96 protein-coding genes, 3 tRNA genes, 3 pseudogenes and 2 riboswitches are annotated in these 110,567 nt (G+C 69.9%); of the genes and pseudogenes, 54 read left to right on the forward strand and 48 right to left on the reverse strand.

From position 1 onward, the window contains the following. Positions 1-2,057: 2,057 nt before the first annotated feature. Positions 2,058-3,563, reverse strand: a complete 1,506-nt coding sequence (gene proP / locus ABZX79_RS30260; RefSeq protein ID WP_355264657.1) for a glycine betaine/L-proline transporter ProP — start codon at positions 3,561-3,563, stop codon at positions 2,058-2,060. 138 nt (positions 3,564-3,701) lie between these two features. After that, complete coding sequence (bcp, locus tag ABZX79_RS30265) at positions 3,702-4,172, reverse strand: thioredoxin-dependent thiol peroxidase (RefSeq protein ID WP_355264660.1); 471 nt, start codon at positions 4,170-4,172, stop codon at positions 3,702-3,704. A gap of 188 nt (positions 4,173-4,360) precedes the next feature. Here bcp and ABZX79_RS30270 point away from each other — a divergent pair, with 188 nt between their 5' ends. The 3 genes from ABZX79_RS30270 to ABZX79_RS30280 all read left to right on the forward strand — a co-directional run bounded on the left by ABZX79_RS30270 (position 4,361) and on the right by ABZX79_RS30280 (position 5,572). Further along, positions 4,361-4,681 (forward strand): DUF3618 domain-containing protein, encoded by a 321-nt coding sequence (locus ABZX79_RS30270; RefSeq protein WP_355264663.1) that lies wholly within the window; start codon positions 4,361-4,363, stop codon positions 4,679-4,681. A 106-nt stretch (positions 4,682-4,787) separates the two neighbouring features. Then, the gene (locus tag ABZX79_RS30275) at positions 4,788-5,084 is read left to right on the forward strand and encodes a co-chaperone GroES (RefSeq protein WP_215138114.1); all 297 of its coding nucleotides are present in this window, start codon (positions 4,788-4,790) and stop codon (positions 5,082-5,084) included. Positions 5,085-5,137: 53 nt separating this feature from the next. Continuing rightward, positions 5,138-5,205, forward strand: a riboswitch (guanidine-III (ykkC-III) riboswitch). Positions 5,206-5,251: 46 nt separating this feature from the next. Beyond that, entirely contained in the window at positions 5,252-5,572 is a 321-nt protein-coding gene (locus ABZX79_RS30280; protein WP_138897668.1) for a multidrug efflux SMR transporter, read from the forward strand. A gap of 51 nt (positions 5,573-5,623) precedes the next feature. On the opposite strand, the gene ABZX79_RS30285 is transcribed toward ABZX79_RS30280, so the two are convergent. Next, the gene (locus ABZX79_RS30285) at positions 5,624-8,233 is read right to left on the reverse strand and encodes a transglycosylase domain-containing protein (RefSeq protein WP_355264667.1); all 2,610 of its coding nucleotides are present in this window, start codon (positions 8,231-8,233) and stop codon (positions 5,624-5,626) included. A 176-nt stretch (positions 8,234-8,409) separates the two neighbouring features. On the opposite strand from ABZX79_RS30285, the gene ABZX79_RS30290 reads away from it, so the two are divergent. The 4 genes from ABZX79_RS30290 to ABZX79_RS30305 are packed head-to-tail and all read left to right on the forward strand — an operon-like array spanning position 8,410 to position 11,963. Beyond that, positions 8,410-9,210, forward strand: a complete 801-nt coding sequence (locus tag ABZX79_RS30290) for an ABC-2 family transporter protein (protein WP_355264670.1) — start codon at positions 8,410-8,412, stop codon at positions 9,208-9,210. Between the two features lie 19 nt (positions 9,211-9,229). Next, positions 9,230-10,081: an ABC transporter permease gene (locus ABZX79_RS30295; protein ID WP_355264913.1), complete on the forward strand. Its 852-nt coding sequence runs from the start codon at positions 9,230-9,232 to the stop codon at positions 10,079-10,081. 6 nt (positions 10,082-10,087) lie between these two features. Further along, positions 10,088-11,065, forward strand: a complete 978-nt coding sequence (locus ABZX79_RS30300) for an ATP-binding cassette domain-containing protein (protein ID WP_355264673.1) — start codon at positions 10,088-10,090, stop codon at positions 11,063-11,065. Positions 11,066-11,105: 40 nt separating this feature from the next. Beyond that, positions 11,106-11,963, forward strand: a complete 858-nt coding sequence (locus ABZX79_RS30305) for a DUF1707 domain-containing protein (RefSeq protein ID WP_355264676.1) — start codon at positions 11,106-11,108, stop codon at positions 11,961-11,963. A gap of 37 nt (positions 11,964-12,000) precedes the next feature. Here the strand turns inward: ABZX79_RS30305 and ABZX79_RS30310 are convergent, their stop codons facing one another. After that, positions 12,001-13,293, reverse strand: a complete 1,293-nt coding sequence (locus ABZX79_RS30310) for an SGNH/GDSL hydrolase family protein (RefSeq protein ID WP_355264679.1) — start codon at positions 13,291-13,293, stop codon at positions 12,001-12,003. Between the two features lie 211 nt (positions 13,294-13,504). Here ABZX79_RS30310 and ABZX79_RS30315 point away from each other — a divergent pair, with 211 nt between their 5' ends. The 3 genes from ABZX79_RS30315 (at position 13,505) to ABZX79_RS30325 (ending at position 17,884) form a co-directional block, all read left to right on the forward strand. Continuing rightward, entirely contained in the window at positions 13,505-14,842 is a 1,338-nt protein-coding gene (locus tag ABZX79_RS30315) for a DUF445 domain-containing protein (protein WP_355264682.1), read from the forward strand. Between the two features lie 735 nt (positions 14,843-15,577). Then, the gene (locus ABZX79_RS30320; protein ID WP_355264685.1) at positions 15,578-16,504 is read left to right on the forward strand and encodes a S1 family peptidase; all 927 of its coding nucleotides are present in this window, start codon (positions 15,578-15,580) and stop codon (positions 16,502-16,504) included. A 357-nt stretch (positions 16,505-16,861) separates the two neighbouring features. Further along, a complete protein-coding gene (locus ABZX79_RS30325; RefSeq protein ID WP_355264688.1) occupies positions 16,862-17,884 on the forward strand; it encodes a hypothetical protein in 1,023 nt (340 codons plus the stop codon). A gap of 92 nt (positions 17,885-17,976) precedes the next feature. Here ABZX79_RS30325 and ABZX79_RS30330 read toward each other — a convergent pair whose 3' ends face one another. Next, positions 17,977-18,177, reverse strand: coding sequence for a DUF397 domain-containing protein (locus tag ABZX79_RS30330; RefSeq protein WP_355264691.1), 201 nt, complete (start codon positions 18,175-18,177; stop codon positions 17,977-17,979). After that, on the reverse strand, positions 18,177-19,022 hold the full coding sequence (locus tag ABZX79_RS30335; RefSeq protein WP_355264694.1) for a helix-turn-helix transcriptional regulator: 846 nt from the start codon (positions 19,020-19,022) through the stop codon (positions 18,177-18,179). Before ABZX79_RS30335 ends, ABZX79_RS30330 begins: the two co-directional genes overlap by 1 nt. A 191-nt stretch (positions 19,023-19,213) precedes the next feature. Between ABZX79_RS30335 and ABZX79_RS30340 the strand changes: the two genes are divergently transcribed. Both ABZX79_RS30340 and ABZX79_RS30345 read left to right on the forward strand, forming a co-directional pair. Further along, a complete protein-coding gene (locus tag ABZX79_RS30340; RefSeq protein WP_355264697.1) occupies positions 19,214-19,885 on the forward strand; it encodes an ATP-binding protein in 672 nt (223 codons plus the stop codon). 150 nt (positions 19,886-20,035) lie between these two features. Then, positions 20,036-20,962, forward strand: a complete 927-nt coding sequence (locus ABZX79_RS30345) for a YDG/SRA domain-containing protein (protein ID WP_355264700.1) — start codon at positions 20,036-20,038, stop codon at positions 20,960-20,962. A gap of 5 nt (positions 20,963-20,967) precedes the next feature. Here the strand turns inward: ABZX79_RS30345 and ABZX79_RS30350 are convergent, their stop codons facing one another. Both ABZX79_RS30350 and ABZX79_RS30355 read right to left on the reverse strand, forming a co-directional pair. Continuing rightward, on the reverse strand, positions 20,968-24,102 hold the full coding sequence (locus ABZX79_RS30350; RefSeq protein ID WP_355264703.1) for a DUF3427 domain-containing protein: 3,135 nt from the start codon (positions 24,100-24,102) through the stop codon (positions 20,968-20,970). 175 nt (positions 24,103-24,277) lie between these two features. Then, on the reverse strand, positions 24,278-25,294 hold the full coding sequence (locus ABZX79_RS30355; protein ID WP_355264706.1) for an SEC-C domain-containing protein: 1,017 nt from the start codon (positions 25,292-25,294) through the stop codon (positions 24,278-24,280). A 177-nt stretch (positions 25,295-25,471) separates the two neighbouring features. Here ABZX79_RS30355 and ABZX79_RS30360 point away from each other — a divergent pair, with 177 nt between their 5' ends. From ABZX79_RS30360 to ABZX79_RS30390, 7 genes and pseudogenes are all read left to right on the forward strand, one after another. After that, entirely contained in the window at positions 25,472-26,257 is a 786-nt protein-coding gene (locus ABZX79_RS30360) for a class E sortase (RefSeq protein ID WP_355264916.1), read from the forward strand. Positions 26,258-26,319: 62 nt separating this feature from the next. Further along, a pseudogene (locus ABZX79_RS30365) lies at positions 26,320-27,155 on the forward strand (transposase). Positions 27,156-27,263: 108 nt separating this feature from the next. After that, the gene (locus tag ABZX79_RS30370) at positions 27,264-27,731 is read left to right on the forward strand and encodes a MarR family transcriptional regulator (protein WP_355264709.1); all 468 of its coding nucleotides are present in this window, start codon (positions 27,264-27,266) and stop codon (positions 27,729-27,731) included. 2 nt (positions 27,732-27,733) lie between these two features. Next, positions 27,734-28,201, forward strand: a complete 468-nt coding sequence (locus ABZX79_RS30375) for a MarR family winged helix-turn-helix transcriptional regulator (RefSeq protein ID WP_355264712.1) — start codon at positions 27,734-27,736, stop codon at positions 28,199-28,201. Between the two features lie 162 nt (positions 28,202-28,363). After that, complete coding sequence (locus tag ABZX79_RS30380) at positions 28,364-28,678, forward strand: DUF6412 domain-containing protein (protein ID WP_355264715.1); 315 nt, start codon at positions 28,364-28,366, stop codon at positions 28,676-28,678. A gap of 129 nt (positions 28,679-28,807) precedes the next feature. Further along, positions 28,808-29,575 carry a YidC/Oxa1 family membrane protein insertase gene (locus ABZX79_RS30385; RefSeq protein ID WP_355264718.1) on the forward strand — a complete coding sequence of 256 codons (768 nt, stop codon included), beginning with the start codon at positions 28,808-28,810 and terminating at the stop codon, positions 29,573-29,575. A 122-nt stretch (positions 29,576-29,697) separates the two neighbouring features. Continuing rightward, positions 29,698-30,561 carry a fumarylacetoacetate hydrolase family protein gene (locus tag ABZX79_RS30390; RefSeq protein ID WP_355264721.1) on the forward strand — a complete coding sequence of 288 codons (864 nt, stop codon included), beginning with the start codon at positions 29,698-29,700 and terminating at the stop codon, positions 30,559-30,561. Between the two features lie 126 nt (positions 30,562-30,687). Here ABZX79_RS30390 and ABZX79_RS30395 read toward each other — a convergent pair whose 3' ends face one another. Together ABZX79_RS30395 and ABZX79_RS30400 are read right to left on the reverse strand one after the other, a co-directional pair. Beyond that, positions 30,688-31,170, reverse strand: coding sequence for a heme-degrading domain-containing protein (locus ABZX79_RS30395; RefSeq protein ID WP_355264724.1), 483 nt, complete (start codon positions 31,168-31,170; stop codon positions 30,688-30,690). Beyond that, entirely contained in the window at positions 31,167-32,282 is a 1,116-nt protein-coding gene (locus ABZX79_RS30400; RefSeq protein ID WP_355264727.1) for a Gfo/Idh/MocA family oxidoreductase, read from the reverse strand. The genes ABZX79_RS30395 and ABZX79_RS30400 overlap by 4 nt, the downstream gene beginning before the upstream one ends. A gap of 56 nt (positions 32,283-32,338) precedes the next feature. On the opposite strand from ABZX79_RS30400, the gene ABZX79_RS30405 reads away from it, so the two are divergent. From ABZX79_RS30405 to ABZX79_RS30420, 4 genes are all read left to right on the forward strand, one after another. Beyond that, positions 32,339-33,517, forward strand: a complete 1,179-nt coding sequence (locus ABZX79_RS30405; protein ID WP_355264730.1) for an ROK family transcriptional regulator — start codon at positions 32,339-32,341, stop codon at positions 33,515-33,517. A gap of 117 nt (positions 33,518-33,634) precedes the next feature. Further along, a complete protein-coding gene (locus ABZX79_RS30410) occupies positions 33,635-34,585 on the forward strand; it encodes a hypothetical protein (protein WP_355264733.1) in 951 nt (316 codons plus the stop codon). A gap of 74 nt (positions 34,586-34,659) precedes the next feature. After that, on the forward strand, positions 34,660-35,805 hold the full coding sequence (locus tag ABZX79_RS30415) for a low temperature requirement protein A (protein ID WP_355264918.1): 1,146 nt from the start codon (positions 34,660-34,662) through the stop codon (positions 35,803-35,805). 62 nt (positions 35,806-35,867) lie between these two features. Next, positions 35,868-36,650, forward strand: coding sequence for a GntR family transcriptional regulator (locus tag ABZX79_RS30420; RefSeq protein ID WP_355264736.1), 783 nt, complete (start codon positions 35,868-35,870; stop codon positions 36,648-36,650). Here the strand turns inward: ABZX79_RS30420 and ABZX79_RS30425 are convergent. After that, positions 36,622-37,572: an alpha/beta hydrolase gene (locus ABZX79_RS30425; RefSeq protein WP_355264739.1), complete on the reverse strand. Its 951-nt coding sequence runs from the start codon at positions 37,570-37,572 to the stop codon at positions 36,622-36,624. The two genes, ABZX79_RS30420 and ABZX79_RS30425, sit on opposite strands and share 29 nt — an antisense overlap. A gap of 157 nt (positions 37,573-37,729) precedes the next feature. On the opposite strand from ABZX79_RS30425, the gene ABZX79_RS30430 reads away from it, so the two are divergent. The 10 genes from ABZX79_RS30430 (at position 37,730) to ABZX79_RS30475 (ending at position 47,951) form a co-directional block, all read left to right on the forward strand. After that, positions 37,730-38,851 carry a TIGR03364 family FAD-dependent oxidoreductase gene (locus ABZX79_RS30430; protein WP_355264742.1) on the forward strand — a complete coding sequence of 374 codons (1,122 nt, stop codon included), beginning with the start codon at positions 37,730-37,732 and terminating at the stop codon, positions 38,849-38,851. 7 nt (positions 38,852-38,858) lie between these two features. Further along, positions 38,859-39,557 carry a phosphonatase-like hydrolase gene (locus tag ABZX79_RS30435; RefSeq protein WP_355264745.1) on the forward strand — a complete coding sequence of 233 codons (699 nt, stop codon included), beginning with the start codon at positions 38,859-38,861 and terminating at the stop codon, positions 39,555-39,557. Then, positions 39,554-40,624 (forward strand): ABC transporter ATP-binding protein, encoded by a 1,071-nt coding sequence (locus ABZX79_RS30440; protein WP_355264748.1) that lies wholly within the window; start codon positions 39,554-39,556, stop codon positions 40,622-40,624. The genes ABZX79_RS30435 and ABZX79_RS30440 overlap by 4 nt, the downstream gene beginning before the upstream one ends. A gap of 577 nt (positions 40,625-41,201) precedes the next feature. Next, positions 41,202-42,197, forward strand: a complete 996-nt coding sequence (locus ABZX79_RS30445) for a 2-aminoethylphosphonate ABC transporter permease subunit (protein ID WP_355264921.1) — start codon at positions 41,202-41,204, stop codon at positions 42,195-42,197. Next, the gene (locus ABZX79_RS30450) at positions 42,184-42,981 is read left to right on the forward strand and encodes an ABC transporter permease subunit (protein ID WP_355264751.1); all 798 of its coding nucleotides are present in this window, start codon (positions 42,184-42,186) and stop codon (positions 42,979-42,981) included. Before ABZX79_RS30445 ends, ABZX79_RS30450 begins: the two co-directional genes overlap by 14 nt. Before the next feature lie 39 nt (positions 42,982-43,020). After that, positions 43,021-44,097, forward strand: coding sequence for a 2-aminoethylphosphonate ABC transporter substrate-binding protein (locus tag ABZX79_RS30455; protein ID WP_355264754.1), 1,077 nt, complete (start codon positions 43,021-43,023; stop codon positions 44,095-44,097). Positions 44,098-44,207: 110 nt separating this feature from the next. Next, on the forward strand, positions 44,208-45,761 hold the full coding sequence (locus ABZX79_RS30460; protein WP_355264757.1) for an alkaline phosphatase family protein: 1,554 nt from the start codon (positions 44,208-44,210) through the stop codon (positions 45,759-45,761). Between the two features lie 74 nt (positions 45,762-45,835). Then, positions 45,836-46,615: an HAD-IIA family hydrolase gene (locus tag ABZX79_RS30465; protein WP_355264760.1), complete on the forward strand. Its 780-nt coding sequence runs from the start codon at positions 45,836-45,838 to the stop codon at positions 46,613-46,615. A 96-nt stretch (positions 46,616-46,711) separates the two neighbouring features. Beyond that, complete coding sequence (locus tag ABZX79_RS30470) at positions 46,712-47,278, forward strand: hypothetical protein (RefSeq protein WP_355264763.1); 567 nt, start codon at positions 46,712-46,714, stop codon at positions 47,276-47,278. Position 47,279: 1 nt separating this feature from the next. Then, positions 47,280-47,951 carry a class F sortase gene (locus tag ABZX79_RS30475; RefSeq protein WP_355264766.1) on the forward strand — a complete coding sequence of 224 codons (672 nt, stop codon included), beginning with the start codon at positions 47,280-47,282 and terminating at the stop codon, positions 47,949-47,951. 27 nt (positions 47,952-47,978) lie between these two features. Here ABZX79_RS30475 and ABZX79_RS30480 read toward each other — a convergent pair whose 3' ends face one another. After that, a complete protein-coding gene (locus tag ABZX79_RS30480; RefSeq protein WP_355264769.1) occupies positions 47,979-48,743 on the reverse strand; it encodes a CbtA family protein in 765 nt (254 codons plus the stop codon). Positions 48,744-48,760: 17 nt separating this feature from the next. Next, a complete protein-coding gene (locus ABZX79_RS30485; RefSeq protein ID WP_214969177.1) occupies positions 48,761-48,979 on the reverse strand; it encodes a CbtB-domain containing protein in 219 nt (72 codons plus the stop codon). A 55-nt stretch (positions 48,980-49,034) separates the two neighbouring features. After that, positions 49,035-49,119, reverse strand: a riboswitch (cobalamin riboswitch). Positions 49,120-49,345: 226 nt separating this feature from the next. Between ABZX79_RS30485 and ABZX79_RS30490 the strand changes: the two genes are divergently transcribed. Further along, positions 49,346-50,380 (forward strand): glycoside hydrolase family 6 protein, encoded by a 1,035-nt coding sequence (locus ABZX79_RS30490; RefSeq protein WP_355264773.1) that lies wholly within the window; start codon positions 49,346-49,348, stop codon positions 50,378-50,380. Positions 50,381-50,616: 236 nt separating this feature from the next. On the opposite strand, the gene ABZX79_RS30495 is transcribed toward ABZX79_RS30490, so the two are convergent. The 3 genes from ABZX79_RS30495 to ABZX79_RS30505 form a co-directional block, all read right to left on the reverse strand. Further along, a complete protein-coding gene (locus ABZX79_RS30495; RefSeq protein WP_355264776.1) occupies positions 50,617-52,551 on the reverse strand; it encodes a kelch motif-containing protein in 1,935 nt (644 codons plus the stop codon). Next, positions 52,548-54,500 carry a cellulose synthase catalytic subunit gene (locus ABZX79_RS30500; protein WP_355264779.1) on the reverse strand — a complete coding sequence of 651 codons (1,953 nt, stop codon included), beginning with the start codon at positions 54,498-54,500 and terminating at the stop codon, positions 52,548-52,550. The genes ABZX79_RS30495 and ABZX79_RS30500 overlap by 4 nt, the downstream gene beginning before the upstream one ends. A gap of 428 nt (positions 54,501-54,928) precedes the next feature. Further along, a tRNA-Lys gene (locus ABZX79_RS30505) sits at positions 54,929-55,002 on the reverse strand. Between the two features lie 169 nt (positions 55,003-55,171). Between ABZX79_RS30505 and ABZX79_RS30510 the strand changes: the two genes are divergently transcribed. The 4 genes and pseudogenes from ABZX79_RS30510 to ABZX79_RS30525 all read left to right on the forward strand — a co-directional run bounded on the left by ABZX79_RS30510 (position 55,172) and on the right by ABZX79_RS30525 (position 61,974). Continuing rightward, positions 55,172-56,557 carry a peptidoglycan-binding protein gene (locus ABZX79_RS30510; RefSeq protein WP_355264782.1) on the forward strand — a complete coding sequence of 462 codons (1,386 nt, stop codon included), beginning with the start codon at positions 55,172-55,174 and terminating at the stop codon, positions 56,555-56,557. Positions 56,558-56,678: 121 nt separating this feature from the next. Continuing rightward, positions 56,679-57,791, forward strand: a pseudogene (locus ABZX79_RS30515) (SPFH domain-containing protein); the annotation flags it as partial. 119 nt (positions 57,792-57,910) lie between these two features. Next, a complete protein-coding gene (locus ABZX79_RS30520) occupies positions 57,911-58,501 on the forward strand; it encodes a lytic polysaccharide monooxygenase (RefSeq protein WP_355264785.1) in 591 nt (196 codons plus the stop codon). A 308-nt stretch (positions 58,502-58,809) separates the two neighbouring features. Continuing rightward, the gene (locus ABZX79_RS30525; protein ID WP_355264924.1) at positions 58,810-61,974 is read left to right on the forward strand and encodes an amidohydrolase family protein; all 3,165 of its coding nucleotides are present in this window, start codon (positions 58,810-58,812) and stop codon (positions 61,972-61,974) included. A gap of 56 nt (positions 61,975-62,030) precedes the next feature. On the opposite strand, the gene ABZX79_RS30530 is transcribed toward ABZX79_RS30525, so the two are convergent. From ABZX79_RS30530 to ehuB, 6 genes are all read right to left on the reverse strand, one after another. After that, a tRNA-Lys gene (locus ABZX79_RS30530) sits at positions 62,031-62,104 on the reverse strand. 72 nt (positions 62,105-62,176) lie between these two features. Beyond that, on the reverse strand, positions 62,177-62,935 hold the full coding sequence (locus ABZX79_RS30535; protein WP_355264788.1) for an IclR family transcriptional regulator C-terminal domain-containing protein: 759 nt from the start codon (positions 62,933-62,935) through the stop codon (positions 62,177-62,179). Between the two features lie 166 nt (positions 62,936-63,101). After that, entirely contained in the window at positions 63,102-63,857 is a 756-nt protein-coding gene (ehuA, locus tag ABZX79_RS30540) for an ectoine/hydroxyectoine ABC transporter ATP-binding protein EhuA (RefSeq protein WP_355264791.1), read from the reverse strand. After that, the gene (gene ehuD, locus ABZX79_RS30545) at positions 63,847-64,497 is read right to left on the reverse strand and encodes an ectoine/hydroxyectoine ABC transporter permease subunit EhuD (RefSeq protein ID WP_355264794.1); all 651 of its coding nucleotides are present in this window, start codon (positions 64,495-64,497) and stop codon (positions 63,847-63,849) included. Before ehuD ends, ehuA begins: the two co-directional genes overlap by 11 nt. Then, entirely contained in the window at positions 64,494-65,177 is a 684-nt protein-coding gene (gene ehuC, locus ABZX79_RS30550) for an ectoine/hydroxyectoine ABC transporter permease subunit EhuC (RefSeq protein WP_355264797.1), read from the reverse strand. The genes ehuD and ehuC overlap by 4 nt, the downstream gene beginning before the upstream one ends. Beyond that, a complete protein-coding gene (gene ehuB / locus ABZX79_RS30555; RefSeq protein ID WP_355264800.1) occupies positions 65,174-66,082 on the reverse strand; it encodes an ectoine/hydroxyectoine ABC transporter substrate-binding protein EhuB in 909 nt (302 codons plus the stop codon). Before ehuB ends, ehuC begins: the two co-directional genes overlap by 4 nt. Before the next feature lie 106 nt (positions 66,083-66,188). On the opposite strand from ehuB, the gene ABZX79_RS30560 reads away from it, so the two are divergent. Both ABZX79_RS30560 and ABZX79_RS30565 read left to right on the forward strand, forming a co-directional pair. Next, entirely contained in the window at positions 66,189-66,689 is a 501-nt protein-coding gene (locus ABZX79_RS30560; protein WP_355264803.1) for a DUF3830 family protein, read from the forward strand. Between the two features lie 119 nt (positions 66,690-66,808). After that, positions 66,809-67,684, forward strand: coding sequence for a glycosyltransferase (locus tag ABZX79_RS30565; protein ID WP_355264806.1), 876 nt, complete (start codon positions 66,809-66,811; stop codon positions 67,682-67,684). A 48-nt stretch (positions 67,685-67,732) separates the two neighbouring features. Here the strand turns inward: ABZX79_RS30565 and ABZX79_RS30570 are convergent, their stop codons facing one another. Then, a complete protein-coding gene (locus tag ABZX79_RS30570; protein ID WP_355264809.1) occupies positions 67,733-68,038 on the reverse strand; it encodes a hypothetical protein in 306 nt (101 codons plus the stop codon). A 114-nt stretch (positions 68,039-68,152) separates the two neighbouring features. Further along, on the reverse strand, positions 68,153-68,758 hold the full coding sequence (locus ABZX79_RS30575; protein ID WP_355264812.1) for a hypothetical protein: 606 nt from the start codon (positions 68,756-68,758) through the stop codon (positions 68,153-68,155). Positions 68,759-69,319: 561 nt separating this feature from the next. Here ABZX79_RS30575 and ABZX79_RS30580 point away from each other — a divergent pair. Further along, the gene (locus ABZX79_RS30580; RefSeq protein WP_355264815.1) at positions 69,320-70,234 is read left to right on the forward strand and encodes a helix-turn-helix domain-containing protein; all 915 of its coding nucleotides are present in this window, start codon (positions 69,320-69,322) and stop codon (positions 70,232-70,234) included. A 25-nt stretch (positions 70,235-70,259) separates the two neighbouring features. Here the strand turns inward: ABZX79_RS30580 and ABZX79_RS30585 are convergent, their stop codons facing one another. Both ABZX79_RS30585 and ABZX79_RS30590 read right to left on the reverse strand, forming a co-directional pair. Continuing rightward, positions 70,260-70,502: a DUF397 domain-containing protein gene (locus ABZX79_RS30585; RefSeq protein WP_355264818.1), complete on the reverse strand. Its 243-nt coding sequence runs from the start codon at positions 70,500-70,502 to the stop codon at positions 70,260-70,262. Further along, positions 70,499-71,281, reverse strand: a complete 783-nt coding sequence (locus ABZX79_RS30590) for a helix-turn-helix transcriptional regulator (protein ID WP_355264821.1) — start codon at positions 71,279-71,281, stop codon at positions 70,499-70,501. The genes ABZX79_RS30585 and ABZX79_RS30590 overlap by 4 nt, the downstream gene beginning before the upstream one ends. A gap of 91 nt (positions 71,282-71,372) precedes the next feature. Here ABZX79_RS30590 and ABZX79_RS30595 point away from each other — a divergent pair, with 91 nt between their 5' ends. Further along, positions 71,373-71,753 (forward strand): ATP-binding protein, encoded by a 381-nt coding sequence (locus ABZX79_RS30595; RefSeq protein ID WP_355264824.1) that lies wholly within the window; start codon positions 71,373-71,375, stop codon positions 71,751-71,753. On the opposite strand, the gene ABZX79_RS30600 is transcribed toward ABZX79_RS30595, so the two are convergent. The 3 genes from ABZX79_RS30600 to ABZX79_RS30610 form a co-directional block, all read right to left on the reverse strand. Beyond that, positions 71,689-72,114: a hypothetical protein gene (locus tag ABZX79_RS30600; protein WP_355264827.1), complete on the reverse strand. Its 426-nt coding sequence runs from the start codon at positions 72,112-72,114 to the stop codon at positions 71,689-71,691. The genes ABZX79_RS30595 and ABZX79_RS30600 overlap by 65 nt on opposite strands. A 165-nt stretch (positions 72,115-72,279) precedes the next feature. After that, entirely contained in the window at positions 72,280-73,716 is a 1,437-nt protein-coding gene (locus ABZX79_RS30605; protein ID WP_355264830.1) for an amidase, read from the reverse strand. Next, positions 73,709-74,659, reverse strand: a complete 951-nt coding sequence (locus ABZX79_RS30610) for a D-2-hydroxyacid dehydrogenase (RefSeq protein WP_355264833.1) — start codon at positions 74,657-74,659, stop codon at positions 73,709-73,711. Before ABZX79_RS30610 ends, ABZX79_RS30605 begins: the two co-directional genes overlap by 8 nt. A 106-nt stretch (positions 74,660-74,765) precedes the next feature. Between ABZX79_RS30610 and ABZX79_RS30615 the strand changes: the two genes are divergently transcribed. The 3 genes from ABZX79_RS30615 (at position 74,766) to ABZX79_RS30625 (ending at position 78,167) form a co-directional block, all read left to right on the forward strand. Next, on the forward strand, positions 74,766-75,593 hold the full coding sequence (locus tag ABZX79_RS30615) for a decarboxylase (protein WP_355264836.1): 828 nt from the start codon (positions 74,766-74,768) through the stop codon (positions 75,591-75,593). Next, a complete protein-coding gene (locus tag ABZX79_RS30620; RefSeq protein WP_355264839.1) occupies positions 75,590-76,312 on the forward strand; it encodes a decarboxylase in 723 nt (240 codons plus the stop codon). Before ABZX79_RS30615 ends, ABZX79_RS30620 begins: the two co-directional genes overlap by 4 nt. A 793-nt stretch (positions 76,313-77,105) precedes the next feature. Beyond that, positions 77,106-78,167: an LLM class flavin-dependent oxidoreductase gene (locus ABZX79_RS30625; RefSeq protein ID WP_355264842.1), complete on the forward strand. Its 1,062-nt coding sequence runs from the start codon at positions 77,106-77,108 to the stop codon at positions 78,165-78,167. Positions 78,168-78,199: 32 nt separating this feature from the next. On the opposite strand, the gene ABZX79_RS30630 is transcribed toward ABZX79_RS30625, so the two are convergent. Next, the gene (locus ABZX79_RS30630) at positions 78,200-80,047 is read right to left on the reverse strand and encodes an EAL domain-containing protein (protein ID WP_355264845.1); all 1,848 of its coding nucleotides are present in this window, start codon (positions 80,045-80,047) and stop codon (positions 78,200-78,202) included. A 318-nt stretch (positions 80,048-80,365) separates the two neighbouring features. Here ABZX79_RS30630 and ABZX79_RS30635 point away from each other — a divergent pair, with 318 nt between their 5' ends. Further along, the gene (locus ABZX79_RS30635; RefSeq protein WP_355264848.1) at positions 80,366-81,676 is read left to right on the forward strand and encodes a M6 family metalloprotease domain-containing protein; all 1,311 of its coding nucleotides are present in this window, start codon (positions 80,366-80,368) and stop codon (positions 81,674-81,676) included. 79 nt (positions 81,677-81,755) lie between these two features. Here the strand turns inward: ABZX79_RS30635 and ABZX79_RS30640 are convergent. The 7 genes from ABZX79_RS30640 to ABZX79_RS30670 form a co-directional block, all read right to left on the reverse strand. After that, positions 81,756-81,829: transfer RNA gene (locus tag ABZX79_RS30640), tRNA-Lys, on the reverse strand. Then, positions 81,820-82,482 carry a hypothetical protein gene (locus tag ABZX79_RS30645; RefSeq protein WP_355264851.1) on the reverse strand — a complete coding sequence of 221 codons (663 nt, stop codon included), beginning with the start codon at positions 82,480-82,482 and terminating at the stop codon, positions 81,820-81,822. The genes ABZX79_RS30640 and ABZX79_RS30645 overlap by 10 nt, the downstream gene beginning before the upstream one ends. 133 nt (positions 82,483-82,615) lie before the next feature. Continuing rightward, the gene (locus tag ABZX79_RS30650; RefSeq protein ID WP_214969125.1) at positions 82,616-82,957 is read right to left on the reverse strand and encodes a hypothetical protein; all 342 of its coding nucleotides are present in this window, start codon (positions 82,955-82,957) and stop codon (positions 82,616-82,618) included. Between the two features lie 218 nt (positions 82,958-83,175). Further along, positions 83,176-84,531, reverse strand: a complete 1,356-nt coding sequence (locus ABZX79_RS30655) for an AAA family ATPase (RefSeq protein WP_355264855.1) — start codon at positions 84,529-84,531, stop codon at positions 83,176-83,178. Positions 84,532-84,652: 121 nt separating this feature from the next. After that, positions 84,653-86,251, reverse strand: a complete 1,599-nt coding sequence (locus tag ABZX79_RS30660) for a hypothetical protein (protein ID WP_355264858.1) — start codon at positions 86,249-86,251, stop codon at positions 84,653-84,655. Beyond that, positions 86,242-87,492 (reverse strand): hypothetical protein, encoded by a 1,251-nt coding sequence (locus tag ABZX79_RS30665; protein ID WP_355264927.1) that lies wholly within the window; start codon positions 87,490-87,492, stop codon positions 86,242-86,244. The genes ABZX79_RS30660 and ABZX79_RS30665 overlap by 10 nt, the downstream gene beginning before the upstream one ends. Next, on the reverse strand, positions 87,422-88,357 hold the full coding sequence (locus tag ABZX79_RS30670) for a phosphatase PAP2 family protein (protein ID WP_355264861.1): 936 nt from the start codon (positions 88,355-88,357) through the stop codon (positions 87,422-87,424). Before ABZX79_RS30670 ends, ABZX79_RS30665 begins: the two co-directional genes overlap by 71 nt. 194 nt (positions 88,358-88,551) lie before the next feature. Here ABZX79_RS30670 and ABZX79_RS30675 point away from each other — a divergent pair, with 194 nt between their 5' ends. Next, entirely contained in the window at positions 88,552-89,148 is a 597-nt protein-coding gene (locus tag ABZX79_RS30675; RefSeq protein ID WP_214969116.1) for a histidine phosphatase family protein, read from the forward strand. A gap of 84 nt (positions 89,149-89,232) precedes the next feature. Here the strand turns inward: ABZX79_RS30675 and ABZX79_RS30680 are convergent, their stop codons facing one another. The 8 genes from ABZX79_RS30680 to ABZX79_RS30715 form a co-directional block, all read right to left on the reverse strand. Next, positions 89,233-90,567: a metallophosphoesterase gene (locus tag ABZX79_RS30680; RefSeq protein WP_355264865.1), complete on the reverse strand. Its 1,335-nt coding sequence runs from the start codon at positions 90,565-90,567 to the stop codon at positions 89,233-89,235. Positions 90,568-90,612: 45 nt separating this feature from the next. Continuing rightward, positions 90,613-92,793, reverse strand: coding sequence for an MMPL family transporter (locus ABZX79_RS30685; protein WP_355264868.1), 2,181 nt, complete (start codon positions 92,791-92,793; stop codon positions 90,613-90,615). A gap of 152 nt (positions 92,794-92,945) precedes the next feature. Further along, on the reverse strand, positions 92,946-94,151 hold the full coding sequence (locus ABZX79_RS30690) for an alpha/beta hydrolase (protein ID WP_355264871.1): 1,206 nt from the start codon (positions 94,149-94,151) through the stop codon (positions 92,946-92,948). Continuing rightward, on the reverse strand, positions 94,148-95,269 hold the full coding sequence (locus ABZX79_RS30695) for an NAD-dependent epimerase/dehydratase family protein (protein ID WP_355264874.1): 1,122 nt from the start codon (positions 95,267-95,269) through the stop codon (positions 94,148-94,150). Before ABZX79_RS30695 ends, ABZX79_RS30690 begins: the two co-directional genes overlap by 4 nt. Continuing rightward, positions 95,244-97,532, reverse strand: coding sequence for an MMPL family transporter (locus ABZX79_RS30700; protein WP_355264930.1), 2,289 nt, complete (start codon positions 97,530-97,532; stop codon positions 95,244-95,246). Before ABZX79_RS30700 ends, ABZX79_RS30695 begins: the two co-directional genes overlap by 26 nt. Next, the gene (locus ABZX79_RS30705) at positions 97,532-99,241 is read right to left on the reverse strand and encodes an FAD-dependent monooxygenase (RefSeq protein ID WP_355264877.1); all 1,710 of its coding nucleotides are present in this window, start codon (positions 99,239-99,241) and stop codon (positions 97,532-97,534) included. Before ABZX79_RS30705 ends, ABZX79_RS30700 begins: the two co-directional genes overlap by 1 nt. Next, the gene (locus ABZX79_RS30710) at positions 99,238-99,912 is read right to left on the reverse strand and encodes an HAD family phosphatase (RefSeq protein ID WP_355264880.1); all 675 of its coding nucleotides are present in this window, start codon (positions 99,910-99,912) and stop codon (positions 99,238-99,240) included. Before ABZX79_RS30710 ends, ABZX79_RS30705 begins: the two co-directional genes overlap by 4 nt. Beyond that, positions 99,909-100,892 carry an AfsA-related hotdog domain-containing protein gene (locus ABZX79_RS30715; protein ID WP_355264883.1) on the reverse strand — a complete coding sequence of 328 codons (984 nt, stop codon included), beginning with the start codon at positions 100,890-100,892 and terminating at the stop codon, positions 99,909-99,911. The genes ABZX79_RS30710 and ABZX79_RS30715 overlap by 4 nt, the downstream gene beginning before the upstream one ends. A gap of 267 nt (positions 100,893-101,159) precedes the next feature. Here ABZX79_RS30715 and ABZX79_RS30720 point away from each other — a divergent pair, with 267 nt between their 5' ends. Beyond that, complete coding sequence (locus tag ABZX79_RS30720) at positions 101,160-102,068, forward strand: AfsR/SARP family transcriptional regulator (protein WP_355264886.1); 909 nt, start codon at positions 101,160-101,162, stop codon at positions 102,066-102,068. Between the two features lie 13 nt (positions 102,069-102,081). On the opposite strand, the pseudogene ABZX79_RS30725 reads toward ABZX79_RS30720, so the two are convergent. Together ABZX79_RS30725 and ABZX79_RS30730 are read right to left on the reverse strand one after the other, a co-directional pair. Continuing rightward, positions 102,082-102,234 (reverse strand): annotated as a pseudogene (locus ABZX79_RS30725) (ABC transporter substrate-binding protein); the annotation flags it as partial. 55 nt (positions 102,235-102,289) lie between these two features. After that, complete coding sequence (locus ABZX79_RS30730) at positions 102,290-103,660, reverse strand: hypothetical protein (protein WP_355264889.1); 1,371 nt, start codon at positions 103,658-103,660, stop codon at positions 102,290-102,292. A 223-nt stretch (positions 103,661-103,883) separates the two neighbouring features. On the opposite strand from ABZX79_RS30730, the gene ABZX79_RS30735 reads away from it, so the two are divergent. Both ABZX79_RS30735 and ABZX79_RS30740 read left to right on the forward strand, forming a co-directional pair. Next, complete coding sequence (locus ABZX79_RS30735; protein ID WP_355264892.1) at positions 103,884-104,450, forward strand: hypothetical protein; 567 nt, start codon at positions 103,884-103,886, stop codon at positions 104,448-104,450. 33 nt (positions 104,451-104,483) lie between these two features. Next, the gene (locus ABZX79_RS30740) at positions 104,484-105,356 is read left to right on the forward strand and encodes a fused MFS/spermidine synthase (RefSeq protein ID WP_355264895.1); all 873 of its coding nucleotides are present in this window, start codon (positions 104,484-104,486) and stop codon (positions 105,354-105,356) included. A gap of 72 nt (positions 105,357-105,428) precedes the next feature. Here ABZX79_RS30740 and ABZX79_RS30745 read toward each other — a convergent pair whose 3' ends face one another. Then, positions 105,429-106,016, reverse strand: coding sequence for a hypothetical protein (locus ABZX79_RS30745; RefSeq protein ID WP_355264898.1), 588 nt, complete (start codon positions 106,014-106,016; stop codon positions 105,429-105,431). Between the two features lie 77 nt (positions 106,017-106,093). On the opposite strand from ABZX79_RS30745, the gene ABZX79_RS30750 reads away from it, so the two are divergent. The 4 genes from ABZX79_RS30750 (at position 106,094) to ABZX79_RS30765 (ending at position 110,445) form a co-directional block, all read left to right on the forward strand. Next, complete coding sequence (locus ABZX79_RS30750; RefSeq protein ID WP_355264901.1) at positions 106,094-106,783, forward strand: response regulator transcription factor; 690 nt, start codon at positions 106,094-106,096, stop codon at positions 106,781-106,783. Continuing rightward, positions 106,780-108,225 (forward strand): HAMP domain-containing sensor histidine kinase, encoded by a 1,446-nt coding sequence (locus ABZX79_RS30755; protein WP_355264904.1) that lies wholly within the window; start codon positions 106,780-106,782, stop codon positions 108,223-108,225. Before ABZX79_RS30750 ends, ABZX79_RS30755 begins: the two co-directional genes overlap by 4 nt. Before the next feature lie 178 nt (positions 108,226-108,403). Continuing rightward, positions 108,404-109,924 (forward strand): cellulose binding domain-containing protein, encoded by a 1,521-nt coding sequence (locus ABZX79_RS30760; RefSeq protein WP_355264907.1) that lies wholly within the window; start codon positions 108,404-108,406, stop codon positions 109,922-109,924. A 221-nt stretch (positions 109,925-110,145) separates the two neighbouring features. Beyond that, complete coding sequence (locus ABZX79_RS30765) at positions 110,146-110,445, forward strand: DUF3303 family protein (RefSeq protein ID WP_355264910.1); 300 nt, start codon at positions 110,146-110,148, stop codon at positions 110,443-110,445. Positions 110,446-110,567 lie beyond the last annotated feature (122 nt).

The raw sequence follows: 110,567 nt of genomic DNA on the forward strand, positions 1-110,567 counted from the left end.
CGCCACATGTAAGTGTGGCGGCGGAGGCCCGCCCCTCAAGGGCGCTCCTGCGTCGCGTCGCCTGCGGCGATTGCGCTGCGCTTAACCCTTGACCGTCGGACCTCCGCCGCAATGCTTCTGGGGGGCGGCCCCCGGGGGGAGCCCACGGGGAAACTCCGGCAAGTGGCTGGTGCGTCGTTGCCGGGTGGCGGGCTCGGTGAGTGGGGCGCGGCAGGTTGAGGGGGCGGCTGGGCCCCAGGCTCGGCGGCTGACGGGAACGGCCGTTGGCGCGCCATTCCCATTCCGACGTACACGCGCACCCAAGTCGGTGGCCGGCTGGCCGGTCGGTCGACCTGCGGACCGGCCCGGGCGCGGTTGGGGCGCGACAGTTCAATGGGGGGCCTCGGGCGGGTTCGGGCGTCCGCCCCGGTGGGTGGCCGGTTGAGCTGCAAGCCCGTTGCTGATGTGGAGGGGTGGCGGTGCACTGAAACGCGGAATGCGGCAGGACATCGGCGGCCACAACCCGGACGTGCCAGTTGCACGAGCCCCGCCAGCCCCGTCCTCCCCACCAGCCGTCTCCCGTCCATTGGCCAGCGCGGTCCGTTGGGAGCGGATGGGTCGAAACGCTCCCGTGATGGCTCGAGGCGATACGGCTGGGACTGGTGGGGGTGGAGGGGCGTTGGGATTCGTCATGTGTTGGGTTTGTTGCGTTCCCGGCCCCGGAGTCGGGTTGTGGGAGCGGCCGAAGCTCGGCACGGGAGAGAGTTCGGGCGTTAGTTGGACCCCGACTGCGTCGGGATGGACGCCTCGGCCACCGTGTCCGGGGCTACTGGATGCCTTGTTCCTGTCAGGCCGCCGGGCCGACGGTCGGTGAGCCGTCCGGCCACACGATCGTCTCGCACTGACGTGGGTTGAAGTGCTCCCGTGATGGCCGGAAGTGAAACGGGTGAGGTGGGTGGGACTGGACGGGCGTTGAGATTCGCCATGTGCCGGGTTCGTCGCGTTCCGACGCCTCGGGAGGAGGTTGTAGCGACAGAATCCGATCGGCGACGAGATGGAGCCGCCGCGTCGGCCGTCACGGGTGCGTCATTCCTGTTCGTCTCATCAGCCTCACTGCCCGGCCGGTCCCTCGCCCGCCAGTCCGCCCCACCGGGTGCCGGTTGGGACTGGTGGGCCGTCGGGAGTCGTCTTCTGCTGGATTGGATGCACTCCTACCCCCGCGCCGGTCCATCGGCGTGCAACGAAGCCCGCACATGACGCCCGTCGAGGCCTCTCGCAAGGGATGAAATGGGGCGAAAAGGGTGCACCTGCGTGTCATGTGCTGGGTTCGTCCCATCCCGCCAGTGTGGGTGCCGGGCGAGACCGCGCATTGCCCATTGGTCCCGCCGAAAGTGTCGGTTGTCCCACTGACCCGCGCCGAGAGGGTGCGCCGCCCCTATCGGTCGTGCCGAAAACTCCGAACACCTATCGGCTTGGCCGTGAATGTCGAGCCAGCCTGCGGGACCGGTCGGTCTTCCGCCCGGACCGTCGGAACGATCACTCGCCTCTGGGCACCCCTCCACCCACCCACACCAGCAACCTGCTTGAGGCTCCACCGACGACCGGTCGGGGTGGACGCCACACCGACACGAGTCCCCCCATTCAATTCATGCGTCCCACCCGCAGACCCACGAGTCCGCACGTCGACCCGATCGGCCAACCGGCCGCCTATGTGGGTGCTCGTGTGCGTGGGGATGGGGATGTCGTACCAGCGGCCGTTCCTGCGGTCGCTGAGCCTGGGGCCGAGCCGCCCCATAGACCTCGTGCGCCCCACCCACCACGCCGCAAGCCACCGAGCCGACCCGCGCCACTCCCCCAGCCCCGTGCAGGGCGTTTTTCTTTGGGCCGTCCCCGTATGAGCGTTAGCGGTGGGCCGGGGCGGCGGGTCAAGGGTGGGCCGTAGGTCCATCGCGTAGCGACGCGACGCAGGAGCGCCCTTGACGCGGCGTCACGGCCCACCGACACTCGAGCGCTCAGGGACGGCCCGACCCCCAGATGCGAGCATTGGTTACCGGCCCCGGGCGAGCGGTGAACCCCCGTCAGAACCTCGGCTCCGGGGTTTGCGCCGCCACCAGTTGCGCCGCCTCCTCCTTCGTTTCCACCGACGGCGGGGAGCCGGACAAAGGCTTCTTCGCCGTCTCCTTCATGCACGCCACCGCGATGATGCCGATGAGCGCCGCCGCCATCGAGTAGTACGCCGGCATGAGGTTGTTGCCGGTGAGGCTGATCAGGCCCGTGATGACCAACGGGGTCGTCCCGCCGAACAACGACGCGGAGAGGTTGTAGCCGACCGACAGCGAGCCGTACCTGACGTTCGTCGGGAACAGCGCCGGGAGCGCCGCCGACATCGTGCCCAGCAGGCAGACCAGCGACAGGCCGAGCATCAGCATGCCCGCGACGATCGCTGGGATGCTGCCCTGCTTGATCAGGAGGAAGGACGGCAGTGAGAGGAAGAAGAAGCCCAGCATGCCCGCCATCAGCAGTGGCTTGCGGCCGAAGTGGTCGTTCAGGCGGCCGACCTGGCTGATGATCGCCATCAGGGCCACCATGACGGCCAGCAGGATCAGCAGGCCGTGCGTCTCGCTGTAGCCGAGCTCGTCCGACAGGTACGTCGGCATGTACGACAGCAGCATGTAGTCCGTCACGTTGTACGCGCCCACCAGGGCGATGCACAGGATCAGCGTCGGCCAGTGCTGCCGGAAGATCTTCGCGAGGTCACCCTTTGCGGTGGTTTCCACCGCGTCGGCGGCCTCGGTGGCGTGGATGTTTCCGGCCTCCAGCTTCTGGAAGGCGGGGGTCTCGTCCAGGCGGAGGCGCAGGTAGAGGCCTACCAGGCCCAGCGGGCCCGCTACCAGGAACGGGATGCGCCAGCCCCACGCCTCCATGGCGTCGGAACCCAGCCAGGCCGTCAGGACGGTGACCAGGCCGGCCGCGCCGGTGTAGCCCGCCAGGGTGCCGAATTCGAGGAAGCTGCCGAAGAAGCCGCGGCGCTTGTCGGGGGCGTACTCGGCTATGAAGGTGGACGCGCCGCCGTACTCGCCGCCCGTGGAGAAGCCCTGTACCAGGCGGAAGAAGATCAGCAGGACCGGCGCCCAGAAGCCGATCGTGGCGTACGACGGGATCAGGCCGATCGCGAACGTGCCGATGGCCATCAGGATCATCGTGAGCGCGAGGACCTTCTTGCGTCCGATCCTGTCGCCCATGGGGCCGAAGACCATGCCGCCGATGGGCCGCACCAGGAACGCGACGGCGAAGGTCGCGAAGGAGGAGAGGAGCTGGGCCGTGTCGTTCCCGGGTGGGAAGAAGACGTGGCCGATCGTCACCGCGAGATAGCTGTAGATGCCGAAGTCGAACCACTCCATGGCATTGCCGAGCGAGGCCGCCTTGACCGCCCGCCTGACCGCCGCTTCGTCGGTGACGGTGATGTCGGAGCGGCGGAGCGGTGGGTTCTTCCGTCTCCTCGCGGCGCGGAAGAGAGTGCGGTGGCGCTTGATCGCTTCGGGATCGGCCACGTGGTCGGGGCCGTAGCCGGGGCCGGTGGCCATGGCAGGTTCCTTTCCTCGGACGCGTTTCCAATGTCCAAGTGGAACTTCTGCCTTCTATTCAATGCTGCAAACCAAGGTCCCCTGTTCCAGGACCTTGGTCACAACACCTCCGGCATACCGCCTCGGGACTGCGGACCGTCAGATGCCGAGGTCCTTGATGATCTTCGCCACGTGGCCCGTCGCCTTCACGTTGTACAGGGCGCGCTCCACCTTGCCCTCCTCGTCCACCACGATCGTCGAGCGGATCACCCCGGTCACCGTCTTGCCGTACAGCTTCTTCTCGCCGAAGGCGCCGTACGCCGTCAGGACCTCCTTGGACGGGTCGCCGACCAGCGTGACCTTGAGGTCTTCCTTCTCACGGAACTTCGCCAGCTTCTCCGGCTTGTCCGGGGAGACGCCGATGACGTCGTACCCGGCCCCGGCCAGCAGCTCCAGGTTGTCGGTGAAGTCGCAGGCCTGCTTGGTGCAGCCGGGGGTCAGAGCGGCCGGGTAGAAGTAGACGATGACCTTGCGGCCCTTGTGGGCGGCGAGGGAGATCTCGGTTCCGTCGGCGTCGGGCAGGGTGAAGTCGGGGGCGGTGTCGCCGGGCTGAAGTCGCTCGCTCGTCATAAGGTCTCGGTCTCCTCGTGCGGGGTGTGGCTCTGTAGCTGTAGCTGTCGTTGTGGCTGAGGTGTAAGGGATTACGGTCCCGAGCGTAATGGGGGTGCCGTGGGGTATGGGACGGCCCGAGCTGACAGACTGTCGACGAAGGAATTGAAGGAATACCGGATTCGGCCCACGACCACGGAGGCAGCGCAGTGTCGGATGCCAGGACCCCTGCGCAGATCGAGGCGGACATCAAGAGCCGGCGTGACCAGCTGGCCATAACGCTCGACGAGATCGGGGTGCGGCTGCACCCGAAGACGATCGTCGGTGACGCGAAGGCCAGGGTCGCCTCGACCGTGGACCAGACCGCGGGCCGGGCGTTCGTCGCGGTGAACCGGACGGTGTCCGATGTGAAGGCGCAGTTCGTGTCGGAGGACGGCTCTCCGCGCCTGGAGCGGCTCGTTCCGGTGGCGCTGGTTGCCGTGGGGCTGGTGGGGCTGCTCACCCTGTCGGCGCGCCGCAGGCGCGGCTGACCCTCGGGCCGACGGCGGGCGCGAGGACAGGTAGGTTCGGGGCGTGAGCGAGAACACCACGCGGAACACCACGCAGAACACCACGCACGACAAGCTGCCCATCCGGATGCTGCACGACCGGGTGCTGGTCAGGTCTGACAGCCCCGAGGGCGAGCGCCGCTCGGGCGGCGGCATTCTGATTCCGGCGACCGCGGCGGTCGGCAAGCGGCTGGCCTGGGCCGAGGTGGTCGCGGTCGGTCAGAACGTACGGACCGTGGTGCCGGGCGACCGGGTGCTGTACGACCCGGAGGACCGGGCCGAGGTCGAGGTGCGCGGCATCCCGTACGTACTGATGCGGGAGCGCGATCTGCACGCGGTGGCTTCCGAGCGGGTATCGGAGGACTCGACCGGCTTGTATTTGTAGGCAGACAGCCTGCGTCAGGCCCGGTGACCAGGGTCACCGGGCCCTTTCGCTGCCCTTTGCTATGTTGGAAGCACCCCCGACGAGACGCGCCGTACCGGGTTCTACGCAAAGACGACGCACCCCGATGTATCGCTGTTTCCGCGTTTCGTCTTCGGAGGTGCCCCGTCATGGCCTGGGTTCTGCTTGTTGTCGCCGGTCTGCTCGAGGTGGGCTGGTCGATCGGGATGAAGTACACCGACGGGTTTACGAGGCTCTGGCCCAGTGTGTTCACGGGCGCGGGGATCGTCGCGAGCATGATGCTCCTGTCCCACGCCGCCAAGACGCTGCCGATCGGTACGGCGTACGGCGTGTGGGTCGGCATCGGCGCGGCCGGTGCGGCGGTCCTCGGCATGGTGGTGCTCGGTGAGCCGGCGACCGCCGCCCGGATTTTCTTTGTGTGTCTGCTGCTGGTGGCGGTGGTCGGGCTCAAGGCGACCTCGGGGCACTAGACACCGGGCACTGGCGGGCGCTGGCGGTCGATGGTCGCTAGCCGGTGGTCGCTAGCCGCTGGTGCTTCTGCCGCGCGCGCCGTTCAGCAGGCCGTCGGAAGGCGGTCCGGTGGTGCCTCCCGTGTCGGTGGCGCCTCCGGTGTCCGTCGTCCCGCCGTCGGTCGCGCCCGTGGTGCCGCCGGTGTCGGCCGTACCTCCCGTGTCGGTCGCGCCGCCCGTGCCGCCGGTGTCCGCCGTGCCACCTGTACCACCCGTACCGCCCGTGTCCGCGGTTCCGCCGTCGGTGCCGGGGGTGCCCGTCGTGCCTCCGGTGTCCGTCGTGCCGCCCGAGTCGGTGGGGCCGCCGTCGGTCGGGCTCCGCGTCGGGTCCTCGTCGGGGTTGTCGCTCGCCGACGGCTCGTCGGACCCGTCGGAGCCCTCCGACTCCCCGGTGTCCGGCTCCCCGTCGGACGGCGAGTCGTCCGGCTCCTCCGAGCCGGCCGCCGTCTCCAGGTCGAAGTCCTGCACCGGCTTGCCCTCCAGCGCGGCGGCCGTGAACTGGCCCCAGATCTGCGCGGGTGCTCCGCCGCCGTTGATGCGCGGCTGTCCCAGGGCTCCGTACAGCGGCTTCTGTACGCCGGTTTCCGGGTCCTGTCCCATCACCGCGACGACCGTCGCCAGGTCGGGGGTGTAGCCCGCGAACCAGGCGGCCTTGTCCTCCTCCGCCGTGCCGGTCTTGCCGGCCGCCGGACGGCCCGCGGACTGGGCCGCCGTGCCCGTGCCGCCGTCGACGACGCTCCTGAGGATGGACGTCGTGGTGTCGGCGGCCTCGCGGGAGACGCCCTGCCCGGCGTCGGAGCCCGAGCCGGAGCCAGAGCCGGAACCCGAGCCCGAGCCTGAACCCGTGCCCGTGCCCGAGCTCGAACCCGATCCCGTGCCCGAGCCGGCGTCCGCCTTCGGGAGGTTGATGATCTGGCCGTCCTTGGTGATCTTCTCGACGATCGTGTACGCGCCGTGCTTGCCGTGGTTGGCGAGCGTCGCGTACGCCTCCGTCATGTCCAGGACGCTGGCGGTGGCGACGCCGAGCGCGATCGACGGGTACGCGTCGAGGCTCGGGGTGTGCTCCGGGATGCCGAGGGCGACGGCCGTGTCCTTCACCTTCGCCGGGCCGACGTCCTGGGCCATCTGCGCGTACACCGCGTTGATGGACTTGTCGGTGGCGGTACGGACGGGTACTTGGCCGTACGAGCGCTGGTCCTCGTTCTCCGGGGCGTACCCCGTCGGGCCGTTCGGGCCTTCCACCATCCGCTTGTTGGTGCCGTCGTAGACGGTGTTCGGCGTGATCTGCCGGCCGTCCTGGGTGGTGGAGCCGTTCTCGACGGCCGACGTGAAGACGAACGGCTTGAAGGTGGAGCCGACTTGGTAGTCGCGGCGCGTCGCGTTGTTGACGTACTGCTTCGTGTAGTCGATTCCGCCGTACATCGCGACGACCTTGCCGGTCGCCGGGTCGATGGAGGCGCCCCCGACGCGCACGTTGCGGTCGGCCTTGCGGTCCTTGCTCGTCTGCGACGTCACCTTGTCGTCGACGGCCTGGGCGAAGGCGTCCTGCTTCGACTTTTCGAGCGTCGTGGTGATGCGGTAGCCGCCGGTGGCGAGCGTGTCCTCGTCGATGATCTCGTTGTTGGTGAGGTAGTCCTCGACGGCCTGCACGATGTAGCCGCGCTGCCCCGAGAGGCTGGAGGCGGGCTTGGCCTCGTGCGGGGCGGGGAACTTGACCGCGGCGCGGTCGGCGGCGCTCAGCCAGTCCTCCTTCACCATTCCGTCGAGTACGTAGTTCCAGCGGCCCAGGGCCGCGCCCTTGTTCTCGGGGTGGGTGGTGATGTCGTACGCGCTCGGGGCGTTGAGGAGCGAGGCGAGGTAGGCGCCCTCGCCGGTGGTGACCTCGTCGATGTCCTTGCCGTAGTACGCCTGGGCGGCGGCCTGGATGCCGTACGCGTTGCGCCCGAAGTAGCTGGTGTTCAGGTACCCCTCGAAGATGTCGTTCTTGCTCTCTTCGCGATCGAGTTTGATCGCGATGAAGAACTCCTTCACCTTTCGGGTGACGGTCTGTTCCTGGCCGAGGTAGTAGTTCTTGACGTACTGCTGAGTGATGGTGGAACCGGACTGCTTGCCCTTGCCGGTGACGGTGTTCCAGCCGGCGCGGAGCATGGCCTGCGGGTCGACGGCCCGCTCCGAGTAGAAGTCGCGGTCCTCGGCGGCCAGTACGGCGTGCTGGACGGTCTTCGGGATCTGGGCGAGCTTGACCTTCTCGCGGTTGACCTCTCCGTCGCGGGCGAGCTGGGAGCCGTCGGCGTAGAGGTAGACGTTGCTCTGGGCGGTGGCGGCGCTGTTGGCGGCCGGGATCTTGACGAGCGTGTAGCCGGCGAGGAACGCGCCGATCACGAGCAGGGCGAGCAGCAGGAACGTACCGAGGAGCATCCGCCAGGTGGGGATCAGGCGGCGCAGGCCGGTGCGCTTGCGCTTGACCTTGCCCTGCCCGTTGACCTTGCCCTTGCCCTTGCCCTGCGCCTTGGTCTTGTCCTGCCCCTTGGGGGTGGAGGGCCGGGTCGCGGGCCGGGAGGCGGCGGGGTCGGAGGGGTCCCGGGGCGCCCACCCCTGGGGCTGCTGTGGCTCGTCGCTCATGCTGGTGGAGACTCCCTGGGCGTGGCCAGAGGTTCACTCTCCGGCATAACTGTGTCGTATCGGGCGATTCGCCTGTACGCCCATAGTGCACGCAACGCGAAAAATGCCTGCGGCGGCTGACCCCATTGGGCTACGGTCGGGCGTTTTGGTGCCGGAAGCGAAATGAGGGGGTCGGCGTGCGTGTATACGCGGTCGTCGCGGCCGGTGGGTTCCGGCGTCATGCGACGTACCGGGTGGCGACGGCGGCCGGGGTGTTCACCAACACCGTCTTCGGCTTCATCGTGGCGTACACCTTCACAGCCCTGTGGGACGAGCGTCCCCAGCTCGGCGGGTACGACCTGTCGCAGGCCCTCACCTACGTGTGGCTCGGGCAGGCGCTCCTGATGACCGCCGCCATGATGGGCGGCGGCTTCGAGAACGAGCTGATGGAGCGCATCCGTACCGGCGACATCGCGATCGACCTCTACCGGCCCGCCGACCTCCAGCTCTTCTGGCTGGCGAGCGACCTGGGGCGCGCCGCCTTCCACCTCCTCGGGCGCGGCGTGGTGCCGATGGCGCTCGGCGCCCTCGCGTTCGATCTCGCGCTGCCCGCCGACCCGTTCGTGTGGCTCGCCTTCCTGGCCGCCGTCGCGCTCGGCGTCGTCGTCAGCTTCGCGATCCGCTTCCTGGTGGCGCTGTCCGCGTTCTGGCTGATCGACGGCGCGGGTGTGGCGCAGATCACATGGCTCGCCGGGCTCTTCTTCTCCGGGATGGTGCTGCCGCTCACCCTCTTCCCCGGCGCGCTCGGCACGCTCGCGCGGGCGCTGCCCTGGTCGGCGCTGCTTCAGATCCCGGCGGACGTCTTCCTCGGCAAGCACACCGGCTGGGGGCTGGCCCAGGCGTACGCCTTCCAGATCGGCTGGGCGGCGGTGCTGCTGACGGCCGGGCGGCTGCTTCAGACGGTGGCTACGCGCAGGGTGGTGGTTCAGGGTGGCTGAGGTGACGGAGAGCGCGCCGGTGACCGGGACAGGTGAGGCGCGTGAGGTGCTCGGGGCCTTGGGGCAGCTGCGGGCCGGGGTCCGGGCGTACTGCATGATCGCGGCGATGTGGATCCGCTCGACGATGGCGTACCGCGCGTCCTTCGCGATGGCCGCCTTCGGGAATTTCGCGGCGACCGGCCTCGACTTCGTCGGAATCCTGCTGATGTTCTCCCACGTGGACGCGCTCGGTGGCTACACCCTGCCCGAGGTGGCCTTCCTCTACGGGACGGCGGGTGCGGCCTTCGGCCTCTCCGACCTGGTGATGGGCTCGATGGACCGGCTGGGGCGCCGGGTGCGCGACGGCACGCTGGACACCTTGCTCGTACGCCCGGTCCCGGTCCTCGCGCAGATCGCGGCCGACCGCTTCGCGCTGCGCAGGCTGGGCCGGATCACGCAGGGACTGCTGGTGCTCGGGTACGCGCTGGTGGTGCTGGACATCGCGTGGACGCCGCTGAAGGTGCTGATGCTGCCGATGATGATTCTGAGCGGTGCGGTGATCTTCGCGTCGGTGTTCGTGGCGGGGGCGGCGTTCCAGTTCTGGGCGCAGGACGCGTCGGAGGTGCAGAACTCCTTCACGTACGGCGGCACCACGCTGCTCCAGTACCCGCCGACGGTCTTCGCGAAGGACCTCGTGCGCGGGGTGACCTTCGTGTTGCCGCTGGCTTTCGTCAACTGGCTGCCGGCGCTGTATGTGCTGGACCGCCCGTACCCCCTGGACCTGCCGTCCTGGCTCGCCTTCCTGCCGCCGCTGGTGGCGGGGGTGTGCTGTGCGCCGGCCGGGGTGGCGTGGCGGGTGGGCCTTCGTTCGTACCGCAGCACGGGGAGCTGACACGTCGTGGAGACGGACTTCATCGAGAATTTCATCGAGCTGGACGGCGTCGAGAAGGTCTTCGACGTACGCCGCAAAACCGGTCGGCTGCGGCGCGAGAAGACGCAGGTGCGGGCGGTCGACGGCATCAGCTTCTCCGTGCCGCGCGGCGAGATGGTCGGCTACATCGGGCCGAACGGCGCGGGCAAGTCCACCACCATCAAGATGCTGACCGGCATCCTGACGCCGAGCGGCGGCCGGGTGCGGGTCGCGGGGATCGATCCGTCGCGGGAGCGGACGCGGCTGGCGCAGCGCATCGGGGTGGTGTTCGGGCAGCGTACGACGCTGTGGTGGGACCTGCCGCTGCGCGACTCGTACCGCCTGATGCACCGCATGTACCGGATCCCGGACGACCGCTTCAAGGTGAACATGGCGCGCTGCGTCGAACTCCTCGACCTGGCCGAGCTGCTGGACGTACCCGTACGGCAGCTGTCGCTGGGGCAGCGGATGCGGGGCGACATCGCGGCGGCGCTGCTGCACGATCCCGAGGTGCTGTATCTGGACGAGCCGACGATCGGCCTGGATGTGATCTCGAAGGCGAAGGTCCGTGACTTCCTGCGGGACTTGAACGCGGAGCGCGGCACGACGGTCCTGCTGACGACGCACGACCTGACCGACATCGAGCAGCTGTGCAAGCGCGTGATGGTCATCGACCACGGGCGGCTGGTGTACGACGGGGCGCTGGCCGGGCTGCACGAGGTGGGTGAGAGCGAGCGCACCCTGGTGGTGGATCTGGAGCGCGAGCTGCCGCCGGTCGAGGTGGCGGGGGCGCGGGTGGTGAAGGTGGAGGGGCCGAGGCAGTGGCTGGCGTTCCCGGCGTCGGTTTCGGCGGCGCCGCTGGTGGCGGCGGTGGCGCAGAGGTATCCGCTGGTGGATCTGTCGGTGCGGGAGCCGGACATCGAGGCCGTGATCGCGAAGATGTACGCGGACCGGTCGGCGCTCTGAACACTGGGTCGTTCGGCTCGAGTTGACTAGTCTGATCGCCATGGCCAGTGAAGTTCCGGAAATGCGCGCTTCTGACGCGGAGCGTGATCGAGTCGCCGAGGTGCTGCGTGACGCCGTCGCCGAGGGGCGGCTGGATATGGAGGAGTTCAACCAGCGTCTCGATGCCGTCTACAAGGCCCGTACGCACGGTGATCTCGAGCCGCTGGTCCGCGACCTGCCGGCACCGGGCGGCAGCTCGGCCGCGCTCGCCTCCCCGTCCGCCTCAGGTGCGCGGGTTTCCTGGCCGGCCCGGATCGGCGGCCCGGCGACGTCGAGGGGCGCGTTCGCCTTCTGGGGCGGCTTCGGCCGCAAGGGGACGTGGACGGTGGGCCGGAGGTTCACGGCGTTCGCGATGATGGCCGGCGGCGAGATCGACCTGCGCGAGGCGCGCTTCGAGGACCGCGAGGTCGTGATCCGCTGCTTCACCATCATGGGCGGCATCCAGGTGACGGTGCCGCCGGGCCTCGACGTGCAGGTCAAGGGCGTCGGCATCATGGGCGGCTTCGCCGACGTGACGGCGAAGGGCGTGCCGGAGGCGGACAACCGGGTGGCGCCGGACTCGCCGCGCGTGACGGTCACCGGGTTCGCCCTGATGGGCGGGGTCGGTGTGGAGCGCAAGGTCACGCGCGCCGAGAAGCAGCGCCTCAAGGAGGCGCGCAGGCAGCAGAAGCTGGCGAAGAAGGCGGAGTCGGGTCCGGGGTCCGGGGCTGGGTCTGGGGCTGGGTCCAAGTCCGCGCGCAAGTCCGGGTCCGGTTCCAAGTCCGGGTCCGGTTCCAAGTCCGGTTCCGACTCCTCGTCCGGGGCCGAGTCAGAGTCCGGGTCTGATTCCTGGTCCGGTTCCGGTTCCGGGTCCGATTGACCGCGAGGGGCTCGACTGCGGCCCGGTCGAGCCGCGCTCACACCCCGGCAGCGTCCGTTCCCCTGTTCAAGCTCCGGAGGTCGAACGCCATGCCCATGCGCTCGTAGCCCGCGTCGCTCGGGTGCAGGTGGTCGCCCGAGTCGTACGCCGGAAGGAGCCGGTCCGGGGCGTACGGGTCGCGCAGCGCCCGGTCGAAGTCCACGACGGCGTCGAAGATGTCGCGCGTACGGATCGCCTCGTTGACGCTGTCCCGCACCGCTTCGAGCTGCGGCGTGTGCGCCCGCGTCCCCTCGAAGGGTATCACCGTCGCGCCGATGACCCGCAGGCCGCGTGCCCGTGCCTGGCGCGCGAGTTGTTCGAGGCCTGCCGTGATGCGCGCCGCGTCGAGCTCGTGCGGCGGCCGCAGTATGTCGTTGATGCCGAGGACGATGACGACCGCCTTGGCGCCGGAGCGTGAGAGCACGTCGCGGTCGAAGCGCGAGAGGCCGCTCGGGCCCGTACCGTCGCTGAGCAGCCGGTTGCCGCTGATGCCCTGGTTGAGGACGCCGTAGCGTCCGTCGAGGCGGTCGGCGAGGACGTCCGTCCAGCGGCGGTTCGCGCCGGCCGTCGAGGTGACGCCGTCGGTGATGGAGTCGCCGATGACGACGACCGCGCCCTCGGCGTTGCCGCTGAGGACGTCGACGGCGGTGAGGTAGCGCCAGTACGGCGTCTGCCCGGTGTAGGCGTCGCCGAGCGGGTCTTCCGTACGGTCGCCTTCCGCGACGTACGACGTCTGGCGGGCCCGCGGATGGTGGGTCACCGGGCCGCTGGGCGTGGGGGAGTAGGTGGTGACGAGCAGGTCCGCGTCGTACGGCACCTTCAGCGGCGCCGGGTCGCTGACGACCTGTCCGCCGGGCGGGATCAGGACCGAGGGGGAGCCGCCGAAGAGCAGGCGGCGCATGGTGCCGTGGGCGGCGGTCGGGGCGCCGGGGGTGGCGGCGACGGCGATCGAGGCGTGCGTGATGTGCAGCGGCTGTACGCCGAAGAGGTTGGAGAGGGTGATGCGGGCGCTGCTGCCGCCGATGCTGGTGTGCACGACGTTACGAATGGAACGCCCGGGGAAGCCTTGCTCCGTGCCCGGCTCGGCGAGGGCGGGCGCGGTGGACCAGGTGCCGATCCAGGAAGCGGAGGTGGCGGGGGCCGCGGAACGGAGCGGCGTACGGGGGCTGGCCTCTGTGGTGTCGTCAGGGCCGTGACCGCCGAGCGTCGCTCCGGCGAATATGGCCCCTGAGATGAGGACCACCACCGCGGCGAGCGCGGCGAGCAAGGCATAACCGTTGCGCTTGGTCATGCTCGGTGTATCTCCTCGGGCGCGGGGAGCCCGAGGCTCCGTTCGAACTCACTCCAATGATGCGGCATTGCACCGCCTTGGTAGACGTCGGGAACTCCCGGTGCGTTCCAGGAGTAGGTCAGGTAGGGAAAATACGTACGAGATGGTGCGTACGAGATGGCACGTACGAGATGGTGCGTGCCGGCGCGTGCGAGGCTGACGGGTGGAGCGGATGGATCGTAAGACGACGGGACCTGACGGCACGTCTGACCAGGAGCTTTCCCGGTCACCGGCCGCCCCGCTCCCGCCCTTCGCGTACAGCGCGGCCGACGAGGAGAAGCGCCAGGGCGTACGCCGTATGAAGGCGACGGCGACCGGGCTGCTGCTCCTGGTCGCGATCGTCTACGTACTCGCCACCTGGGCGGAGAAGTCGGGGATCGGCGGCTGGCCGGCGTACGTCGCGGCGGCGGCCGAGGCTGGCATGGTGGGCGCGCTGGCGGACTGGTTCGCCGTAACGGCTCTCTTCAAACGCCCCATGGGCCTGCCCATCCCGCACACCGCGATCATCCCGACGAAGAAGGACCAGCTGGGCACGACGCTCGGCTCTTTCGTCGGCGAGAACTTCCTCTCCGAGGACGTCGTACGCACCCGTCTGCGCGCCATCGGCATCGGCAGCCGTGTCGGCGCCTGGCTGGCGGAGCCGGCCCACGCCGACCGCGTGACGGAGGAACTTTCCACGGCGTTGCGCGGCGCGCTGACTGTCCTGCGCGACTCCGACGTCCAGGCGGTCGTCGGCGAGGCGATCACGCGGCGCGCGGACGCGGCGGAGATCGCGCCGGGGATCGGAGCGGCCCTGGAGAACATCGTCGCGGACGGCGCGCACGACCGGGCCGTGGACCTCATCTGCACGCGCGCCTATGCGTGGCTGGTGCTCCACGGGGATTCGGTGATGGAGGCGATCGAGGGCGGGGCGCCGGGCTGGACGCCGCGCTTCGTGGACCGGAAGGTCGGCGACCGCGTCTACAAGGAGCTGCTGCGCTTCATCTCCGAGATGCGCGACGAGCCGGACCATCCGGCACGCGGCGCGATCGACCGCTTCCTGACGGACTTCGCGTCGGACCTCCAGTCGGACGCGGAGACGCGGGCGAAGGTGGAGCGGCTGAAGTCGGAGATCCTGGGGCGGGGGGAGGTCCAGGACGTGATCGCGTCGGCCTGGGCGTCCGTACGGGCGATGATCATTTCTGCGGCGGAGGACGAGCAGAGCGAACTGCGCCTGCGGGTACGGGCCTCACTCATCTCGCTGGGCGCGCGGCTGGCGTCGGAGGAGCGGCTGCAGGGGAAGCTGGAGGGGTGGCTGGAGGGCGCGGCGGTGTACGTGGTGACGACGTACCGTACCGAGATCACTTCGCTGATCAGCGACACGGTGGCGGGCTGGGACGCGGAGCACACGTCGAAGAAGATCGAGGCGCACATCGGCCGGGACCTGCAGTTCATCAGGATCAACGGCACGGTGGTGGGGGCGCTGGCGGGGCTGGTGATCTACACGGTGTCGCATGCGGTGGGCGGTTAGCGCGGGCCTGAGGGAAGTGGGCGGGTCGCCGGTCGGATCCGGACAGGCGCGCTGCGTGGGTGAATGGTAGGTATCTCCTGATAACGCCGTGCGGTGCCTGCTCCGGCCGCGGGTGCGGTCGCGGGTGCGGTCGGACCCGGCGCTGGAGCGATTGGGCGGTTGCGCTTGGGGCGGTACGGGACGGAGGAGGTCCAGTGGGATGCCCGGGACGGAGGGGGCACGTGTGCAGAAGCCACGACATCGGTACGGAGGCGGGAGCGCTGCCTTGCTGGGCGCGGGGACGCGCCGCGGCACGGCGGGTGACGGGGCGTTCGTTATTCGGCACCTTTGAGCAGCGGAAAGAGGAGTCACGCCTTCCGCCGCCGGAGACCGGGCTGCCGCACAGGCCGTCGCCGCTCCTGACTCTCCGGTCAGTTGATAGCGGATCAGCAAACGAATCGCGCATGCCGACGCACTCACGGTGGCGGCTCGGCCAGGTCGCCACTTCTCCGCAGCCACCGGGGACCATAAGGCGTCACCGTCAACTCCCTGACGACTCACAAAGCCTGACGGCGGTGGACGCGCGTAGAGCGACCGAAAGACGCCCTTGTAGAAGGTTCAACCGGACCGCCAGGATTCCTAGCAGCCGCCGCTTGTCAGGATCATGACCGCTACGGATGGTCGTGGCTCCTGCATCGGCGTACTGACGGGCCTGCCCACCCAGCGGGCCCTTGGGATCCCCCACCGGAGGATGTAGTGAACTTCAAGCGCCTGTCTCCCCTCGGCGGCGTCGCGAGACGTGCACGGCTGATCGCCGTCGCATCGACTCTGCTGACCGTCTCCGCGCTTGCAACGCCGATCGCCGCCGCCGAACCGACCGACGACGGACGGGCCACCGCCGCCACCGCCGCCCAGCTCGCCGAAACGGGCGACGCCGTGCTCGGCGCGGACGTGGCGGGCACGGCCTGGTACACGGACAAGGCTTCGGGCAAGCTCGTCGTCACGGCGGACAGCACCGTCTCGGCCGCCGAGATCGCGAAGATCAAGAAGGCGGCGGGCGAACGTGCCGGTGCGCTTGAGATCAAGCGCACCCCCGGCACCTTCAACGAACTGATAGCGGGCGGCCAGGCCATCTACAGCGGCACCGGCCGCTGCTCGCTCGGCTTCAACGTCCGCAGCGGAACCACGTACTACGCCCTCACCGCCGGCCACTGCACCAACAACACCAGCACCTGGTACACCAACTCCGCCAAGACCACGGTGCTCGGCTCCACTGCCGGTTCCAGCTTCCCGACGAACGACTACGGCATCATCCGCCACTCCAACTCCGCCGCCGCCGACGGCCGGGTCTACCTCTACAACGGCTCGTACCGCGACATCACGGCCGCCGGCAACGCCTCCGTCGGCCAGGCCGTCCAGCGCAGCGGCAGCACCACGGGCCTTCGCGGCGGCACGGTGACCGGCCTCAACGCGACCGTCAACTACGGGAGCGGCAACGTCGTCTACGGCCTGATCCAGACCAACGTCTGCGCCGAGCCGGGCGACAGCGGCGGCGCCATGTTCGCGGGCAGCACGGCGCTGGGCCTGACCTCGGGCGGCAGCGGCAACTGCTCGTCGGGCGGTACGACGTTCTTTCAGCCGGTGACGGAGGCGCTGAGCGCGTACGGAGTAAGCGTCTTCTAGCCCACGGACCAGAGGGCCCAGGGGCGGGCAGAGCCGGCGGACTCTCCGGAGGGAGGGTCCGCCGGCTTCGCGCATCCGGCGGCCGAGGCGATGCGCACCACCCGGCACACGCGCGCTGGGCGCGCAACCGCCTGTCGTCGGTCACGCGCCCAGCAAATGGGGGAGTTGCCCAGTAGTACGCGCAGCCCCCCGCGTGCGTTCACCCGTACACCGAACCGCGATCGCCCAGCTCGCGCAGCTTTCGGCCACACGGGCGATTTATCGGCCCGCGAGGGACCGGCGCACACCAGCTGACGAACCATCATGTTCTTCTGGCTTCCTTGTCACCCGTACCTCGTGCACAGCCGGAGGAGCCCCATGCCTCGCTTGTCCCGCCTGCCCCGCTTCCCACGGTTGGCCGGTATCGCCACGGCCGCCGTCGCTCTCGCGGCGCTCGCGTCGGCGCCCACCTCCGCCCACGAGCCGACGCTGACGGACCCGCGCGTCGTCGAACACTTCGACTTCGAAGCAGGCCAGACCCCGGAAAGCATCGCCCTCGAACCCGACGGTTCCGCCAACGTCTCGTTCGCCTTCGCCCGGCAGGTCGCCCGCCTCTCCCCGCACCACGAGCCGCGGATCATCGCCGAGCTCCCCGCCGTGGCGAACCCGACCACCCCGATCGTCGGCGCAGCGGTCACGGTGGGCATCGCACGGGCGCATGACGGGACGCTGTACGTCAACTACGCCACCGGAACCAAGCTGACGGGCGTCTGGCGCGTCAACCCGAAGCACGGCACGGCCAAGCAGATCGCGTGCCTGCCGAAGCAGGGCTTCCCCAACGGCCTCGCGCTCGACGAGAAGCGCGGCGTGCTGTACTCCGCCGACTCGATCAACGGCACGGTGTGGCGCGTACCAACAAAGGCCCACCCGACCCGCGGCTGCGTCAAGCCGAAGGCATGGGCCACGGGCCGCAAGCTCCAGCCGTTGCCGCCGCCGGCCGTGGGAGTCGGCGCCAACGGCCTCCAGCTGCGCAACGGCGCCGTGTGGGTGTCCAACACCGACAAGGGCACGCTGCTGCGCATCCCGGTGAAGCCGAACGGCTCCGCGGGCCCGATCCAGACCAGGGCCACCGGCCTGACCGCGATTGACGACTTCGCCTTCGCCTTCCCCAAGCATGACGACACGGTCCTGGCGGCTTTGATCGCGACCAGCGAGGTCGCCGTAGTACGCCCCAACGGCACGCACTCCATCGCACTCACCGCGGAGGACGGCCTGGCGAACCCCACCTCCGTGGCGGTCCGAGGCAAGACGGTCTACGTCCCCAGCGCGTCGTACTTCATCACCCCGCCCAACCCGAACCTGCTCCTGGCCACCCTGAACAAGCACCACCACAGCTCGTAGCCACCAGTCGATGGCGGTCTCGCCGCACCAAGCGGCGAGACCGCCATTGCCATGAGCCGCCCAACCTCTCGGCCGGGTAGGGCCGCTTGACGCTAGCCGGCGCCAAGCTCCCCGCGCCGCACCGCATGGATGAAACCCGCCCAGGCACCGCTCCGTACCGCGACCTGTGGCCCGTCTGACACCTTCGAGTCACGCACGGCGGTACGCCCTACGAGGACCGCCACTTCAACGCACTCAGTCCCGCTGCCGCCGCTGTACGAGGACTTGACCCAGCGGATGCCTTCGTGATCCATCAAAGCTCCTCGGAAGCCTGGTTCAGGAATGCAGTTGAGGCGTTGAGGTCCAACGCCTGGGCTTGCAAGTACTGGAACGCCAACTTATAGCGTTCGAGTTCCTCGGGCTTCTCCATGAAGAGGCCGCCACCGATGATGTCGACGTACACCACGTCGAGCTCAGGTGCCTGGCCTCCGAGAATCACGAAGCTTCCGACGGCTGCTGCGTGAGCCCCGCTGGCGAACGGCAGTATCTGGATCGTGATGTGAGGACGCTTGGCCAGTTCCTGCATGTGCCGGAGTTGTTCACGCATAATGTCCCGCCCACCGACCATGCGGCGCATGACCGCCTCATCGACCACGGCCCAAATGTGTGGCGGGTCCTCCCGCTCCAGAAGCTCCTGCCGCTTCATGCGGATGTCGACCATGTGCGCAATCTCCTGCTCGGTGCAGCGCATCTCGGAAGCGCGATGCACGGCCTCGGCGTACCCGCGCGTCTGGAGCAGGCCTGGGACGTACATGCAGGAGTAGTGGTCCTCGCGGATGACCTCGTCCTCGAGGGTCAGCATGAGGTTCATGGACTCAGGGATCGGGTCAGCAAGAGACCGCCACCATCCGCGGATCTTGGCTTCCTTGGCCAGCTCGACGAGAGTCTGGCGCTCCTCTTCTGATGCGTCGTACTCGCGACAAAGAGCATGTACGGCTGGCCACTTGACCGTTCCGCCCTTCGTTTCATAACGGCTCAGCGTGGCCTTTGAGATGCCGACGAGCGCTCCGGCTTCCTCGAGCGAGAGTCCCTTGCGCTCACGCAGTCGACGCAAGTCCGCGCCGAGTTGGCGCCTGCGGGTAGTCGGTCCAACTGGCATGGTCGTGGCCCTTCATGTCGATCTCCCCGAGCGTGCACGGCTCGGGGCGGTACGGGCAAGACGGCGCACGCCCGGGGCGCCCACGGATGGGACATGCTCCCTGAGCCCAAAAATGAGAGTTCCAAATTGAGAGTTTCACTGTCACGCTGTGTGTGGGTTCAGCTGCACCACGCAATCGCACGCTCGTGAAAGTGAGGGCTGTCGTCATGCCTGAATGTCAGTGCGAGATTCCGAGGAAAGCATGGGAGCTGCCCTTCCTTGCGGAGGCTGAGGAGCTGGGCGGGCTACGACGGGTGCTAGCCCTGCACCTGAGGCTGTGGGGGCTGTCCGAACTGACGGACGTCGCGCAGCTATGCGTGACTGAGTTGGTCACCAACGTCCTGACTCACGTAGGTCCGGGAACGCCAACGACGCTCGCCGTCTCCATGGCCGGCACGCGACTCCGCATGGAAGTCCGAGACCCAGACGCGCGCACACTGCCCACGCTGCTCGAGGCCACGGACGGCGACGAGTCGGGTAGGGGGATGGCGATCATTGATGCAATCACGGACCGCTGGGGCGTCATCCTGCGCGCCGACTCAAAGGTGACGTGGTGCGAACTACCCACGGCCCTCACTGCGCCAACGGGTCACACGGGGGGCCGCCGTGTGGCAAGGGCGGAGACATTCCTGGCTGTTTACCACGGGGCTACAGACCCCACCCGCGACGCGACGCGCCCGCTCGGACTGGCTGTGGCGGAGGGGGCGACGATCAACCTGATCGCCGACCTCCTCCACTGGCTACACGCCCATGGATGCGACCCGGACGAGGCCCTCGACCGAGCGCAGATGCACTTCGAGTGCGAGACGGGGGAGACTGCGTGAGGGGCGCTGCCCGGCAGGGCGGTGTCGTGGCCAGCGATTGCCCGGGCGGATAGGCCATTCCTGGCCATTCCTTGGTCAATTTCAGACGCCTGAGATCGCAGGCGTGACCAATGTGATGGAAGACGGTCACTCGATCGGCAGCATGTTCGTATGGCTGCATATAGAGCTGTCTTCGGACACGTGGGTGGGGTTCTCCCTGGTACGCACTTCGACTCGCGCCGGGAGGTCAAGGCCGCGAAGCTCCACAAGGAGGGAGAGGCGGGGATCTCCTGGGGGCTTGACGGCGGCGAGGAGCAAGCTGCTGACGCGATCGTGCTCAACAAGGGCTACGCGGACGATCTCGACCTTTGGGACGAGGTTCTCTACACAGGCGCTGGTGGCCAAGACAGGTCGACTAAGCGGCAGGTCGAGGACCAGAGTTGGGGGAACCCTGGGAACGCTGGACTGCGGCGGAGTCGCATAAAAGGCCACCCGATTCGCGTGATCCGAGGTTATCGAGGTGAAAAGGACTACTCACCCGTTAAAGGCTATCGCTACGACGGGTTGTACGAGGTTATCGAAGAGTGGAAAGAAACGGGTGTGGAGGGATTTCAGGTCTGCCGGTTCAAGCTTCGCCGACTGGAGATTAATCGGCAAGAGTTGACGCCCATTGAGCAGCAGGTCCAGGACATGCTCGATGGGATGGCGCCCCGAGTGACCACCACCGTTGACCGAATCGTCCGAGATACTGCGGTGGCGCGCCGGGTGAAGCGCTGGTACGGGCATACGTGTCAGATATGTCGGCTTCCGCTGGTCGTTGGGGCGGATGGCGTGAGCTATGCAGAGGGCGCTCACATTCAGGCGCTCGGCAAGCCCAGTAGCGGACCGGATGTTGACGGCAACGTTTTGTGTCTGTGCCCCAATTGCCACATACGGCTGGACCGCGGTGCGATCTATCTCACCGACGACCTGAAGGTCGTGGACCGCTTTGCTGACGGTCCAGCCGCACGGGGCGTGAGATTGCTGACTGTGGGAGATCACCGGATACAGAAGAGATTCGTCCGGGCTCATCGCCGATTCTGGAAGATAGAGGGGTAAAGCTGCTAACCGGCGGCAATCGCCGAGTAGGTCCAGACGTCGGCCGGGAGCTCGTGGCGGAGCTTCCAGATGATCCCCATGGGCTTACTTCCCTCGTGCTCGACGTATTCGGCGGGGCCCAGCAGCATCCAGGGCTGAGCCTTGCCGATATCGGTTTCCTTGTAGCGCCGCATGAAGAGCAGTATGTGGCTGCCTCGTTCCGCATGCTGTTGATAGCGCAGCCCCGTACGGGAGTTCTCCGCCGTAGTGCTCTGAGACTCCCAATGGAAGAGCGTTGGGCTCCTGGCATAGTCCTTGTACCGGATGGTGGGGGAAAAGTCCTTCTCGTTTTTCTCCAGCGTGATCAGCAAGGCGTCAGTGTTGAGTTCTTCGGCCCAGGCCACTCCCTGGGCGAAGGAGCCTGGCATCTGGCCACCAAGTCGGGCTACGCCAAGTGCAGCCAGGATCTCCGAGCGGTTGTAAGAGCTGTGAACGTTCAGAGGCAGCCCGGCGTGAGGGCCTTCAAGGCGGAGCGGGAAGTGGTCGGCCTGCTCGAGTACATGGGCTAGTACCTGCCGGATCTCACTGCGCAACGCTTTCTGTTCGTAGAGCGAAGAGAGGCCTTGCTGGTAGCTGGTGAAGCCGCCGCCCTTGTCCCAGAGCGTGTAGAAGAGCATGCGCGCGTAGCCCTGCTGGGTTGCATCCAGAGTCTTGTAGAGCGGAGCGTCATCTGCGAGCAGGCGGGTGTACAGCTGGGCGCGCTCGGGGTCGTCGACATGCAGGAAAGCGTGGGCGCGCTTGAGAAGTTCTTCTTCGCCGTCTGGCATGGGCTCGGTACAGAGCCCGGCGTAACGCAGCACACGCGTCCAGGAGTTGTTGCCCTTATAGAGTTCTTTGATCTCCCGCCGGCTCTCTCTGAGGTACTGAGAGAGGCCCGTCTCGCTGTAGTCCTTGACTTCTTTGGTAAGCGTTCTGACGTCGGTCTTCAGCTGTGTACGGATGTTGCTGAGGACGAGTTCCTTGGACTTGCCCTCCAGGATGATCTGGCAGCCGGATGGGAGCTGAGGGAAGTCGCGCTCCATGTGATCTATGAGACGGTTGCGAGTCAGGTTCGTAAGCGCGCGGAACTGCTCCTCGAAGCGAAACTCTGCTCGGTGCTGACCGATGAAGTCGAGTACGGTCAGTACCGGCTTCGTCTCCGTGCGCCGCAAGCCTCTCCCCAGTTGCTGGAGGAAGATCGTGGCGCTGTTTGTGGGGCGCAATAGGAGGATCGTGTCAACGTCCGGGATATCAAGTCCCTCGTTGAAGAGGTCCACCGAGAAGATGGCCTGAAGCTTCCCGGCGCGCAGCTCCTCGAGGGCTGTGTCCCGCTCGCTCGGGGACGAGTCGCTGTCCAGAGACTTGGCCTGGAAACCAGCCTGTCGGAAGAAGTCGGCCATGAAGTGGGCATGGGCCTTGGTCACGCAGAAGCCCAGCGCGCGCATGGCACCTGCGTTGGAGACCTTGCGCTGGACTGCCTTGACTACCAGGCGCGCACGGGCGTGGTTGCCAGTGAACACGTTCCCCAACTCGCTCTGATCATATGCACCCTTTTGCCAGGCCAGAGTGGTGAGATCAGTACCGTCAGGGATGCCGAAGTAGTGAAAGGGACACAGCAGATCGTTCTCGAGCGCCTCCCAAAGGCGCATCTCCGCAGCTATGCGACCATCGAAGAACTCATCTTGGACGTTCTGCCCGTCCATGCGTTCCGGGGTGGCAGTCAGGCCCAGAAGCTGCTTGGGCTTGAAATGGCTGATAACGCGGCGGTATGTGTTCGCCGTTGCGTGGTGGAACTCATCGATGACGATCACATCGAAGTGGTCAGGAGCGAGCTGCTCCAGGCGCTGATCCGTCAGGGATTGAACGCTGGCGAAAACGTGTTTCCAGTCCCGCGGGAGCTCGCCACTGTGCAGCAATTCTCCGAAGGATGCGTCGTCGAGCACCGCTCGGTACGTGCGCCGGGACTGCTTAAGGATCTCCTTACGGTGGGCTACAAACAGCAGTCGAAGGTCTCTGCCGTGCTCGCGGAGCAGAGCCCTGTAGTCCAGCGCAGCCATGACTGTCTTGCCGGTCCCCGTGGCCGCAACCAGCAAGTTCATGTCTCGACCATGGATTTCACGCTCAACGCGAAGGCGCTCCAGCATGTCGCGCTGATGGGGGAACGGCTGCATTTCCAGCGAGGAAAGGCTGATCTTGCGGTCGTCGGGCGCACGCGTCCCGCCGGCCTGAGCCAGCGCCTCGTCGAGACGTGCTGCGTCACGGTCGGGATCGTAAGACTCGAAGGCGCTCTCGCTCCAGTAAGCGTCAAAGGTGGCTTCGAACTTATTGAGCACCGCAGGTGTGGCGACAGACGACAGACGTACGTTCCACTCCAAGCCATCGAGCAACGCTGCCTTGGAAAGATTCGAGCTTCCGACGTAGGCAGTATCGAAGCGAGTGTTGCGCCGGAACAGCCACGCCTTGGCATGCAGCCGTGTCGAGCGGATCTCGTAGTTGACCTTTACCTCAGCGCCGAAGTCACGGACCAATCGATCAAGGGCGTGCCGATCGGTGGCCCCCATGTACGTGGTGGTGATGACGCGAAGTGGGACGCCGCGCTCCTTAGCGGCCAGCAAGGAGTCTTCGAGCACTCGCAATCCGTACCACTTCACGAACGCGCACAGGAGATCGATCCGGTCCGCGGTAGCGAGCTCGGCCCGCAACTCGCTCCCCAAGCTCAACTCGCCTGGCGAATTGGTAATCAGCGACGTTTCGGACAGGGGCGTGAGCGGACGTAGAGCATAGACGCCAGGGGCCTTCTGCTCAGCCAGAGACAACAGCTGACGTGGCCCATCAGCGATACTCTCCACTGCTCCAGCGACATCCTGACTGGTCGCCAGCGAGCTCATAATTTGGTTGGCCGCAGCGACCTGTTTGTCATGGGGGAGTTGCCGCAAGGCCCGCTGTATGGCCTTGCCGACGTGACGGGCGAGGACGTGAGGAGAGGACTCTTCACTGACTTCCGCCTCGATGGCCTTCCACCCTGCTGCTTCGAGCCCATCGATCTGGCCCTGCAAGCGGTGGGTGATGAGCTCCTCGTACACCCCAGCAACAGGGCGCGCGAGATCCCCCGAGTCTTCCACGGCCACTCCCTTGGTCAATGTTCCGATGCAGCCCAGTTCTAACAGCAGCCACTGACAACCACGCGGGTGTTCGGCGGGTGCGGGTGCGCTCAGCTGCCCTATAGCCGTGTGGAGGTCTTGGGCGTGCGACAGCGACGACGCTGGTCACCTAGGGCATCGATCACTGCGGGGAGGCTTATGGGAGGTTGGGGGTGCCGTGGCAGTCGCGGTACGGGACCGAAGAGCCGCACCAGCACGGGGCGTTGCGGGGTGGGGGCCAGGGGGTTGCTCGGCCTCGGGCTGCCAGGGTTGTGGCGTACTGGGGGAGGAGGGAGGCGTCGCCGGGGGACGCTGATTCTGAGGCTGCGAATGCCTCGTAGGAGGGGACTGTGCCTCTTACGATGCCCAGGTTCTGGGTTCCTGTTGAGGACAGGTCGCGGAGCGACGACTCGATCGCGGTGAGGTGGGCCGCGTGGGTGGGGTAGTCCGTCGTCAGGGCCGGGTACGCCGTCAGGAGTTCGCGCAGTTCGTCCTCCGGCCAGTGCAGCATCGCCACCGGGAACGGGCGGGAGAGCGCGGTGCGGTACGTGCCCAGCTCGGCGCGCAGGCGGGCGATCTCGGCCTGGAGTTCCGCCGGGTTGTCCGAGCCCAGCGCCCACAGCCGCTTCGGGTCGTGCAGCTCGTCCAGGGGGATGGGGCCGGCGTGCATGGTGTCCGCCACCATGTCCCACTCGTCGTGCGGCAGACCCAGCATGCGGCGTACGCGGTGGCGGCCGGTCACGAGGGACCGGGCTCCGTACGGGATCTCCTCCGACGGGTCCGTGAGGAGCGTCAGTGCGGTGTTGAACGTGTCGTGGGCGGCGTGGAGCTCGTCGTGGGATTCCAGGGCCTCCGCGATGATCTCCCACGGTGCCGCCTCGCGCGGGGCCGCGGCGCGGATGCCGTCGATGATCGCGCGGGCCTCCGCCTCGTGGCCGTACTCCCACAGGTTGGCCGCCTTCAGGGCCTTCACCAGGGGTGGGTTGTCCGGGGCCTTCGCCAGGAGGTGGTCGTACAGCGTCGCCGCGCGGGCGCGGTCGCCGGACAGCTCCAGGTGGGCCGCGGCCTGGAGGTACAGCGGCTCCTGGTCCTCGGGATACTGCGCCGCGGTACGCAGCAGGCGCTCGGCTTCGGCGGTGTGATCGGCGTGATCGGCAGGCGTGTCGGGGCGCATGCACCACACCGTACTGCTGTACGGGGTGCGGGTGAGAGAGCCCGGGGCGGCGGAGCACGGACGTGACGGACGCGGCTCTGGAGAGTTGTCGGGGGAAGGCCTATCGTGCCCGCCGTGTGGGAGCGGGAGCAGAGGCGGATTCCGGTGGTGGTGCAGGGCGCCTCCCGGGGGCGTGCGGTGGCCGCGCGCGGGCTGTGGGTGGGTGCGGAGGCCGCGGTGACGTTCGGAGTCGTCGTGCTGCTCCTCGTCGTACATCAGCTGTGGTGGACCAACCGGCAGGCCCGGGACGGCGCCGAGCGGAAGGTCCAGGCGCTGGAGAGGCAGTGGGAGGGGAGCAGGGGGGAGGCGGCTCCTCCGACGCCGCCCGAGGTGCCGTCGGAGGAGGTGCCGCCGGATGGCGGGACCTCCGGTGATGGTGAGGTGCCTGAGGGGGGTGGGGGTGGTGGCGATACGCCCCGGGCGCGTGCCGGCGACCGTACGCCGTCGCCTCCCCGCTGGGATCAGGCGTACGCCATCCTCCGCATCCCGCGCCTCGGCGTGACCGCGCCCGTCGCGCAGGGCGTCAGCAAGGGCGGCGTACTCGACAAGGGGTACGTCGGGCATTATCCGCAGACCGCGCAGCCTGGCCGCGCCGGGAACTTCGCGCTGGCCGGACATCGCAATACGCACGGGGAGCCGTTCCGCTACATCAACCGGCTGCGCGCCGGGGACGAGGTGACGGTCGAGACGCGGGACGCTGTCTTTACGTACGTCGTGGATAAGGGGCTCGCCCAGACTTCCGCGCGCGACAGGGGGGTGATCGCGAAGGTGCCCCGGAGCAATGTGCGCACGGACATCGGCTACACCGCTCCCGGCTACTACCTGACGCTCACGACCTGTACGCCCGAGTACACCTCCAAGTACCGGCTGGTGGTCTGGGGAAAGTTGGCATCGATGCGACCGCGCCAGGTCCTTGGAACTTAGAGGGCCCGCCAGTAGGTGCGGAGCTGAGCGGCAGTAACAGGGCAGGCACGATTCGCCCGATCATGGAGTTCTCTACGCTTCATGATCACCGGGGGGTCCGTGCCCGCCGTCCCTCATGCATTCTCGACCCGATCCGCGACCAGTTCCTCGCACTGCTTCCCGCTCGCGAGGAGCGGCCTCCGTGGGGTTGCCACAACCCGCGCATCAGTGACGGGGTGGTCTTCGACCGCCTGGTGCAGGTCCTGGTCTACGGCTGCGGATACGAGCGGGTGGCCGACCACCTGTGGCCCGCCACCACCCTGCGCCGCCGCCGCGACGAGTGGATCGCCACTGGGGTCATGGAGAGCCTGCGTCTGCGCGTGCTCGCCTGCTACGACCAGATGATTGGCCTCGAACTCGACCAGCTGTCCGCCGACGGCTGCATCGCCAAGGCGCCATCCGGCGGAGACTGCGCAGGCAAGAGCCCTGTCGACCGGGCCAAACTGGGCATGAAACGCTCGGAGTTGACGGACGGCTACGGCATACCGCTGGTCACCGACTCGGCGCCGGCCAACGCCCGCGACCACACCCTGCTGCCCGCCACCCTCGACCGCTTCGCCGACCTGGAAGCGGCTCTGGGGCCGCTGCCCGAGCAGCTGTGTCTGAGTCTGGACGCCGGCTACGACTACAGCATGGTCCACCAAGATCTCGACACCAGGCGGATCATCGGCAGGATCGCCGAGCGCGGCGCGAAGGCCTCGATCCAGGCCGGCGGACGCTGGGTGGTCGAGCGCACGAACTCCTGGATGAACAACTTCGGCAAGCTCCGCCGCTGCACCGAGCGACGAAGAGCCCCCGTCGAGTTCTCCTGGACCCTCTACCGCTGGGACATCGCCCTCGAAGTCCCCGAATCCGATGACCTACGGGCGGACGCCCTAAGCGAGAACATCCGGTACTTCCGTCGCGGCCTCGTTCCTGACCGTCGCGATAGTAGCCATGTACTTAATATCTATGTACTGTATCTGCCATGAGCGGAGCACATCCCAATCCCACGCCAGGCTTCCTGGTCTGGCGTCTCTCCATGAAGTGGCGGGTGGCGGTCGACCGGGCCATCGGCCCGCTGGGCCTGACCCACGCCCAGTACTCGCTGTTGGCCTCACTGCTCGGCATGCAGCAGGCCCGGCAGCAGCCCAGCCAACGCCAACTCGCTGACCACACCGGCCTCGAACCGCTCTACGTCTCGAAGCTGGCCCGCGCCCTGGAGGCCGCCGGTCTCGTCGCGCGCACCCCTGACCCCGCCGACACGCGGGCGGTCCGGCTGTCGCTCACCGACCAGGGCCGCGAGGTCACCCAACGAGCGATCGAGATCGTCCAGCAGCGGATGGACCAGCTGCTGGCGCCCACGGGCGGCCTGGACGGCGCACGCACCAAGGTGTTCGCCCGTGAGCTGGCGGCCCTGCTCGACGTACCACTCGACCCTTCGACCAAGGAGTAGTCATGTCCACCACCGCCCCTGCCACCCCCGCTCCCGCCGTCAACGGCCAGGTCGTCGGCCTGGCCCATTACGCCTCGCGCGCCGTCCTGGAGCGCGTGCTGGCCCGTAGCGGCACCACATTCCAGCAGTCGCTGGCGCTGGGCGCCGTCACGGGCAGCGGCGATGCCGTCGACCGCGACCAGCTGGTCACCCAGATGATCGAGCGCCTGAAGATCGACGAGTCGGCGGCACTGGAGACGATCGCCGAGCTGACCGCCTCGGGTCTGCTGGAGTCCCTGCCCGCCGAGGAGTCCCGCCTGCGGCTCACGGATGCGGGCCGGACGCTGAGCGGGGAGATCCGCGCCGCCGGCGCCGAGATCGCCGCCCGCCTGTACCGCGACATCCCCGCCGAGGACCTGGCGGCCGCCGCCCGCGTACTGACCCTCGTCACCGCCCGGGCCAACGCCGAACTGGCCGGCGCCGAGCAGTAGTCGCCACCAATTGCCAGCCCCCTACTGGCGGACGCTTTTAGTGGCCGCGTTGTGCGTCAGTCACTACGGGCGTGAAGGAAGAGGAACCGGCCGGGGGCGTTGTCAGTGCCGGGCAGTAGCATCGTCTTCGTCTGAGAGTCGGTCGTTGGGAAGGAGGGGATCATGATCAGTTGTTCGGCGCGGTTGTTGCGCACGGTCGGTCTTGTCCTCTTCCTCGTGACCGAGGTCCTCCTCATCGACAACGGCAGCTTCTCCGCCGCCGTCGCTCTCGCCGCCACCGCCGCCGCCGGGTCCGCCCTCGCGGCCTGCGCGCTCGTCGCGGCGCGCTCCGTTCCCGCCGTGCCGCGCACACGGGTGCGTACGGCGATACGGGACCGGGAGATACGCACCGCGTTCCTGCCCCAGCGTGATCCTGATGCGCGCGGGCGGACCAGGCCCCGGGCGCCGGGTCGTCGTCTCCTGACGACCACCGCGTAGGGGCGCGCACCGCCGCTTCATTGGAGTACGCCGCGTAGTTCGCGTACCCGCGTACGCACCGCCCCTCGTGGGTCGTCAATGCCGATCTGTCTCTCTTCCGGCACGACGAGACCCCTCGGAGGGCTCACCATGTCCGTTTTCGCCAGCCTGGTCGCACACCTCGCGGATCTGCTCGAACCGTTCTTCCACGCTTCCGCCGCAGCCGCCGCGATCGTCCTGTTCACCGCGTGTGTACGACTCGCCATCCATCCCCTGTCGCGGGCGACGGCCCGCGGCCAGAAGGCCCGCACCAAGCTCGCGCCGCAGGTCGCCGAGCTGCGCAAGAAGCACGGCAAGAACCCGGAGCGCCTGCAGAAGGCGATCTTGGAATTGCACGCCAAGGAGAAGGTCTCGCCGCTTTCGGGCTGTCTGCCCAGCCTGTTCCAGCTGCCGGCGTTCTTCCTGATGTACCACCTCTTCTCGAACCAGCAGATCGGAGGCGAAGCCAACGAACTCCTGACGCACAACCTCTTCGCGAGCCCGCTCGGCGATCGCTGGACCGACGCGCTGGCGGACGGCGGGGTCTTCGGGGCGCAGGGGCTGTTGTACGTCGCGCTCTTCGCGGTCGTAGCGGCGGTGGCCACGTTCAGTTACCGGCGTACGAAGCAGCAGATGGCGGCCTCCCCCGGCATGCCGGTCGCGGGCCCGGACGGAGTGCAGCTGCCGGGGGCCGGGGCGATGGGGGCGATGGTGAAGGTGATGCCGCTGATGTCGTTCGCGACGCTCATCACGGTGGCCGTGGTGCCGTTGGCTGCCGCGTTGTACGTCGTCACCAGCACCACGTGGAGTGCGGTCGAGCGGGCGTGGCTGTACCGGGACATTCCGGCTGGTGGGAGTGCGGTTGCTACTGCCGCGTAACGGTCCAGTCCGTGAACGGGGTCTTGCGGACTGGAACCGGACCTTGGAGGATCAGCCAATCCTCCGATGGCCGCACCCATCGGCCGGGGCCGAACGTGACTCTCGACCAGAGGAGACTGACCATGAAGCTGCTGCGTGTGGGAACGGCGGGTGCCGAACGTCCGGCACTGCTCGACCAGGACGGGACGCTCCGGGATCTGTCGGGCCTCGTCACGGACATCGACGGTGACCTGCTCGCCGACGAGGCGGCGCTCGGCCGGGTTCGCGTGGCTGCGGCGAGTGGTGAGCTGCCGGTGATCGACGACGAGGCCGGGACGCTTCGGGTCGGGCCGCCGCTCGGACGTATCGGCAAGATCGTGTGTATTGGACTGAATTATCACGATCACGCGGCCGAGACGGGGGCGGCGATACCCGCCGAGCCGATCATCTTCTTCAAGGCTCCGGACACGGTCGTCGGCCCTGACGACACGGTTCTCGTACCGCGCGGCAGCACGAAGACCGACTGGGAAGTCGAGCTGGCTGTGGTCATTGGCCGTACCGCCCGCTACCTGGACTCTGCCGAGGACGGGCTCGCGCATGTCGCGGGGTACGCGGTCGCGCACGACGTCTCCGAGCGCGAGTTCCAGATCGAGCGCGGCGGCACCTGGGACAAGGGCAAGAACTGCGAGACGTTCAACCCGCTGGGCCCGTGGCTGGTGACGGCGGACGAGGTACCGGATCCTCAGGCGCTGGGTCTGAAGCTGTGGGTGAACGGCGAGCTGAAGCAGGACGGCACTACTGCCGATCAGATCTTCTCGGTGGGGGAAGTCGTGCGGTACGTCAGCCAGTTCATGACGCTGTATCCGGGTGATGTCATCAACACGGGTACGCCGGCGGGTGTGGCCATGGGGCAGGCGGAGCCGAAACCGTATCTCCGGTCTGGGGATGTTGTTGAGCTTGAGGTTGAGGGGCTGGGGCGACAGCGCCAGGAGCTGAAGGACGCGTAGGCGGCGGCCCTTGCCGGGCTGGACAGCGCCGGACAGGCGCTGAGTTCTGCGGCCCTGGCCGCAGAACTCAGCCCGTCCGGCGTTTGAGGAAACGCCCGTGGGGCGTCCGGGGGCCCGGCCTCTGGCTCAGGAGCTGAAGCGCTCCAGGGCCTCCACCACCAGCGCGTGGTCTTCCGCCTGCGGGAGGCCGGAGACCGTGACCGTGCCGATCACGCCCGCGCCCTCCACCGCGATCGGGAACGCGCCGCCGTGCGCCGCGTACACGTCCGGGTCCAGGCGGGACGAGTCCTCGAACGTCGTCCCCTTGGCTCGAAAGCGGGTGCCGACCAGGTACGAGCTCTCCGCGTACCGTTCCACGACCCGGCGCTTGCGGTCGATCCACGCGTCGTTGTCCGCGCTCGACCCCGGCAGCGCGCAGTGGAAGAGCTGCTGCGCGCCCCGTCGGATGTCGATCGCCACCGGTGCGTCGCGCTCGCGCGCCAGGTCGACGAGGAGGCTGCCGAGGGCCCACGCGTCCTCGTGGGTGAAGCGCGGGAGGACCAGCCGGCGTTCCTGGGCGACCAGTTCGGTCAGCAGATCGGTGAGCAGTTCGGTGGGCGTGGACGTCATGACTGGACCTCCACCGTTACGCCCTCGCGGGCCGAGCGGCGCGCCGCCTCCAGTACGTCGAGTGCCGCTGCCGCCTGCGCCGCGGTGACCGGGGGAGCGGTGCCCGCGCGTACGGCGGTGGCTACGGCCGCGTAGTACGCCGGGTAGTCTCCCGGCAGCGTCGGGACCGGGCTGCCGCCGCCCGTCGCCGGGGACTCGCCCGCGCCGATGCGCCCCCAATCCGCCTCCGGCTCCTCGCCCCAGTTCCCGTCCGCCCCGGGCCGCCTGCCCTCGCGCAGCGCCGTCTCCTGCGGGTCCAGGCCGTACTTCACATAGCCCGCGCGCGAACCGAGCACCCGAAAGCGCGGGCCGAGCTGGGCGGTGGTGGCGCTCATGTAGAGGTGCGAGCGCACGCCGTTCGCGTGCGTGATCGCGATGAACGTGTCGTCGTCCGCCTCGGCGCCGGGGCGGCGTACATCGGACTCGGCGTACACCCGGACCGCCGGGCCGAACAGCACCAGCGCCTGGTCGACGACATGGCTACCCAGGTCGTACAGCAGCCCGCCGATCTCCGCCGGGTCGCCCGACTCCCGCCAGCCGCCCTTGAGCTGCGGGCGCCACCGCTCGAAGCGTGACTCGAAGCGCTGTACGTCGCCGAGCTCGCCGGAGGCGATCAGCTGCTGGAGAGTCAGGAAGTCGTTGTCCCAGCGGCGGTTCTGGAAGACGGAGAGGAGGACGCCGCGGTCCTCCGCGAGCGCGGCCAGCTCACGCGCTTCGGCGGCGGTGCCGGCGACCGGCTTGTCCACGACGACCGGCAGGCCCGCCTTGATGGCGGCGGTGGCGATCGGGACGTGGGTCTTGTTCGGGGATGCGATCACGATCAGGTCCAGCTCGTCCGTGCGCGCCCACAGCTCGTCGGGCGAGGCCGCGAGCCGGACGCCGGGGAACTGGGCGCGGGCCTGCTCCTGCCGCTCCGGGTTCGAGGTGGCGACCGTATCGAGAACGAGGCCCTCGGTCGCGGCGATGAGCGGGGCGTGGAAGACGGAGCCCGCGAGGCCGTAGCCCACGAGTCCTACGCGCAGCGGGGCGTGTGGGTTGGCGCGAGTGTCGGTGCCGGTGCCGGTGCCAGTCATGGCTCCCACTTAAGCAACGCTGTTGCCAAAGTGCAAGCGCAGTGGACAATGGGTCCGTGAACAGGAGCAATACGGGCGCGAACCTGCCGGCGCTGCGCAGCCACAACGCGGCGCTGGTCCTCGACCTGCTGCGTACGGCGGGCGAGGCGGGCATCAGCCGCCTGGAGCTCGCCGAGCGCACCAGCCTCACGCCACAGGCCGTCAGCAAGATCACGGCACGGCTGCGGGCCGAAGGTCTGGTGGTGGAGGCCGGCCGGCGCGCGTCGACGGGCGGCAAGCCGCGCACGGTGCTGCGGCTGGTGCCGGACGCCGGGTACGCGGTGGGGCTGCATCTGGACCGCGACGAGCTGACGGCGGTCCTGGTGGACCTGGCGGGCACGACGGTCGCCGTGCGGAGGTCGCCGCTGGACTTCGGGGCGGGTGCGGAGGTGGTGCTGGAAGCGGCGTCCCGCGAGATCACCGCACTGGGCCCTCACCAGTCCCGGCCCTTGGCGCGGCAGGCGCTGCTCGGGGTCGGGGTGGCCGCGCCCGGGCCGCTTGATCACGGGCGGGGGGTGTTGCATCGCGTCACCGGGTTTCCGCAGTGGGACGGGTTCGCGTTGCGGGACGTGCTGAGCGAGCGGCTCGGGCTGCCGGTGATCGTGGACAAGGATACGAACGCCGCCGCCCTCGGACTGGCTCTTCGGGCCCGTCCCGTCGGGGGGTCGTTCGCGTACCTCCATCTCGGTACGGGGCTCGGCTCCGGACTTGTGCTCGGCGGGGCGCTCTATCGCGGCGCGCGCACCGGGGCGGGTGAGTTCGGGCACCAGACGCTGCAGCTGGACGGGCCCGTCTGCGGCTGTGGTGGTCGCGGCTGCATTGAGGCGTTGTGCCTGGCCGCCGTCGCCCGCGGCGACCTCGCCGAGGCAGCGCGGGTGCTCGGGGCCGGGGCCGCCAACCTCGTCGGCCTGCTCGACATCGACCACGTGCTGCTCGGCGGCCGTGTCATCGCCGCTCATGAAGGGGTTTTCGTACGAGGTGTGGGGGAGGTGCTCAGTGAACTCGCCCGGCGCGAGGGCAGAGCGCCTGCCGTGCCGGTCGCCGCGGCAGGAGGCGATGGGCGCGGAGTCGCCGACGGGGCCGCGCAGTTGGTCCTCGCGCCGCTCTTCGGGCATGCGGATGTGGCGTTTCCTGGTAATGGGACTGGTAGTGGGACTGGTACTGGCAGTGCCGACTCGGCCGTTGGGGGGATTTAGCGGACTGTATGACCGCTCGCGGTCGTGGCGTGCGCGGTGGGGAGCTGTGCTCCTGGCAGGGTCATGAGGGCATGACCGGATGACCCCGACCGCTCCGCGATCTGCAAAGGCCCTCCCATGCGACTGCGCAGTGCCCCCGCCATCGCCCTCGGAGTCGCGGCAGTCACGATGGCTCCGGCGACGCTCGCCGACGCTGCGTCGCCTCCCCGGCCGGCCGTCGCGAAGGCGCCGGTAGCCAAGACGCCGGTAGCCAAGACGCCCGTAGCCAAGGCGCCTGTCCCCGGCGCGGACCAAGAGCCCTCGTGCGGTGATCCCGACTCCTCGGATTTCCCCCTTCGCACCCGCTTGCGCGGCGGCCCGGATACGTACGAGGCCGGCGGCGGCTTCGGGAACTGGTACCTCGAGCTCACCAACGCGACCGGCGAGAGCTGCCACAACATCCACCCGGTCATCGTCATGGTCAACGACGACCCCGACCGCGAACCCACGTCCGACAAGGCCGAGGCCCAGGCTCGGTTCGAGTTCTACGACGACGGTGCTCAGCGCTGGCGCTCGGTCCGCTTCGAGAAGACCGACGCGGACGAGCACATCGGCGTATTCGGCGACGGGTTCGCCGGATTCACGGTCGCCGCGGGCAAGACCGTCACCGTGAAAGTACGGCTCGCCTTCGCCTCGGGGGCCCGGTCCACCGATGTCGTCGCCAACGCCGCCGTCGTACAACGGCACGGTGACGACGGGGAGTGGGTCGGCGAGTCCAACGACTACCGCTTCACGGTCACCGGCCGCAGTGCCGGCCACGACCCCGACCCCGATTCCGATCCGGAGCGCGATTCCGAGCGCGATTCCGATCCTGACGCCAGCTCCAGCTCCAGCCCCGACGCCGGCGACGACGACGGTACGCCGCCCATCGCCGAGCGCCCCGATCGCCTGGCCATGACCGGCCGTACCCCTGGCAACCTGCTCACGCTCGGGGCCACCGCCGGCGCGCTTCTCCTCGCGGGCGCGGCGCTCATGGCCGGATCCCGGCGCCTCCGGGAGGCAGCGACGGCGATGCGACGGCGACAGTGACAGTGAATTCCCCCGCCTCCACCCCCGACCCCACCGGTGCCGGTCACGGCCGAGCCGTCGTTCCGCTGGTGCGGATGACGGCTCGCCGCCGTGACGAGCCGCACCGGGCGGCCACCCCGCTGGAGCTGTTCTTCGACCTCTGCTTCGTCGTGGCCGTGGCCCAGGCCGGCGCGCGGCTGGTGCACGCCGTGGCCGAGGGCGATACCGGGCACGGGATCACCGGCTACCTGTTCGTCTTCTTCGCGATCTATTGGGCCTGGGTCAACTTCACCTGGTTCGCGTCCGCCTACGACTGCGACGACGTTCCGTACCGACTCGCCACGCTGGTGCAGATCTCCGGCGTCCTCGTCCTGGCCGCCGGAGTCCCACGCGCCTTCGACCACGCCGATTACGGGGTCGCGATCTTCGGCTACCTGATCATGCGCGTCGCGCTCACCCTCCAGTGGCTGCGGGCCGCGCACGGCGAGACCGGCGCCGCGAGAGCAACAGCGCTGCGCTTCGCCGCCGGACTCGTGGTGGTGCAGGCGGGCTGGGTGGTGCTGCTGTTGCTGCCCGACGCCGCCTGGACGTGGGGCTTCCTGCTGCTGGCCGCCGCCGAGCTCGCCGTGCCGGTCTTTGCCGAGAGCCGCCACGAGACTCCCTGGCATCCGCATCACATCGCCGAACGCTACGGCCTGTTCACCATCATCATGCTCGGCGAAACCATTGCCGCCGCCACCGTGGCCGTACAGTCGGCCCTGGACGAATCAGCGGCGCTGGACGAACTGCTGCCGATCGCGGCCGGCGGGCTGGTCATCGTCTTCGCCGCCTTCTGGATCTACTTCGCCGTGCCCATTCACGCGTACCTCCGCTCCAACCGGCAGGCGTTCTTCTGGGGCTACGGCCACTACCTGATCTTCGGCTCCGCCGCCGCGATCGGCGCCGGCATCGAGGTGGCGGTCGAACAGGCGACGCACCACGCCCACATCTCCACGCTCGCGGCCTCCCTCGCCGTCACCGTTCCCACAGCCCTCTTCATGCTCACGGTGTGGCTCGTGCACGCCCGCCACTTCAAACGAGGCACCGCCCAGCACATGGTCCTGCTCGTCGGCGCGCTGCTCGTACTCCCCACCAGCTTCGCCGGGCACTGGGCCGTACCGCTGGCCGGACTGGTCGCCGCCTGCACGGTCGCCGTCGGCGTCTACCTCTCCGTCACCCAAGGCAGCCGGGGAACGCGCTGATCCACGCTGATCCAGCCGCCGCCCGCAGCCGGCGTTCAACATCGTCTGCGAACATCCACTCCGTGGACTACCCGAAGGACTACCCGTACGCGCACGACCAGGACCCCGGCGCGCCGATCCGCTCCGGCATCCCGGAGCACGGCCGCGTTCCCAAGTACTACGCCGTAAAGGCCCATATCGCCGCGCTGATCAGCGAATTGGGCGAGGGCGGGCTGCTGCCGACCGAGCGGGATCTCGCCGTACGGTACGAAGTCTCGCGCGAGACGGTGCGCCAGGCGCTGCGCGAGCTGCTGCTGGAAGGGCGCCTGCGGCGTCAGGGGCGCGGCACCGTTGTCGCCGGTCCCAAGCTCGAACAGCCACTCGCCCTGGCCAGCTACACCGAGGGCGTACGCCGTCAGAACCGCCGGCCCGGACGTCACCTCATCGGCCTCGACCGCTTCCCCTGTCCGGCGGCCCTCGCCGCCGACGTGGGAGTGGAGACCGGCGATCCGGTCTGGCATCTGGAGCGGGTGCTGCTCGCGGACGACGAGCGCGTGGGGCTGGAGAGTACGTACGTCGCCGTCTCCCGCATCCCGCGCCTGGACGCCGACTTCGAGCCGGACTCCTCGTTCTACTCGTACCTTCGTGATCATGTCGGCGTGTCCTTCGGCGACGCCGACGAGCGCATCGAGACGGTCCTGGCGACTCCTCGCGAGGCGCTCCTCATCGGTACTCCGCCGGCGCTTCCCATGCTGCTGATCCACCGGCTCTCGCGGGACGTGGAGGGCCGGCCGCTGGAGCGGGTGCGGACGCTTTTCCGGGGGGACCGTTTCAGCTTTACGGTGCGGCTCGGCGACCGGGGTTAGGTGTAGGCGTCAGGCGTGAGGCCGTGGGCCCGTCCGGTTGCTCGCATCCGCCGCCGATTCCCTCTCGTACCAGGAACGCCGCGGTGGCCGCCACGAACCGGTCGGCATCGTCCAGCCACGGGAAGTGTCCGGCTCCGGGCTGAATGACGAGTTCGGCGTTCGGGAACAGTTCGGTGAACTCGGCCATCGCGCGAGGAGGGGCTCCCAAGTCGACCTCACCGGCGAGCAGGAGCACCGGCTGCCGGAACAGTGCGAGCGCTGTGCGCGTGGCTTCCGGCGCGAAAGCGCCTTCGGCGGCGAAGGCGGTCGCGGCCTCCTTGTTCGTCTGCCCGTCCTCGGCGGCCTGATGGGCTTGGGCCACCTCGTCCCAGCGGCCGTAGAAGAACGGCGCGACGGCCTGCCAGCAGTCGTCCGTCGCCCGGCCGGCGACAATCGCCTCCAAGGCCGCGAACGCCGCGGCGAACCACGGTTCGTCCTGGCGGAGCTGGGCGGTCGCGCGCCGGACGTCTCCGGTGATCTCGATGCCGACGGCCCGCGTACTGGGCGTGATCAGCGCGAGCTTGCTGACGCGTTCAGGGTGGCGGCCCACGTACAGCGCCGCCAGATTCGCGCCGGCGGAATGCGCGAGCAGGTCCATCCGGTCGAGGCCGAGGTGCTCGCGCAGGGCCTCCACGTCGTCGACGAGCCGATCGCAGCGGTACGAGTCGGGGTCCTCCGGGGTCGCTGACTCGCCGGTGCCCCGAAGGTCCAGCATGATCAACTGCCGGTGCGCGGAAAGGCCGCCGAGGCCGCCCAGGTATGCGGAGGCCTGCATCGGCCCTCCGGGCAGGCAGACCACAGGAGGGCCGGGAGGGCCGGGAGGGCCGTCTCCGCACACGTGGTAGGCGAGCTTGGTTCCGTCGTACGCGGAGAAGGTTGGCATGGCCGAGACCCTGTCAGCGTCGTTCAGGCAGAGCAACAGACTTTCCCAGCGCAGATAACAGCAACATAACGGGTCTAGGCCATCCTTGGGTCGCTGTTCACCGTGCCGTCGCCGTGCGGATCCATCCGGGTCACCCGCCCCCAGGAGCGTGACCGCCGTGAGAGTCATAGTCGTTGGAGCCGGCGTCGTGGGAACCATGCACGCCTGGCACGCAGTGGAACGCGGCCACGAGGTCGTCCAGATCGAGCGCGAGACCGAAGCCCGCGGGGCCAGCCTCCGCAACTTCGGCCAGATATGGGTCAGCGGCCGCGCGGGCGGTGAAGAGCTCGAAACCGCCCTGCGCGCCCGCGAGCTCTGGGAGGGCATCGGGGCCCGCATCCCCGAGCTCGGCTTCCGGGCCATCGGCTCGCTGACGCCCGTACGCAACGACCTGGAGCTGGCCGTCGCCGAGGCCGCCCTGAACCGGCCCGACGCGGCCGCCCGCGGCTACAAGCTCCTGACGCCCGACGAGGCCCGCGCCGCGAACCCCGCCCTGCGCGGTGCGTTCCAAGCCGCCCTGTGGTGCGAGCGTGACGCAGCCGTAGAGCCGCGCACCGCCCAACTGGTCCTCAAGCAAGCACTGTTGAGGTCAGGTCGGTACACCTTCATCGGCGGGCGTGAAGTCCGTGAGGTCATCGGTGAGAACGCCGTCCGGGACGACCACGGCGACGTACACACCGGTGACGCAGTCGTCCTCTGTACGGGCGCCTGGCTCGGCGGGCTCGTCAAGGAGCTCGTCCCCGATCTGCCCGTACGCCGCGTCCGCCTCCAGATGATGCAGACCGAACCCCTCGGCGAGGCCCTCACCACCTCCGTCGCCGACGCCGACAGCTTCCGCTACTACCCCGCCTACGCGAGCGACGCCCTCGACGCGCTCAACGCCGCCCAGGCGCAGGAGCCGACCGCCGCCGCGCACAAGATGCAGCTGCTCATGGTCCAGCGCCGCGACGGCGGACTGACCATCGGTGACACCCACGAGTACGAGCACCCTTTCGCCTTCGACGTCGTGGAGGAGCCGTACGAACACGTCGCCCGGGTGGCCGAATCCTTCCTCGGCCGCCCGCTCCCCAAGATCCGGCACCGCTGGGCGGGTGTTTACGCGCAGTGCACCGACACGAGCCGCGTCGTACACCGTCAGCAGGTGCGCGACGGCGTGTGGCTGGTGACCGGTCCCGGTGGGCGTGGCATGACGTGCTCACCGGCCATCGCCGAAACAACCGCGAACGAACTGGGCTGGTGAAACGAAGATGAATGAAACACACGCGATCAAGCTCGTCGTCCTCGACATGGCCGGCACCACCGTCGCCGACGGCGGACTCGTCGAGCAGGCCTTCTCCGCCGCCGCCGAGCGCCTCGGTGTCGAGCCGGGATCGGACGATCACGCCACGAAGCTCGAATACGTACGGGCCACCATGGGCGAGTCCAAGATCTCCGTCTTCCGGCACCTCTTCGGGGACGAAGCCAAGGCCCAGCGGGCCAACGCCGCCTTCGAGGAGGCGTACGGCAACCTCGTCGACGCCGGGCACATCGCGCCCGTCCCCGGCGCCCGCGCGACCATCGAGAAGCTGCGGGCTGAGGGCCGGCGCGTGGTCCTGACGACTGGATTCGCCCGCGTCACGCAGGACGCGATCCTCGACGCCCTCGGCTGGCAGGGGCTCGTCGAGCTGACGCTCTGCCCGGCCGACGCGGGTGGCCGGGGCCGGCCGTACCCGGACATGGTGCTCGCCGCGCTGCTGCGCACGGGCGCCGCCGACGGGGTGCGGGAGATCGCGGTCGCCGGCGACACGTCGTACGACATGCTCAGCGGCACCCGCTCCGGCGCGAGCGTCGTCGCGGGCGTCCTGACCGGCGCGCACGACCGCGAGCAGTTGCTCGCCCACGGCGCGACGCACGTCCTCGGCTCGGTCGAGGAGCTGCCCGATCTGCTGGCCGGGGAGGGGCGATGACGAGCGGCATCCGGTTCGACAACGTCTCGGTCGCGTACGGCAGGCCCGGTGAGAACACAGTGCTCGACTCGCTCGACCTGACCGTCGAGCCGGGTGAGGTCATGGCGCTGCTCGGGCCTTCGGGGTCCGGCAAGACCACTGCCCTGCGGGCCGTCGCCGGGTTCGTGCGGCCGGCTTCCGGGCGGGTCTTCATCGGGGAGCGCGACGTCACCGGGCTGCCGCCGTACCGGCGCGGCATCGGCATGGTCGTCCAGCAGTACGCGCTCTTCCCGCACCTGCGCGTCGAGGACAACGTCGCCTTCGGCCTGAAGGCGCAGAAGGTGAACAAGGGCGAGATTCCCGGGCGGGTCGCCGAGGCGCTGGACATGACCGGCATGGCGTCGTACGCCAAGCGCTATCCGCGCGAGCTGTCCGGCGGCCAGCAGCAGCGCGTCGCGATCGCGCGGGCGCTCGCCATCCGGCCCGGTGTGCTGCTGCTGGACGAGCCGCTGTCGGCGCTCGACGCGCAACTCAGGTCCGGGATGCTGGCCGAACTGGCTCGGTTGCACCGTGAGTTGCCCGACGTCTCGATCCTGTACGTCACCCATGACCAGGTCGAGGCGCTGACCCTCGCGGACCGTATCGCCGTCATGGACAAGGCGCGGCTCCAGGACGTTGGTACGCCGCAGCAGCTGTACCGCAGGCCGACGACGGAGTTCACCGCGTCGTTCGTCGGCAACGCGAATCTGCTTCCGGTCACGGTCGGCGGAACCGGAGCGGGCGTCTCCTTCGCCGGTACGCCGCTGAAGGTCGCGACCGGGGGTGCGGCGGGCGGTGCGACGGCCACCTTGTGCGTACGCCCGCACCTGGTCGGCCTCGGGGACGGACCGAACGCCTTGCGCGGCACGATCGCGGAGGTTCAGTGGCGGGGCGCCACGCACCGGCTGTACGTCGACGTGGCCGGCCACCGCCTCAAGGCGGACCTGCGCGAGCTGCGCGAGACGCCGGCGCTGGGGGAGGAAGTCACGGTGCATTTCGCTGCGGAGGACGCGGTGCTGCTGGGGGCGGGGGTGGCTTCCGATGGCTAGTGCGGATGGGGTGCGGCGGGCCTCGGGCCGCGCGGGGATACCCACCCGCACCCCCCGTGCGGCAGAGGCGGAAAGTGCGGGCCCCCTGGTGGGTGGCACCACGCCGTCGGCGACCGCAGCTGATGCCGACGACCGGCCCACGGTGCCCGACCCGGCGCGTGACGTGAAGAGCCAGAGCCAGAGTCAGAACCCGAACCCGCTCACCGCCACCGCCCCCGTCGGGGGGCAGGCCACCGGGCAGGACGCCCCAGGGGCGGCCGACCGGCCCACCGCGCCTGCGGACGGCGCGCGGGGCGCGGCGGAGACCGCCGCTGGACAGTCCGCCGGGCAGGCCGGCGCGGCAAGTTCCGCCGAGCCGGCCTCCGGGCAGAGCACCGAAAAGCCCAACGGGGCGAAGACCCTCGGACGGCCCTCGCGGGCCGACGAAACAGAGCCCGGCGATCACGGGTTCAACCCGCATGCCGGGCCGAGCGACGGAGAATCCGGCCGGCGCGCGGGGCAGTCCGGCCCCATGCGGCCCGGGGCCGAGCCGACCGGTGCTGGGCCCTCGGGCACGGAGCTTGCCGGCCAGGGCCCCATGCGGCCCGGCGCCGAGCCGACCCGGGCCGGGCCCTCGGGCACGGAGCCTGTCGGCCAGGGCCCCATGCGGCCCGGCGCCGAGCCGACCCGGGCCGGGCCCTCGGGCACGGAGCCTGCCGACCAAGGCCCCCCGCAGCCCGGCGCCCAGCCAACCCGGGCCCAGCCGACCCGCGCCACCCCCCGTTGGCTCTGGGCGCTGCCTCCCGTTGCCGTGCTCGGGGTCTTCTTTCTCTACCCCCTCACCCTCGTCGTCCAGCAGTCCTTCTCGCCCGACGACGGCGGCGGCACCTCCGTCGAGCCGTACGCCGAGGTCTTCGCCTCCGAGGCGTTCCGTGACGCGCTGGCCACCACCGTGTGGCTGGCCGTCGGGTCCACCGTCGGGTGTCTCGTCCTCGGCTTCGTACTCGCCCTCGTCATCGCCTTCGTGCCCTTCCCCGGCGGCAAGGCGGTCTCGAAGTTCATCGACGTGTTTCTGTCCTTCCCGTCCTTCCTGATCACCCTCGCGCTGCTGTTCATCTACGGCACCGTCGGGATGGCCAACGGCGTCTGGACCGACGTCACGGGCGCCGCCGAAGGGCCCTTCCACTTCCTCACCACCCCGTGGGGCGTACTCCTCGCCGAGATCACCTACTTCACCCCCTTCGTGATGCGGCCCCTCCTCGCCGCCTTCTCCCAGCTCGACACCGCCCAACTCGAAGTCGCCTCGTCGCTGGGTGCGAAGCCCGCCCGGATCGTGCGGCGGGTGATCCTCCCCGAAGCGCTCCCCGCTCTCGCCGCCGGCGGCAGCCTCGTCCTCGTCATGTGCCTGAACGAGTTCGGCATCGTCCTCTTCACCGGAGCCAAGGGCGTCACGACTCTCCCGATGCTCGTCTACAGCAAGGCGATCCTCGAATCCGACTACCCCGCCGCCTGCGTCGTCGCCGTCGTCAACATCGCGATCTCCGTGGGCCTCTACAGCCTCTACCGGGTGGTGAGCCGTCGTGTTGGTGCATAGCCGTACGGGAAAGTGGGCGACCTGGGGCGTCTTCCTCGTCCTCTTCGTCCCGCTCTTCGCCCTGCCCCTCCTCGTCATCGCCGCCGCGTCCTTCTCCACCAACTGGTCCGGCGCCTTCCCCTCAGGACCGACCGCCGGGCACTACACCTCCGCCGTACGCGGCGAGTCCCTCCAGGCACTCACCACCAGCCTGGTCACCGCCCTCACCGCCAGCCTTCTCGCGCTGACCGTCGGCAGCTGGGCCGCCCTCGCCGCCGCCGCGCTCAAGAAGAACGGAAAGCGCGTCCTCGACGCGCTGTTCATGCTGCCCGTCGCCGTGCCGTCCGTCGTCGTCGGACTCGCCGTCCTCGTCGCCTTCTCGCAGCCGCCCATGCTGCTCAACGGAACGCGCGGGATCGTGATCCTCGCGCACACCGTTCTTGTCACGGCGTTCGCCTACCAGTCGGTTTCGGCCGCCATCCTGCGCCTGGACCCGATGTACGAGCAGGCAGCCGCATCCCTCGGCGCCCGACCCTCGTACGTTCTGTGGAAGGTGAAGCTCCCGCTCCTGCTGCCGTCCCTCAACGCGGCCGCCGGCCTCTGCTTCGCCCTGTCCATGGGCGAGCTGAGCGCCACGATGATGCTCTACCCGCCGGACTGGATGCCGCTCCCGGTGCAGATCTTCACCGCCACCGACCGCGGCTCCCTCTTCACCGGCTCGGCAGTCGCCGTGGTCCTCATGGGTACGACGCTGCTCGTGCTGCTCGCGGTCTCCCGCATCCGCACCCGAGCTTCCTTCCGCTGACACGACTGTCACGACCCTCCTCAAGGAGATGCGAACGCTATGGCCCGTAACGCCCGTCACCTCATCAAGCCGATCACCGCCGCCACCGGCAGCCTCGCGCTCGCCGCATCCCTCTCCGCCTGCGGCGGCTCGTCCGCCGCCTCCGACGAGAAGATCGTCACCGTCTACAGCGCCGACGGCCTCAAGGGCGAGAACGGCGACGGCTGGTACGACCAGGTCTTCAAGGACTTCGAGAAGAAGACCGGCATCAAGGTGAAGTACGTCGAGGGCGGCTCCGGCGAGATGGTGCAGCGCGCCGCCCGCGAGAAGTCCAACACCCAGGCCGACGTCATGGTCACCCTGCCGCCCTTCATCCAGCAGGCCGACGCGAAAGGGCTGCTGACGGCGTACGAGCCCCAGGGCGCCGGCCAGGTCGCCGCCGCCAACAAGGCGGCCGACGGCAAGTGGACCTCCGTCGTCAACAACTACTTCGGCTTCATCCAGAACACCAAGGAGCTCAAGGGCGCGAAGGCGCCGCAGACCTGGGAAGACCTCCTCGACTCCTCCTACAAGAACAAGCTTCAGTACTCCACGCCCGGCGTCGCGGGCGACGGCACCGCCGTCGTCATCAAGGCCATGCACGACTTCGGCGGCAAGGAACCGGCGATGGAGTACCTGAAGAAGCTCCAGGCCAACAACGTCGGCCCGTCCTCCTCCACCTCCAAGCTCGCGCCGAAGGTCGACAAGGGCGAGATCCTGGTCGCGAACGGCGACGTACAGATGAACTTCGCGCAGTCCAAGTCCATGCCGAACCTGGGCATCTGGTTCCCCGCGAAGGAGGGCGGCAAGCCCACCACCTTCGCCCTCCCGTACGCCGCCGGCCTCGTCAACAAGGCTCCACACACCGCGAACGGCAAGAAGCTCCTCGACTTCATGCTCACCGAGGGCGCGCAGCAGCAGGTCAGCGAGATCGGCGGCGGCTTCCCGGCCCGTACGGACGTCAAGGCATCCGGCCCCAACGCCACCGAACTCACAAACCTCCTCAAGGGAGTTGAGATCTTCGAGCCGGACTGGAACGACATCGGCACCAACCTCGACGACTACATCGACGCCTGGAAGTCGGCAACTGGAAGCTGATCAGTAACCATTCGGCCAAGCTTGGCTGCGAGGGTCTGGACCGGTCTCCGTTATCACGCAAAGGTAACGGGTCTGGTCCAGACCCCCACGCGTTCACGTTGGAGGATCACATGTCCCGAGGTATACCCAGACGTTCCGTTCTCGCCGCCGGCACAGCAGCGGCCGCCGCAGCAGCCGTCGCCGCCGGACCCCTCGCCGCAGCCCCCGCCCACGCGGCCACCGCCGCCCCCACCCTCCCCAATGGCACCAGCCTCGACAAGGTGCTCGTGATCGGCATGGACGGCGTACGCCACGACAGAATCGCCGCCGCCAAGGCCCCGCACCTCAAGTCCCTGATGGCGAACGGCACATACGGCACCTCGCTCCTCTACGCCAACCCCATGGCCGCCACCTCCTCCGGCCCCGGCTGGTCGACCATCGCCACCGGAGTCTGGCCCGACAAGCACGGCGTCAAGGACAACACCTTCACCGGCAAGAACTACGCCCGCTACCCCGGCTTCCTCGCCCGCCTCGCCCAGGTGCGCCCCGCCCTCTCCACCTACGCCGCCGTCGACTGGAAGCCGCTGGACGCCCAGGGCACGGTCACCCCCGGCGCCGACGCCAAGCTCGTGCTCGACGGTGACGCCGACGGCTACACCGGCCACGACGCCACCATCGCCGCCGAGACCGAGTCGATCCTGCGCGACCAGAACCCGGACGTCCTCTTCGTCTACTTCGGCCAGACCGACATCGTTGGCCACAACTCCGGCGCCGCCAGCTCGAAGTACCTCGACGCCATCGACGTACAGGACGCCTACGTAGGCCGCCTCCTCGCCGCCATCACATCTCGCCCCGCCTACGCCTCCGAGCGCTGGACGGTCATCGTCACCACCGACCACGGCCACACCGACCCCGGCGGCCACGGCGGAAGCGCCATCGAGGAGCGGCGTACGTTCGTCCTCGCCCAGGGGCCGGGAATCGCCGCCGGTGCCCGCCCCATCGACACCCGGCTCGTCGACGTCGCCGCCACCGTCTTCAAGCAGCTCGGGATCACCCCGGACCCCGCCTGGGGCCTGGACGGCAAGCCCATCCAGGAGCGCTCCACCGACCCCTTCGACGCCCTGCACTCCTCCCTCTCCCCGCGCGTCGACGAGACCGGCATCCCGGCCGGCGTCCTCGGCTTCACGCACACCGCGCCCAGCGGCTGGTCCGTCATCAACAACGCGATGGGCACCGGCGGCATGACCGAGTGGCGCGGCTGGTCCTTCGCCACCGACGAGTTCTGGTCCAGGACCCAGCGCGACCAGTCCCGCGAGCTCAACGTCCGCTCGCGCGGCGTCTTCGCGGTCGCCGACTCCGACGAGTGGGCGGACAAGACCTTCTCCGGTACGTACGACTCGACGCTCGTCACCCCGGCGTACGCCGTCGGGGGCAAGGCCACCGTGAAGCTAGACTTCACCACCTTCTACCGCCAGGAGGGCAGCCAGAGCGCCCAGATCCTCGCCTCCTGGAACGGCGGCACGCCGGTCGCCGTCAAGTCGTACACCTCGGACGTCGTCTCACAGCCCCAGACCCTCACCCTGAACGTCCCTTCCGGGGCCACCAGCGTCAGCTTCCGCTTCCGGTACACCGGCAGCAACAACTGGTACTGGGTGATCGACGGGGTGAAGATCACCGCAGGCTGATTAAGGTGGGGGCGCCCGGACGGCGTGGTCCGGGCGCCCCCCAGCGTTTATTGCGTACGGCAGGAGTCCGGCACATGGCAGAGCGCAAGCCGATCGAATCATGGCTCACCGACATGGACGGCGTCCTCATCCACGAGGGAACGCCCATCCCCGGCGCCGATGCCTTCATCAAGCGCCTGCGCGAATCGGGCAGGCCCTTCCTGGTGCTGACGAACAACTCGATCTACACCGCCCGCGACCTCCACGCCCGCCTCTTCCGCATGGGCCTGGACGTACCGGTCGAGAACATCTGGACCTCGGCGCTCGCCACCGCCCGCTTCCTGGACGATCAGCGGCCCGGCGGCACGGCGTACGTCATCGGCGAGGCGGGACTGACCACCGCGCTGCACGACATCGGTTACGTCCTGACCGACCACGAGCCGGATTATGTGGTTTTGGGCGAAACGCGCACGTACTCCTTCGAGGCACTCACCAAGGCCATCCGGCTCATCAACGCCGGTGCGCGCTTCATCTGCACCAACCCCGACGAGACCGGCCCGAGCCGGGAGGGCCCGCTGCCCGCCACCGGGGCCGTCGCCGCGCTCATCACCAAGGCGACCGGCAAGGACCCGTACTTCGCGGGCAAGCCCAACCCGCTGATGATGCGGACCGGGCTCAACGCGATCGGCGCGCACTCCGAGACCAGCGCGATGATCGGCGACCGGATGGACACGGACGTCCTGGCGGGGCTGGAAGCGGGCATGGAGACGTTCCTGGTCCTGACCGGTCTGACGGGGCCGGCGGACGTCGACCGCTACCCGTTCCGGCCCTCGACGATCGTCGATTCCATCGCGGACCTCGTCGACCGCATCTGACGGCTCTCCAGGGGCCCGTACGGCCCAGTGGACGGGCCCCTGGAGATGCGGAAACCGGCCGTACCGGTGAATCTTCGTAGTACCAGGAGGTTCACTATGCGCTCAATACAACTCGCTCTCTGTGCCGGAGTGGCGGCCGCGGCGGTCATGGCCCCGGCGGCCGCCGCACACGCCGCCCCCGCCGACAACGGGACCGAGGGCCGGGTCGTCGTCACGCCGTCCACCATTGCTCCCGGTGGGGAGGTGGATCTGCGCGTCGACGTGTGCAGGGGCAGGCATGCCACCGGTACGTCCGACGCCTTCTCCTCGCCCGCCCACTTCAGCCCCGCCGCGGACCGCGGTGACCTCTTCGCCGAGGCGCACATCCGCTCGGACGCCAAGGCCGGGGACTACCAGATCTGGGTGAAGTGCAAGGACGGCGGCCAGGCCAGTGGCACCGTCACGGTGGTCCACCACCACCAGCCCACTCACCACCCCACCCACCACGAGACCCCCATCGCACCCGTGCACGCGGGCGGCGGCGGCACTGCGGAGGTTGCCGCGGCCGACGAGGGCGGGCCGGGGACGCCGCACACCGTGATCGGGCTCGTGCTGGCGGGCGTGGCGGCCGTGGCCGTGGCGTACCGGAGCGTACGCCGCCGTCGCCGTACGGACTCGGACTGACATGTCCGCCGAGGACCGCCCCACGGGCGGCGGCGGACGGCTGCTGACGGGCGTCGCCTGGGCCGTGCTGCTGCTCGGGCTGTGGCTGTGGGGCCGGGAGATGACCAACGGCCCCGGCGGCAGCTCGGCGCCGACCACCGGAGACGTGGCCGCTGTCGGCCGCCCGTTGGGAGTGCCACTGCCTCCCGCGCACCCGCCCGTCGGCGGTACGGCGCCGCAGCACCTCTCCGTGCCCTCCCTCGGCATCACGGCCCCTGTCGTGCCCCGCGGGCTCGACACGTCGGGCGCCGTCGATCCGCCGCCGTACCACCAGCCGTCGAAGGTCGGCTGGTACGGCAGCGGGACCGTGCCGGGCGCCGAGGGAGCCGCCCTGCTCGTCGGCCATGTCGACACCGAGAGCAAGCCCGCCGTCTTCTACCACCTGAGCGCCGCGCGCCCCGGCGAGAAGATCCGGGTGACGGGGGCCGGCGGCGAGCGCCTGGAATTCACCATCGACGACGTCCAGGTCTTCACGCGCGAACGCTTCGACCCGCAGAAGGTGTACGGCCCCCGCGAGAGCGACCGGGCGGAACTGCGCCTGATCACCTGCGGGGGCACGTACGACAAGAAGGCCCGCACCTACACGGCGAACGTGGTGGTGTCGGCCTACCTGACGGGCACCGGCCAGAGCTGACCGGTTCAGGGTTACGCCGTTACGCCGTTACGCCGCCACCGGCGCCGCCTCCGGAGCCGTGCGGGCCGCCGCGCGCAGGCCCAGCGCCCCGAACACCCCCGCGAACACCGCCCAGAGCAGCGCGTGCGAGGCCAGCGACAGGATGCGGAAGTCCCACAGCAGCGTCGCCGGCACCGGGACCTCGTCCGGGTTGCCCGGCAGTGCGAAGAGCACCGCGAGCGTCGCGACCGCCGTGACGGCCACCGCGACCTGGCGTACCGGAACCGACCGGTCGGCCAGGCGTACGTACACCTGCCAGGCCAGCACCATGCCGAGGATGCCGATCACGACGGCGGCCAGCCACAGGGCCTGGCGGTTGGCGACGGTGCCGGAGTCTCCGACCCCCGGCGGGTTGGCGGGGTAGCGGAGTCCCGGCAGCAGCGAGACCGCCACGAAGGCGGCCGCGCCGAAGGTCAGGGCGCGGGGCCACGGCCGTTCACCGAGGCCCGTACGGCGGTGCACCAGGGCGTAGGCGAGAGCGAACAGGGCGCCCAGCGCGAGGCCCGCAATGACCGCCGTGACGACCAGGCCGACGTGCTGGGTGGAGCGGGAGAACAGTTCCTCGTGGTGCTGGACAGCCGTGGCGGCGGCGTCGTGTGAGTGCTCCTTGGCGGCGGAACGTGCCTCTTCGAGGCGGATCGCACGGTCCATCAGGGGCTCGGCGAGGAGCAGGGAGAACAGGCCGGCGGCAAGGCCGGCCACCCCGCCCGCCGCCAGCCCGCGTCCGAGCAGGGGCAGTACAGGTGTTGACATGGTGCGTACGGCCCCGATCAGTGGCAGGGGGCACCGAAGAGGTGCCTGCCGTCGTGCGAGAACTCATGGAGGTAGTCGCCCGTCGCGGCGACGGCCGTGCCGTTGTCCATGAAGACCGCGTAGAGCGCGACCAGCGCGATGATCGCCGCAGCGGCCATGATCAGCCAGTGGCGGGTGGTGGTCGCGGCGGACGTGACCGCCGCGGTGTCGGTGTGCTGCGCCGTGTGCAGAGACATACCGGTGAGCCTCCTTCTGGGGTTTCCACGCCCCATTGCAGGAGAGGCGACGGGTCAGTTCCTGACTTCCGTACGGGGGCACTTGAGCCCTCGTACGGTCACAGTGGCGGGACCGTCCCGGGATCGCACCGGGTTCCTGTCCACCGTCGCCTCGATGTGTGTGGAGTTGTCCTCCGGAGAGTCCCAGCCTGGCTGAGCACTGTCAACAGGGCGCTTTACCGGCGTGGCTACCGGCGCTCGCGCACCCGTGCCCGTACCCTTCCGCGCCCCCGCGCCCGGCCGGTGTGTCAGGATGGTTTCGACCGGATGTGTCCGGGGAGGGGCCGGGGGGTCCTCATACATTCAGTGCAGCCAAGGGGGAGTTGGATGTACGGCAGTTACAGCGGCCGTAGGCGTAAGAGTGTCCTGGTGACCGCGGTGGGGGCTGTGGGGGCCGCGCTGCTTCTGGCGGGCTGTTCCTCCTCCTCCGACGGAGACGGCGGTGAGGAGACGAACCGGCCGCCGGTGAAGCAGCAGCCGAAGGGCAGCGATCCGTACTGGGTCAATCCGGAAGGAAACGCCGCCAAGCAGGTCGCGACGTACGCCAAGGAAGGCGACGACGAGAAGGCCGATCTGATCACGAAGATCGCCGAGCAGCCGACCGCCGAGTGGATCGGCCCGGAGAACGCCGAGGCGCAGGCCAAGGGGTACACGGAGGCGGCAGAGAAGGCCGACCGCGACGCGCTGCTCGTGCTCTACAACATCCCGCACCGCGACTGCGGGCAGTTCTCGAAGGGCGGCGCCGCCGACGGCAACGCCTACCGTGCCTGGGTCGACGAGATCGCCAAGGGCATCGGTGACCGCCCGGCGACCGTGATCCTTGAGCCGGACGCGGTGCTCCACCTCGTACAGAACTGCACGCCGGAGGAGTTCCACGAGGAGCGGTACGACCTCCTCAAGGGCGCCATCAAGCGCCTCAAGCAGCAGCCGAAGGCCAAGGTCTACCTCGACGCGGGCAACGCGGGCTGGAAGACGCCGGACGCGCTGTTCGAGCCGCTCCAGTGGGCGGGCATCGCGGACGCCGACGGTTTCTCGGTGAACGTCTCCAACTTCCAGACCACCGAGGCGTCCAAGGAATTCGGCAAGAAGCTCTCGCCGAAGGTGGGCAACAAGCCCTTCGTGATCGACACCAGCCGCAACGGCAACGGTCCGTACACGGAGGGCGACCCCGAGGAGAACTGGTGCAATCCGCCGGGCCGCGCGCTCGGTGAGAAGCCGACCACCAAGACCGGTGACCCGCTGGTCGACGCGTTCCTGTGGATCAAGCGTCCCGGTGAGTCGGACGGCGACTGCAAGGGCGGCCCGAAGGCCGGCGAATGGTACGAGGAGTACGCGCTCGAACTGGCGCGTAACGCGAAGTAGGGAGCCGGGCGCGGCGGCGGAGCTTTTTCCTCCCCCTCCGCCCCTTCCCGCTGTGACACTTTGCGGCTCCGCCGCGTGAGGGGCTCCGCCCCGGACCCCGGTCCTCAAACGCCGGACGGGCTGAAATGCCCGTTCAGCGGGCAAATCCAGCCCGTCCGGCGTTTGAGGCCACGCGGCGGAGCCGCAAATGTCACAGCGGGAAGGGGCGGGGTGGGGAAAGGGAAACTCCCCCGCCGCTACGGGACCTCGATCCAGACGCCCTCGGACGGCGTGCCCTGATCGTCCGTCACGAACAGCATGTAGTAGCCGGACGGGACCAGTGCCCGGTTCTTCGGCACGGTGACCGAGATGCCGTCCGCCGTCTTCTTCATCTCCAGCGCCACCGTGCGCTGATCGACATCCGTCACATGAGTGACCGCACTCGGCCGCATCAGCTTGGCGTCCTTGATGGACGCGGCGTGCGCCGACTTGAAGGTCGCCGTACCGCCCCGCCTGATGGTCTTCGGTCCGCCGGAGAGCTTCGGCCGCGCGTCCCGGAAGAGGTACGGCGGCGTATAGATCTCGATGCGCTGCTCGAAGACGCCCGGCCTGGTGTTGGCCTTGTCGGAGTAGAGGGAGTCAGACCCGAAGATCATGACGCGCCCGTCGGGCAGCAGCAGCGAGCCCGAGTGGTAGTTGCGGCCCACGGCCGGGTCGGCCACCCGGCGGTACTTGCCGGTCTTGGCGTCGTACAGCCGCGCCTCAAGGATGTCGGAGCCGCCGCGCCCGCGGTAGTCGTTGGAGCCGCCGGTGATCAGGACGGTGTCGTCGGGCATCAGGGACGCGCTCGGGTAGCGGGTGCCCTGATCGAGCGAGTCGCCGTCCTTGAAGCGGGGGTTCGGGTCCTTGAGGTCGACCAGGCGCGACTTCTCGCTCGACTTCTCGGACTCGCCGACTCCACCGCCGCCGATGACCATGTACTTCTCGTCCTGGGCGGGAGGCAGCCGCACGGTCGCGGAGGTCTCCATCCGGTCGGGATCGCTCAGACCCGGGATCTTCTTGAACTTGTTGGTCTTCAGGTCCCAGATGCCCGGCTCACGGCCCTCGTCGGCGGGGCCGTACCCGGCGTTGGAGCCGGAGTAGAAGAGCTTGCCGTTGTTCATCAGGAAGATCGCCGGGTACGTCGGGAACTTCCTGATGACCCCGGTGTACTCCCACTTCTTCGTGACCGGGTCGTAGATCTCGTCCTTGCCGGGGACGATCTGCCCGATCTCGTCCAGCCCGGACAGCGACAGGACCTTGCCGTCCTGAAGCGTCGTGAGCGTCGGGTACCAGCGGGCCTCGTTCATCGGGTCGACGGTGATGTACTTCTCCGCCACCGGATCGAACTCGTAGGCCTCCTTGATGCCCTGGAAGTCCTTCTTGTCCAGGGCGAGCTTCTGCGCGATGCCGTACACGTTCTTGGCGTCGGTGCCCGTGAGGCCGTGGATCCGGTAGTTGTCCTCCGTACCGGACTCGTACTTCTTGCCGGACGCCTTGGCCTCGACGTAGATCCGGCCGAGCCCCGCCTCGGTCCGCAGGAAGCGGCCGGTCGCCTTGTCGAAGATCTTCTTGGCCTTCTCCACCAGGACCGGGTCCTTGGAGACGTACGTCTTGCCGTTCTTCTTGCCCGTGAAGATCGTGCCCGCGGGCAGCGTCTTCGGGGCGTCCGGGTCCTCGTTGTGGACGATCATCAGGCCGCCGGCCTTGGTGACGTCACCCTCGAGCTTCTCGTACCGCTTCGTACCACCCGCCACGAGCAGCTTCCCGTCGGGCAGCTGGGTGTGCCCGGCGCAGAACATGTCCTTGGGCGTCGGGATCATCTTGTACGAGTCGGTCTTCGGGTCCCACAGCACCGACTCGAACTTCTTGGCGTCGAAGTTCTTCTGGTTGTTCCCCGAGCCCGCGATGAGCAGCACCTTGCCGGTGTGCAGCAGAGCGGCGTGGATCGTGTTGATCCGGAACTCTGACGGGACGTCGAGGAAGTCCCAGTGGCCGTTGTCAGCCTTGTACTCGGGCCGGTTGATCTTGTAGTCGTGGTACTGCTCCGAGCCGAAGCGGTAGAGCGCGGGCCCGTTCATCCCCGCCAGAGCGAGCACCACCGCACCCGTTATCGCCAGGCGGCGGGTGCGGCGGCTCGGACGGTAGTTCATTTCTTACGTCCCCCAAGGGCGATCTGCATGGTCTGGTCGGAAGCGGCCCAGGTGGGCTTCTGCTGAGGCAGGTGAGCCTCGGGCGGGGGACCGGCCGGCGGCTCGGACTGGCTCGGCGGCGGCGGCGCCCCGTGCTTGCCCTGTGTCTTCTTTTTCTTCTTCTCCTCGCGCATGGACCAGCGCCAGGCGAAGATCGGGGCCGCCGTGATCAGCAGCGCCAGAGTGGCCCAGGTGATCATCGCGGGGTGGTTGTGGCCGAAGTAGAAGGAGGAGCCGAGGGATCCGCCGAAGACCAGGATGAAGAACAGGTGGATACGGAAGGTGCCGAAGAGGGTGTCGGGGCTGGAGGAGTCGCCCTTGGGCGTCACCACGAAGCTGGACTTGCGGCGGAACGCGGCGTCCATGAGCGAGCGCGCGTAGATCGGCGCCGAGAGCGCGGACATCACCATGCCGGCCAGGCCGCCGGAGCCCTCGGGCTCGTGCGGCGACACGTTGTGGCGGCGGTTCCAGATGTAGAGGCCGATCTGGAGGGCCGAGGCATTGCCGTACAGCATCATCCAGATCGCCGGGTCGATCTGCACACCCGAGGCGCCCATGCCCAGGAAGAGCGCGCAGCTCAGCGCCGCGAGGATCCAGTTCATGGCGGACATCGGGTAGAAGATGATCATCATCGTGTAGTTGAAGAGCTTGCCCGCAGGCATGGTGCCGTAGCCCCTCCAGTACTGCTTGAGGATCGTCTCGTACGTACCGCGGGACCAGCGCAGCTGCTGCGTGAAGAAGTCAGTCCAGGCGGTCGGACCCTCGCCGACGGCCAGCACGTCCGGGGTGTAGACGGACCGCCACTTCTTGCGGGTGGCCGGGTTCGTGGCGCGGTGGATCTCGAAGCCCGTCGCCATGTCCTCGGTGATCGAGTCGTACAGGCCGCCGATCTGCTTGAGCGCGCTGATGCGCACGGCATTGGACGTACCGACGAACATCGGCGCGCCGTAGCGGTTACCGGCGCGCTGGATCAGAGCATGGAACAGGAACTGCTGCGACTCGGCGGCCTTGGTGACGAAGGTGTCGTAGTTGCCGTACACCTGCGGCCCGATGACGAAGCCGATGTTCGGGTCGCGGAAGTAGCCGAGCATCCGCTCCAGGTAGTTGGGCAGCGGCACGTGGTCGGTGTCGACGGAGGCGAAGAAGTCGTAGTCGTCACCGTGCGCGTCGAGCCAGGCGTTGTAGTTGCCGTGCTTGGTCTTGGCGCGGTGCGGGCCCTTGGCCTGGTTCCACTTCGCGACACCCTTGCGCGAGAAGTGGTGCACGCCGAGGCGCTCGCAGACCTCCCTGACCGCCGGGTCGTTGCCCTCGTCCAGCAGCCATACGTGCATCAGCCCGCGGTGGCGGATCTTGACCGCCGCCTCCAGTGTCTTCGTCACCATCTCCAGCGGCTCTTTGCCGGGCACGAAGGAGGTGAGGAAGGCGACCCGGGTGCCGGTCTCGGGCACGACGGGGACGGGGTCGCGGGCGACCAGGGTCGCGTGCGCGTTCGACAGGACATTCAGCGTGCGGAAGAGCTCGATCAGTCCGATCGAGACCAGCATGACGATGTCGAGGATCAGCAGCGTGTCGTTCTTGAGGTTCGGGTCGCGCTCGGTCCAGTGCTCGGGCTGCATCAGCCAGACGAACAGACCGAGCGACAGCAGCGGCGCGGCACACAGCAGCAGGGCGGCGCGGATACGGTGCGGCTCCTGCGAGAGCAGCGAGCGGTACTGCACGGTGTACGGCTTGGCCGGGTCGGGCTGGGTCAGTGGCCCGGCGAGCCGGCTGTAGTGCTCGTAGTCGTATCTCGGCAGCGGCTTTTTGGCCCGCATACGGGATCCGCCGGGCCGCAGCTGCGGGGGTACCCGAAGCTGCGCGGTCCGGGAAGGGTCGTTGTTGTGCCGGGCGCCGGTCGGCGTCGACGTCATGAGTCATCCCCCCGCACGCATGCTGGCTGCGTGTGTTCGTCGGTCTCTTCGCCCGGTGCCGGTCCCCCTCGACCATCCCGGGCGTACAAGTGGCCTGCTGTCATCCCTTCAGACATGGGACGACAACCTTCCGGTTGCATGATGCCCGCCCCGGGATTACTTCACGAACGGGGCCCCCGCCCCCTTTGCTTCGTCAGCCCCCCGGCTGCCGGACTCGCCCCCAACTTGCCCGAACCGCCCGCCCCATTGGAGCCACTGGCTCCAGGATAGGGTCTACGACCCCGATCCTTGATCGCAAGGGTGAAACAAGGTGTTTACCGGTCATACGCGGGCTTTGGGGGCTGGTTGCGACACGGGTTCGGCGTGGGTGAGGTGTCCGGAAATCACCGAAGCCCCCTCACGCTCGGTGAGGGGGCTTCGACGTCGTGTGCGCCGCCAGGGACTCGAACCCCGGACCCGCTGATTAAGAGTCAGCTGCTCTAACCAACTGAGCTAGCGGCGCCTGTCTGACCCGGAGAACTTTACCCGACTGTCGCGGGTGCTCAGGACCGGCCACGCCGCGTACTGTCCGTTTGGTTATCATTTGGACCGTCAACATGCGTTATGTCCGGACAGTTGAAAGACTGTCACCCGTGCAGATGCGCCAAAAAAACCCACGGGAGGGGAACCGCATGACGATGCCGGTTTTCGAGGAGTACGAGCCCGCGGCCGACTGCGGCTGCCCGGGCTGCGCCCAGGAACGCCGGGCCGCGGCCCTCGGCCTGACGGTCGCGGCCGGCGGCCACCCGGCCGCCCACGGAGCCCGCCGCGCGCTGGTGCTCGCCACGGCCGCGGGCGTGGTCCTCGGCGGCGGCGCCGGCGGCGCGGCGACCGCCGCCGCTCCCGGGCACGCCCCCGCCAGGACGGGAGCCGACCACGACCCGGAGACCCCGCAGGGCGGCCCCGGTCCGCTGCACGGCGGCCGCCCGGGTGACAACGGCCAGACGGGCCAGACCGCGCACGTGACCCCGACGGCCACCCGGCCCGCCCTGAGGATCACCACCCGGGCCGAGATCATCACCCGCGCCAAGCGCTGGCTGGACGCCAAGGTCCCGTACAGCATGGAGAAGTACTGGAGCGACGGATACCGGCAGGACTGCTCGGGGTACGTCTCGATGGCCTGGAACCTCGACGGCAACGAATGGACGGGGAGCCTCCACGAGTACGGCACGCGCATAAACCGGGAGCAGCTGGAGCCCGGCGACATCCTCCTCTTCCACAACCCGGCCGACCCGAACAAGGGCTCGCACGTCACGATCTTCGGCGGCTGGACCGACTCCACGCAGACCCACTACATCGCGTACGAGCAGACCCGCCCGCACACCCGCAAGCAGGCCACCCCGTACGCCTACTGGAACAACTCCTCGCGCTATCTCGGGTACCGCTACAACGGACTCAGCGGCGGCACCGGCGGCGGCGCTTCCACCACAACGGCCTATCCCGGCCGGAAGTTCTTCGGGCCGGGCGCGAACAACAGGTACGTCACCCAGCTCGGCAAGATGCTCGTCGCCCGGGGCGGCAAGCGGTTCTACAGCGTGGGTCCCGGGCCGGCCTGGGGCGAGGCCGACCGGCGCGCCACCGAGGCGTTCCAGCGCGCCCAGGGCTGGACGGGCTCGGAGGCCGACGGCACGCCGGGGCCGCACACCTGGCGGCTGCTGGTCTCGAACCAGGGCAACGACATCCCGGCCGCGGACGCCGGTGGCGGCACGGGGACGGGCGCAGGCACGGGTGCGGGTACAGGTACCGGCACGGGTTCGGTCCCGCCCGCCGCGACCGGTGGCGTGAAGTTCCCCGGCCGGCAGTACTTCAGGCCCGGTCAGTCGAACGCGTACGTCGACAAGCTCGGCAGACAACTGGTGAAGAAGGGCTACGGCAAGCACTACGTGTCGGGGCCGGGCCCGCGCTGGACCGAGGCGGACCGGCGCAACGTCGAGGCGTTCCAGCGTGCGCAGGGCTGGCGCGGTGCGGCGGCCGACGGCTACCCCGGCCCGCAGACCTGGCGGCGGCTCTTCGCATGACGGAGGAACGATGAGCACCACGACTTCAGAGACATCCGAGCCGGACGGTTCATCGGCGGTGACGGCCTCCGCACCGGCCGCTTCCGGGCGGCCGGGCGCCGAGGCCGCACCGAGGGCCCCGGTCATCAGGAACGAGTCCACCGTCGAGATCCCGGTGCATCTCCTCTTCCGCGACGACATCGGCCCGACCGCGCTGACGCTGCCGCCGGGCGCCTCGGTGATCAGCCGCAGGAAGGGCACGGGCGAGCAGCCGCGCGTCGAGGGCCGCGGCGCCCCGGCGCCCGCGTCCGCCTCCGCCCCCGGGCACGTCCGTTCCCCCCGGCCCGCAGCGCCCGCCGACCCCGGGCTCTCTGAGCGGCCGGGCCCCGCACTGCCCGGCTGGTGCGCGGTCGGCGTGGGGGCGGGGGCGCTCGCGGTGGGCGCGGCGCTGGTGTGGTGGACGGGGGCGGTGCCGCCGCCGGTCGCCGTACTGCTCGGGCTGCCCCTTCGCCCGTACGACGGAATCGCGCTCGGCACGTGGGCGGTGCTGGCCGCGCTGGTGGTTCTGGTCCTCTTCGCGTTCGGCGGTCTGGCCCGGGGGCGGGTCGGATACGCGTGGGTGCTCTCGCTGTTCGGCGACTACCGGGGGAGCGTGCGGCGCAGTGGCCTGGTGTGGGTGAGCCCGCTGCTGCTGCGCCGCCGGGTCGACGTACGGCTGCGGCACTGGCGCAGTGAGCCGATGCCGGCCGTGGACGCGCACGGCGTCGCGCTGCAGGTCGTGGTCCTGGTGGTGTGGCGGATCAGGGACACGGCGCGGGCGATGCTCGCCGTCGAGGACCACGTCCAGTACTTGCGCGAGCAGGTGGAGGCGGCGATGGCGCGGGTGCTGTCGCAGCTGCCGGCCGACGCGTTCCACGACACCGCGCCGACGCTGCGCGACGCGGAGTCGGTCGGCGACGCGCTGACCCGGATGCTGGCGGCGGAGGCGGCGCCGGTGGGCATCGACGTCTTCTCGGTGCAGCCGACGCGGATCGAGTACGCCCCCGAGGTGGCGGCGGCGATGCGGCGCAGGCGGGTCGCGGCGCTCGACGCGCAGCACCGGGACAGTGTGCTGTCGTCGGTGGTGGACGCGGTGGACGACACGGTGACGCGGCTGACCTCGCGGGGGCTGGTCGAGCTGGACGACTACGAGCGCAAGGCGCTCGTGAAGGACCTGACGGTGGCCTTCTACACGGGCCGTGGGGAGGGTTCGTAAACGCATCAACGATTGGTCTGGACATGTTCAAGTGGCGTTAATACATTGGGACTTGGTCTAGACCGCACGACACGCGCGCAGCACAGCTCACAGAACTGCCCCCACGTTCAGGAGCCAGCATGCGAATAAAGATGGGTGCGGCCGTGGTCGGCCTCGCGATAGCCGGGGTGTCCCTTGTGGGCACCGGCAGCGCGAGCAGCCACGGCTACACGGACTCCCCGATCAGCCGGCAGAAACTCTGTGCCAACGGCACGGTGACCGGCTGCGGCAACATCCAGTGGGAACCGCAGAGCGTCGAAGGGCCGAAGGGATTCCCCACCTCCGGTCCGGCCGACGGCAAGATCTGCGCCGGCGGCAACAGCCAGTTCGCCCAGCTCGACGACCCCCGTGGAGGTGCCTGGCCCGCCACCAGGCTGACCGCCGGTCAGGGCTACGGTTTCCGCTGGCAGTTCACCGCCAGGCACGCGACCAGCGACTTCCGCTACTACATCACCAAGAACGGCTGGGACTCCAGCAGGCCGCTGACCCGGGCGGCCCTGGAATCACAGCCGTTCATGACGGTCCCGTACGGCGGTAAGCAGCCGCCGTCCACCCTGACTCACCAGGGCACGATCCCTACCCAGAAGACCGGGCGGCACATCATCCTGGCGGTCTGGAACGTCGCGGACACGACGAACGCGTTCTACGCGTGCTCGGACGTCCAGTTCTGACCCTGGGTCAGCCAACCGGGGCGACCCCCGGACGCCCTTCGGGCGTGTCCTCAATCGCCGGACGGGCTGGATTTGCCGCAAGCGGCTGGATCTGCCGCTTGCGGCAAATCTCAGCCCCTCCGGCGATTGAGGAGCGGGGTCTGGGGCAGCGCCCCTCACGCGGCGGAGCCGCAAAGTGTCACAGCGGGAAGGGGCGGGTAGGGGAAAGCTCCGCAGGACACGCCCTGCCACCGCATCCGGTGGCTTGCGCAGCAGCCGCAGTGGGAAGGATCGCGACTTCCGAGTCCCAGGGGGCAGTCGTGACGTCCATGCCGCGCAGGCAGTTCCTGCAGTCCGCCGCCGGAACCGCCGTCGCGGTGGCCGCAGCCGGGAGCGTAACCGGGGTGGCGGAGGCCGCAGCCGCCACCCCCCTCCACCTCACCGCCGCCACCAACGGCGCAGCCACCCCCACCACCCCCACCGGCCCACTCGTCGCCGAAGTCCAGAACGTCCTCTGGACAGTCCCGCGCGACGGCTCGCCCGCCACCGCCCTCACTCCGCCCGACCTCGAACCGAGCCGCCCCACCTGCTCCCCCGACGGCCGGTACATCGCCGCCGCCTGTTTCAAGGGCGGCCAGTTCCACATCTGGGTGATGGCCAGGGACGGTTCCGGCGCGCGCCCCCTCACCGCCGACGGCCCGTGGGACGACCGCGCCCCCGCCTGGTCCCCGGACGGAACCCGCATCGCCTTCTCCTCCGAGCGCGGCGGCGACCCCGTCAAGGGCAGCCCGTACCGCATCTGGTCCGTCGACGTACGCACCGGAAAGCTGACCCAGCACACCGGCCTGCCCGGTCAGCAGGGGCCGGGTCAAGGCGCCGCCTGGGAGGACTTCGACCCGGTGTGGTCGACGGACGGTGCCACGATCCTCTTCGTCCGAGGCACCGTCGACGGCGCCGTCCTCAAGTCCCGAACCCTCGCCGCCACCGCGGCCACCACCACCGGACCCGTCACCGTCGAACACACCGACCCCGGCCCCGGCAATCTCCTCACCCCCGCTCTCTCCCCGGCAGGCCGCCGCGCCTGGCTCAGCACCCTCGCCCCCGCGCCCGGCCGCTACGAGCAGGTCACCCTCGTCGTCGACGGCAAGCCGGCCCCCGTGGACGGCGAGATCGCCACCGCCCCGCCCCGCTGGCTCGACGACGAGCGGCTGCTGCTCACCGTCGACGGCCAGTTCCGCATCGTCCGCCCGCACCGCGACAGGCCCGCCGTCACCGTCCCCTTCGAGGCGACACTCCCCGTCGTACGCCCCCGCTACCGCACCAAGACGTACGACTTCGAGCCGGACCGCGCCCGCCCCGTACGCGGCATCCACCTCCCCGCACTCTCCCCGGACGGCGCGACCGTCGCCTTCGCCGCGCTCAACGCCCTGTGGGTGACGCCCACTTCAGGCACACCCACCTCCCCGCGCAAGCTGGTCCAGGCCGCCCCCACCACCTACCTCCAGGGCCCCGTCTGGACCCCCGACGGCCAGGCGCTGCTGTACGTCGACGACCGCGACGCCGGGCTCAACGCCGTACGCCGCCACGACCTGACCACCGGCAAGGACACAGCACTCACCGGACCGGGCCGCGTCCACGCAGCCCTCTCCCCGGACGGCAAGCGCCTGGCCGCACTCGACCTGGCCGGAAACCTGATCGTCCGCGAGCTCGCCACCGGCGCCGAGCAGACCCTCGCCGCCCCGCTCGGCGGCGGCGGACTGCCCGGCCGCCCCAGCTTCTCGCCGGACGGCCGCTACCTCGCGTACTGCGACCGCAACCGCCTGAACCTCCGCCACCGCGAGGGCTACAACCTCATCCGCGTCGTCGACACGACCACCGGCGCCTCCCGCCTCCACGCCCTCGCCCCGCACGTCTCGCTCTCCGACCGGTACGCGTCCGGCCCGGTCTGGTCCCCCGACGGCCGGACCATGGCGTGCGTCAGCGAGTCGGCCCTGTGGCTGCTGCCGGTCAGCCCGGACGGCACCCCCACCGGCGCCCCCCGCCGCCTCACCGCCGACGACGAACCCGCCGACCACCCCTCCTGGTCCGCCGACTCCCGTACGCTCCTCTACCTCTCCGGCACCCGCCTGCGCCTCCACCCGCTCGGCGACGGCGACGGCCGCCCCCGCACCGTCCCCGTCCGCCTTACCTACCGCCGCCAGACCCCCGTCGACACGGTCGTCCACGCGGGCCGCCTCTGGGACGGGACGGGCACGACCGGCGGCGACGCGTTCCGCGAGAACGTCGACATCCTCGTCCGGGCCGGCCGCATCACCGCCGTAGAACCCCACCGCCCGGGCCGCCGCACCACCCGCCGCATCGATGCCTCCGCCCGCACCGTCCTGCCCGGCCTGTGGGACACGCACACCCACCCCTGGCAGTACACGTACGGCGCCCGCCAGACCGCGCTGAACCTGGCGTACGGCATCACGACCACCGTTTCCCTCGCCGGATTCAGTTACGAACAGGCGCGCCTCCGCGAAGACATCACCTCCGGCCGCCTCGCCGGACCCCGCCTGCTCACCACCGGCGAACTCCTCGACGGCTCCCGCGTGGCGTACAGCATGGGCCGAGCCCACACCACCCGCGCCGGCCTGCGCCGCTCGCTGGCCCGGGGCGAGGCTCTGGCCTGGGACTTCGTGAAGACGTACGTCCGCGCCCCGGCCTGGGTGATGGAGGAGGCGGCCCGCTTCGGCCACGAACGGCTCGGCGTGCCGTCCGGCTCCCACCTCTGCTCGCAGGGCATCCAGACCGGTCAGGACCTGACCACCCACCTCGTCGCCACCGAACGCGCCGACCACGGGCACGGCGCGACCGCCGGTGGCGTGACCCACCAGGACACCGTCGAGAACTACACGCGCGGCGGCCTGAGCCTGATCGAGACCCCCTTCACCGCCGGCCACCTCCTCGCCGACACTCCGGAGCTCGCCGACGACCCGAGGGTGACAGCGATGATGCCCCCGTGGGACGCCGTGGGAGTCCGCGCCCTGGCGGCAAGAACACCCACCGCGAGCGAGCGCCTCGCGCTGCGCCGCGAGATGACCACCGTACGTACCGTGACCAAGGGCGGCGGCCAGGTGGCCCTGGGCACGGACTCACCGATCACCCCCGTAGGCCTCTTCCTGCACCTGGCCCTGCGCGCCCTGGTCCGCCACGGCTTCTCCCCTTCCGAGACCCTGCTCACGGCAACGGCGATCCCGGCGAAGCTCTTCGGCGCGGCCCAGGACCTCGGCACGGTCCAGCCGGGCAGGCTCGCGGACCTGACGATCATCGACGGCGACCCGTTCACGGGCTTCGACGACCTGACGAAGACGGACAGGGTGCTGATCGCGGGCCGCGCCCACGAGCGGGCAGCCCTGGAGCGTACGTACACAAAGCCGGCCACCCGCACGGCCTCGGCGTCCGGCGGCTGGGCGGCAGTAAGCGACCAGATGTGCCGCGACGGCTGCTGCTGAGGAATGTGAGCAGGCACACGAAAAAGACCCCCGCTTCCGCGAGGGTCTTTCGTCTGTGCGCCGCCAGGGACTCGAACCCCGGACCCGCTGATTAAGAGTCAGCTGCTCTAACCAACTGAGCTAGCGGCGCTTGACTCGTAAATAGTACCTGGTCCGCAGGGGTGCCCGGGACCACGCCCGGGCACCGGGCCGGTGGTCCCCGTCACAGCGCCAGTGACAGCACCACCGGCGCTGCCCTGCGGTTCAGGGTGTCCGCCGCCGAGCGCAGGCGGTGGGCGTGCTCCACTGGCAGGGACAGCGCCAGGCAGCCCACCGAGGAGCCGGCCGTGAGCGGCACGGCCGCGCAGACCGTGCCCACCGCGTACTCCTGGAGGTCGAGGACCGGCACAGTGGGCGGCTGGCTGTCCAGCTTGGAGAACAGCACCCGCTCGTTGGTGATCGTCTTTGACGTCAGCCGGGCGGTCTTGTGGCGGGACAGGTGGTCGCGGCGCCCGTTCTGGTCGAGCTGGGTCAGCAGGCACTTGCCGATCGCGCTCGCGTGGGCGGCGGATCTGAAGTCCACCCACTCGTTGACCTTGGGCGTACGCGGACCCTCGGCGACCTGCATGACCTTGATCTCGCCGTCGATGTACCGGCTGATGTAGATCGCCGCGCCCACCGTGTCGCGCAGCTGGTCGAGCGTCTGCTGCAGCTTGGCCTGGAGTGCCTCGCGCCGGGTGGAACCCGACCCGAGCAGGACGAGCGAGTCGCCGACGACGTACGCGCCGTCCATCACCTGCTCGACGTATCCCTCGCGGCGCAGCATCAGCAGCAGGGAGGTCAGGTGGGCGGTCGGGAGTCCGGTCTCGCGGGCGATCTGTACATCGGTCACACCGCTCCCGTGCCTGGAGACCGTCTCCAGCACACGCAGGGCGTACTGCACCGAGTGGAACGGTGCTGTCGGCTCCGGCTTCAGCGCCACGGTTTCCCCCTACCAGGTTGTGACCGTTTGCATCTGCTCCACGATAGCCGCCAAGACCCGCTTACGGGGCTGGTGTTGGCGACATTGTGGCGCGCCCCGGCTCCATAAGCTGGGGCGCGCCACTCTGGCATATGCCAGAGGCAGGATTTCGACCTGGATGGAGAGGTCAGAGCACCGCGCCGAGGAATTCGCGGGTACGTTCGTGCTCCGGATCGTTGAAGATCTTCTCCGGGGATCCGGACTCGATGACCCGCCCCGAGTCGAACATCAACACGTCGTCCGAGATGTCCCGTGCGAAGTTCATCTCGTGTGTGACGCAGAGCATCGTGATGTCGGTCGTACGGGCGATGTCGCGCAGTACGTCGAGCACGCCCGCCACCAGCTCCGGGTCGAGCGCCGACGTCACCTCGTCCAGCAGCAGCACCTGCGGACGCATCGCCAGCGCCCGCGCGATGGCGACCCGCTGCTGCTGGCCGCCGGAGAGCTGGGTGGGCTTCGCGTCCTGCTTGTCGGCGAGCCCGACCAGATCCAGCAGGCCCTTGGCGCGCTCGGCGGCCTCGTCCTTCGACATGCCGAGAACCCGCACCGGCGCCTCGGTGACATTGCGCAGGACGTTCATATTCGGAAAGAGATTGAACTGCTGGAACACCATTCCGATGTTCTTGCGCACCTCGCGGACTTCCTTCTCGCCCGCCGGGAAGAGCTGCCCGCCGTTCACCCGGATGACGCCCTCGTCGGGCTTCACCAGAGTCATCAGCAGCCGCAGGATCGTGGTCTTGCCCGACCCCGACGGTCCGATGAGCGTCACGTGCTTTCCGCTCTGGACCGAGAAACAGAGATTGTCCAGGACGGTGTTGTCGCCGAATCTCTTGGTGACGTTGTCGAAACGGATCAATTCATTGGAGGTTGGGTCAGCGGACAAGACGACGCTCCAGGGCTCGCAAGAGAAGAGAAGCCGGGTAGGCGATGAGGATGAAGGCGACACCGACGACGGTCAGCGGCTCGGCGTACTGGAAGCTCTGCGCGCTCGCCAGCCTGGCCTGCTGGAGCATCTCCAGTACGCCGATGGCCATGAGCAGCGGAGTGTCCTTCAGCATCGAGATCACGTAGTTGCCCAGCGCGGGCACGATCCGGCGGATCGCCTGCGGCAGGATCACCGCGAACCAGGTGCGCGAGGCCGGCAGGCTGAGCGCCGTGGCCGCTTCCCACTGGCCGACCGGAACCGCGTCGATGCCGGCCCGGTAGACCTGCGCGGTGTACGTCGAGTAGTGCAGCCCGATCGCGAGCGTGCCGGTGGTCAGCGCCGAGGCCTGCACGCCCCACTCCGGCAGGACGAAGTAGAAGAAGAACAGCTGCACCAGCAGCGGGGTGTTGCGGATGAACTCGGTCACGATGTTCACCGGCCAGCGCACCCAGCGCGGCCCCCGGTATCCGATCGCCCAGACCAGGCCGAGCGTGAACGAGAGCAGCGAGCCGAGCACCAGTACCTGGAGCGTGGCGAGCAACCCGTCCCAGAACGTCGGCATGAAGTCCGCGACGGCGGACCAGTCCCAGTTGTTCATCGCGTGCCTCCGGCTCCGGCGGCTGCGGCGGTGATCCCGATACCGGCCTTGGTCTTGCGCTCAAGCGCCCGCATGCCGCGGGTGAGGACGAAGGCGATCACGAAGTAGATCACCAGGGTCACCGAGTAGATCTCCACGCTCTCCTGGGTGGCCAGGCGCACCAGGTACGCGGAGAACGACGTGTCGGCCACGCCGAGCAGCGACACCAGCGCCGTGCCCTTGAGCAGCTCGATCAGCAGGTTGTTGAAGGGCGGGATCATCTCGGGCACCGCCTGCGGCAGCAGGATCAGCCGCATCCGCTGCCAGGGGGTGAAGCTGAGCGCCACCCCCGCCTCGCGCTGCGCCGGGGTGACGGAGTTCAGCGCACCGCGCACCACCTCGGCCCCGTACGCCCCGTAGCACAGTCCCAGCGCCAGGACGGCCGCCCACATCGGGACGAGCACCCAGCCGAAGAGCCCCGGCATCACGAAGAACAGCCAGAACATCAGCACCAGCGCCCCCGCGCCCCGGAAGACCTCGGTGTAGAAGCCCGCCAGGAAGCGGACGAGTTTCGAACGGTGAGTACGGGCGATGCCGATGCCGAAGGCCACGACGGCCGCCAGGGCGGCGCTGTACACGGTGAGCTGGATCGTGATCCAGATCCCGGGGATGATCCAGTGGGTCCACAGTCCGGCTGTCATACGTCGCACAGCTCCTCTGCGGTCATCGTCGTCATCTCGGCCTGGGTGAAGCCGAACGGCTGGAGGATCCGGAAGAGTTCGCCGCTCTTCTTCATCTTGTGGATCTCCACGTTGAAGGCGTCGCGCAGTTCGGCGTCGCCGAGCCGGAAGGCGAAGCCGCCGCCGTCCACCTTCTTCTTGCCGTCGACGAGCGGCGCGAAGGGCTTCGTCGCCTCGGCCCTGGTGCTCTTCTTCACCACGCCGCGGCCGGTCAGCGCGGTGCCCGCGAAGACGTCGACCCGGCCGGACTCCACGGCGTTCAGGCCCGCGACGGGGTCCTGGTAGATGGCTATTTCCTTGCGCGGGATGCCGGCCGCGACCGCGTAGTCGATCTCGGCGTACCCGGCGCCGGTGGCGATCTTCGCCTTGGCCTTGACGACGTCCTGGTACGAATGGAGCTTCTTCGGGTTGCCCTTGCGCACGATGAACGAGTCGAGCATCTGGTACTCGGGGTCGGCGAAGAGGACCTGGGCGCAGCGTTCCTTGTTGATGTACATCCCGGCGGAGACCACGTCGAACTGCTGCGACTGAAGGCCCGGGATGAGAGAGGAGAAGTCGGTGGGGGAGGGCTGGACACGGGGCACGCCGAGCCGCTTGAAGATCACCTTCGCGAGCTCCACCGCCTCGCCGGTGAATGCGCCCTGCTCGTCGATGTATCCGTACGGAGCCTCGCCCGCGATGCCGAGCCGGACCGTGCCCTGCGACTTCAGCCGGGCGAGGGTGTCGCCCGACGGGACCTTGCTGCAGCCGGCCGCGCCGAGCGCCCCCGCGGCACCCAGCGCGGCCGTGCCGAGCAGGAGCGAGCGCCGGCGTATGGAGGAGTGTCTTGTCGCGCTTCCTGAGTCATTCCCTGGTGGTGGAGCCATGGGCGCGCGGCTACCCGGCTCCAGGCCAGGTATGCCGATGAATTCCAGCCCCTGTCGCGGCCTGTTGCGGTGGGTGCGCCCTTGACCCGCTGGAGACCATGGGGACATGACCGACCGATTCGTGGACGTATCGCTCGACAAGCGCGGTGTGCGCTGCACCGCGAAACTCCTGGACGACTTGGCGCCGATCACCTGCGAGGCGGTGTGGCAGGCGCTTCCCCTGGGCGGGGACGTCTACCACGCGAAGTATGCCCGCAACGAGATCTACGCCCTGGTCGAACCCTTCGCCGCGCAGGAGCCGCCGCTGGAGAATCCCACGGTCACCCCCATCCCCGGTGACCTCTGCTATTTCTCCTTCTCCGACACGCAACTGGGCACGGCCTCCCACGGCTACGGCCCGAAACCGACCATCCAGCCCGGCCAGGGCGTCGTCGACCTCGCCCTCTTCTACGAACGCAACAACCTGCTGCTCAACGGCGATACGGGCTGGGTCCCCGGCATCGTCTGGGGCACGGTGGTGGAAGGCCTGGACCGGATGGCGGAAGCCTGCCAGGACCTCTGGCGCTCGGGCGCGACGGGGGAGACCCTCACCTTCCGCCGGGCGTAGGCGAAGCCATCCCGGGGTGAACGGACGGCCTGGCCGGGGTTCCTTCCGCATGTCCGGCGGATGAGGCTGCCGCTAAGCTCGGCCGCTTACCGCCGCCACCCACAGCTGGAGCCCTGGACATGCCACGACCGCGTGTGGGTGTGGCAGTGCTGACCCTGGGCAACCGGCCGGCCGAGCTGCGGGCTCTGCTCGACTCGGTGGCCAAGCAGGACGAGCCCGCCGCCCACGTGGTGGTGGTCGGCAATGGGTCTCCCCTGCCCGAGCTGCCGGAATGGGTGACCGGCGTCGAGGTGGACGAGAACTTGGGAGTGTCCGGCGGTCGTAACGTGGCGATCGAGCGACTGCGGGAATTCGGCGATGTCGACGTCCTGGTTGACCTGGACGACGACGGCCTCTTGATCTCGGCCGACGTGGTTCGCCGCGTCGCGGATCTGTATGCCTCCGACCCGGACCTGGGCATCGTCAGCTTCCGGATCGCGGACGAGACCGGACAAACGCAGCGACGGCATGTGCCCCGGCTGCGGGCAGGGGATCCGATGCGCCGGGGCCTGGTGACTACCTTCCTCGGTGGCGGACACGCGTTGTCGATGCCGATGCTGGACCAGATCGGCGGGTGGCCGGACGCCTTCTTCTTCACCCACGAGGAAACGGACCTCGCCTGGCGGGCCCTGGACGGCGGCTGGAAGATCCTCTACGAGCCGGAGCTGGTGCTCCAGCACCCGCACACCTCGCCGGCGCGGCACGCGGTGTACTACCGCATGACCGCCCGCAACCGCGTCTGGATGGCCCGCCGCCACCTGCCCGCCCTTCTGGTGCCGGTCTACCTCGGAACCTGGATCGCCCTCACACTGGCCCGCACACGGTCCGCGGCGGGTCTGCGGGCCTGGTTCGGCGGATTCGCCGAGGGCGTGCGTACGCCGTGCAGCGAACGGCGACCCATGCGCTGGCGCACGGTATGGCACATGGGCCGCCTGGGCAGACCACCGGTGATCTGACCCGCGTGGCGGAGCACCGCTGTCCGGGTCCCGCCGCGCCTCGCTCTGTCAGGCGGCTTGAGTCACGAGATCGTTCGCCGTGGTGAGCGCGAGGTCGGGGACCACGTTGCGCAGTGCTGCCACGGCTTCGGCGTGGTTGGTGCCGGCATCAACGCCGGCGTCGGCAAGTACGCCTCGTACCCACTGCTTCAGGACGTCGTCCTCGGTGCGCGCGCACTGGGCTTCGACGATTTCGGCGGCTCGCTCCAGGCCGGCGCGCTCGCCGGGGGCCGCTGAGGCGAGCATCTCCTGAACGGCCTTCAGGATTGTGGGTCCGTCGCGCAACACGATCACGGGCGCTTTACCGAACAGCATTGTTGTTCCTATCGGTAGATGGCTAAGCGTGCGGCCATAGACGGGCGCAGCGTATTCCGCGGTAATAGACTGCGCCCGTCCGGGGCTACTGGCTATGAGGCGAATATGCTCTGCCTAGAAGCAGTTGTCCTTGATGCCGTTGATGCCGATGATTTCCGCAGCGGCACCGCCGCCGATCTTGAGGAAGTCCTTGGAGTTGCCGGCCTTCATCAGCAACTTGGCGGTGGTCTTCACGCCGCCAAGTGCCTTGATGGCCTTGAACGCCGTGGCGCCGGGGACGAAGACGCTGGCTACGAACGCCACGCACTTGGTGTACTTCCAGGCCGTACCCCAGCCGCTGGCGGCCGCCATACGTCCGTTGGCCGAAGCTACCCCCGAAGCGGCGTGCGGCGAAGCGCTGCCGGCCTTGCCCTCGAGGAATGCCAGTACGGCGGACTGGGCGTCCTTGTCGCCCGGGTACATCGCCTCGACGACCTGCCCCATCGTCCGGTTCGCCGGAAGCTCCGCGATCCGGTCGTCCAGACCCGCCTCGACGATCGGAGGGGCACCCACCTCAGTGAAAGCGGCCCCGAGTCCGGCCGCGGCGGCCGTCTGCTCGGCGTTGCGGACATGCTGAGCCTCGGTCGCGGATGCCATGGGTGCGGCGGCACCCAGAACCATCGCCGTCATCGCAGCAGCGGCGCCCAGTCGAATCGTTCCGCCTATGCCAGAATTGCGCATTGGTGTTTCCCCCTCGTTTTGTTGAACTATCTGCAGTCGGCCGCTCACCATTCCTTGGTCAGAGGAAAGGTGCTGGTCTGCGGTCGACGCAGTAGACCTTGCCAATCAAGATCGGGCGCGGCAAGGGACTTGAGGTTCACCTGAGCTGCACCATAAAGAATGCGCCACCCCCAGAACCATGGGCTGCCCGGAGATGCGGCTATCCGGCGGCCTGGTCGTTCGGTTCGAGTCGCCGACCATCGAGCGATCTTGGCTGGAAAGAGGCCGGTGGCGGGGGATTCCGTGTGGGTCTCGGCCGGATCGTGGCTGCCGCGACCCGGTGGCCCGCGACCCGGTGGCCCGCGACGCAAAAACACTTAAAAACTTGAGAGAAAGGAACCCTTCCCACCCCACCCGGCTCTCATCACCCACACGGGTGATTAAGCGAATCCGGGTGTGATGTGGGGGAGTTGGCGGGCTAATGTGCTGCCGCAGCAGACAACTCCACAGACTTTGACGGCCCCTGGCCGGGACGGGCATCCCGACCGGGGCCTCACCACGCAGGAAGTAGCACTCTTCCCCATGGCTGAGAAGAACCTTAGCGCGCTCGCGCGCTCGCGGTCCGGTGGTCACGCCGCCGGTGTCCGGCACATCAAGTTCCGGCACACGGAGCGCTTCACCGTGCTCGGCAACCACCTCACGCAGCACCCCGACCTGTCACTGACCGCGATCGGCCTCGCCGCGCACATCCAGTCGCTGCCCGACGGGGTCAGGATCGGCATCAAGGAGCTGGCGAAGAAGTTCGCCGAGGGCGAGGGGCGGATCGCCTCCGCGTTGCGGGAGTTGGGGGCGTACGGCTATCTGGTGCGCTCCAAGGAGCGGACCGCCTGCGGGAAGGTTGTGACCCGCACGGTCTTCTACGACAACCCGGCGGCCGGCGTGCGGGCCGCCTTCGCGGACCTCGTGGGTGAGCCCGAAGGGGAGGCTGCGGAAGTGGCTTTGCCGAGCGCCACGGACGTACCCACAGCGACTGTTCCCACTCCCACGCCGGAACCGAAGCCCCGACTGACGCTTCCCGTGCCCAAGTCCGAACCCACGCCCGAGATCCGCCGCACCGCCGCCGACCTCCTCGCGGGACTCCGTGGCCTCGACCCCCGGCTCAGACTCGCCCAGTGGGACATTCATCGGCTCGTGCCCGCCGTGGCCGCCTGGCTGGAACGGGAGCTCAGCGTCACCGACGTACGTCGCGCGCTGCTGACGCGGTTGCCCGACGAGCCCATCCACCATCCCGCCGGGCTCGTGGCTCACCGGCTGGCCGCGCTACTCCCGCCGCCTCTTCCGGTCTTCGCGCCGAGCCGGTCTTTCTACGCCATGCCACCTGTGGCCCGTGCTGCCTTCCAGACCTGCGACGGCTGCGATCGCGCCTTCCGGTCCCAGAAGCGCGGGGGACTGTGCCGCGATTGCCGGGTCGAGGGGAACGAGGCGGAAGCCGCTTAGAGGCGCGCGGGCCGCACGTTCGTGATCAGCCGTGCGTCGCGTACGCGAGGAACGCGGCCCAGGAGGCGGCGGGGAGGGCGAGCTGCGGGCCGTCGGTGAGCTTCGAGTCGCGGACGTGGACGGAGTGGCGGCAGGTGGCGACCTCTACGCAGGCGCCGCCTTCGGTGCCGCTGTACGTCGACTTATGCCAGGCCAGGGCGACTTCAACGCAATTGCCGCCTTCGGTGCCGCTGTAACTCGACTTGAACCATGCCAACTGGGTGCTCACAGTTCCTCCGCCAACTTGGCAATGAAGCGTGCAGACTCCTCGGGGCTGAGGGCCATTCGAAGGATCATGGCATGCCTCTGCGTCATGACGCCCACCTTCTCCGGGTCCGAGTACAACACGCCCGTCGCCTGGCCCTCCTCGTATGCGAGGTGCTCATGGTCGGCGGTCTCCAGCAGGACGATGGGACCGTTGAGTCCCGGATGAGCGCCTCCGATCGGCAGCACCTGAATGCTTAGATTTCGCTGCTCACCGACGTCCAGGAGGCGCTGCAATTGTCGGCGATGCGATGCCGCACTGTCGATGGGGTGCCTCAAAGCTGTCTCTGCGATGACGAAGCTGAAGAACCTGGTGCGCCTCTCCAGCAGGCGCTGTCGGTCCAGCCGGGCAGCTACGCGGATGTCGATCGTCTCGTCGTCCAGAGGTGGCCAGTGCGCGTTGAGCAGCGCTCGCGCTGTCTCCTCCGTCTGGAGCAAGCCCGGAATGAGCAGCGGCTCAAACCAGCTGAGGACGATCGCCTCGGCTTCGTACCGGATGAAGTCCTGGGAGAACGAGGGAAACTTGTCCGGTACCAGGAACTCCCGCGCCCCGACCAGTAACCCACCCGCCCCGCACAGCGCGTCCGCCACCTGGAGCAGGTGCGACGTCGGCTTGCGTCGGCCCGCCTCCATCGACTTCACGTACTCGTAACTGCAACTGGCTTCCTTCGCCAGTGCCTCGCGGGTGACGCCCGCCTGCTCGCGCCACCGTTTGATCTGGTCGCCGCAGTATCGCCAGGCCATGGGTGGTTCGAGGTTCGCCATGGGTACAACCGCTCTCTGTACGTGAGCCGTTACTCCACCAGGCTATGCCCATTCCGGGACGGTATGAGCCATGAACGACCACATCGAGTGGCGCTTCCCCCGCCACCCCCGCAGCGTCGGCCGCGCCCGTACCCTCCTCGCCGAGCAGGCGCGGGAGATCCGGGCGCGGTTCGCCGTACGGGACGGCCTCCTGCGTATCGAGGTGTCGGACGCCTGCGCCGCGCTCCCGCACCCGCGCCACGTCTCACCGGACGACGAGACGGGGCGCGGGCTCGCTCTGGTCGAGGCGCTGGCCGAGCGGTGGGGGGCGGAGCCGCGCCCGTGCGGGATCGGCAAAACCGTCTGGTTCGAGATCGCGACGGCAGCGCGGCCGGCCCCGGTGGAGGTCACTCCGGTGGTGTCGTCTCCGCCGCATTGGGCGGCTTCGGGACCACGCCGTCCAGTGGAGTGAGCAGCCAGTGCTCGTCCTCCCAGCTCACGGTCTCCACTACCTTGACGGGACGCCTGTCCGCTCCGGCGGTTCCGGTCAGCCGGACCTGCCAGACGTCCTGGAAGTCGGAGGTGCGGTTCCAGGTGACGTTCCACTCCTGGCCGCCGTATGCCTTGATCCGGGCGCGGGCGTCGTCCTTACCGTGCGGATGGTCGTCGAGGAGGTCGGCCAAGCCGTCCTCGTCCGCCGTGTTGAGGAGGTTCACGTACTCCTTGAGGAAGCGGTCCTGGTCCGCCAGGTCCGCCTTCTTCTCCGCCCCGCCGCACGCGGAGAGCAGCCCCGCGCACAGCACGGCTGCGCTCAGCGCGCCGAGGCGGGACACCCGGCGGGCCGGGTCAGGTGCGGAAGGCGTAGTACGTCGCTCCCCGGTTGGACGCCACAATGCTCGCCACCGACTTTCGATAGGTGTTGTCGGAACGTGCTTCCCCTGACTCGGGGCGTGAGGCGCCCTGTTGGGGGTCTGTGGACCGGCCGATGGCGGCCGGGGTCAGCTTGAACCCTTGGCCGTCGGTGCGGCCGCGGGGGGCGGCACCGCCGCCGCCACCGCCGCCGCCACCGCCGTCCCGTACAGCGCGTGCGCCGCTCGCAGTACCAGGTCGTCGCGGTGGCGCGCCGCCACCAGTTGCAGGCCGATGGGGAGGCCGTCGGCGTCCGTCCCGCAGGGCACGCTCGCCGCGGGCTGCTGGGTGAGGTTGAAGGGGTAAGTGAACGGGGTCCAGCCGGTCCAGCGGCGGTGGCCCGAGCCCTTCGGCACCTCGGCGTCCGCCTCGAACGCGGTGATCGGCAGGGTCGGCGTGACCAGCAGGTCGTACGTCGCGTGGAAGCGGCCCATGCGGCGGCCCAGCTCCATGCGGGCGTCGACCGCCGCCAGGTAGTCCAGCGCGCTGTACCGGGCGCCCACCGCGGTGATCTCGCGCAGGCCGGGGTCGAGCAGTTGCCGCTGCTCCTTGCCGAAGTGCTGTACCAGGCGCGCGGCCCCGCTGAACCAGAGGGTGTGGAAGGCCTCCACCGGGTCGGCGAAGTCCGGGTCCGCCTCCTCGACGTACGCGCCCAGCTCGGCCAGCTTCCCGACCCCCGCACGCACCGCGGCCGCCACCTCCGGCCGTACCGCCACCTGCCCGCCGAAGGACGCCGAGTACGCCACGCGCAGGCCCTTCACCCCGCCGTCCAGGGCCGCGGTCATGCTCCCGCCGGGCGCCAGCTGCGACCAGTCGCGCCAGTCGGGGCCGCTGATGACGTCCATGAGCAGCGCCGCGTCCGCCACGTCCCGTGTCATCGGGCCCGCGTGCGCGAGCGTCCCGAAGGGGCTGGAGGGGTAGAGGGGCACCCGTCCGTACGTCGGCTTCAGGCCGAAGATCCCGCAGAAGGACGCCGGGATGCGGACCGAACCCCCACCGTCCGTGCCGAGCGACAGCGGCCCCGCCCCCAGCGCCACGGCCGCCGCGCTGCCGCCGCTGGAGCCGCCCGCCGTGCGCGACGGATCGTACGGATTGCCGGTCACGCCGGAGAGCGGGGAGTCCGTAACGCCCTTCCACCCGAACTCCGGCGTGGTCGTCTTGCCGAGGAACACCGCGCCGTGCTCCCGCAGCCGCGCGACGGACGGCGCGTCCTCGTCCCAGGTCGCGTCCGGCCGTACGGTCCTCGAGCCCCGCAGCGTCGGCCCGCCGCGCATCAGCAGGATGTCCTTCACCGACACCGGCACCCCGTCGACCAGGCCCTGCGGTTCCTTCCTCCGCCACCGCCCGGCGGACGCCTCCGCCTGCGCGAGGGCCTCTGGTGCGTCGACCCGGACGAAGGCGTTGACGAGCGGCTGTACGGCTTCGATCCGGGCCAGGGCGGCACGGGTCGCATCGACGGGGGAGAACTCACCCTTCTCGTACCCGGCCAGCAGTTGTCGGGCGGTCAGTGCGCTCAGGTCAGTCATGCATGGGGACGTACCCACGTTTCTTGTCCACCACGTTCGGCAGAGGGCTTCCGGAGGCCCAAAGTTCATACAATTCAACGAATTGAGCGCCCAGCTCGTCGCGCCACCCGACCGTGTCCCCGCTCATGTGCGGGGACACGATCAGCCCGGGGACGTCCCACAGCGGGCTCTCCGGCGGCAGCGGCTCCTCGCCGAACACGTCGAGTGCCGCGCCCGCGATCCACCGCTTCTGGAGAGCCGCGACGAGGTCGTCCTCGACGACGAGCGGGCCGCGCCCCACGTTGATGAAGCGGGCGGACGGCGGCATGACGCCGAACGCCGCCGCGTCGAACATCCCGCGCGTCGCGTCGGTCAGCGGCGCGGCGCACACCACCCAGTCGGCGCGTGAGAGCAAGGGGGTCAGCTCCTGCGCGCCGTGCACGCCGGGGCGCGCGGTTCGACCGACCAGAGCGGTGACAACCCCGATAGCCTGGAGGAGGCGCGCGATCTCCCGCCCGATCGGCCCGGAGCCGACGATCACCGCTCTGCTCCCCGCCACGCGCAGGGTCTCCCGGTGGCGCCAGCGCCGTTGCCGCTGGAGCTCCAGCGTGCCGGGCAGGTCCTTCGCCATGGCGATGACCAGGCCCGATACGTACTCGGCGATGGGCAGATCGAAGATCCCGCGGGCGTTGGTCACCACCGTGTCCGACGCGACCAGCTCCGGGCACATGAGGTGGTCGACGCCGGCGCTGGCGGTGTGCACCCAGCGCGGCCGAGGTCCCTCGCCGGGCCACGCACGGCGTACCGCGTCGGAGGTGAAGTCCCAGACCAGAAGCACATCGGCGAGCGGCAGTTGACGGGCGAGCGTGGACTCGTCACCGTGCAGAATGCGGGCCCGTCCGGCCAGCCGGCCCAGGCGGGGCGGCGGGTCGGCGTCGAGGACAAGAAGGGTCTCTTCGGACATGGAGGCGAAACCCCTTCGACACGTCTGAGATGTACGGATTGATGTACGGATTGACCACGCTCGCACCCGAACCTACGGTCGTCAACACACGCACCTGGGGGCCGCATTGGACATCTCCTTCCTCGGCGGACCAAGGCCACAACGCGGCGTAGGCGTCGTGGCCCCCTTCGACTTCGCGCTCGACCGGGAACTGTGGCGCTGGGTCCCCGACGACATCTCGCTGCATCTCACCCGGACCCCCTTCGTTCCCGTCGAGGTCAGCCTCGACCTGGCCCGGCTGGTCAGCGAGCACGAGACGCTGCGGGAGGCGGTGCGGGCGCTGACCGCGGTGGCGCCCGAAGTCGTCGCGTACGCCTGTACGTCGGGGAGCTTCGTCGGCGGCGTGGCCGGCGAGCGCGCCATGTGCGCGGCGATGGCCCAGGCGGGGGAGCTGCCCGCGGTCACCACGTCGGGCGCGCTGCTCGACGCCCTCGGCGAGATGGGGGCGCGGCGGATCGCGCTCGTCACCCCGTACACGGAATCCGTGACCCGCTCTCTGGAGGAATATCTCGCGCAGGCGGGGATAGCGGTCACGGGACGCGCTTTCCTCGGACTGACCAGTCACATCTGGAAAGTCCCCTACCGGGATGTGGTCGACATGGCCCGACAGGCGGTGGTGGGGGCGGCTGACTGCCTCTTCATCAGCTGTACGAATCTTCCGACGTACGACGTGATTCCGCAGCTGGAGGCGGAGCTGCGGATGCCGGTGCTCTCCGCGAACCAGGTCACGATGTGGTCCGCGCTGCGGCGGATCGGGGCGTGCGCCGTGGGGCCGTACCAGCAGCTGCTGATCGACGAGGCGGCGCGGACGCGGTCGCAAGCGCAGGCGCAGGCGCAGCCGCTGGAGCAGCCCCAGGAGCCCCAGCGGCCCCAGCAACAGGAAGGATGGTCATGACAGCGGTCGGGTTTCTCTACCCAGGTCACTCCGCGGAGGACGATTACCCGCGGATCGAGATGCTGCTGCTGGACAGCGATGTGCGGCTGTACGTCGTCCACACCGACATCGGCGAGGACGCGCACCGCGTCGACGCCCTCCTGGAGATGGGCTCGCCGGCGCGTCTTGAGGCCAAGGTGGAGGAACTGCGGCTGGCGGGCGCGGAGGCGGTGGTGTGGGCCTGCACGAGTGGCAGCTTCGTCTTCGGCTGGGACGGCGCGCACGAACAGGTCCGGTCCCTGGCGCGGGCGGCCGGCCTGCCGGCGTCCAGTACGTCGTTCGCGTTCGCCCACGCGGTACGTCAGGTGGGGGCGGCCCGGGTCGCGGTCGCGGCGACGTACCCCGACGACGTGGCGGCGTACTTCACGGACTTCCTGAAGGCGGCGGACATCGAGGTGGTCGCGGCGCGCGGCAGCGGCATCGTCACGGCGGCTGAGGTGGGCACGTGGGGTCGGGAGGAGGTCCTGGAGCTGGCGCGCGCGGGTGACCATCCGGACGCGGAGGCGGTGCTGCTGCCGGATACGGCGCTGCATACGGCGGCGTACGTCCCGGAGCTGGAGGCGGTGCTGGGCAAGCCGGTCCTCACGGCGAACCAGGTCACGGTGTGGGAGGGCTTGCGGCTGGCGGGCCGCCGGGTCCGCTCGAAGCGGCTGGGCACGCTGTTCGCCCCCCGGGAGTAGCCGCCTGCGGCGGGCCTCTGGGGCGCTGCCCCAGGCCGCCCTGGTCCTCAATCGCCGGACGGGCTGGGTTTGCCGGGGTGGGTTGCTGGGGCTCTGCCCCAGACCCTGGTCCTCAATCGCCGGACGGGCTGGGTTTGCCGGGGTGGGTTGCTGGGGCTCTGCCCCAGACCCCGGTCCTCAATCGCCGGACGGGCTGAGCTAGCCGAGGTGGGTTGCTGGGGCTCTGCCCCAGGTCCTGGTCCTCAATCGCCGGACGGGCTGGGTTCGCCGGGGTGGGTTGCTGGAGCTCCGCCCCAGGTCCTGGTCCTCAATCGCCGGACGGGCTGGATTTGCCGAGGTGGGTGGCTGAGGCTCCGCCCAGGCCTTGGTCCTCAATCGCCGGACGGGCTGGGTTCGCCGGGGTGGGTTGCTGGGGCTCCGCCCCAGACCCCGCTCCTCAATCGCCGGACGGGCTGGAGTCGCCAGGGGGCTCATCCGAGCTGAGGGCTTCGCCCCAGCTCGAGGTTGCCGCGCTCCGTGCAATTGCCGCGCTCTGGGACTCCAGCGCAGCAAAATCCAGCCCGTCCGGCGTTTGAGGACGCCCGTAGGGCGTGCGGGGTCTGGGGCTTGCCCCCCACGCGGCGGAGCCGCAGAGTGTCACAGCGGGAAGGGGCGGGGTGGGGAAGGAGCCCGCCGCAGGCGATCCGCGCCGCCCCACCCCCGGGGGAATAACCGGAGCCACCCTCCTGTTGGCGCATTCGGTGCACGCACCGCAACCGCACCGCACCGCAAAACAACGCAGGAGGATAAAACGGTGGACGCGATCCGAGGCACGGCGAGCGGAAGCGCGCCAGTACCCCTTTCCGTACTCGACCTGGCCACAGTCGGCCGCGGCACCACCGCCACCGACGCCCTGCGCACCAGCGTCGCCATCGCCCGCCAGGCCGAGACCCGCGGTTTCCACCGCTACTGGGTCGCCGAGCACCACTCCATGCCCGGCGTCGCCAGCTCCTCCCCGGCCGTGATCCTGGCCCACATCGCCGCCCACACCGACCGCATCCGCCTCGGCTCCGGCGGCGTCATGCTGCCCAACCACGCACCGCTGGTCATCGCCGAACAGTTCGGCACCCTCGAAGCCTTCGCCCCCGGCCGCATAGACCTCGGCCTCGGCCGAGCCCCCGGCACGGACGGCGCCACCGCAGCCGCCCTCCGCCGCACCGAAAGCCTCCGTGAAGGCGCCGACGACTTCCCGCAGCAGCTCGCCGAGCTGACCCGCTTCCTCGACGACGACTTCCCGGACGGCCACCCCTACGCCCGCATCCACGCGGTCCCGGGACCGGTCCAGGGGCCCTCCGCCCGGCCGCCGGTCTGGCTGCTCGGATCCTCCGGTTTCAGTGCCCGCCTCGCCGCCACCCTCGGCCTGCCGTTCGCCTTCGCGCACCACTTCTCGGCGCAGAACACCATTCCGGCGCTCGACCTCTACCGCGAGTCGTTCCGCCCCTCGGCCGTCCTCGACGCCCCGTACGCCCTCATCGGCGTATCGGCGCTCGCCTCGGACGACGAGAAGGAGGCCCGCCGCCAGGTCCTCACCGGCGCCCTGTCGATGGTCCGCCTGCGCACCGGCCGCCCCGGACTGATCCCGACGCCCGAGGAGGCGGCGGCGTACAACTTCAGCTCCATGGAGCGCGAGTTCGTCGACAGCTGGCTCGGCAACGTCATCCACGGCACCCCGGACGACGTCCGCACCGGCCTCGACGACCTGGCCAAGCGCACCGGCGCCGACGAGCTGATGATCACCGCGAACGCCCACGGCGGCGACGCCCGCCTGCGCTCGTACGAACTCATCGCGGACGCGTACGGCCTGCCCCGGACGTAACGCGCAACCTCGCGGCGATCGCCGTCAGACCGTCAGACCCGCTGCGGACTTACGGCGATCATCGCGGCGATACGCTCCGGCGTCACCGCCCGCGAGTACAGCCACCCCTGCCCCGTGTCGCACCCGATCCGCCGCAGCCGCGCCGCCTGCCCCGACGTCTCCACGCACTCCGCCGTGACCGTCAGCCCCAGCCGGTGCGCGAGCTGCACCAGCGCCTCGACAATCGTTTCGTCAGCCGGGTTGGCGTGCGCCTCGTCCTGGAAGCCGCGCACGAACGACCCGTCCAGCTTGAGCACCGAGACAGGCAGTCGGCTCAGATACGCGAGGTTCGAGTAGCCGGTGCCGAAGTCGTCAATGGCGATGTGTACGCCCATGTCGCTCAGCGCCTGCAAGGCCTGCAACGGCCGTCCCGCCGAGCCCATGACCGCGGACTCGGTCAGCTCCAGTTGCAGCAGATGCGGCGCGAGCCCCGTCTCGGCGAGGATCCCGGCGACATCGGCCACCAGATCCGAATCCCACACCTGGCGTACGGCGACATTGACGCTGACGAAGATCGGCGGGGTGCCGGGGTGCGCGATCTGCCACTGCCGGGCCTGCCGGCACGCGGTCCGCAGCACCCACCGGCCGAGCTGGACGATCGAGCCGTCCTCCTCGGCAATCGAGATGAACCGATTCGGCGCCAGCGTCCCGAACTGCGGATGTTCCCAGCGGACCAGCGCCTCCACCCCTCGTACGCCGCCGCCCTCCAGGTCCACCAGCGGCTGGTACTCCAGCGTGAACTCGCCCCGCTCGACGGCCGGGCGCAGCGTGCTCGACAGGGCCTGGCGGGTCATGCGGTGGGCGTTGCGCTCGGGGTCGAAGAGCGTCCAGCGCGCCTTGCCGTCCGCCTTCGCCCAGTACAGCGTCGTGTCGGCGGCCTGCATCAGGCAGGTCGCCGTGGTCCCGGCCGCCAGCCGTTCCACGACCCCGATGGACGCGGACACCGCCAGCCGCTGCCCGCCGAGGTCGAAGGGCTGCTGAAGGGCGCTCAGTACCGCCTGGGCGAGGTCGGCGAGCTGTTCCGTACCGGTGGAGTCCTCGACGAGCAGCGCGAACTCGTCGCCGCCGAGCCGCGCGACCAGATGGCTGCCGGCCCGCGCGTAGCCGTACTGGTCGGCGCACCTGGCCAGCCGCGAGGCCACGGCGGTCAGCAGCCGGTCGCCGACGCGGTGGCCGAGCGTGTCGTTGACGGCCTTGAACCCGTCGAGGTCGAGATAGCAGACGCCGATCCGGCCGGTGCCCCCGTCACCCCCGGCACCCCCGTCGTCGTACGCCGCATTCTCCAGCGCGGAGGTGAGGCGCTCGAAGAAGAGCGTGCGGTTCGGGAGCCGGGTCACCGGGTCGTGCATCTGGAGATGACGCAGCCTGGCCTGGAGCTCACGCCGGTCGCTGGTGTCCGCGACCGACAGCAGGACGGTGCCGCTGTCCGGTACGGGCGTGATGGTGATCTCGGCCCACAGCGATCGGCCGTCCGGGTGTTTGAGCCTGCGCGTGCAGCGGAAGCGGGCGCGTCGGCCGGCGAGGACTTCGAGGTAGGCGTGGAAGCTGCGGGCGTCGGACGCGAGGTCGAGGAGGTCCGCGGCGGACTGTTCACGCAGCTCGAGGGTTTCCGTGCCGAGGAGCTCGGCGAGGGCGGGGTTGGCGGAGACGACATGGCCCGCGCGGTCCACGACGGCCATGGCGAGGTGCGCTGCGTTCCAGGCCGCCCGGTAGTCGCGCAGCTCGGACGCCGAGCGACCGGCGCCATTACTCTGTGTGACGGTCGGCCGGATCGTGTCGGGTGCTGAACCGGGTCCTTCGGAGGTTCCGCTCACCGCTCGCTCCCGCAGGGCATTGATCATTTTTTGATCGCTTACAGAGGTCGTCGGGGTCGTCGGCGGGGTGGGGGACCACCGCCCGGGGCGGATTCCACGCAGGAAAGTGTGCCGATCATAGAGGCTGCCGGGACGGCCGATCCAGCTACGCCGCCGTGACCCCGAGCACGGGGCGGCCGCGGACGATCGTTTCTGCACAGGTGCGCCTTGCGGTGTTCCTGCGTGATCGATTGTGACTTTCCGTGATCCCGCCGGGGTGTCGGCCCATCGGAGGCCGCCGGAGGTGCTGGTCACCCGTGTGGGGCAGTGGAACAGGGCATATCACATCAAAACGCAACAATGTGGGTGGCGTGCCCCGTATTTCCGTACCCGGAGGTCGACGTGGTCCGCCAGCAGACACCCGGGGGAGCCGACCCCGGAGCCGACCCGTCCCGCCGATGCGGGCGCAAGCGCCTGCGCAGTACGGCCGCCGTGTTCACCTCCCTCACGGCGCTCGCCGCCACCTCACTCGTCGCGGGGCCCGCGGTGGCGGCGCGAGGCGACGGGCCGTGCGTGCTGACGCGCACCGCGGCGCACCACTCGCTGGGCCTCGACACCTGGAACCCGGCCTACCCGCGCCCCATACACACCCTCAACGCGGTCATGATCTTCCTGGCCTTCCCCGACTCGGCCCCGATGACGTCCCCGGACGAACTCGCGGCCGACTACTTCCCGGGTACCAGTGACTTCTTCCGGCGCGCCTCGTACGGGAAATTCACGCTGCGGGCACACCCGCAGCGCGAGTGGGTCGAGATGCCGCAGGACTCTACGGCGTACGGGATAGAGCGCGACTGGGACGCCGGGCGGCGCTCGGCGTACCTGCGCGACGCGGTGGCCGCGGCGGACGACCAGGTCGACTTCACCCACTACGACATCGTCTATCTCGTCGCCGACCCGGACGCGCCCGGCGTCGACTCCGACGCGACCAAGGTCGTCAACTTCGACAAGCCGCTGCACGCCGACGGCCGGGACATCAGGCGCATCGTCACCGTCTTCGAACAGCATCCGCCGGACCGCAATGTGCTGGCCCACGAGACCGGCCACGTCTTCGACCTCCCCGATCTCTACCACCGGCCGGTGGACGGCAAGGGCGACTGGGACACCTACGTCGGCGACTGGGACGTCATGGGAAGTCAGTTCGGGCTCGCCCCGGAACTCTTCGGCTGGCACAAGTGGAAGCTCGGCTGGCTGGACACACGGCAGGTGGCCTGCGTGGAGGGAACCGGCCCGACCCGGCTCACGCTGGAGCCGCTGGCGGCGGAGCGCCCCCGGGGCGCGACGGGCGGTACGCGGCTCGCGGTCGTACGGACCGGGAAAGGCAGCGTCCTGGCCGTCGAGGCGCGCAGCGGGGCCGGGAACGACGAGTCGCTGTGCGCGGAGGGCGTGCTGATCTACCGGGTACGCAACGGGGCGGCCTCCGGCGGCGGGCCGATCGACGTGGTGGACGCCCATCCGGAGACCGACGCGTGCTGGGACCGGTCGGTGTACCCGCCGCTGGCGGACGCGCCGGTGGGGGAGGGGGAGACGTTCACGGTGCCGGGGGAGGGGACCCGGGTGGAGGTGGCGGAACGTACGCGGTCGGGGGCGTGGACGGTACGGATCACGCCAGGCGTCTGACCTGGGGCGTCTGACCTGGGGCGTCTGACCTGGGGCAACGAAAAAGCCCCTCGCTCTCGCGAGGGGCTTTTCCCGTCTGTGCGCCGCCAGGGACTCGAACCCCGGACCCGCTGATTAAGAGTCAGCTGCTCTAACCAACTGAGCTAGCGGCGCCTGCTGACGTCGTAGACATTAGCACCCTGTTCGGCGGGAGGAAAAATCGATATCCGGGCCTTGGCGGCCGGGCCGGGGCGGGCCGCCCGTACGCACGCCCAGAGCATCGCCTCGGGGCCCGGCAGCCACGGATGACGCACGTCGGGGGCGACCAGCCAGCGCGGTTCCGCGCCGGCTGGGGCGGCCGGTTCGCTCAGCGGGGGGACGGTCACGGCGTCGCCCGAGCCGTGACACAGGACCGGCGGCGGCACGGCGCCTTTCGCGCCGCCGTCCGTGGTGTTCCCCGTACGTCCCCACTCCTCCCAGGCGAGCAGTGACGGGAGCCGGTGGGCGGTGCCCGGGCAGGTGAAGAGCAGCATGCGGCCGCGGTGGGTGGCGACGGGGCCGGAGCCGGGCCCGTCCGCCCATAACCGGTCCAGCATGCGCCGGCCGAAGACCGCGGGGACGCTCACGACGTCGAACGTGGAACCGCAGGGCAGGACGCAGGGGTCGGTGGGGCGGGCCTCCCAGAGCGAGAGGGTGCTGCGCGGGTACGCGGCGGCGGAGGCGAGCCAGGCCGCTCCGGCGGCGGTGACGTGGGCGGGGGTGTTGGAGTGTGCGTACGAGGGGTGCGGGGCGTACGGGGTGACGTCGTCTTGCTTGCAGGCGGTCATGGCGCCTACATCTACCGGGAGTAGCCGTTCCGTTTCGGCGAGTTGCCGGAAATCGGGACAGGGCGGGGCGGTAGGGGGTATCTTGCGGCCCGGCATATGCCACAAGCCTTTGGCTGTGCGGTTACGGATGCCGTTACGGATGCTTCGGGCCGCGCAGGAGGTCGCGGCCGAACTCGACCATCTTCTTGGCGTAGTCCTCGGTCCAGTCGGCGCGTTGTGCGATGTCCGCCGCGGACAGCCGGTCGAAGCGCTTGGGGTCGGCGAGCTGGGCGGCCGCGATGGCCTGGTACTCGGTGGCCCGGTCGGCCGCGGTCCGGAACGCGAGCGTCAGCTCCGTGGCACGTTCCAGCAGCTCACCGGGGTCCTCCATCGACTCCAGGTCGAAGAAGTGCTCGGGATCGGCGGCTGCCTCCGAAGGCTCGAAGAGCAGCGGCGCGGGGCGCAGTCGCCGCTCGGTGCGCTCGGGTTCCGCCATGGGTTTTCCTTCCCTCTCGCGGCCATGCGTGCTCGATGGCCACCGTCCATTGTCCCGGACCGTGCAAGTACGCCTCGGGTGCGCGGCGTCGCCTGCGGCGGGCTTGTTCCCGGTACGCCCTCCGGGCGTGTCCTCAAACGCCGGACGGGCTGGATTCGGCAGCACCACTCAGCCCTCCGGCGTTTGAGGAGCGGAGTCTGGGGCGGAGCCCCAGTTCCTCACCCCCGGTACCGCACCCGGTGTTCCGCCAAGTGCGCCAGCACCGCGTGGTTCGCCTCCCACCCGTCCGGGAACTTGACCGTGACGCCAAGCTGCACCGGCTCCGTCGACGGATGCTCATCGAGCAAATCCGCCACCCCCTCCCGGCACACCACCACACACGCGTGCCGATGCCGCGAAGCCAGCACGCACAGTCGCCCCGTCTCCAGATGGAACGCCGTCGCGTCCGGCCGCCCCGACAGCGGGTGCAGCACCACCGTTACGTCGAACTCGCGTCCCTGGAGCCGGTTCGCCGTATCGACCGCGACGCCCACCACGCCGAGGTCGGCCAGCGCCGCCCGGACCGCCGCCGCCTGGTCGCGGTGGGCGGTGCCGACCGCGACGCGGTCCGCCGTCACCGGGACCGGGTCGGGGGAACGCTCGCTGACCGCCGCGCCGCCCCGGTCCAGGAGGCGGCGTACGACCTGGGCCACCGCCCGCACCGCCTCCGGGTCCGTACGCGGGGTGTGCCGGGCCGGGAGTTCCAGCAGCCCCCAGCCCGAAGCGGCCGCCTCGTCCAGCACCCGGTCGGGCCCGGAGCCGTCGGAGGCCACCCCGAAACTGAGCCGCCGGTCGCCGTGGCCCGTACCGCTGCGGAAGGGCGTGTACGGATAGAACGCGTCCGAGACCAGCGGCGCGGCCGACGCCGGGAGCCGCCAGGACACGGGCAGCCGGTGCTGCGGCAGCTCGGGGTTGTGGGCCAGCAGGGTCGAGACCGCGCTGGCCGACGGGTCGTACGACAGCCCCGCCCACTGGTCCGCGCCGACGATGGAGAACGGGTCCAGCTGACCCGGATCGCCGACGAACAGAGCCCGCTCGAAGAGCCCCGCCACGGCGAGCAGCGCGTCCGAACGCATCTGGTACGCCTCGTCGACGATCGCGTGCGTCCACGGGTCCGTGGTCTTCACGTGCGCCCACTTCGCGGCCGTCGAGATGACGATGTCCAGGCCCGCCAGATCGCCCGCCTTCGCTGACTTCCGTACGTGTGCCAGGTCGTCCAGGGCCTTGTCGTACGGGTCGGTGTCATTGCTGTGGAGGCGGCCGACCGGGAGGTCAGGTTCCTTCTCCGCGAGCCGCAGCACCAGGTCGTCGACCTGGGCGTTCGTCTGCGCGATCACCATCAACGGGCGTCCGGCCGCGGCCAGTTCGAGCGCGGCCCGCACCACGAGCGTCGACTTGCCCGCGCCGGGCGGCGAGTCCACGACAACGCCGCGGTGCGCGCCGTGCAGCGTGTCGTGGAGGATCGCCGCGGTCGCGCGCCCGGCCTCGGCGCCGGGGTCGAAGCGCGAAGCCCCGGCGGAGAGGGGGTGGTTCACAGGAGGTCCTCCGAGGTCGTGCGGTCGGGTCGGCGGCTGACGCGCCGACGCGCCGACGCGGCGGCGGGAGCGGGACGGGGACGGGGGCTGGGAGTGGGAGTGGGAGTGGGAACGGAGTGGGTCACAGGAGGTCCTCCGCCGTTACCGGGTCGGGGTGCTCCGCGCCCGCCCCCGGGGGGCCGCCGTGCGTCCAGGGGGTCGCTTCCGGGTCGGGCAGCTGGGGGCCACCGCGCTGGTCGTGCTCGAAGAGCGTCCAGCAGATCCGCTCGCCCTTCTCCGGCACGGACCCCGGCGCCGGCTCCTTGCCGCGGCCCATCTTGTCGGTCACCCGCAGCACCAGGACGCCGGTCTCGTCCTCGTCGTACCGCACGAACTCCGCGGTCTGCGGTCTGCCGTCCAGCGAGCGGTAGACCTTCGTACGCTCGCCCAGGTGCGGGGCGTCGTCCGTGCGGACGGCGACCAGGGGGCGCGGGCTCGGCCGTTTGCCCTCGCTCATGGTCATCACCACGTCCAGGACCTCGCAGGTGAACGCCTCGCCCGCGAGCCGCCGCCCGGCCATCACCAGCGGATCGTCGAGCGCCTCCTGCGCCTCCAGCTGCGCCTGCGCGGTCTCGCGGGACGCGAGCTTCTGTGCGGCGGTCACCGCGTCGTCGCGCCGGGGCTGCGGCGGCTCCCCGGCCCGTACGCGGTCGCGGTGGCCGGTGTACGACCAGCGGTCTCGCGTCCAGCGGTCCGTGGCCCGCGTTCCCTCCGGCAGCTCCCGGAGGAGGTCGAGCCCGCGCCACACGGCGTTCCAGGTGGGCAGCATCTGATCGCGGAGCAGGTTACGGATGTGCCGTTCGGCGGCGGCCAGTTCACCCAGGTGCGTGTCCGCCGCGAGGCCGTCCTCGGCGGCGGCGAGCGCCTTGCGGGCCCGGTCGTAACGGTCGATCGCGGGCGCCAGCAGCTTGTTGTCGAACGCCGGGTCGGTCGCGGGGCCGGCCGGCGGGCACACCAACTGCCCGTCCGCGTCACGCTCCAGCTCCGCGCGCAGCGCCGCGTCGGCGCCGGACTCGCACTCCGCGTTCTCCGGGTCGATCCAGGCCAGCAGCGCGCCCAGATGCTGGTCCTCCAGGTTGGACTGCCCGGTCGCCCAGTGGCGGCCCAGCAGATCGGTCGCCGCGAGGAGGAGCGAGGACCCGGGCACCCGGGCGCGCTCGCCGTAGTGCGTCAGCCAGCGGCCGAGCAGCGGGATGTGCGGCGGCGCGGGGTAGGGGGTGTCCGGATCCTGCTCTGCCGTACGCCGGAAGCGCATCGAACGCCCGAGGAGCCGTACGTACTCGATGCCCGCCCGGCTCGGCACGATCAACTGCGGTGCGTCCGCGCAGAGTTCGACCTCGACCTTGACCCGCTTCCCGGTCTCGGGGTCGGTCTCGTTGCGCTCCGCCGCCTCGATGTCGTCGGCGTACCCGTCGATGTACGGCAGGACGGTCTCGGCCAGCTCCGCCAGAAACGCGAACCGCAGGTCGCGGTCGCGGGGCTGCGTCACGGCGAGCAGTCGCGGGGCGTCCCGGTCGGTGCCGACGAGCGCGCCGAGCGGTGCGCCGGCCTCGCCCGCGGTGGTCAGCGGCACGAAGACCATCGGGCGCTCGGACAGGTGCCGGTGGCGGACGGTGGCCAGGGTCTGTGCGCGGCCGCTGCGGACGGCGTCGAGCCGGGCGAGGGTGCTGATCAGCGACATGTCGCGCCTTTCTGTGGGCGGCGGGCAAGTTCCCCTGCCGGCACCTTCCCGAGACTGGGGCTCCGCCCCAGACCCCGCTCCTCAAACGCCGGAGGGGCTGAAAATGCCGCCAGCGCCTCCGACCGCAGTGCCGCCGCCCGGCGCAGCGCCGCCACCGTTGGGTCGGCCGGGTCGCCGGACTCGCCCTCCGCCGCTGCCAGGACCTCGCCGATCGTCGTCAGGCCGCCGAGCTCACCGCGCACACTGCGGCCCAGTGCCTCCACCGCGCCCGCTGCCCGCGCCTTCGCGCGGCAGTGGAAGGCCAGTTCGCACGCGGCCAGGCACTCCGGGGCGTACGCCGCGTCGACCGAATCCACCGCCGCTGCCAGGTCCTCCGCCGGGCGGTCGACGTCGAACGTCGTGCCGGGAGGGAGCGCGGCGGCCAAGTCCTCGATGCGCGTCAGGCGCTCCAGCTGGCGCCGGGTCACCGACCGCTGCTTGCGTACGTCGACGGCCGACGCCGCCGGCAGGTTCGAGAAGTCCTTGGGGCAGACCAGCAGCACCGAGTGCCGCACCTCGGCCCCCTTCACCTTTGCCGCGACCCGCTCCAGCGCCAGGACGTACACGGCGGCCTGGCGCGCCGCCGCGCCGACCTTCGCCGCGTCCGCCGAGCCGTCGAGCATCGGGAAGGACTTGATCTCGACGACCGTCCAGTGGCCGTCGGGGTGCACCACCACCGCGTCCGGCTCCAGGTACGCGGGGGAGCCCGCCACCTCCAGGGCCAGCATCGGGTGGTCGAGCAACGCCCAGGCCCCGGCCGCCGTGGCCTCGCGCAGCGCCAGCGCCGTACGCGCCGCCCGGCCCTCGGGGCCCGCCGCCGCCAGGTCGGGTACGTGCGTCTCGCCGGGCACCGGCGCCTCGCAGCCGGTGGTGGCGCCCATCCGTTCGTACAGCAGCCGCATCAGCTCCGTGCCGCCGTCGGCCTTGACGCGGGCCTCGAAGGCATTGCCCCGCATGAACGCGAACTGCGACTGGCCGAAGGCGGAAGGGGAGCCGAGCGCCGCGGCGAGCGCGGCCTTGTTCACCCCCGCGCCGTCGAGCAGCGCGCGGCGCTTGCAGCCCGGGTTGGCGGCGAGCGCCGCCAGCGCACGCGCGTCCAGGGGCAGCGGTGCGACGGACGGGCCGCGCAGCTCAGCGAGCCGCTGCCGGAGTGCCCTCGCCGGCGCTTTCGCTGCCGCTGTCGCCGTCGCCTGCGGAGGCACCCGCGGAGGTGCTGGTTCGGGTCCGCTGCCCAGGGATTCGCTCACCCTCGGAAGTCTCGCATCCGGCACTGACAACGCCGCCGGCAACGAGGGATTTCACCCCGCCCGACCGGGGGAGGAAACGGTCCCGCAGCCGGTTGGTCAGACGCATGAAAGGCCTGGTCAGGGCCAGTCCTATGCCCATCACGGCGGCGCCCGCCACGGCGTCGAGGAAGTAGTGGTTGGCCGTCCCCATGACCACGAAAGTGGTCAGCAGCGGGTACGCGACACCGAGCGACTTCATCAGCGGCGTACGCCCGTGCCGCCACAGCATCACTCCGCACCACAGCGCCCAGCCCACATGCAGACTCGGCATCGCCGCGTACTGGTTGGTGAACCCGCCCAGCCCGCGCGGCGCGCTCGCCTCGGCGCCCCACCAGCCGTACGCGCTGTACTGCGCCATCGTGTCGACGAAACCGTGCCCCGCTTCGAGGAGGCGGGGCGGGCAGGTCGGCATGAGCGTGAAGCCGATCAGCCCGAGGAGGGTTGACAGCATCAGCCAGGTCCGCGCGGCCCGGTAGCGGACCGTGCGCCGCCGGAAGAGCCAGACGAGGATCGCGGGGGTGACGACGTAGTGCAGCGACGCGTACGCGAAGTCGGCGGGTATCCCGATCCACGAGTGTGCGGTGAACAGCCGGTTGAGGGGGTGCTCGGCGTTGAGATACAGGAGCTTTTCGACGCGCAGTATCGCCAGTCCGTGCTCCACGGCAGTCGCCTCGCCGCCGCGTACGAGCAACCGGCCGCCGGTGTACGCGGCGTAGACGACCAGGATGAGCAGCAGCTCGGTCCACCAGCGGGGCCTTGGGCGGGGCGCGGTGTCCTGCATCCGGACAATCTCCATTTGTCTGCATGTGCGGCCTATGGGCTGACTGGCCACCCTTTCAACCGTACGGTGTATGGGAACACGTACACGCACCGGGTACGCGAGTAGGTGGACGTGGAAATCCCCCCGGAGGTTGCCCCTGTGCCCGGTGCGCGATGATGGTGGGCCGCCCTTCGCACGCCCAGGGAGACATCGTCATGGCACCGCGCATCCTGCTGGCCCGGCACGGACAGACGGAATGGTCCCTGTTGGGGAAGCACACCGGCAGGACCGACATCCCCCTGCTCGACGAGGGCCGCCGCGGCGCGAAGCTGCTCGGCGAGCGCCTGAACCGCGCGCCGCTCGACGGCCTCCCGGACGCCGAGGTGCGCACGAGCCCGCTCCGGCGGGCGAGCGAGACCTGCGCGATCGCCGGGTTCGGCGAGCGCGCGCAGGAGTGGGACGCGCTGATGGAGTGGGACTACGGGGCGTATGAAGGCATGACGCCCACCCAGATCAAGGCGGAGCGGCCCGACTGGTTCATCTGGCGCGACGGAGTACCGGGCGGCGAGACGCTCGCGCAGCTTTCCGACCGCGCGGACGAGGTCATCGCCTGGGCCCACTCGGCCGACCGCGACGCGCTCGTCTTCGCGCACGGCCACATCCTGCGCGCCATCGGCGCCCGCTGGCTGGGCCTGGACGTCTCGTTCGCCGCCCGCATCCGACTGGACCCGACGTCCCTGTCGGTCCTCGGCTGGGCGTACGGCGACCCGGCGATCGAGCGCTGGAACGACGTCGGGCATCTGGGCGGCTGACCGGACGGCGCTCATGGCCTGACCGTCGTACGACGCAACCGGCTCCCGAAGCATCGCCTCGGGAGCCGGTTGCGGCGTACTGATTCAGCGGCCCTGCCGGAGCCGGGGGCCGCGGAGTTCGAGCAGGGTGATGTCCGCCGGGGCGCCGACCCGGACCGGCGGGCCGAAGAAGCCCGCCCCGCTGGTCACGTACAGCGCGGTGTCGTCGACCCTGCCGAGCCCGGCGCTGACCGGATTGGACAGGGCCGTCACCGCGGTGAGCGGGAACATCTGGCCGCCGTGGGTGTGTCCGGAAACCTGGAGGTCGACCCCGTGGCGGGCGGCCTCCTCGGCGAACACCGGCTGATGGGCCAGCAGTACGACGGGACGTGACGTGTCCCGCCCGGCCAGTGCCCGCCCGAGGTCCGGGCCGCGGCCGGTCTCCTCACCGGCGAGATCTTCGACCCCGGCCAGGTCGAGGAAGGTGCCGTTGTGCTCGATCTCCACGCGCTCGTTGACCAGCGGCCGGACACCGACGTTGCGCATCTCGTCCAGCCAGTCCTCCACGCCGTCGTAGAGGTATTCATGGTTTCCGGTGACGAAGTAGCTGCCGTACCGCGATTCCAGCCCTTTCAGGGGGCGAGCGGCGGGTCCCAGCTGGGAGGCGGTTCCGTCGGCCAGGTCGCCGACGATCGTCACCAGGTCCGCCTGGAGCCCATTGATCATCCGGACGATCCGCTCGGTGTGGGAACGCCCGAGCATGGGCCCCAGGTGAATGTCACTGACCACGGCGATGCGGAGTCCGGCCAGGCGGGTGTTGACCTTGGAGAGAGCCACCGGTACGCGTTTGATCAGCGGGTCGCCCAGGGCCACGGACATGCCGTAGCCGACGGTGCCCAGGGCGGCCGCACCGGCCAGCGTGCCCACGGCCCGCCCGAGGAAGAGCCGGCGGCCGACCAGGAGGTCGCCGGCCGCGGGAGTGGACCGAGGCTCCTCCCGAGCCTCCCGAGCCTCCCGAGTCGGCGTCGCGGGGGAGGCAGGTGCGGCGTCGGATCCGGCCGTCACCAGCACCGCCACCGGCTCCGGTTCGGCGACCTGAACCGGCGCGGATTCCCGCTCGGTACGCCGCCACCCGCGCACCAGCAGCGCCCGAGGCACCTCCAGTACGACGAGCGCCAGCAGCAGGTAGAGCAGTACCCCGATCAGGGTGTAGCCGGGCCACGCCACCCACCGTCCGCCGCCACCGTCCGACGGATCGAACAGCGGGGTGACGATCCGGGCCCCGGGGGCGGCCAGCGCCGAGACCACCACGGCCCCCGTCGCCAGCCGCCGTGCGCGGGTCGCGGGTCTGGTGGTGTCACGGACCAGACGTATCCACAGGTAGTAGTGGATGGCGCCGGAGCCCACCAGCATGAGCGCCCATACTCCGATGCCCAGCATCGTCTCTCCTCGGGGATCTTGGCGGAAGCGGAAGCGGAAGCGGAATCAGGCGGTGACAGGCTTTGACGGGTCCGACTCCGAGATGCCGAACCGGGCGTGCAGCGCCCGCAGCGGAGCCGGCGCCCACCAGTTGGCCTTTCCGGCCAGCCGCATGAAGACCGGTACGAGCACCGCCCTGATCAGCGTGGCGTCGACCAGGATCACCACTACCATGCCGATGCCCAGCATCTTCAGGAAGACGATCCCGGAAGAGGCGTACGTCGCGAACGAGGCCGCGAGGATGACCGCCGCCGAGGTGATCAGCGGGCCACTGCGCTCCAGGCCGACCGCCACCGCGCCGGCGTTGTCGCCGGTGCGGTCGTACTCCTCCTTGATCCGCGACAGCATGAAGACCTCGTAGTCCATCGAGAGGCCGAAGGCGGTGCAGAACATCAGGATGGGAATGCTGGGCTCGATCGAGCCGCTCGGTGTGAAGCCCAGCAGCCCGGACAGATTTCCGTCCTGGAAGATCCACACGAGGGCGCCGAACATCACCGCCATGCTGAGGGTGTTGAGCACCATCGCCTTCGCCGGAAGCAGCACGCTGCCGGTCATCAGGAACAGGATGACAAAGGTGACCACCAGGATCAGTCCGAACACCAGCGGCAGCCGGTCGACCAACTCGCCCCGGAAGTCGCTCAGTTCGGCCGGATAGCCGCCGATCTTCACATCGGCCGCCACGGTGGTGCGGATGTCGGAGAGGACCCGGTCGATGTCCTGGTCGAGGCCGTGGTGGGTCGCGACGACCGAGTACCAGGTGTCCTGCTCGTGCGCGAACCTGCGGGAGGAGTCGTTGGGCTCGGCGATCTTCCGGCCCTCGGCGTACGAACCGGTGAGCGCGTCGACCTGGTGGACGTCGGAGATGCGGGACAGCGAGACGGCCGTCGCCTCGATGGCCCCGCGATTCGCGTCCTGGCCCGCCCGGCCCTGGTGCAGGACCTGGATCGCGTCCATCTCCTCCGCGGCGAAGTTGTCGCGAATCTGCTGCTGCACCACCCGGCTGGACACGTCCTTGGGCAGTACCCGCTCGTCCGGTACGCCGAAGGTGAGACCCAGCGCCGGCGAGGCGAGGCCCAGCAGGACCACCAGCGCCGGGATGCCCCACAGCAGCGGCCTGCGCATCATGCGCAGCGCCGTGGTGTGCCACCAGCCCTCGTCGGACCGGGCGTCGGACCGGGCGTCCTTCGCGTTCTTGCGGACGACGCGGTGTCCGAGGCGGGCCAGCGAGGCCGGCAGGATCACCAGCGCGGCGAAGACAGAGGTGAGGACGGTGCCGATGCCGGCGTACGCGAACGAACGCAGGAAGGGGAACGGGAACAGCAGCAGACAGGCCAGGGACACCATGACGGTGAGACCGCTGAAGGCGACGGTGCGACCGGCGCTGGCGACCGCGTACTCGACGGCGTCGGGGACGGCCCGCCCGGCCCGCAGTTCCTCGCGGAACCGGTTGATGACGAAGAGGCTGTAGTCGACGCCCAGTCCGATGCCCATCACCAGGGCGAGGTTGGCGGCGAACGTCGAGACATCGGTGAAGTACGTGACGATGTGCATCAGCGCCAGCGTGGTGATGACGGAGAAGAGGCCCATGCCGAGGGTCAGGACCGCCGCCGAGAACCGGCGGTAGATGGCGAAGAGCAGCAGCAGTACCAGCGGGAACACGATCATCTCGGCGCGCAGGAAGTCCTGCCGGGACTGCTCGGCGGCCTGCCGGAACACCTCGTCACCGCCGCCGACCTGGACCGTCACCAGCTCGCTGTCCCGGGTGAAGCCCGGGGAGAACTCGCCGAGTGCGGTGCGGGCCTCGGTCACCGTGCCCGCCATCCGGGCGATGATCAGGGCCTGCTTGCCGTCGGTGCCGCGCATGGCCGGGGAGTTGCCCCGCGACCAGTACGACGAGGCCTCGGCCACGCCCTTCTGCCCGGCCAGCTCTTTCTCCAGCTTGCGGCCCTCGGCCGCGACGGCGGCGTCGTCCACAGTGCCCTGCTTGGCCGTGACCATCAGCAGCACGCTGGGCGTGCCCGCTTCGAACTCCCGCTCCAGGACGGCCCGGGTGTCCAGCGACTCGGATCCGGGACTCTCGAAGCGGCTGAGCACCAGGCGGTCCATGGCGCCGGCGGCGAGCGCCAGGCCGATCACGGTCAGCAGGACGCTGACCCAGATCACGAGCCGGGATCGGCCTGCGGCCACCCGGCCCCACCGTCGCAGGGCCGGCGGACTCTCTTCGGGGCTGCTGGCGGCGAACCGATGTGTAGTCGGCGTAGTCGGCACTTTCCACTCTCCGGGATGGGGGATTTCGGGGGGATTCAGGGGATTCGGGGGGTGTGGGGCAGGGTGAGGAATCACAGACCGCGGGCGTCGAGCCACGCGTCGATCCGGTCGAAGGTGCGGGGCGCCGAGCGGGCCATCGTGGCGTAGTGCCCGGCCCCCGGAATGTCGATGAGCTCGGTCTCGGCCCCGGTGAACAGCCGCCGGTGCGCGGCGCCGCCGGTGACCCGGGCGTCGTCGTCGCCGTACACCAGCAGCACCGGGACCTTGATGGATCCGACGTGCTCCAGGTCCGTGAAGACGGAGTCGAGCTGCGAGGTCATGTCACCGCAGGGGTGCCGGTTCTGGTGCGGGGTCGCGGCGGCCATGACGCGCTGCTCGGTGTCGTGGAAGTTGCCGCGCCGGAACTGGTCGGGCCCCAGGTCGTAGTACACATAGCCGCTCGGGTCCGAGGGCTCGCGGCTCGGCTGCCCGCCGGCCATGCAGCTCTGCAGGGCGCTGAAGAAACGGGTGTTGGCCTCCGGGGTCAGCCCCCGGTCGGTCCAGTCCATGATCATCAGCCCGTCGATCCCGCCGAAGGAGTACGCCGCGATCTGGACGACCTGCCCGCCGTTGGACTGCCCGGCCAGGGTCACCTTGTCGAAACTCGTCGCGATGGCCGCGGGGCCCTTGGCGGCCGGGCCCTCGGCGGGCTTGCCGTCGACGGTGTAATCGCCGTCGCGCAGTTGGCGGACGATCTGGTGGGCGATGTCCGCCTCGGCGCCGATGCAGGTGTCGAAGCCGTTGGGGCGGTCGCTGTCGCCGTAGCCGAGCCGGTCGATGGTGACGGAGGCGTGCCCGCGCTTGGCGAGCTCCTCGGCGTAGTGGTAGCCGGGTACGTCGAGACGCCAGTACCACTCGCCGGCCGCGATGCCGTGCTGGTAGAGCGTGACCGCCCGCTTCTCGCCGGACAGCACGCGCGCGGGCGCGGTCAGGTGTCCTCGAACGCGGTACTTCCCGCCGTCCGCGCGGCAGCCGGTCTTGCTGCGGTTGGCATTGCGTACGGTGAAGGAAACCGGGACGTCCACGATGTCCTGCGCGGCCAGACGCGCGGCGGTCGCCTTGGCGGCGGCTGCCGCTTCGGCCGGGGTGGGCACCGACGTGACAGACGTGACGGACGTTCCGGCTGCCTTTTCCGACGCCGCTGGGGAGTCGGCCGCCGCCGTCATGGCCGCCGCGACAGGGCTCGCCAGCAGCGCGAGTGCCGCGCTCAGTACGGCGATCCGCTTGATGACGCTCATGCGGTCCTCGCCTCTCGTCCTGCCGCCCGGAGGGCAGGCAGCTGTTGGTGTGCGCGGTGCCATGCGGCCTGGTCGGCGAGGGTCTGTTCCAGCGGACGGAAGGTGACGTCGAGTTCATGCGCGGCTCGTGCGGAGGAGACCCTGCGGTGGTGTCCTTCGAGCAGCGCGCGCATGCCATTACGGGTGGCGACGGGCGTCCTGCGGCGTACCTTCGCCTGCCACTCCAGGGCCGAGGCGAGCGCCATGGCGGCCTGCGGGGGCAGCTTGCGCGGCACCTCCCCGGTGCCGGTCGCCCGTACGACGGCCGCGCAGATCTCGTGGAGCGGATACCAGCCGCCCGCCGCGATGTAGCGGCGGCCCCCGGCGCCGCGCTCCGCGGCGGCGACACAGGCGGCGGCGACATCGCGGGCGTCCACGACGTGGTTGCCCGCCGTGGGCAGCGCCTTCAACTCGCCCCGCGCCACCGCGAGGAAGAGCCGTCCGGCCGAGGTGGGACCCGCGTCGCCGGGACCCCACATCCAGCCCGGCAGGACGAGCGGCACACGCAGTCCGTACGTCTTGCCGAACTTCTCGTCGAACCGGGCGATCATCCGCTCGGCCCGGATCTTGCTGGACCGGTAGTGGTTGCCCTGGTCCGGGCGGCCGTTGGGAGTGTCCTCGTCGCCGGGCGACATGGCGTCGCCGCCGCCCAGTACGGCGATGGAGCTGGTCTGTACGACGGTGGGCACCCGGGCGTCCACCGCCGCCTTCAGCAGATCCTCCACCGCGTCCACGTTGGTGCGGTACAGCAGCTTCAGGTCGTGACCCGGCTGGTAGTACTCGCGGAAGTACGCGGCCGTGTGGATCACCGCGTCCATCCCGGGCAGTGCGTCCTTGTAACTGCCGATGTCGGTGACGTCCCCGGTGACGAGCCGCAGGGCGCGATGGTGCGGCAGCTGGGCGCGGGCGCGCTCGGCGTCCCGTACCACTGCCGTGACCTGCGTACCGGCGGCGAGCAGCCTGGTGACGACGGCGTTGCCGAGCAGACCGGTGGCTCCGGTGACCAGCACGGCACCCAGTCCGGGACGGGCGGGTTTCTCCGCGCCGGTGTGGTCAGCGGGTGGCGGCGTGTCGCTCATGCGACGTCCTTTCGGCGGTTTCGGCGGTTTCGGCGGATTCTGTGTTTTCTGCGGATTCTGTGTTCTCTGCGGTTGGGGAGCCTTCGCGCAGTCCGAGACGGCGGTGTACGCGGCGCAGCGGGCCGGGCGCCCACCAGGCCCGGTGGCCCAGCAGCCGGAGTACGGCCGGCACCAGCAGGGTCCGTACGACAAGGGCGTCCACCAGCACGGCCAGCGCGACGCCGAAGCCGAGCATCTTGGTGTTGGTGATCCGCGACAGTCCGATGGAGACGAACACCACGCTGAGGACCACGGCGGCCGCGGTGATCAGCCCGCCGGTGGTCCGCATGCCGCGTACCACTGCCGCCCGGTGGTCGCCCGTACGGTCGAAGTCCTCCTTGATACGGGCGACCAGGAAGACGCCGTAGTCCATGGACAGCCCGAAGGCGACGCAGAACATCAGGACGGGCAGGGTCGTCTCCACGTCTCCGGTCGCGGTGAAGCCCAGCAGCCCGGACAGGTGACCGTCCTGGAACACCCACACCACCGCGCCGAACATGGCGGTCAGGCTCAGCGCGTTGAGCCCGACGGTCAGCAGGGGCATCACCGCGCTTCCGGTGAGCAGGAAGACCAGCAGCAGCGTCGCACCGAGCACGAAGGCGAGCGCCGGGGCCAGGCCGCGGCCGATCGCGGCCTTGCTGTCCACCAGGGCCGCCGCAGGGCCGCCCACCCAGGCCCCTTCGGGCGCGGACGCCTTTCGTGCGGCCTCCACCAGCGCCTGGCGGGAGGCCGACGTCGCGGCCGTGTCGTCTTCGGCGACCACCGTCACCAGGTTGTGGCCGGCGGTCCGGCGGGAGGCGTCGGCGGGCGTCGGGAGCTCCGAGCGGCGACCGTCATGGTAGGTGCCCGCCGAGGACTCGACCCGGGTGACCCCGCCGAGCCGGGACAGCTTGCCGGCGAGCCGCCCGGCGGTGGCCCGTGCCTCCTCGCCGGAGGCTCCGCCGGCCCGCAGCAGAACGGGCACCGAGCCCTCGGGTGAGCTGTCGAAGTCGTCGCGCAGGCTCTCCTGGACGGCCCGGGGCTCGCTCGCGGCGGGCAGCTGCCGGTGGTCGGCGGTCCCGAAACGGGCGCCCAGGAAAGGCAGTCCCAGCACCAGCAGGAGACCGGTCACCACCACGGTCACCAGCGGAGCGCGGCGCATCACCTCGTCCGTCAGCCGGCCCTTGCGGCTCGGTACCCGGCCGCCGGTGCGTCGGCGGCGTACCCGTAGCGCGTCCACCCGGTGTCCGAGCAGCACCAGCACGGCGGGCAGCACCGTCAGCGCGGTGAGCGCGGCGATCAGCACCACGCTGATGCCCGCATAGGCGAGGGAGCGCAGGAAATACAGCGGGAAGACGAGCATCGCGGCGAGGGCCACCGCGACGGTCAGTGCGGAGAACAGGACGGTACGGCCCGCGGTACGCACCGTGCGCAGCACGGCGTCCGCGGGGACCGCCCCCGCGTCGATCTCCTCGCGGAATCTGCGCACGATCAGCAGCGCGTAGTCGATCGCGAGCCCGAGGCCGAGCGCGGTGGTGAGGTTCTGGGCGAATACGGACACCTCGGTGAACCCGGTGACCAGGCGCAGCACAGCGCCCGTGCCGAGGACGGTGGCCAGGCCCACCAGGACCGGGAGGGCCGCGGCGACCACCCCGCCGAAGACCCACACCAGGACGGCCAGGGTGAGCGGTAGAGCGATCAGTTCGGAGCGGGTCAAGTCCTCGGCGACGGTGCTCTCGATCTCGTTCTGCACGGCGAGCGCACCGGAGATCCGTACGTTCAGGTCACCCTGCTCGCCACGGTAACGCGGTGCCAGCCGCTCCAGTTCGTCCCGGGCCAGGTCGTCGCCACCCTCGATCCGGGCGGCGATCACGGCCTGTCTGCCGTCGCGGGAGCGCAGCTCTTCGAGGCCGGTCTGCCAGTACGACACGACACCGACGACCGACTGCTCGAACGCGAGCCGCTCAGCCAGCCGCGCACCCTGCTGGGCGAGCTCCCGGTCGTCGACCTGGGCGCCTTCGGGGACCGACACCAGCAGAACCAGATTGGGCTGCTGCTCCGGGTAGTGCTCCTCCAGCACGCGCTGTACGCGCGCCGACTCCGAAGAGGGGTCCGTCGTACCGCCGTTGCTCAGCCGCTCGGGCAGATCCGCGCCGAGGAGTACGGCGTCCAGGATCAGCACGACGGCCGCCACCAGGAACAGCCACGGTCTGCGTACGACATGAGAACCGAGGGACTTCAGCATCACGCCGCACGTCCCATGGCGGCGCCGAGCACCGACACCCCCGCCGCCAGTCGCGCCAGTTCGCGGTGCGAGGACCAGGCGCCGACCGCGCCGTCGGGCCGTACATAGATCACCAGCGGGCCTTCCTCGGCCAGGCCGGTCAGCTGCCTGGAGGTGTCCACGGCCCGCAGGTACGGCAGGTCGCTCGCCCCGCCGCCCCGGGACTCCGCGCTGGTCAGCAGCAGGACATCCATCTGACCGCTCACCGTGGAGCGGGCCGCGATCCCGGCCGCCTCCTGCGCCGCGTGCTCGCCGTCCGCCGTCTGCGCGCCGTCCTGGAGGACCAGCAGGGTGTGCCGGCCGGCGGAAAGGTGCTCGTGCAGGGACGCCGCCACTGTTGCGGACAGCGGCCGCCACGAGGTGTCGGGCAGCCGCACGCCGGGCCGAAGGGCGGCCTTCCCGCTCCTGGCACTCCTCGCACTCTTGTCACTCTTGGCGTTCTTGGCGTTCTTGGCGCGGGACACCGGGAGCCGGCCCGGCACCGCCGGGCTCGACTCCAGACCCGGATCCAGCTGGGCGAGTTCGGGAACCAGCTTGCGGTCGAGCGCTCCGGTCGCGGACGCCACCCGCAGCAGGGTGTCGCGCAGCACCCGCTTGGGGCCCGCCCGCAGCATCCACAGCTGGGTCTGACGGTCGGAGTTGCGCAGCGCCCGCAGGGCCGCGGGCCGCCGCTCCGCCTCGTAGCTGTCGAGCAGCGCCGGGTCCGCGCCGCGGCTCACAGCGGCCAGCTTCCAGCCCAGGTTGAAGCCGTCCTGCACACCGGTGTTGAGACCCTGCCCGCCGGCCGGGCTGTGGCAGTGAGCGGCGTCCCCGGCCAGGAAGAGCGGGCCCGCCCGGAACGCGTCGGCGACCTTCGTGTGGACCCGGAAGGTGCTGCGCCACCAGGTGGAGCCGACCTTCCAGCCCTGCGGGCCGCGGGCCGTCAGCAGCTCCTGGAGATCCTCGTCGGACAGCGGCTGTACGTCGCCGGTGACATCGCGGTCGAAGAAGATCCGGTGCCCGCCGCCGGGCAGCGGCACGACCACCAGCACGCCTTCGGGCGTCAGGTGGTACTGGGCCTCGTCCTCCGGCAGATCCCCGCTGAACTCACCGTCGCCCAGGAGGAAGTCGCGCGCGTACGTGCTGCCTTCGAAGGCGATCCCGGCGGCCTTGCGGACCTTGCTCTGCGTACCGTCCGCGCCCACCAGCCAGCGCGGTGACACCACGGAAGGCGAATTGGGACCGGGGACCGAGATCGTGGCGCAGACCGGTCCGGCGGGGCTGGAGATGAGCCTGGCGTCGACGAGCTCGGTGTTCCACTCGACATCGCCCCCGAGCCGCAGCAGCCGCTCGTACAGCACGCTCTCGGTGACCGATTGCGGTACGCACAGCGGGTGCGGGAACGCGGTGTCGGCCAGCGAACCGAAGCGCACCCGTCCGGCGCGCTTGCCGTTCGACCAGTACGACGCGCCGGACAGCGGCAGCGAGCGCTTCACGAGGCAGTCCGCGACGCCGACGCGTTGCAGCACTTCCAGGGCGCCGCTCCAAAGGATCAGCGCCTTGGGGTTGCCGGCCGGGCCCTTGCGCCGGTCGATGATCCGACACTTCACGCCGTGCTGGAGCAGTGTGCAGGCGGTGGTGAGTCCGGTGGGGCCGGCCCCCACGATCAGTACGGTGTCTTCCTGCGTCATACCTGGCTCCTGACGTGGAAGGCACCGCGGGAGCGGAGCAGGGCGACGACCTGGTCGATCGCCTCGTCGGTGGTGGTGAAGTTGACGGCGAGCATGCCGATGTCCGAGGCGGCGGCGCAGTTCTCCTCCAGGTCGTCGAGGAAGAGGCACTCGTGCGGCGCCGCGGGCAGCCGCTCCAGCAGCCGCCGGTAGATCACCGGGTCGGGCTTGCGCACACCCTCGGCCGACGAATCGACGACGGCGTCGAAGAGTTCGTCCACGGGGAGCTGGGCCCGCCAGCGAGGACCCCACTCCACGACGTTGTTCGTGAGCAGGGCGGTGGTGTAACCCAGTCGGCGCAGCGTGCGCAGGAAGGACACCAGGTCCTCATTGACGGTCCTGGCGCGGAACCACAGCTCCCCGAACTCCTGTCCGCGGAGCAGCCCCTGGCCCTTGCCGTCCGGCAGCTCGGCGAGGACCCTCTCCACCATTTCCGCCTCGGTGCACCGGGCGGTCTCCAGGTCGGCCATCGGGCTGCGGCCGTATCGGGTGGTGGCCGCTGCGAACGCGTCCCGCAGCTCGTCGACCGGTACGCCCACCGTCGCGGCGAAGGCCGCGAAGGTCTCGTGCAGCGGATTGGTCAGTACACCCCCGTAGTCGACCACGACAGTGGTGATCTGCGGGGAGGTCACTGCGCCACCTCCAGGCGGAACGAGGCGACGACGCGTTCCTGCTGCACGATGTCGACCACGACGGGCACGACCAGGGTGCCCAGCGACTCGTCCAGCCGGAACTGCTCGACCCGAGCCACCGCCCGGGCGTGCAGGTCCAGTTCGGCGAACTCCTGGAAGGTCGCGTCCAGCGAGGTCACCTGAAGACCGGTGGCCGATATGGAGTGGAGCGACGAAACGGAGGCCGCGGCCAGCTGCCGGGCCGCTTCCAGCAGGAGGTTGCCGGGAATGTGGTCGAGACGGTGGTCGAAGAGGTGAGGGTGCGTCGTGTCGGACAGCACGGTGGCGGACAGGGTGCTGTCCCCGGCCGGGATCGCCTGCGTGATCACCACGTTGTACGGATCGCGCCGGCCCACGGAGGCGGGGTCGGCCGCCACATGCGTGGGCAGCACGCCGATGGAGCCGACCAGGGCGTCGCGGCGGCGGGCGCGCAGCGCGCGGTAGATGGTGCGGGTGAAGAAGGCCAGGCCGCCGCTGAACCGCAGAGCGGTTTTGCCCTCGATGCTGAACGATCCGGTGAAGTCCAGGGCCTGCACCCTGCCGTTGCGCTTGCGCTGCGGGTAGACAGTGAACGTCACGACCGCGCGGGACGGCCGGTCGTCGGTGCGTACGGCGGACAGATCCTGCATCTGCAGCCGCAGGCTGCGGAAGATGAAGGACTCGTCCAGGCCGACATTCTCGTAGGCGTGAGCGAGGAACACCCCGCCCTGCCGCAGCACTTCCACCAGCAGGAGGAAGTCGTGCGTGCCGGAGTTCTCGCCCATGATGTGCGCGCGCGGCAGCTGGGCCGCCACCTCGTAGGTGTCGGGCCGGTCCGTCGCAGGGCGGGAGTCGGTGAGGAACACCTCGGCGATCGCGGCGCGGTGCACCATGGCGCGGGGAACGGTGCTGTCGTATCTGAGTGCGGAACGGATCTGGTCCTGCTGCGCTGGGCCGGTCATCGTTTCTCCAAGCAAAAGGGCGGGGACCGCACCACCTTGGAGGAAGGGGTTTGACTAAACGCTGGTCAAGTCGTTGGAAGATCCGCTGACCGCCCTTGGCTGCCCTCGACCGCCCTCGACCGCCCCTTCACGGAAGCCGGGAGTCCCCACACGCGCAGGGCGGAGTCAAGACGTCGTGCAGCGTGATCTCGGTCTCACTTGATCTTCGCCCGGATGAAACCGGCCGGTAATACTTAGTCTTGCGAACAACGTTTCCGGGGGGAATTCATGTCTGGTGTGTTGTTGCGCGACCGCGGTTTCAAGGACGAAGAAGGTCCGTCGCCGCTGCGATTCCGTCTTCTCGGTCCGCTCCAAGTCACCTACGGCGCCGAGATGATCGAGCTCGGCCCGCCCAAGCAGCGGGCCCTGTTGGCGGTCCTGCTCCTCAAGCCGGGCATCGAGACCGGCGTGGATCAGCTGATCGAGTCACTGTGGGGCGAGGACTACCCGACGTACGCGAAGAATCTGATCCAGAAGTCCATCTCCGGCCTGCGCGGCCTGCTCGCGGACGGCGAGCCGGGTGGCCAGGGTGTCTCGCTGGAGTGGTCCGGCAGCGGTTACCGGCTGGATGTCGGCCATGCCGAAGTGGACCTGTATGTGTACGAACGGCTTGCCTCGGCCGGCATCATGGCGGCCCGCGAGGGCGAGATCCTGAAAGGCGTACGGCTGCTGGAGCGGGCGCGCACGATGTCCGTCGGCCCGCTCGTCGAAGGGCTGGAGGGGCCCATGCTGGAGCGTGAACGGCTGTATCGCCAAGAGCGCTTCCTGGCGGACATGGAGGTACGCGCCGAGCTGGAACTGGAGCTGGGCGGACACCGCAACGCAGTGCCGTATCTGTACTACGCGGTGCACAAATATCCGCTGCGGGAACGGTTCGTATGGCTGCTGATGCTCGCGCTCTACCGGTCGGACCGCGGTAACGAGGCGCTGACGGTGTACGCCGACCACCGAAGCCGCGTCGTGCGTGAACTGGGCGCCGAACCGGGCCAGGCCCTGCGGGCGCTCCAGGGGCGACTGCTGCTCCAGGACCCGCAGTTGATGGTGCTGTCCACGCTGAGGCAGGACAGCGGGGCGGCGGGCGGCCCGGCGACGCCGTTCCCGGAGTCCCCGCTCGCCCGCCAGAGCCCGCTGAGATAGAACGAGCGCTGCCGCCGACCGCCGCCGCGACGCCGACGAACGAGGCCGCCTGGCGCGGTCCCGCGCTAATGACGACCCCCTTGACGCCGGCCTTCTTGAGCGCCGCGACCTGGGCCGTCATGTCGTTGTCGGTCGGCTTGATCTTCTGCTCGACGACGGTGAGCCCGGGCCCGGCCGCAGTGCCTACTGCCGCCGGTCAGCCGCCGGTCGCCGGTCGGCGCTCAGCCGCTGACCCGGGGCTCGACCGTCGCGTGGCGGGCCAGGAAGGGGGCCACCGACGGCGAGCGGCGGTGCGGCAGCAGGACGCGGGTGGTCTCGGAGAGCATCGTCCGGACGCGCGACGACTGCACCTCCTCCAGGAGATCCAGTACGCCCTGTCCCACCGCCGCCGCCTCGTCCGGCGCCCCGGCGCGGGCCAGGTCGTCCGCGAGCTCCGCGCTGTAGAGGGCCAGGTTCCGGGTGAAGTGGGGGTCCTGGAGCGCCGCCGCGCGCCGGGAGTGCCGGGCCGCGCGCGACCAGTCGCCCAGCGCCGACCAGCACTGGGCCTCAAGCCCCTCCAACTCCGCCTCCCCGAAGAAGCTCATCCACTCCGGGTCGGCCTGCGCCGTACCGCGCTCGAAGAGAGTCTTGGCGCGGGCGAGCGCCTGTTCGCAGCCCGCACGGTCACCGAGCCCCGCCCAGCCGCCGGCCTCGCGCAGGGTGAGCAGCGACAGCAGCCGCGGCGAAGCCACCTGCCGGGCCGCGCGCTGCCCCGCCTGGGCCGCCCGTACCGCCTCGCGCGGCCGGCCCGTGTCGCGCGCGAGGAACGCCGAGTTGCTGAACGCGTGGGCCTCCAGCGCCGGGTCACCGGCCACCCGGGCCGTCGCCAGCGCCTCCGCGTAGTGCGAGCGGGCGTCGTCGAAGCGGCCCGAGTCGTGCGCGAGCCAGCCCACCGAGAGGGCGAGTTCCCCCGCGCCGGTGTGCAGCCGGTCGGCCATGGATCTGTGGGACGTCGTACTCGCGTCGAGCAGGGCGTAGGCGGTACGCAGGGGTTGTGCGGCGCGCTTGTAGAGGCCGTCGGCGCCGTGCCGGTCGTCGAGCAGCCGGATCTGGCGCACCGCGTCCTCCACGGCGCCGACCTCGGCCTCGCCGACCCGGCGGTGCGGCGCGGTTGGCGCGGTTGGCGCGTAAGCGTCAAGGGCGACGTACGGACTGGATGCTGAGGCACTCGGCGCGGTGCCGAGCCCCAGGGATGCGGCCGCCATGGTGGCGGTGCCGCTCGTCATGAACGCGCGACGCAGCACGTCGCTCTCCTCGTCGATGTTGCTGGGGGTCGTGGTGGCATGGGTTGTGGTGGCGCGTGCCCCCCTGCCACGTACCGTTTCGCGGGCCGAGAAGCCCAGGTCCGACAGCGTCAGGCCGGGGAACATGTGCAGGAAGACCCGCTCGTACGCGTAGTTGGGACAGCGGATTTCGCCGGCCTCGACGCGCCCGATGTAGCGGGCGTCGCATGCGACCTGTTCACCGATCTCACGCGCCGCCCGGCGCACGGCTGCGGCGAATTCGGCCGGTGAACGAGACCCTCGCAGTCGGCGGAAGTCGTTGTTCGGCATGGCCAAGCCCTCCCGCAAGGTTCGCGTGCTCCGGCGGAGCAAAAACGTACCGGCTGTGACGAGCCGAACACGCGGGGTTTCGCTACAAACGGGATATCTCACCCATGATTTGCCATGAACTGCCATCCTTTGCGGCGGCGCGGCGCCGTAGCCGTTGACAGCGTCGCGCGTTGAACCATGAGGAGAGGGAGCGCGGCTCCCACTCGAGCGAGGAGGGGTTCCCTTGTTGGAGGCCGGCATGGAGATCAGCGGCTCAAGATCAGGCTCACTGTCAGGATCACTGTCAGGCCCGCTGTCGGGCACACTGGCGGGCCCCCTGCCAGGCTCGCGGTCGACGGCCAAGCACAGGCCCAGCCAGGAGTTCAGCGCCGTTCCACCGGCGGCGGTAAGCCCCGGCGCCGAGCCGTGCGACCTGGTGACGGTCCCGGTGCGCCAGGGCCTCGAAGCGGTGGACATCATCCGCCGCGCCTCCGCGCCCGCCGTCGGGCCCGTCCTGCACGACGGCTCCTGCGCGACCCTCGGCTTCCTCGTGCCCCCCGGCACCGCCGACGGCTGGGACATGCCGGGCAGCGCCTGTACGCAGACCTCCGGACGCGGCCTGCGCATCCCGGCCGTCCTGGCCGGCGACATCGGGGCGGACTCCCCGCCCCTGGTCCCCGAGCCCCCCGTCACCGGGAGCGGCTGGCTGCTGCCGCCCACCGACACGGGCCCGGTCACCGACCCGGCCGTGCTCAGAGCCGCGCTCGGCGAGGCGGCGCGGCTGATCGAAGCGGCGGACCGCGTCCGCTGAACCGATCCGGCAGGCGCAGCCGATACTGGCTGCGTGGCAAAGAACGCGAAGAACAAGCGGCGCGAGCGCGCCGCCCCCGAGCCGGTCGTCGAGCACGTCGACGGCGGACTCGCCGAGCTGATACCCGACCGGGACCGCCCGCGCGGCTGGACCCTGCTCATCGACGGCGCCCCGCAGTCCCACGTGGACCTCGACGAACCGTCCTACCTCGACTTCGCGTACCAGCGCAGGCTCGGCCACATCGCCGACCTCACCGCCCCGCAGGGCCAGCCCGTACACGTCCTGCATCTGGGCGGCGGCGCATTCTCCCTCGCCCGTTACGTCGCCGCCACCCGGCCCCGCTCCACGCAGCAGATCGTGGAGGTGGACGCGGCGCTCGTGCAACTGGTGCGCAAGGAACTCCCGCTGGACGCCCAGGCCCGTATCCGCGTCCGCTCCGTCGACGCCCGCGCCGGGCTCGGAAAGGTCGCGGACGGCTGGGCGGACCTGGTGATCGCGGACGTGTTCAGCGGCGCCCGTACGCCCGGACACCTCACCAGCACCGAATTCCTCGCCGACGTACGCAGGGTGCTGAAGCCCGGAGGCTTCTACGCCGCCAATCTCGCCGACGGCCCGCCGCTCGCGTACCTGCGCGGCCAGATCGCCACCGCGGCCGCCGTCTGGCCCGAGCTCGCCCTGGCCGCCGACCCGGCCGTGCTGCGCGGCCGCCGCTTCGGCAACGCGGTGCTGCTCGCGTCGGACCGTACGCTGCCCATCGCCGAATGGACCCGCCGCATCGCGACCGACCCGCATCCCGGGCGGGTGGAACACGGCCGGGAGCTGGCCGACTTCACGGGCGGCGCGGCCGTGGTCACGGACACGAGCGCGCGGCCGTCACCGGAACCGCCGCCGTCCGCGTTCAAGTAGGTCGCGGGCGGGCAAGGAGGTCGCGGGCGGGACCTCAGGAGGTCGCGGGCGGGACCTCAGGGCCTCAGGGCCTCAGGACTCCACGATCTCGACCGTCGGCTCGTGGTCGTGCCAGGTGCAGAAGACCGACACGCTCGCCGTGCCCGCCGTGAACTCCACCCGTATCCACGTCGGCTGCTTCCACACCTGCATCGACCAGCCCGTCGCCGGAGTGGCCGACACCAGTTTGGCGGAGGTCTTCCCGATGTCGAAGGTGACCCGGCCGCCGTTGGTGCTGTAGCTCTTCACCTGGCCGTTCGCGGCCGTCGGTGGATTCGACGGCGCCCGCGCGCCCGAGTCCGACGGGCTGCCGGAACTGCTCGGTGTACGGCTCGGGGGCGGGGTGTCCCGGTCGGCCGGGGTGCGCGAGGGCGTCTTGGGGCTCTCCGGCGTCCTGGACGGGCTCCTGGACTCCGGCCGGCGCGTCGACGACACCTTGGACTGCGGCTTCGCATCCTGCGCGGTGCTGCTCTGCGCGGGCAGACCGGCGGGGATCGGGAGCGCCTGCGGAGGGTCGTACGCCGTGCCCGCCATGACCGTGTGCACGCCCCACCACGACAGCGTGACCGCCGCGCCCGTGGCGAGCGACCACGCGATGGCGTGTACGAATCCTCGTTGCATCGGGGCCATACTGCACCACCCGCCTCACCCCGTCCCAGGGGGGACCCGCATCCCCCGAATGGCGTACGGTGCCGCCCATGGCAAGTGTGCTCGTGGTCGAGGACGACCAGTTCGTACGTTCCGCCCTCATCCGGCACCTGACCGAAGCCACCCACACGGTGCGCAGCGTCGGTACGGCACTTGAGGCGTTGCGCGAGGTCGCCCATTTCAGCTTCGACGTGGTCATTCTGGACCTCGGTCTGCCCGACCTGGACGGGGCGGAGGCGCTGAAGATGCTGCGCGGGATCACCGACGTACCCGTGATCATCGCCACTGCGCGCGACGACGAGGCGGAGATCGTACGGCTGCTCAACGACGGCGCCGACGACTACCTCGTCAAGCCCTTCTCGGTCGAGCACCTGTCCGCCCGCATGGCCGCCGTACTGCGCCGCTCCCGCGCCGTCGCGGGCGCCGAGCCGCCGTCCCGGGTGATCCAGGTGGGAGGGCTGTCGATCGATCCGCTGAGGAGGCAGGCGGAGCTGGACGGCGCGCGGCTCGACCTGACCCGCCGTGAGTTCGACCTGCTGGCCTTCCTCGCGGGGCGGCCGGGAGTCGTCGTACCGCGCAAGGAGCTGCTCGCCGAGGTCTGGCAGCAGAGTTACGGCGACGACCAGACCATCGACGTCCACCTGTCCTGGCTGCGGCGCAAGCTCGGCGAGACGGCGGCGAACCCGCGCTATCTGCACACCCTGCGCGGCGTCGGCGTGAAGCTGGAGCCGCCGCGATGAGGTGGGCACTGGTCAAGGTGAGCCTGGCGGTGACGGTGATGGTGGTGCTCGCCTTCGCCGTACCCCTCGGGCTCGTCATCAAGGAGATGGCCAGGGACCGGGCCTTCTCCAACGCCGAACGCTGGGCCGCCACCATCGGCCCCACCCTCTCCATCACCACCGACCGCGACTCGCTCAACCGCGCCGTCCAGACGACGGAGGTCGGTATCGAGGGACGCATGGCGGTCCACATCCCGGCGGCAGCCGGTGAGCCGGGCAAGGCGGGCGGTCTGCCGCTGGAGATCGGGCGCCGGCGGGCGGCGCAGCAGGACCTGGAGACGACGCGGCGGATCGGGCGGGCTTCGATCTCGGAGGTGACGGGGGGCTTCGCGCTGCTCCAGCCGACCGCGATCGCGAGCGGGCAGATCGCCGTCGTGGAGGTCTTCGTACCGGAGGACGACGTCAGCAATGGCGTGGCGACGGCGTGGCTCGTGCTGGCGGGCGTCGGGATCGCCCTGATCGTGGGCTCGGTGGCGGTCGCGGACCGGCTGGGCGTACGCATGGTCCAGCCGGCCCAGCGGCTCGCGGGCGCCGCGCACGACCTGGGGGAGGGCAGGCTCGGCGTACGCGTGCCCGAGGAGGGGCCGACCGAACTGCGGTCGGCTGCCGTGGCGTTCAACTCCATGGCGGATCAGGTGGTCCAGCTGCTGGCGAATGAGCGGGAACTGGCAGCCGATCTGTCACATCGGCTGCGGACCCCGCTGACCGTGCTGCGCCTGAACACCGCCTCGCTGGGCGAGGGCCCGGCCGCCGAGCAGACCAGGTCGGCCGTCGAGCAGCTGGAGCGCGAGGTCGACACGATCATCCGTACGGCGCGCGAACAGCGGTCGCAGACGCACGGCGTTCCCGGCCCCGGCCCCGGGGCCGGCTGTGACGTGTCCGAAGTCGTGCGCGAGCGGATGGACTTCTGGTCGGCGCTGGCGGAGGACGAGGGCAGGAAGGTGCGGCTGGCGGGCGTCGAGCGTCCGGTACGTATCCCGGTCGCCCGGCCCGAACTGGCGGCGGCACTGGACGCGCTGCTGGGCAACGTCTTCCGGCACACCCCGGTGGGTACGGCCTTCTCGGTGGACGTGCACAACGGGGACGATGCCGTCATCGTCCTGGTGTCGGATGCCGGCCCCGGCATCTCGGACCCGAAGGCGGCGCTGGTGCGCGGCAACAGCGGCGACCGGGACGGGTCCACGGGCCTCGGCCTGGACATCGTGCGGCGGGTCGCGGAGTCGACGGGCGGCGACGTACGCATCGGGCACTCGGTGCTCGGCGGTACGGAGGTCCGCATCTGGATCGGGCTCGGGCTCGACGGGCGGCGTACGGCGGGGGGCCAGAACGGCCACCGGCTGGGGCGGCGCAAGCGGCCGGCGGGGGTGAAGGGTGCGAGGGGTTCGAAGGGCGTGAAGTTTTAACGGGCTCCCATGGCTTCCTTAACTGCGCCCTAAGATCCTCAAGCCTCGTACCTAACCCGGCTTTTGTCCGTTTCGGGCTCGCTAGCGTGCTGCCGCACCCCTACGGCGTATCCCCCGCGCCGTATACCCCCGGGGCCGTCCCCCCGGGGTTTTCCTGTAACGCAGAGGCAGGCACGCGATGAGCAGTACGACGCACCGGCGCACAACGAGCGGCAGGACCAAGGCGCTCGGCGCGGTTGTCGCCGCGGCGGTGATCGGTGGCGCGGCGTTCGCGTTCACCGGAACGGCGCAGGCCGCCGCGGTCGGCGCGGCGTACACGAAGACCAGTGGCTGGGGCGGTGGTTACACCGGCCAGTACGTCGTCACGAACCCCACCGGCAAGGCCCAGTCGGACTGGACGCTCGAGTTCGACCTGCCGGAGGGTACGAAGATCGGCTCCCTGTGGAACGCCGAACACAAGGTCGCCGGCCGGCACGTGACGGTCAAGCCCGCGAGCTGGGCGGGGGAGCTGGCGCCGGGCGCGTCCGTGACGGTCGGCTTCGTCACCTCGGCCGAGGGGCGGGGCACGGCCGGTGACCCCACGGGCTGCCTGATCAACGACGTGAAGTGCTCGGTCGACGCGGGCGCCACACCGCGGCCGAGCGGGAGGCCGACGGAGGCCCCGAAGCCGACGGGCTCGGCGACTGCTTCTGGGAAGCCGACGTTGAAGCCGACGGCTTCTGCGACGACGGCTCCTGCGACCACTGCTCCTCCGACCACTGCGCCCACGCCGAGCGCGCCTCCGACGAGCGCACCGCCGGCAGCCGCGGGGGCGAAGTTCGCTCCGTACGTCGATACGTCCCTCTACCCGGCGTACGACCTGGTGGACACCGCGACCAAGACCGGCGTGAAGGAGTTCAACCTGGCCTTCATCACCTCGGGCGGCAGCTGCGCGCCGCTGTGGGGCGGCGTGACCGGACTGACGAGCGACAAGGTGGCCGGCCAGATCGGCGCGCTGCGCGCGAAGGGCGGCGACGTACGGGTCTCCTTCGGCGGCGCGGCGGGCACGGAGCTCGCGCTGAACTGCTCCTCGGCCGACGAGCTGGCGGCGGCGTACGGCAAGGTCGTGGACGCGTACAAGCTCACGAAGGTGGACTTCGACGTCGAGGGGGCGGCGCTCCCGGACACCGCCGCGAACACGCGCCGCGCGCAGGCGATAGCCCAGCTCCAGAAGAAGTACCCGGGGCTGGATGTGTCCTTCACGCTGCCGGTGATGCCCGAGGGGCTGACGCAGCAGGGCGTCGACCTGGTCGCCGACGCCAAGAAGAACGGCGTGAAGATCAACGCGGTCAACATCATGGCGATGGACTACGGACCGTCGTACAGCGGCGACATGGGTACGTACGCCGTCCAGGCGGCGACGGCGACGCAGGCCCAGCTCAAGGGCGTACTCGGGCTGTCGGACGCGGCGGCGTGGAAGACGGTGGCCGTCACCCCGATGATCGGCGTCAATGATGTGACCACGGAGATCTTCAAGGTCGACGACGCGACGCAGTTGGTGAAGTTCGCCCGGGAGAAGGGGCTCGGGTGGTTGTCGATGTGGTCGTCGACGCGCGACAAGGAGTGCCCGGGCGGGGCGCAGGGCTCGGCAGACGCTACGTGCAGCTCGATCGTGCAGGAGCCGCTGGCGTTCACGAGGGCGTTCGCGACGTACAAGTGATCAGTAGCCCCTGAGCCTCTCTGAGCCTCTGAGACCCCCCGCAGGCGCGCGCCCCGGCCGGAGTTCCCCACACCCGGTCGGGGTACGCGTGTGCTCAGACGGTGGAAGAGATGTTGCCGCTCGTATCACCCGCACCGAGGCTGAGCGGGACGACGCCACCGGGGCTTCAGTGTGCGCGGATGGGACCGTGCCGGCCGTGGTGTGCCGAAGGAGCGAATTCCATGAGGGTCATGCTGCACGCCCATGTCGACACGGAGGCCGGAAACGAGGCGATCCGAAAGGGCACGCTGCCGCAGATGCTGGACTCGGTGATCCAGGAGCTCAAGCCAGAGGCGGCCTACTTCTTCCCCAACATGGGCAGGCGGTCCTGCATGCTCGTCTTCGACATGCAGGACAGTTCCCAGTTGCCCAAGGTCGCGGAGACGTTCTTCATGGAACTTGGTGCGGATGTCGAGGTCGTACCGGTGATGAACCACGACGACCTCAAGAAGGGCCTGCAAGCCTTGCAGTCCCAGAGGTAGGTAAAGGTGGTGACGCCCGGCGACGGCCTCAGCCCCGACGACGGCCGGCGGAAGGGCGCCCGCCCCAGCTCTCCGTGCCCGACCTCCGCCGGGCAGACCGACTTCGGGTCGAGGCCGCTGCC

It is taken from the genome of Streptomyces sp. NPDC002994 (assembly GCF_040611155.1).
Taxonomy (GTDB): Bacteria; Actinomycetota; Actinomycetes; order Streptomycetales; family Streptomycetaceae; genus Streptomyces.

What these genes read in the sequence shown, in the direction of transcription:
- ABZX79_RS30565 (WP_355264806.1), top strand. Translation starts at nt 66,809, where the DNA reads ATGCCACGACCGCGTGTGGGTGTGGCAGTGCTGACCCTGGGCAACCGG.
- ABZX79_RS30480 (WP_355264769.1), bottom strand. Translation starts at nt 48,743, where the DNA reads ATGTCAACACCTGTACTGCCCCTGCTCGGACGCGGGCTGGCGGCGGGC.
- ABZX79_RS30675 (WP_214969116.1), top strand. Translation starts at nt 88,552, where the DNA reads ATGGCACCGCGCATCCTGCTGGCCCGGCACGGACAGACGGAATGGTCC.
- ABZX79_RS30355 (WP_355264706.1), bottom strand. Translation starts at nt 25,294, where the DNA reads ATGCGCCCCGACACGCCTGCCGATCACGCCGATCACACCGCCGAAGCC.
- ABZX79_RS30445 (WP_355264921.1), top strand. Translation starts at nt 41,202, where the DNA reads ATGCGGCCCGGCGCCGAGCCGACCCGGGCCGGGCCCTCGGGCACGGAG.
- ehuB (WP_355264800.1), bottom strand. Translation starts at nt 66,082, where the DNA reads ATGGCTCCACCACCAGGGAATGACTCAGGAAGCGCGACAAGACACTCC.
- ABZX79_RS30610 (WP_355264833.1), bottom strand. Translation starts at nt 74,659, where the DNA reads ATGTCCGAAGAGACCCTTCTTGTCCTCGACGCCGACCCGCCGCCCCGC.
- ABZX79_RS30720 (WP_355264886.1), top strand. Translation starts at nt 101,160, where the DNA reads ATGTCTGGTGTGTTGTTGCGCGACCGCGGTTTCAAGGACGAAGAAGGT.
- ABZX79_RS30385 (WP_355264718.1), top strand. Translation starts at nt 28,808, where the DNA reads ATGTCCGTTTTCGCCAGCCTGGTCGCACACCTCGCGGATCTGCTCGAA.
- ABZX79_RS30645 (WP_355264851.1), bottom strand. Translation starts at nt 82,482, where the DNA reads ATGACCGCCTGCAAGCAAGACGACGTCACCCCGTACGCCCCGCACCCC.
- ABZX79_RS30345 (WP_355264700.1), top strand. Translation starts at nt 20,036, where the DNA reads ATGGCTGCATATAGAGCTGTCTTCGGACACGTGGGTGGGGTTCTCCCT.
- ABZX79_RS30705 (WP_355264877.1), bottom strand. Translation starts at nt 99,241, where the DNA reads ATGACGCAGGAAGACACCGTACTGATCGTGGGGGCCGGCCCCACCGGA.
- ABZX79_RS30335 (WP_355264694.1), bottom strand. Translation starts at nt 19,022, where the DNA reads ATGCCAGTTGGACCGACTACCCGCAGGCGCCAACTCGGCGCGGACTTG.
- ABZX79_RS30745 (WP_355264898.1), bottom strand. Translation starts at nt 106,016, where the DNA reads ATGCAACGAGGATTCGTACACGCCATCGCGTGGTCGCTCGCCACGGGC.
- ABZX79_RS30605 (WP_355264830.1), bottom strand. Translation starts at nt 73,716, where the DNA reads ATGACTGACCTGAGCGCACTGACCGCCCGACAACTGCTGGCCGGGTAC.
- ABZX79_RS30305 (WP_355264676.1), top strand. Translation starts at nt 11,106, where the DNA reads ATGGCCAGTGAAGTTCCGGAAATGCGCGCTTCTGACGCGGAGCGTGAT.
- ABZX79_RS30520 (WP_355264785.1), top strand. Translation starts at nt 57,911, where the DNA reads ATGCGAATAAAGATGGGTGCGGCCGTGGTCGGCCTCGCGATAGCCGGG.
- bcp (WP_355264660.1), bottom strand. Translation starts at nt 4,172, where the DNA reads ATGACGAGCGAGCGACTTCAGCCCGGCGACACCGCCCCCGACTTCACC.
- ABZX79_RS30560 (WP_355264803.1), top strand. Translation starts at nt 66,189, where the DNA reads ATGACCGACCGATTCGTGGACGTATCGCTCGACAAGCGCGGTGTGCGC.
- ABZX79_RS30475 (WP_355264766.1), top strand. Translation starts at nt 47,280, where the DNA reads ATGTCCGCCGAGGACCGCCCCACGGGCGGCGGCGGACGGCTGCTGACG.
- ABZX79_RS30580 (WP_355264815.1), top strand. Translation starts at nt 69,320, where the DNA reads ATGGCTGAGAAGAACCTTAGCGCGCTCGCGCGCTCGCGGTCCGGTGGT.
- ABZX79_RS30620 (WP_355264839.1), top strand. Translation starts at nt 75,590, where the DNA reads ATGACAGCGGTCGGGTTTCTCTACCCAGGTCACTCCGCGGAGGACGAT.
- ABZX79_RS30700 (WP_355264930.1), bottom strand. Translation starts at nt 97,532, where the DNA reads ATGCTGAAGTCCCTCGGTTCTCATGTCGTACGCAGACCGTGGCTGTTC.
- ABZX79_RS30755 (WP_355264904.1), top strand. Translation starts at nt 106,780, where the DNA reads ATGAGGTGGGCACTGGTCAAGGTGAGCCTGGCGGTGACGGTGATGGTG.
- ehuC (WP_355264797.1), bottom strand. Translation starts at nt 65,177, where the DNA reads ATGACAGCCGGACTGTGGACCCACTGGATCATCCCCGGGATCTGGATC.
- ABZX79_RS30695 (WP_355264874.1), bottom strand. Translation starts at nt 95,269, where the DNA reads ATGAGCGACACGCCGCCACCCGCTGACCACACCGGCGCGGAGAAACCC.
- ABZX79_RS30280 (WP_138897668.1), top strand. Translation starts at nt 5,252, where the DNA reads ATGGCCTGGGTTCTGCTTGTTGTCGCCGGTCTGCTCGAGGTGGGCTGG.
- ABZX79_RS30500 (WP_355264779.1), bottom strand. Translation starts at nt 54,500, where the DNA reads ATGACGTCGACGCCGACCGGCGCCCGGCACAACAACGACCCTTCCCGG.
- ABZX79_RS30465 (WP_355264760.1), top strand. Translation starts at nt 45,836, where the DNA reads ATGGCAGAGCGCAAGCCGATCGAATCATGGCTCACCGACATGGACGGC.
- ABZX79_RS30410 (WP_355264733.1), top strand. Translation starts at nt 33,635, where the DNA reads ATGCGACTGCGCAGTGCCCCCGCCATCGCCCTCGGAGTCGCGGCAGTC.
- ABZX79_RS30525 (WP_355264924.1), top strand. Translation starts at nt 58,810, where the DNA reads ATGCCGCGCAGGCAGTTCCTGCAGTCCGCCGCCGGAACCGCCGTCGCG.
- ABZX79_RS30325 (WP_355264688.1), top strand. Translation starts at nt 16,862, where the DNA reads ATGCCTCGCTTGTCCCGCCTGCCCCGCTTCCCACGGTTGGCCGGTATC.
- ABZX79_RS30595 (WP_355264824.1), top strand. Translation starts at nt 71,373, where the DNA reads ATGAACGACCACATCGAGTGGCGCTTCCCCCGCCACCCCCGCAGCGTC.
- ABZX79_RS30435 (WP_355264745.1), top strand. Translation starts at nt 38,859, where the DNA reads ATGAATGAAACACACGCGATCAAGCTCGTCGTCCTCGACATGGCCGGC.
- ABZX79_RS30590 (WP_355264821.1), bottom strand. Translation starts at nt 71,281, where the DNA reads ATGGCCTGGCGATACTGCGGCGACCAGATCAAACGGTGGCGCGAGCAG.
- proP (WP_355264657.1), bottom strand. Translation starts at nt 3,563, where the DNA reads ATGGCCACCGGCCCCGGCTACGGCCCCGACCACGTGGCCGATCCCGAA.
- ABZX79_RS30425 (WP_355264739.1), bottom strand. Translation starts at nt 37,572, where the DNA reads ATGCCAACCTTCTCCGCGTACGACGGAACCAAGCTCGCCTACCACGTG.
- ABZX79_RS30400 (WP_355264727.1), bottom strand. Translation starts at nt 32,282, where the DNA reads ATGACTGGCACCGGCACCGGCACCGACACTCGCGCCAACCCACACGCC.
- ABZX79_RS30470 (WP_355264763.1), top strand. Translation starts at nt 46,712, where the DNA reads ATGCGCTCAATACAACTCGCTCTCTGTGCCGGAGTGGCGGCCGCGGCG.
- ABZX79_RS30380 (WP_355264715.1), top strand. Translation starts at nt 28,364, where the DNA reads ATGATCAGTTGTTCGGCGCGGTTGTTGCGCACGGTCGGTCTTGTCCTC.
- ABZX79_RS30440 (WP_355264748.1), top strand. Translation starts at nt 39,554, where the DNA reads ATGACGAGCGGCATCCGGTTCGACAACGTCTCGGTCGCGTACGGCAGG.
- ABZX79_RS30670 (WP_355264861.1), bottom strand. Translation starts at nt 88,357, where the DNA reads ATGCAGGACACCGCGCCCCGCCCAAGGCCCCGCTGGTGGACCGAGCTG.
- ABZX79_RS30370 (WP_355264709.1), top strand. Translation starts at nt 27,264, where the DNA reads ATGAGCGGAGCACATCCCAATCCCACGCCAGGCTTCCTGGTCTGGCGT.
- ABZX79_RS30390 (WP_355264721.1), top strand. Translation starts at nt 29,698, where the DNA reads ATGAAGCTGCTGCGTGTGGGAACGGCGGGTGCCGAACGTCCGGCACTG.
- ABZX79_RS30630 (WP_355264845.1), bottom strand. Translation starts at nt 80,047, where the DNA reads ATGATCAATGCCCTGCGGGAGCGAGCGGTGAGCGGAACCTCCGAAGGA.
- ABZX79_RS30760 (WP_355264907.1), top strand. Translation starts at nt 108,404, where the DNA reads ATGAGCAGTACGACGCACCGGCGCACAACGAGCGGCAGGACCAAGGCG.
- ABZX79_RS30495 (WP_355264776.1), bottom strand. Translation starts at nt 52,551, where the DNA reads ATGAACTACCGTCCGAGCCGCCGCACCCGCCGCCTGGCGATAACGGGT.
- ABZX79_RS30660 (WP_355264858.1), bottom strand. Translation starts at nt 86,251, where the DNA reads ATGTCGCTGATCAGCACCCTCGCCCGGCTCGACGCCGTCCGCAGCGGC.
- ABZX79_RS30730 (WP_355264889.1), bottom strand. Translation starts at nt 103,660, where the DNA reads ATGCCGAACAACGACTTCCGCCGACTGCGAGGGTCTCGTTCACCGGCC.
- ABZX79_RS30395 (WP_355264724.1), bottom strand. Translation starts at nt 31,170, where the DNA reads ATGACGTCCACGCCCACCGAACTGCTCACCGATCTGCTGACCGAACTG.
- ABZX79_RS30315 (WP_355264682.1), top strand. Translation starts at nt 13,505, where the DNA reads ATGGATCGTAAGACGACGGGACCTGACGGCACGTCTGACCAGGAGCTT.
- ABZX79_RS30485 (WP_214969177.1), bottom strand. Translation starts at nt 48,979, where the DNA reads ATGTCTCTGCACACGGCGCAGCACACCGACACCGCGGCGGTCACGTCC.
- ABZX79_RS30715 (WP_355264883.1), bottom strand. Translation starts at nt 100,892, where the DNA reads ATGACCGGCCCAGCGCAGCAGGACCAGATCCGTTCCGCACTCAGATAC.
- ABZX79_RS30765 (WP_355264910.1), top strand. Translation starts at nt 110,146, where the DNA reads ATGAGGGTCATGCTGCACGCCCATGTCGACACGGAGGCCGGAAACGAG.
- ABZX79_RS30650 (WP_214969125.1), bottom strand. Translation starts at nt 82,957, where the DNA reads ATGGCGGAACCCGAGCGCACCGAGCGGCGACTGCGCCCCGCGCCGCTG.
- ABZX79_RS30490 (WP_355264773.1), top strand. Translation starts at nt 49,346, where the DNA reads ATGTACGGCAGTTACAGCGGCCGTAGGCGTAAGAGTGTCCTGGTGACC.
- ABZX79_RS30570 (WP_355264809.1), bottom strand. Translation starts at nt 68,038, where the DNA reads ATGCTGTTCGGTAAAGCGCCCGTGATCGTGTTGCGCGACGGACCCACA.
- ABZX79_RS30690 (WP_355264871.1), bottom strand. Translation starts at nt 94,151, where the DNA reads ATGAGCGTCATCAAGCGGATCGCCGTACTGAGCGCGGCACTCGCGCTG.
- ABZX79_RS30275 (WP_215138114.1), top strand. Translation starts at nt 4,788, where the DNA reads ATGCTGCACGACCGGGTGCTGGTCAGGTCTGACAGCCCCGAGGGCGAG.
- ABZX79_RS30330 (WP_355264691.1), bottom strand. Translation starts at nt 18,177, where the DNA reads ATGGATCACGAAGGCATCCGCTGGGTCAAGTCCTCGTACAGCGGCGGC.
- ABZX79_RS30750 (WP_355264901.1), top strand. Translation starts at nt 106,094, where the DNA reads ATGGCAAGTGTGCTCGTGGTCGAGGACGACCAGTTCGTACGTTCCGCC.
- ehuD (WP_355264794.1), bottom strand. Translation starts at nt 64,497, where the DNA reads ATGAACAACTGGGACTGGTCCGCCGTCGCGGACTTCATGCCGACGTTC.
- ABZX79_RS30285 (WP_355264667.1), bottom strand. Translation starts at nt 8,233, where the DNA reads ATGAGCGACGAGCCACAGCAGCCCCAGGGGTGGGCGCCCCGGGACCCC.
- ABZX79_RS30415 (WP_355264918.1), top strand. Translation starts at nt 34,660, where the DNA reads ATGACGGCTCGCCGCCGTGACGAGCCGCACCGGGCGGCCACCCCGCTG.
- ABZX79_RS30310 (WP_355264679.1), bottom strand. Translation starts at nt 13,293, where the DNA reads ATGACCAAGCGCAACGGTTATGCCTTGCTCGCCGCGCTCGCCGCGGTG.
- ABZX79_RS30680 (WP_355264865.1), bottom strand. Translation starts at nt 90,567, where the DNA reads ATGCTGGGCATCGGAGTATGGGCGCTCATGCTGGTGGGCTCCGGCGCC.
- ABZX79_RS30575 (WP_355264812.1), bottom strand. Translation starts at nt 68,758, where the DNA reads ATGCGCAATTCTGGCATAGGCGGAACGATTCGACTGGGCGCCGCTGCT.
- ABZX79_RS30510 (WP_355264782.1), top strand. Translation starts at nt 55,172, where the DNA reads ATGACGATGCCGGTTTTCGAGGAGTACGAGCCCGCGGCCGACTGCGGC.
- ABZX79_RS30460 (WP_355264757.1), top strand. Translation starts at nt 44,208, where the DNA reads ATGTCCCGAGGTATACCCAGACGTTCCGTTCTCGCCGCCGGCACAGCA.
- ABZX79_RS30455 (WP_355264754.1), top strand. Translation starts at nt 43,021, where the DNA reads ATGGCCCGTAACGCCCGTCACCTCATCAAGCCGATCACCGCCGCCACC.
- ABZX79_RS30375 (WP_355264712.1), top strand. Translation starts at nt 27,734, where the DNA reads ATGTCCACCACCGCCCCTGCCACCCCCGCTCCCGCCGTCAACGGCCAG.